Here is a 115343-nt window from a genome sequence, read left to right as displayed (position 1 = left end):
TTGGCCGTAATGACAGACAGAAACAAATCTTAAATGCACTGATTGACAAAATGTCCAATGTAGGCAACATCGCTAAGATTGATAAAATTGCAGAAAAAGCCAGCGACAATGTCGAAACCAATATCCGCATTACGGAAGGTTTAGCACTGCAGCAGATTTACAGCGGTTTTGCCAGCAAAAAAATTGATACGCTGAGTATTACAGGTTCGGATTTGTATTTAGGACCGAACAAGACGTATTATTTTGAACCAGACGCCACAAATCTGGAGATTGTCAGAAAAACGCTCCAAGAGCATTTGCATTATACTCCAGATACAAACAGCACCAGCACAGATGAAAGCACAACAACTAACGGTACGACATATTCGAATGACGGCAGCACAAGCTCAAACAACACAACTGATTCATCCTATTAAAACAAGCCCGGTCCTCAGAGGACCGGGCTTGTTTGCGCAGAAAAAAACTCCGGCACATCAGCCGGAGTTTTTTAATTCCTTTTCACGAGCCGTTTATAAAATTTCGTAAACGGCTTAAATCTTTCATTCACGAGTCCTGTCACTTCGGCTATGATCTGCATGAAAATGATTAAAATGAAGATAATAAACAAAGAGAGCCAAATTGTGGCACTTTTCAGTACAATTGCACTTATGCTGAAAATAAAACCAATCAGATAAATCACAATGACTGACATTCGATGGGAAAGGCCAAAGGCCATCAGTCTATGGTGGATATGTGACTTATCGGGTGCCGAAATCGGCTGTTTGTTTAAAATTCTTCTAATGATTGCAAATGTTGTATCAAAAATCGGTACGCCTAATATAATAATTGGGATAACAATACTGAATAATGTTACGCTTTTATACAGGCCTAATAAGGAAAGAATTGAAATACAATACCCTAAAAAAAGTGATCCTGTATCACCCATAAAAATTTTCGCCGGGTGAAAGTTGTAAAATAAAAATCCAAGTGTACTCGCGATAACAACTAATGAAAGTGACAGAATCAGCACTTTTCCGCCAGATAGCGCCATGACAGCGATCGTTGACAGGCCGATAATTGAAAGACCGGCGGCAAGGCCATCCAATCCGTCAATGAGATTAATCGCGTTTGTGATGCCGACAATCCATAATACCGTCAGCGGATAAGCCATCCATCCTAATTCAAATCGTTCTGCTAAAAAAGGCACTGAGAAAAAATCCATTTTTAAGCCAGTGCTTACAATCATGATGGCTACACCTAATTGAACCAAAAACTTAACTTTTGCACTTAATTGAAATTTATCGTCAAGAATACCTAACACAATAATAATGAATGCTCCGACTGTAATGGCTGTCATTCTTGTTTCTGTGTATATGCCGGATGCAAGCACACCTGCTACCACACCGACAAATATGGCCAGTCCGCCCATTCGGGGCATGATTTTATCATGTACTTTTCGATTGCTGGGCTGGTCAACTGCACCTATTTTAATCGCAATCCTTTTAACGATTGGGGTCATGATTAAAACCGTCAGCAGCGAGACAATAAACGCAACAACAATGCGAATCATGCGTTCGTCAAGCATAAAGAAGTCTCCTTTGGAATTAAATGAAGTCTTTATTTTATATAGAGAACCGTTCCTTCCATTATACCTTTTCCTTAGTTATTATAACAAGCTTCATCAAAAAGAAACATGTATAATCAAAAAACGCGCATCCCAAATTATAGGGCTACGCCTGTTTTTGAATCCCTGTATATTTCATCATTTTTGTAAATAAGCACTTCCAATCCTGTGCGCGGGCGATGTTTCGGCGCATTTCTTTATAGGCGTCATCCCCGTTATGGCCGATTACTTTTTCGCACGCGGCGATAAAATCAAGCGGATGACCGCCTTCAACATATTCGTATACATACGGTTTTTGCATTTTTGAGGTTGATGGAAGATTAGAGCCGACGATAGGCTTACCCGCCGCCAAAAATTCAAATAGTTTCAGCGGAAATACGGCTTGATTATACGGTGATTGTTTATATGGCATGATGCCGATGTCGATAAGCTCCATATAATGCGGAACTTCTTTTGGCTCCGCCGGTCCGGTCCATATGACATTGGGAAGCCTGAGCAGTTCTTGGAACGAAACGTCGCCGTTTGTAGCATCCGGTCCGACCCATAAAAATGTCCAATCGGGTTTTTGCAGTGCGGCTTCTTCAATCATTTTAAAATCCAGCTTCGGTTTAATCCCGCCGATAAAGCCTAATACCGTTCCTTTTCTTCCGTGTAATATGCTGCGATCAGGAATCGCTTTATTCGCAGAAAACAACTCATATTCCACGCCGTTTTCGACGGTATGAACCTTGTCTCGTCCCGCAGTCAGCTTTTTGTCTACTTCTTTATGAAGATAATCTGATGAACAGGTAATGGAATCTGCACGATGTATAATTCTCAGCTCTGCCGATTTAATGACCTTTTGCCTGAACTCAGACAGCAGATTTGAACGGCCGCTGATCGGCGCCGCCCATAAATCACTGCAATCATAAATGACCTGATCCCAAGGATACAGTGAGGACAGCAGCGGGAATCCAGGGAACGTATACCATAAACAGCAGCGTTCACCGTTTGCAGCAGCAGACTCCAGCTCATCAAGCAATGGTGAGAGCTTATGCCTGTAAAAGACATCTTTGTATCGACCAAAACGAAATATTTTTTTTTGCAGCAGATCTTTGACAGCGAATTGCCTGATACCCGAATGAACCTGTTGCAAATCATTTCCCTCAGGATATGGGGCTGGACATACCCAAATGACTTCCTTTGTTTCCTCTTGAGCAGCTAAAAACTCTGCCAGCCGGTGCCTTCTGTATCTCAATTGGTCTTTTCCCCATTGAGCAGTGGCAACAATAACATGAATGATTGCTTCTTTTCCTTCCACCTTCATCACCTTTTCTCTCTGCTTACGGCTATAATCTTTTTTTGACCGCATTTTTTGCATATTGAACAAAACACCATGTTGCTTTCATAAAATGCAGCCGTTCGATCTCCCTGTAAACAAACCATGTTTTTTTCGCAGCCTTCCACTTATTGCTGGAAATTGAGTTGCCTACAAGCCGATATTCAGCCAGACACTCCTTCATTCCATAAGCGGTAAATCCTTTTTTTAAAAGAGACAGCCATGTGGCCAAGTCCTGTCGCGTTCTGATATTCGGCATTTGGATCTGTCCCGTCTGTTCCCTGTCAATCATCACCGTCAAACAGCCGATAATTGTATTTTTCAAGGCATCCTCGTACGTTAGACTTTCTGGAGCGTGAATAAATTTATCGAGCGGGGTCCCGTCCTGTGTCATTAAGCTGTAGCCTGTGAAAGAAAACGCACAAGAACGCTTCATCATAAAATCAAGCTGCTTTTCCAATTTATCCTTTTTCCATTTATCATCACTGTCCAGAAACGCTACATAACGCCCTTGAGCACGCTCCAATGCTTTATTTCTCGCAACCGCGGCTCCGCTGTTCTCTCCCAAACAAACCACATGAATTCTTTCATCTAACTTTTCATACTGCTGTAAAATATCGTGTGTGCCGTCTGTCGAGCAATCATCCACGATAATCATTTCCCATTGAGAATAGCTCTGTTCTAACACTGACAGTATCGTGTCTTCAATATAGTCACACGCATTATAAGAAGGCGTAATGACAGATACGAGAGGTTTCCACTTGGTCATGATCACATCTCCATCGCATGATTTTAAAAGGATTCCCTGAAAAATTCAGGAATGACAACGAACATAAAGGCAATCGTGAGGCCGATCATAACGCCGAGAACCGCTTCCTTTTTCGGAGACATTCCTCCGCCTGCTGACGCTTCACTTGCGGTTTCAGAATCAGTGATACTGGCTGCTTTCAGATTGAGCTGTGTGTTTTTCAGCTCATACAAGAATCTCTCTTTATCCACTTTGGAATCCTCGCTTACTGTCGCGCCTTCGAGTGCGTCTATGCTGCGACGGATGACGGATTCTCTTTCTACATACAGCTTTTGATCGTTTTTGAGAAAGGCAGAAGAAATGCTATTTAAGACGAATTCCGTTCTCTCCTTGCCTTTGTCGCTATAGCTCAATGTCAGTAAAGATTTAGATTCCGTTTTGATGGTTAGCTTTTCTTTGATTTCTGCCAAGCCTTCATCCTTTTCGTCAGGAAGCGCCTCCTTCAAAAAAGAATCACTCTTGAGCAAAAGCGGAATCTCCTCTGTGCTGTTATAAACCGGATGATCATAGCTCCCCAAAGCCAACGTGTCCTCGGCTGTGTAGCTCTTTGGTTCAGCGATCTGCGACGGCAGGAAATATCCTACTGCACCTAATATAAGGGGCACTGCAATGATCCAAATGATATTTTTTTTAATGCGCCGGGCTATTCTTATCAATATATCGTTCATATCAGTCTCCCTGCTTTTTGTCGTCTGTTTATCTGTACATCGGTTCAGCCATCTGTCTGGATCGTCTTATCACATTCACAGCGGCGATGGCGAGCGCCAGAAACACCCAATGGAAAAATAAATTTGAAACTGAACTTGGGCTGATACTGGATACGAGGAAACTGACCAGAGCGGTAATAAGCCCTTCTGTGATCAGTTTTGACCGATTTTCTAATTTTCTTTCATAAAATGTGTAAAGCACCCATATGAGGTAGGCATAAACAGCAAGATATCCCAGCATGATGAACAAGCCAAAGTTAGCGAGAATTTCAACAAGCCAATTGTGTACCTCTGCCACATTGTCAGTATCATATAAAGCGTGGTGCTCAAGATAATAGGATACATTTCCTGCGCCGACTCCGAATCCATATGAGTCAAGGAAAAAGTGCCATGCGTTTTTCAGCAGATTGGCCCGGGCTACATTTGATGGAAGCCTGTCATGAAATGAATGCAGCGTCTGCGGCGCCAAAAACAGCTCCCAAAACTTTGAATAAATTCGGGTGGCGAAAAGAACGGCAAAAATGGTGATTCCCGCCGCTGACAGCCATATCGCCAGTTTCTTTAAGACAGGCGGCAATACAATGAAGATGTAGACAGCAATACCTGCAAAAACCCCTAGAAGGCTTGCTCTTGAACCTGTGGCAAAAATTAAATACAACGCACAGAGCGATAGCAAAAGACCGATCGCTTTGAGGTATCCATTTTTTATGTTTTTCACCATTGTGAGGTAAAAAAAGAAGCTGATCGATAAAAAGGTTGCAAAATCATTTTGGTTAAAAAAGACTGAGGTCGGATAATGCTGCTTATATTCCGGCCCGCTGTACAACGTAGAGCTCGAGAGATGATGATGGGTGATATGATTGTAGAAACCAATGATCATCAGGAGTACTGTCATCACCAGCCAAATGGCATAAACAATCAGCAGCCGCTCCATTTTTTGCACGTGCATGACAATGAGGTAAATGAATACGATCCCCATTGCCAATAAGGCCAAATATTTGATCCCAACTGTGACCGACTTAACCCACAGCAGTGAAACAAGACCGTATATAAACCAAAAGGCGAAAAAGAGCAAAATCCCTTTCACTTGCAGACCGTTCCATCTTTCAATCTGTGTCCGACTCCGTACCATGCCGATTACATGGAGGCCCCCCGCAGCAATAAGCAAAAGCCTGTAAAGGAACAAACTAAAAAATCCGAAATGAATAGCGAAAAATGCATGATTTAAAAAAGTACAGGCGATCAAAATATAGATGACAGCCATATAAAGCCGTTCTTTTGTTGTAAATGCGACGGCTAGCGTCAGCGCAAACAGACCGATCACCAACACCGCAAGCATAGCAGCCATCTGCATGAAACCTATATTTTCAAGGATAGCTTCCAGCAATAGGACGACTCCAAATATGGCAGCGGCCGATAACGCAAGCGTGTGGACCGCCGAACGTTTGATACTCACATGTTTAACCCCTTTCCTGATGTTTCAGGAGCCGGCGGCCGAGCCAAACAGCCGGCAGCTACAACCAAATAACACGTTTTCTTTTTATAAATTGACGTTTCCGAAGTCTTTAGCCAGTTCCTCGAATTGCAAGCCCTGAAAAGGGTTTTCAGCAGGTTCCGTCCCCCGAACAGCTGGACGTCCGATAGAGTGGTATATGTATCCAGCAGCCTGCATCTCCTCAAGTGAAAATAAATTTCTGCCGTCGATGATGATTGGCTGTTTTAAGAGGGTTTTCACTTTTACAAGTTCCATTTCTTTTACTTCCGGCCAATCTGTTAAGATCAGACATGCATCCGTGCCACAAATCGCATCATACACATTTGTGTAATACTCTGCCTGTTCGCCAAGAATCGCTGAGGCTTCAGGAATAGCGATCGGATCGTACGCTTTTACATGCGCGCCCAGCTGCTCCAGCATCGGGATAATATCAAGAGCAGGAGCTGATCTCACATCATTTGTATTCGGCTTGAAGGCCAATCCAAGAACGGAAATGATTCTCCCTTTGAGGCTTCCCATCACAGTTAAAAGTTTATCTACAATGTGAACGCGCTGCTTTTCATTCGTTTCAATGACAGCTTCAATGAGCTTAAATGGATAGCCGGCTGATTTTGCGATTTGCAGCAGCGCGGTTGTATCCTTCGGAAAACAAGAGCCGCCAAACCCAATACCAGCCTTCAGAAACTTTCTGCCGATCCGGCTGTCCAGCCCGACGCCGTCAGCAACTTTTGAAACGTCTGCGCCGACACGCTCACAAATGTTGGCGATATCGTTAATAAAAGAAATTTTTGTCGCCAGAAATGCATTCGCGGCGTATTTAATCATTTCTGCACTTTCTACGTTTGTTTTAATCACAGGAGCTTGAAAAGGCTGATGCAGCTCTTCAATGATGGCAGCAGCCCTATGGCTTGTTGAACCAACCACAGCGCGCTCCATATTCATCGTGTCATGAATCGCTGAGCCTTCACGCAGGAATTCAGGGTTGGATACAACATCAAATGAGTATCTTCCTTTTGAAGCTTTTTGAACGATTGATTGAACCAGCTTTCCTGTTCCGACCGGGACTGTGCTTTTATTTACGATCACTTTATAACCGTTAAGATACTCACCGATCGTTTTCCCTGCCGCTTTGACATACGTTAAATCAGCTTCACCTGTTTTGGACATTGGGGTTCCGACTGCAATATAAATAATGTCTGACGCCCGAATGGCGGACGGAATATCGTTAGTAAAGGACAGACGCTGATCGAGCACATTTTTTTCAACTAAATCGGCAAGCCCTGGCTCATAAATCGGAATCACTCCATTTTTCAGGCTTCTGATTTTTGATTCATCGTTATCACAGCAAACCACTTTATTGCCGATCTCTGCAAAGCAAGTGCCTGACACGAGTCCTACATAACCTGTTCCAATGACAGCTATTTTTTTCACAGCGTTCATCCCTCTCCCTATTTATATTGGTCGCAGTTTCTTGCGATTAAACAGACATTTTCACAACCCTCTGATAATGATGATGCAAAGCCTTGGCATTTTTTCCGGCGTCAAAGCGGGCCTGCACGATTCCATACAGATTATCTGCAATTTCCGGCTTCCATATTTGCTCATGCTCATATAGGATAATTGCTTCTGCCAAAGCTTCAGCAGACTTCGGTTTAATCAGCAGATGCCGGTGTTTTCCGAATAACGATGCCACGCCGCCCACATCTGTACAAATGACAGGAACCTTTAAGGCTAGGGCTTCAATCACAACAGTCGGCATTCCCTCACTGTAAGAAGGAAGCACGAATATGTCCGCCGCGAGTAGGTAGTCCCTTACCTGATGATTTGGCACTTGGCCTGTGACGATATGCCCTTTCTGAATCAGCATTGATTTTGCAGGGCCATCACCGACAAAAACCGCCTTAGGAGGTTCCTTTAACGACTCGATAGCTTCAGACAGTTCAAAAACGCCTTTCTCTTTGACAAGCCTGCCCACATAGACGGCCAGACGCTGATCGAGCGGGAGTCCGAGTTTTTTTCTCATTTCTTCTTTTGTCTGCTCATTCTCTTGAAAACGGCTGAGCTGTATGCCGATCGGCAAAACCGAGCTATCAAAGCCGGAAAGCTTTTTGGTTTCTTCTTGGAGCTTGCAGCTGACTGCTAAAACAGCTGATGCGGAACCTACCGCTCGATTGAAGGCCTTAAACGCTCCTTTGCTGTAATGCGGATACACATTCACATCACTGCCATGCAAAGTCAGGACATAAGGAATTCGCACTGACTCCGACACAACTGCGGCGGCCCCACCCGATGGCATAGCAAAATGCGCATGGATCAGATCCGGATGTAAGCCGCGCTGTTTCATCATTTTTAAAACGGCTGATGCAATTCTTCGGTGTGGCTGAGCCCATTTCAGCTGGCCGGGAACTGCCTGATAGAAAGGCCGGTAAATCGGTGTTCCCTTCCTCATTTCGTACTCCGGTCTGGCATCCTTTTTTCGATATGCCTTTTTCAGCATGCGCACAGGAGCTGAATGAAAAGGCCTTGGGCATATCACAGTGATATCAAGCCCGAGTTTTTGCAGCTCTTGCACCTGTGTCTCATGAAACACACCCTCACCTGGTTTTAGACTGCTCGGATATACGCTTGTGATCCACAAAATCTTCATGACAAACGTCCTTTTCTTAGTAGTTTGCTTTTCGTTTGAGGGTACGCTTTTACCAAAAGAAAGAGATAACATAGCGCCCCCGCCGCCACTGAAATGGCCAGCCGCATTTCTGCCTGCAGACTAAAGTGTTCCGTACCTAGACTTACAGCAAACGCGATGACGGCCATCACGGCTGTGATCAGAAACGGCTTCATAATCGACTGGAAATAAGCAGAAAGATGGAGCTTGATGACATGTGCAAGAAGCCAGCGCCCAATCAGAAAATTGAAAACACTGATGACGGCATACACCCATGCGACTGTCAGCAGGCTTCCCGTTTGAACGGCTGCAAACAGTGACAATCCGTATAGCAGCAACACACCGGAATCCCAATAAAACGCTAAATCCGCTCTTCCTTTAGCCAGAAGCACAGATCCATTTGGATTCATGAGCACTCTCAGTATCCCGACAATGGCCAAAACATTTAGGACCGGAACAGCAGCAAGCCATTTTTCTCCGAAAACCGCTGTGATAAAGGCGTCTGACACAGATACGAGCCCTATTAACAGCGGAAATGAGACGAGTGCCAGCATTTTTGTCATATTCAGAAAGCCTTCTCTGATCACACTGTTTTCATATTTGTTTTTTGCGAAAACCGGGAACGCTACTCGTGTCACAATTGGGTTGATCTTCAAAACAGGAATGGTGACAATCTGATAAGCAAGGTTATAAATCCCCAATGCTTCAGCACCGATAAACCGGCCGATCAAAATCATATCGATATTCGCTCCCAGCCTGTTCACAAGACGGGATGAAAGCTGAAAGGCACCGAAGGAAAAGAATTCCTTCATTCCCCTCAAATCAAAAACAAAAGCGGGATGCCATTTTTTCCGGTATACGGCCCAATATAAAATCCCTTTACTGGACTGCAGCAGCACTTGAGAAACGACATACGCCAAAATCGCATCCATCATAAAAACCGCTACCGCCAAATATCCGAATGACAATACATTTGATAAAATCTCAATTTTGCTTAACGTATTAAAATGCAGCTGCTTTTGCAGCATATACTGATACTGCTGTCCGATTGGCGCGATCAAAAACATAATCGCTAAAACCCGAATCAGAAGTGCCAGCTCTTCCCTTTGATAAAATCCCGCAATAATAGGACTGCTCACATATAAAAGAACAAACAGCAAAACGCCGGTCATCATGTTAAGCCAATACAATGTTGATAGCTGCCGATCCGTCGCATCATCTCTCTGAATAAACGCTGCGCCAAACCCCATATCAAGCACAATTTGAGCGAAAACAATAACCGTTGTGATCATACCGACAAGTCCAAATTCTGTTAAGGTCATCATATTTCCCAGCAGAGCAAATTGAACGATTTGTATGATTGTAATACACATGGTGGAAATACTTGTCCATTTTGCGCCGCTTATGATTTGTTTTGTAATACTTGGCATCATATTCCCTACTTCTTTTTAAGCTCAGATTGATGGTCATACAAGCCGTATTATCTCGCCCCATCACCTGTCCAGACTACTTTACAAGTTTTCAGCATAATTTTTAACTCTAACGTGAAAGTCAGATTGCGGATGTAATATAAATCAAATATCAGCTTTTCCTTCGGTGTCATATCGTAACCGCCGTTCACCTGAGCCCAGCCGCTCAATCCCGGTTTAACAGCCAGACGCTGTGTAAATCCCGGAATCTCATTTTGGAATATCTCCGTAAACACAGGACGTTCCGGACGGGGGCCAATCATACTCATATCGCCTTTCAGCACATTAAACAGCTGAGGAATCTCATCAATTCTCGTTCTTCTGATAAAAGCTCCGATCCTTGTCACCCGCGGATCTTGCTTCTGCGCCCAAACAGCTCCGGACTGCTCGGCATTTATTTTCATGGAACGAAGCTTATACAGCTTAAATGGTTTCCCGCCTTTCCCTACGCGTTCCTGCGTATATATGGCAGGTCCAGGCGTCTCCAAACAAATCAATACTGAAAATACTGCAATCACCGGCAGCGAAATCGCCAGTCCAATGAGCGCACACCATATATCCATTACGCGTTTTACTGCCAAATAACGAGCCTTCTTTTCAGACAATGTAAAAGAATGTATTTTCTGAACTGAGAATTCACGACTCACATTCATGCTTTTCTCTGCACTCACTGACACACACCTCACGATTTGTTTGGGATGTTATGATGACCTATGCCAGTCAGTTTAGCAGACGGATGTTAATTGGATGTAAATGGTATGTTAATGTTCGTTTGAATATTTCGACTTTTGTTTCTTTATTGTAAATCTATTCATTTCCACATTGGAGAAAGTCTATAATAAATAAATGTACAAAAAAACAGATTAGTCATCTGACTAATCTGTTTTTCTTCTTTTTAATAATAACCCATGATTCCTTCATATATTGCTTGAGCTGCTTTTTCCTGATATAAAGCACTCTTTAACTTACTTGCATCGTTCGCATTTGAAATGAATGCCAGCTCCGCTAAACTGCTCGGCATTGTTGATTCTCTGATCACATGGAAATTCCCTATTCTCACCCCTCGGTTTTGAGTGTTTAGGGCTTTATAAAGTCTATTTTGGATTTCTGTTGCGAGACGTTTGCTATTCGCTGACTCATACTTTGTATAATAGTATGTTTCAGTACCTGTTGCAGCAGGAGTTGCTGAATTGGAATGAATACTCACAAACAGGTTTGCATGATTGCTTTTGGCTTTCGCAACCCGTTCAGAAAGCTCTAAGAAAACATCTGTAGATCTCGCCATAATCGGTATCGCTCCGCCTGCGGAGAGCTTGCTGTTGACAAGCTTTGCCACGGCAAGGTTAACGTCTTTCTCCTTTAAACTATTACCGATCGCTCCGCTGTCATAGCCCCCATGCCCAGCATCAACAAATACCTTTTTCCCTACAATAGCATTTTTCAGCTGGTTTACAACATTATTAGTAACTGAAATAGTTCCCCCAAGTACAGTGAATGTGTTCTTACTGTTTGATCCAATGACTGTTCTTGTTGCAGTCGGCAGTGAACCGGCATCTGTAAACAGCATTGGCCGATTTTGTTTCGCTGCCAGCACAGATCCCGATAAAGCATCAGCATATTGATAGCCATTGCTGACAAATGCAGCTTTTGAGGAAGAATAATATTTCTTCGCTATATTCGCGGCCACTTCAAAACGGCTGTTTCCGCCTATTCTTGTTGGTGAAGGAAGCTGGCTGTAAACATTTTTAGAAACACTGATTTCTCCCCCAACCACAATAGTCGATCTTGTTCCTTTGCTGCTCATCGCACTTTTCGTTGGTGCAGGAATGGAGCTGGAAGTCGTCAGAAGAATTGGAATGCCGTTTCGCGCAGCATAAGAACCGATTGCCAGACTGTCAGCATATGCCATTCCATTTGCGATTACTGCTTTTGAATTTGAAGACATTTTTTTAGAAATATTTTGGGCAACTTCATAACGGCTTCTTCCGCCGATCCGTTCTACATTGGAAATCCCTAATTTTTTAATGTCATTTACAGTATTGTTAGAAACACTGATTGTTCCGCCAATGACGATGACCTTGCTCGGTTTGAGCTGGCTGATTCTGTTTTTCGTCGGCGTAGTCAGCTTAGATGATTCCGTCAATAATATCGGAGCATTGTATTTATAAGCTAAAGGAGCAGCTGTTAATACGTCGGCATATGCGTTGCCGTTCGCCACAACAACTGTGTCCGCACTGCTCCAGCCTTGTTTTGAAACATTCACAGCAACTTCATACCTGCTTACTCCATCCAGTCTTGTAACAGAGTTGGCAGCAAATGCATTTGGTACAAATAACACGACTCCTAATATCAACATCGGTATGCTTTTAAGAAAGATCTGCAAAGATAGTCCCTCCAAAGGATTGATAATGATTCATACATCAAATAACGAACGAAGGAGGCAATTTGCCTCCCTGCACTTCTACCAATCATTTAATAGTTTGATAGAGTCGTACCCGGATAGTAAAAACGTAAGATCGTTGTATAGGATTGTCCATCAGCAGCTCTCGCATTGGCGCCGTATTGGCTCATGCCTATGCCGTGTCCGTATCCTTTACCGCTAATGATAAAATCGTTGGTATTGCTTGAGACAGACACATATGTACTCTTCATATTCGAAGCGCCAAGCATTGTTCTCAGCTCTGTTGTCGGTACAGAAATGGTTGTCGTTTTTTCACTCAGGCTACCACTTGAAAGAATATAGCCCTTTGATTTTTCTTTTGCAAAATATGAGAATGTTACACTTGCTGTTTTCGGCCGATGGCCGGCTGTTTTCTCCGTGCTGAATTTCACACTGGATATTTTCGTGATTTTGATAGACTCGGCACTGCTGTATTTATTTTTAATAAACCAGTTTTTTAACCCGCTCAAATATGCTGAGTTTGTTTCATTTTTAGTGTTCCACCAAGATGCCGGGCTTTTGAGATTCAGACCGCTTTTATTAAGCTGGGTTTTACTTAATGACAATGACCAGCTGGTTTGCGGATCGTACGTATCTTTTTGGGCTTTTAAATAAGGAACCTGACTGCTCCACACCTCGTTGCTTGCTTCCGTGTAGCCGCCGTTACTTGAGGAATATGTAGCTGAAATCAAACCGCCATTGTATTTCAATAATTTTCCTTTTGTAGATTCTACCACTTCAGAAGTTTTCGAATTCCAGTCATAGCCGCCATATACCTGAAAAGCGGTGGTGTCTTGTACTACTTTCCCAACGGATCTGATGGAATACGTTCTGGCTGCAACTGCCTGAGCTTTTAACGCCTCTTTCTGCCAGCTCGCAGGCATCTCATGAGGAACAACACCTTTTAAATAATCTTCAAAAGGGATATTTACATTAATCGGGCGAACATACTTGCCTGACTCAATCGTAAATTTCATATTTCCGAGATACGATGTTCCATTCAGACTGATAGAATTTGTTTTTGCATATTTTTTAGGATTTGCTGTAAAGGAAGTTCCAAGCGTCTTGATGGCAGTATTGTTTTTATAAAGCACCAAGTTTCCGCCAGACAGCTTGACTGAATAGCCAGCACCTGCAAAAGTATCTGCCAGCTTGTTCTTCAGCGTATCACTGATGGAGATATTTCCTCCAAGAAGCGCAAATGACTGAGTCCCTTTTGATGCCACTACATCAGCGACTGGTGACGGCAGGCTTCCAGGTTCAACCAGCAGTAAAGGGCTGCCCTGCTTCGCGGCAAGTACAGATCCCGTCAATGCATCCGCAAATGTTTGACCGTTTGACATGAATACCTTTGTTGCTTTCATATTTAATTCTTTTATAATATTGGCAGATACCTGATACCGGGAAACCCCACCAATCCGTTTCACAGCGGCCTGCTTTTTCAATGTGTTTTCCACGCCAGTGCTGACACTCAACGGACCGCCGACAATTGTTACTTTACTCGGAATTTTGTAATCATTCCGGATATTATTGTCTCCCGCAAGTAAAATCGGATAACCGTTCATTGCAGCATATGGCGCGATTGACAGGGCATCTGTAAAGACCATGCCTGTTGCAACTACTGCTTGGCTGTAATTCCCCATTCGGTTGGCTATGTTTTTAGAAACCTCGTAGCGGGTTGCTCCGCCAATCCGATCGATAGAACCGTATTTTTTCAATGTGTTTTCTGTCTTTTTAGAAACACTGATTGTCCCGCCAATGATGAGAATATTGTCAGGATTTAGTTTTGCAATTTCTTTTTCTGTCTTGGGTGTGAGCGAATCCGCGTCTGTTAATAAAATCGGTGCATCGTACTTTTTCGCAAGCGGGGTCGCTGAGAGCGCATCGGCAAAAGCATCCCGATTGACAATGACCACAGTCGATGGATTATTCCATCCGGCAGTAGCTACATTATTGGCGACATCAAAACGGGTTGTTCCCCCATACCGCTCTGTATTCGCAATTCTTGAGCCAGGAATTTCATAGCCGCCTGTAATATCGACATTCAAGCTTGATTTGCTGCCTACATAGTTACTCAGCTTAACCGAAATGGTTTTATCAGCAGCTTTTGCAGACGGCATAATCGCCGGGCATGCAAGAGCCGCAGCAGTAACTGATGTAAGAAGCAAGAACTTCATTTTTTTCAAAAGATAGAACCCCCTAAGAAGTTTTTATTACTTTTCCTCAAGCTCCTTAAGCATTAAGGCGCCATTTGAATCCTTTGTATATTTGACAACAACTTTTTGTCCTTCTGACATGCTGTTCATTTTGTCCTGAAGGTCTGAACCAACCTGAATCGAAGTCTCTTTACCATCAATATCGACTGCAATCGTGTGGCTGTCCGCTAAACCGGCAAATGTGCCTTCCTTCGTGACAGTCTCTTCAGCAGCCGCATTTTTGCTATCTGAATTTGTTTCTGATCCTGATGAGTTCCCAGCTGTGCCGCACGCAGATAAAAGAAGCAGCATTGAGAACATTAAAATAGTAAGTTTTTTCATTTCTATATCACCTCTCCACTTTCTATCGACAATTTTAAGCATATTTTAAGGTGAGAATGAAAACAACGAAAAATTTTTGCGGATTTTCATAAAATACCGAAACATTTTTTACAAGCGGGCGTCTATTGTAAAGAATCAGACAAATTTTAGTTGTTTTCAAATATTAAGAAACTTATAATCGTACTAGATTACAAAAAAGCGAGGACTTATTATGAGAACTGATAAAAGAAAGAAAAAAAGAAAAGCGCTGCTTGTCATTTTAGCCATTGTGGCCGTATTTGTACTTGGCACAGGCTGCTACGCATACTATTTATGGCATAAAGCCGCTTCAACTATGGCAAGTATTCATGAAAGTATTGATAAATCTAATAAAAGGGATACAGAGGTCGACATCAACAAAAAAGATCCGTTTTCCATTTTAATTATGGGTGTGGATGAACGCGACAACGATAAAGGCCGTGCCGACACGCTCATTTATATGACAGTTAACCCTAAAACAAATAAAACTGACATGGTCAGCATTCCGCGTGATACGTATACAAAAATTATCGGAAAAGGCAAAATGGATAAAATCAATCATTCTTACGCATTCGGCGGGACACAGATGGCGGTTGACACAGTTGAGAACTTTCTTGATGTTCCGGTTGATTATTTTGTAAAAGTGAACATGGAAAGCTTTAGAGACGTGGTTGATACACTTGGCGGCATCACAGTAAACAGCACTTTCGCGTTCAGCTATGACGGCTATTCGTTCGGCAAAGGAGAAAACACACTGAACGGAAAAGAGGCCCTCGCTTATAGCCGCATGAGAAAAGAAGACCCGAGAGGCGACTTTGGCCGCCAAGACCGCCAGCGACAAGTGATCGAAGGAATCATTAATAAAGGCGCAAATATTTCTTCCATCACGAAATTTGGAGATATGTTTAAAGTCGTTGAAAACAATGTGAAAACGAATTTAACCTTCGATGACATGTGGGATATCCAATCCAATTATAAAGGCGCGCGTAAAAATATTAAACAGCACGAACTAAAAGGCACAGGAACGAAAATCAATGGAATTTACTACTACCAAACTGATGAAAATGACCTTTCCAATATCAAGAAAGAACTGAAGGAAAGCCTTGAGGATTAAAACAAAAAGAAGCTTTGCACAATGTGCAAAGCTTCTTTTTATTTGCCTGTAAATGAATCCGGATGCTCTTGCCGAAACCCGTAATGAAACAGCAATTCTTCAACAATCCGGCGAGAAGCCTCTCCATCACCATAAGGATTAGAAGCACGGGACATTTTTTTGTACTCATCATCATCCGTTAACAGCTGTTTTGCCAGCCGATAAATAGTGTCCTCATCCGTCCCTGCAAGTTTCAAAGTTCCAGCTTCCACTCCTTCAGGGCGCTCTGTCGTATCGCGCAGCACAAGCACAGGTTTTCCGAGAGATGGCGCTTCCTCCTGCACACCGCCTGAATCTGTCAAAATGAAATGTGATTTTGCCGCAAAGTTATGGAAATCAATGACTTCTAAAGGTTCAATCAGATGCACTCTGTCAGAATCGCCAAAATGCTTCTGAGCCGCATCCCTGACAACAGGATTCAGGTGTACAGGATAAACGACTTGTACATCGTTAAACTCTTCAACAATTCTGCGGATAGCCTTGAACATGTTTTTCATTGGCTCACCGAGGTTTTCCCGGCGGTGCGCGGTAAGCAGAATCATCTTATCCCCGCCTACCTGATTGAGAACAGGATGTGAGTAGCCGTCCCTCACCGTCGTGCGGAGTGCGTCAATCGCTGTGTTCCCTGTTACAAAAATAGAGTCGGCCTTTTTATTTTCTTTTAATAAATTGTCTTTCGCCTGGTCTGTCGGGGCAAAATGCAAATCAGCAATCGCTCCTGTCATCTGGCGGTTGAGCTCTTCCGGAAATGGGGAATACTTATTCCCTGTACGGAGCCCAGCCTCCACATGGCCGACAGCAATTTGATGATAAAAAGCTGCTAGGCTTCCGGCAAACGTCGTCGTCGTATCACCATGGACAAGCACAATATCGGGTTTGATGTCTTTAAACAGCTCATCCAATTTCACAAGTGCGTTAGACGTAATCTCTGCCAGTGTCTGCCGCTCCTTCATAATGTTCAAATCGAAGTCAGGCTTGATGTGAAAAGCATCTAACACCTGATCGAGCATTTGTCTGTGCTGTGCAGTGACCGTTACGCAGGAATCTATTTCAGGATATTTTTTCAATTCAAGCACTAGAGGTGCCATCTTGATCGCTTCAGGCCTGGTCCCGAAGACGGTCATGACTTTTAGTTTTTTCATATTTGTCACCTGATTTCTTTGTTTAACGGGCTGTCAGATAGAATCTTGATTGGTCTGATTGTATAAATAAGTCTATTTTCTTTTTTATTTTAAAGCACCACAGCTTTTTTTCAATATGTTTACTGCAAAAGTACACGCTGGCATCCTTTTTTGGAATCAATGTCGTTTTATATGAATTGATGGATAAAACGATATTCATGTTTTGTAAGTGAGCCGGGGCAAACTTTTGTTCAACTAGATTCCGGTCCAGCTGTATCACAGTCCCATCAGCAGAACTGATTTGATTTTTTATAGGGATTAAAAACTCTTGATTATTGCATTCCAGCAATAATAAGGATTGCTTCGGAAAAAACAATTGGCTTTCAGGGAATACGAACGTTAAATCTGCCTCATTATTTCTGAATTCCACTTTCAAAGCTTCTTGCTTTCTTATATCTATTGACAGATTATCGAAAGTTTTTGTAAAGTACGGTCTTGCGCTAAAAGCATATTCCCCATTATTCCCAATATATTTGGCATGTTTCGAATAGGAATACTTTTCTCTGCTGCTGCCAATTCTGGCACGTTTTTTATAGCCATCTATCTTTGATTCAATAAAGAAGTCCCAAACACCAATATCTTCTTCTTGAATAGCTAAATCAGTAAACTTCGTGAGAAATTCAAATTCTCCATCCTTGGCATAAACCGGAGAAATGGTTTTTTCAGTTTTTCGATCACGGTGCACCCAAACGCCTACTAACGTTTGCGAAGCCTGATGCTCTGGTTGTAATGCCGAGTGGATAACCGTTCCTTTTAATGAAAAAGTGTTGTTCTTCATTTGAAATTCGCTCACGTAATGACTGATTTTGTTTCTGTCATCAATGATTCGTTCATTCTCTGTTAACTGATATGGGATAAGGCTTGGATAGTTTGCTATGATATGCCCATTTTTGACAGATGTAAATTGAGTCATATTTTCTTTATCAGCTTCAAACTGTTTCAAACCCTTTAAGTCATTCTGACGTACAAAATATAATTTTAATCGCGTATGAGAATGAACAAGCTTGTCAATTTCATGCGGAATATTTTGTTCAACAAAATGATGCAGTTCTGCCATCCATATTTGCTGTTCCCGTTCATCCTCGATCATTATAGTGAAATCCGTTGTTCTGGAAAAGTCAAAATGGCGATTTAAAAACTTCGCCATAAACTTCATTTTACTGGTATGAGAAAGACGGCTCTCACGAATCATATCTATGATTACCTTCATTGCGCCGTAGTAGTTTTCAGGCGCTACATATGCAAAAGTCATATGCTCGCCATCATGCTGTACAGCGTAGTAATAATCATAGTCAGCCAAAACAGAAATTTTATCCGCTTCTAAATAAGCTTTCATGACAAATACCTGATCCTCTGTGGCCTGTATATTAGAAGGAAAATATATGTCATGATGTCTTAGCAGAGAAACTTTAAAAAGTTTTGTCGGGCCAATTGAGTAGACAAGCGGAGATTTAACAAGATCCGCTTTAGGTTTTGTTTCTTTAAAAATAGCTTGCGGAACCGCTCTGCCGTTTACACCGACCATTTTTCCAAGCACGATATCTGAATTGTGCTGTTGTGCATATTGATACATTCTCTCGAACGCTTCAATTCCTAAATAGTCATCGGAATCAATAAAAAAGATATATTCACCATTCGCAGCACGTATAGCTTGGTTTCTCGGTTCTCCGGGCCCTCCTGAATTTTTCTTTCGTTCAATAACCGTTATATTAGAATACTGTTCACTGTATTTTTTTAATATGGAGACCGTACCATCCTGAGAACAATCATCTACACAAATAATTTCATATTCATGATTCGGCATGGTTTGTTGAACAAGACTATCCAGGCAGCGGGTGATAAACTGTTCTGAGTTGTATGTGGGTACTGCTGCAGTAATTTTCAACATGCCACCTCTATCCTTAGCCGCTTCTATATCTTCATAAAAGCTCATATAATGAACAAAAATGTATAAAATACACTACTTCGTCATTTCAAATACTTTTTCCCATCTTTCAAACAATCGATCTTCACTATATTCAGTGTCCATTAAGTTCTTTGCATTTTTTCCATATTGAATGGCTTTTTCAGGATTGTCATACAAATAAATAATACTCTCAGCAAGCATTTCAATATGGTCAGGTTCTACAAGCATGCCCGTTTCATCTTCTTTTATGAGCTCTCTCGGGCTGTATTTGACATCAAAACTGATGACAGGGGTTGCACACGAAAACGATTCACAGATAGCAAGGCTGAACCCCTCAAATTTTGATGTTAATAATGTGGCAAGCGCCTGCTGATAAAATGGAGCCGGGTTTGCAATATACCCTTTTAAATGCACATTATCCAACTGGAGATCATCAATCAATTGCTGATACTCTTCATAGCCGGGACCGCTGCCATAAATATTAAGGACAATTTCAGGACGCGATTTTTTCACGATTTCCATAGCCTTTATGACCTTATCGATTCCTTTTTCTTCATGATATCTGGCCACCATGACAAATTCGTTTTTCTTCTTTTCATACGTTTGTAATTTTTCAAGCCGTCTTGGAGCATGGGGAATAACAAAAATATTATTGCTGGATTCAAAGTCCTTCATGATATCTTCTTTTTGTTCATTCGTTAAGACGATGAGCCCGTCATAATCTTTAATATGTTCCATCGCGTATTGATGATTTTTCCGAACTTTGCTGCCCAACGTATAAGGATAATCTAAATGATTTGAATGCACACAGTAATAGCGCTTTGCCAATCCTTCTCGCATTTCATTTACTTTTGAAGCACTTCCGACTCCATCGCAGATGATAATAGGGTCCTGTTCTTTTTCGCATAGCTTCTCAAGCCAATGTGTATGAAAGGTGTGTTTATTTTTGAAAAATACGGCTTCCTTTTCACCCCGTTCAAACAGCATAACTCCCTGACTGGCTCCCGTGTGAAAATGGTGCCATTCTGTTAAATAACAAAAACCGTCCGGTGCTGTGTAGTGAATTTGAGTTTGTTTACCGGAACGTTGATCAAAGTATATCCTTTTCATTACATGCTCTTCATAAAATAATTCTCGCTTAGTTCTTTGCATATTCTCATTAAAGTAATCGATATAAAGGAGAGCGCCATCTGAACTCCATTTTTTCTTCTTGATATATAAACCATTCTGAAAATAACTTGCCTCTAATTTCAACTTATCAAAAGAAACAGCAAGATGTTCTTCATGTATGTTCACATTTTGCTGATAATAAAGTTTTTGTTCCGTACTTATCTCCGTCGGTTTATGCTGATTTTTATAATAATCATAAATATTTATAATATTAACATCTGTATGCAATCTTCCTGCATTTTTCAAAGTTCTCTCTATTTCAGCATAATTCTCTTTATGATCTAGTGTAATCAAATCAATATTGAGGCCATGCTCAGCAAAGGTATATGACCTTGACATCATAGAGCTTGTAATGCCACCTTTTTCAATATCAATTTCATAAATTAACGAAAAAATCTTTCTCATTTTCAAGCTCCCTCTTACAAGTTACTTCTTATTAGATAAAAACAAGTAGTTTAACACTCGACGTTTTAAGCCTTCAGCAGTCATTATTACTAAGTGACTGTTTTCCTCTGCCATCTTGAGCCTCCACCCTTTGCTAGCTTGCTCACTCTGATCTAACTTTCCTTCAGTCACACTTAATTTTTCTTCAAAATATTTATTATCCCATTCCACACATAAACAAATGTCAATGTCAGACTGCATGTCCAATACAGTACGCAACGACATATAACCGTTCACTACAAATTCCACATTTGAAACCTCTCGTATTTGGGCAGGTGATATATAGACTCCGTTACTTTTTCGATTCTTTAATTTCCAATAAAACCGGCCGCGTCCCTCAGATTGTTTAGGAAGTTTTCCTTCAAAACAGACCACTGCGGAAACATAGAGATTTAACTTTGACTGCCATTCAGCGCTTGAAAGAGTAGCGCGCATCTTGATTAAGTGATTATTATAAGGAACATAATCAATAAGTTCTCGAATAAACCTTTTACGTATAAACGGCTCTTCTGAAACATAAAAAATATTTTTCCTTGGCCCGGTTTTTGCAACTACCTCATTATATCTTTTTAAAGATGGAAGACAGAGCCCGTCAATGTTATTAATTTCTGTTGCTATGTTATTAATCGATTCATTCACTTCTATAAATCCTTTAAATAAAGAGGAATCCTTTGATGGTAAAGAACATATGAGCGAGTACACTTCTGTTTCAGACGTTATAAAAAAGTGATCAGAATCATTTATAAGGTTTTTTAAAAAATATAGTATAAGCTCATTTTCAGAATGAAATATCCGAGATACACTTCCTATATTTTCAAAAAGAATAATTTTTTCAAGCTTTCCATTATTCTTATACCACTTTGACATATAACAAGTGCCGTCTTTTTTTAAGTATAGCTGCTGCTTAGGCTGATTAGTTTCCAAATTCATATAGATCAAGCTGTGTATATGTCCTGATTTTGTGAACTCTTCTCTTTTGAACCTTTGCCTGCTGTCATTAAAATAATCTGCTACAACCAATTCACCCGCAGATGAAAATCGTTGGTATTTTACATACTTCCCATTTTTATAATAACGATATACTGGTTTTTCTGGATCTTTGACATAAGTCAAACCCTCTTCCTGAATTGTATGTTCAATCCATGAATATTCAGGCTCAGGCCCCTTCAAAAAGTCGTACAGGTTTATGACTGGCGATTCTTTATATATGGCCAAAGCATCTGGTTCATATTTAAAAGTCACAATATGTAAAGGATAATGCCAATCGGTCGTGCTTACATTTTGTCTTTTTGCAATATTAAGCGCTGAACAAACAAAAGCTAATTGTGGCCTAGGAATCTTTATACTCATCATAGATACGATTACCTTTCTTTTATTAAAAGTAGTACAGTGACGTTCATTTTCAGAAGTTCATTATAACATTTTTCAAATCAAGGCTCTAGCTGAGGTACATTCCAAATAAAAACGCCCGAAGCAACCTTCGGGCGTTTCATTTCATTAATTTTTCTCCAATGCATTAAACAGCTGCAGCCATTTGTTCAATACTGCTTCATTTGTATATTCGGTAAGAACCTTTTCACGTCCTTTTAATCCCATCTCTTTTGCAGCATCAGGATTATTTAACAGCTTTATGATTTGATTGGCTAATGCTTTTTGGTCCTTGTGAGGAACAATGTAACCATCTACTCCCTCATTTATCAAGTCTCGAGGACCATAATTACAGTCATAGCTGATAACAGGAGTTCCATTCATAAAAGATTCCATGACAGAAAGGGGGAAGGCCTCATAATTAGAAGACAATAAAGTGGTAAGTGAGCTTCCCATTTCTTCTCTTACATTTTTTGCATAGCCTTTAATAAAAACATTCTGTTGCAGATTCAATTCATTAATCAATTGTTCTAATTTAGACTTCTCAGCACCGTGACCGAAAATTTCAAGTCTGGCATCTGGCACCTTTTTAATAACCCTCACAAATGCTTTAATTGCCTCATCAATAGCCTTTTGTTTATTATATCTTACAAACATGCTGACTTTTTTATTATCTTTTTTTATGTCTGGCAAATCTGTATATGGCATTGAATTAGGAATAATAAAAATGTTTCCATGTTCACCAAATTGTTTTTCTATATCTTTCTTTTGATCATTTGTAAGCACTACGAGCGCATCAAGTTTATCAATATTGCTTAGAAAATCAATATGATCCGGTTTTACTTTACTTCCGTATGTAAACGGAGATTCAAAATGATTGATGTGCACCATATAAATTCTATGAGCTAGTTCTTTTTTCATTCCTCTGACTTTTCCGGTGCTTCCCGGTCCATCACAAATAAAAATTGGTTTTTCATTTTCTGCTGCAGCTATTTCGTTTAACCAATACGTATGGAATTCAGCATTATTTTTAAACATTAGAACCTTATTGCTATTTTTGTTAAAAAGAAAAACTTGCTGCTGTTTCTCGGTTTCACTGTTATACCATCGTATGAGGTAACAGAACCCATCAGGCGTAAAGTACTTCTCATAATTCATTTTGTTATTAGCAGGATCAAAACCGATCTCTCTATGTTTATACTTGTTTTTATGGAATTCTTCTCTTTTAACCCTTTGTCTATTCTCATTGAAAAAATCAATATGACTAAGGTGTCCATCCTCAGTCCATTTCTTATATTTCACATAAGAACCTTGTTTAAAGTATCTGATGTACTGTTTTGTATCATATTCCGAATCCTGAATGAAATACCCTTCCTGTTCTGTTTTTGCTTCATTTTCATAATAGGAAGGATCAATATTTCCGTCAGTATTCAAATCTCGATAGTAATCATTTACATTCAAAATATTAACATCTGGATCTAATTTACCAATCCGTCTTAATTCAGATGTTATATTCTCATAGTAAGGATTATAATCAAAAGTAACTAAATCTGACTTATATCCATTATGTACAAGCATTTTTGACCGGTTTAGCATGGCGGTTGTCATGCCGCCTTTGTTTACATCAATCGTATAAACTACCATAAAAACCGTTTTCATCCGTGCACCTCTTATTAGAATTGATATTCAAAATGAAATAGGTAACCCCTCTAAAATATGTATACCCTATTTGTTCTATTTTAAACTTAGCATATGATTTGCTCAATATCATTTTTTTGTTTTCAACAATTTTAAGGTTACTTTAAGTTAACTGCCTTAGATAATAGACTAACTCTTGTTTAAAATTGGATTTTCTTATATGATTAACGTGTTTAGAATAGATGAAGTTGGGTAAAGAAAGATAAGTCTATTTTATTATATCAGCTATGTGTAATCACTGCGCTGAATATAAAGCATAATACAAGGAAGGTGCTTTGACATTGAAAAAAGTACGTAAAGCCATAATCCCTGCCGCAGGTCTCGGAACGAGATTTTTGCCGGCTACGAAAGCAATGCCGAAAGAAATGCTTCCTATCGTTGACAAGCCAACCATTCAATACATAATTGAAGAAGCTGTTGAAGCCGGTATTGAAGATATTATTATTGTAACAGGTAAAAGCAAGCGGGCGATTGAAGATCATTTTGATTACTCTCCTGAGCTTGAAAGAAACTTAGAAGAAAAAGGAAAAACCGAACTTCTTGAAAAAGTGAAAAAGGCTTCTAACCTGGCTGATATCCACTATATTCGCCAAAAAGAGCCTAAAGGGCTCGGACACGCTGTCTGGTGCGCGCGTAACTTTATCGGTGATGAGCCATTCGCGGTTCTGCTTGGAGACGATATTGTTCAGGCAGAAACACCAGGATTGCGTCAATTAATGGATGAATACGACAAAACACTTTCTTCTATTATCGGTGTTCAGCAGGTGCCTGAAGATGAAACACACCGTTACGGCATTATTGACCCGCTGACAAGTGAGGGCCGCCGTTACCAGGTGAAAAACTTCGTCGAGAAGCCTTCTAAGGGCACTGCACCTTCTAATCTTGCCATCTTAGGCCGTTACGTATTCACACCTGAGATCTTCATGTACTTAGAAGAGCAGCAAGTCGGCGCAGGCGGAGAAATTCAGCTGACGGATGCTATTCAAAAGTTAAATGAAATTCAAAGAGTGTTTGCTTACGATTTTGAAGGTAAGCGCTATGATGTTGGTGAAAAGCTTGGCTTTATCACAACAACTCTCGAGTTTGCGATGCAGGATAAAGAGCTTCGCGAGCAGCTCACTCCATTTATGGAAGCTCTGCTAAACAAAGAAGAACTCTAAACAAAAAGGCTATTGGACATCCATCCAATAGCCTTTTCTTATTTCGACATCAAGGTCAGCGTATGTTTATCATTATCAACTGCAAAGGACAGGTCAGCTGTATTCACAAGAAAACGGTCCTTGCTGCTGTCATACAGTACATCCCTGTCACTTAAAGACAATGACGCCGGTGTAACGGGGGCAATGTTATGAAAGATAAGCTCTGATGCTTTACCGTTCTCCAGCACATAGCTGATTTTTTCATAATCAAAATCCAACGTCTTTCTTCCGTCAGCTGTATCCTCTTCACTATATCCATTCAATTTCGATTGAATGCTGCCGCTGCTGTCTCCCAAAAATTTCAGGAAGTATTCATAGGAAGTTGCTGCATTTTGCGATACATAAGGCGTAAAGGCAGCTGCTCGCAATTCAGCATGTTTCATGTTTGTTGTAACAGCGCTCTTTTTCACAAAATAAGCTTGTCCGTCAAGTTTTATTTTCGCTGTTTTTTTGCCTTTTGCAGCTACCGTCACTTCTGCGCCAAATCGCAGTGTAACATCCGCCTTCTTTTTCAAATCTTGATCCTTATAAACAGACGGTTTTTCAGCTGTAATAAACCCTTTCTTATTGACTGCGGTTAAGCGTTCCTCTGACTCACCTTTTACATTGCCATGATGATTCTTCACTTCATTTTGCGGAATAGCCCCAAACGAAGCAATTGTACGAAGCGGGGCATTAAAGAACATCGTTCCCGCAGTAAAGACCGTCAGAATGGACAAAATAGCAATTTGAACGGCATTAGCCAGTGATTTGGGCTTTTTCTTTTTTTTACGAAAACGGGCAAACGCTTCAGGACTATCTTTCTTCCGCTCCTCCGTCTGCTCTTTTTTATATGTTTCTTTTTCTGTTTTCGAGAGTTTATTAAACCAGTCAATAAACGCTTTGTACTCTTTGACAACGGTTTTTGTTTCATCAAACATGCGAAGCTCACCATAGTGCATCCAAGCAACGCGGTCACACATTTTTTCAATCTGTCCGATGGAGTGGCTGACAAAGAAAATTGTTTTCCCTTGTTTTTTAAACTCATTTATTCTGTCAACACACTTCTGATAAAACGTTTGGTCCCCTACAGAAAGCGCTTCGTCAATAATTAAAATATCAGGGTCAATATGCACGGAAATCGCGAAACCGAGACGCGATTTCATACCGCTGGAATAGTTTTTAACCGGCTGATTAATAAAATCGCCAATCTCGGCAAATTCCACGATGCTGTCATACATATGATCAATTTCTTTATTTGTTAAGCCCATCATCAAACACTTGAGCCGGACATTATCCCGGCCCGTTAATTGATTATTTAAACCAGCCGCAATCGCAATCAGCGACGGCTGGCCGTTCATTTCGATTTCACCGCTGGTCGGTGGAATAATTTTAGCCAGCAGGTTTGACATGGTCGATTTCCCTGACCCGTTTATCCCTACAAAGCCAATTGTTTCTCCTTCATACACGTCAAAGGAGACATTCCGCACAGCAAAAAAACCATTATCCTTGGCCGGAAAAAACAATCCTTTAATCTTGTCCGATTGTTTTTTATACAAATGATACTGCTTTGAAACATTTCGAAACGAAACTTTTAGTTTCATCGTACAATCTCCTTACGTATTAAAGAAAGTCAACAAACTTGTCTCTGAATTTCATATGCAGGATAGAACCTACTAACAATAATAGGAACGTGAACAGCCAGAAATACAGCGTGTATTTCATGTCTTGGAAGAACCACTTTCCGTCTAAAAAGCTGTTTCGGAATCCTTCTATCAGATAAAAAATCGGATTCAGCTTAAGCACAGGCAGCAGATTCGGATGGTTTTTCCCAAGCTGTTCAGAGATATTCCAAAAAATCGGAAGTAAAAAGAACAATAATCTGGTGACGGCCTGCAGCAAAAATTGATAATCTCTGACAAGCACGCTGATTGTAGAGTTAAACAAACTAAATGAAAACATAAATACAATCATGCAGATTAAATAGTAAATATATTGTATCCAATGCAAGCTAGGGTAAACGCCGCTTGCTAAAAGGACAATGACATAAATGCCCATCATTACAAAATAACTAAATAAATTTGAAGCAATCACGACAGAAGGCAGCGAACTGATCGGAAAATTCATTTTTGCGACCATATTGATCCGCTTAAATACACTGTTTGATCCATCGAGAATCGTCGGGCTAATAAAAAACCACGGAATCAACCCAGCAAGCATCCAAACAATAAAAGGTACCTCTCCGACGCCCGTTATGACCGGCTTACTGTTACGAATTCCCATACCAAATACAAACCAGTACGCCAGCATTTGAATGAGGGGATTTAAAAACTGCCATAATACTCCAAGATAATTCATCTGGTACTGAGACTTTGTCTCATACGAAGCCAAGCGCAAAATTAAAGGAAACGATGTCACTTGCTCTTTTACGATTCTTACTAATGCATTCATTGTTTATCTTCCTTAGACTTAAATGATTTTTTGGATCTTTCGGTTAAAGAATTTGAAAGCACCGGTGAATATTGTAACAGATGTTGAGGTTTTTTTCACTTTTAAATAGCAGGGAGAAGTTCCGCAGAACTTCTCCCGTAATTTAAAAGTGTCATTTCAGATCAAACCCAAGCTCATTTAGCTACTTTACTATTTTCTAATTGCACAATAGCATTATAAATACGTTCCCTATTATTTTTATCAGTATATGCAAAAAAGTTATCCACTCTTTTTCTATACTTATCTTCCATACGACTATTATTTTTCATATAATAAATAACTTTATCAACCAGGCTATTATGATCTTCTATTACATCGCCAAAGCCCATTTTCTTATAATCATAGTAATCAAGTTTAAAATGGTATGACTTTTCGTATTGGTAATAGATTACAGGCTTTTTCTCGTATGCAAAATCAAATGCAACCGATGAAAAATCAGTAATCATTATATTAGAAGAATTAAATAACATTTGATAGCTGCTATTATAATCCGCAAACTTTACATACTCATGTTTTTTAAAATCTGTAATCTGTTGTTGTATGTCTGGATGCGGGAAAAAGGTTATCTTATAATTATTATCTTTAGCAAAATTGATCAGTCGCTCATCATTAATCAAGTCATTATATCTAGCAAAGTATTCACTATCTTTAAATGTCGGGTTGTACGGTCTTACTCCTTTTGCCTGATCTTTCGGTAATACTATATCTTTTCTCCAAGTAGGCATTATTAGAAGCTGCTTTTCTCCTTCACTCTTCTTAAGATTATCGTATCTCGGAAATCCACCCAAAAAAATATTTTCTTTTTTATAATTATAATTCCCTTTCACAATAGACCGATATTCAGGTTTTGCTGAAGTGACTAGTAATTTGATATTTTTACTGTATTTATTTAACCATTCGGAATGATCAGCCATTGTTATTCCATGTTGTAAAAAGACAAACTGAAAATTAAATAAATCTCTAAAATAAACTTCCATATTGAAAAATGGATTTACAACCCATAAATCTGCATGTGTCGATATTACCTTGGAAGATGATAAGGTCAGAATTTTATGCCTAAGAGACCTGTATGGTATAACATTTCCGTATTTTTTGATTCTGTTGTAATCTTTGCTATCCTTTTTTATTATAAAGTATTTTTTTACCCCATCATTTTTACTGATGGCATATTTAAAAAGGTGCTCAGCATTATCATCGGCTTTATCCTGTCTGTCTATGAATAACCACACTGGTTTTCTGTTGAAAATAGTAAAAACATGGTGTGCCATCCTAGCAAGCATAGCCTTTTTAATAGCTGATTTTCGTCTCTTTGATTTACCTCTTAACTTATTTAGAGATTTTAAGAAACGAAACTCTTTTATAAATCTATTTTTAACATTATTTTCTTCAAAGATTAGTTTTTTATAATTATAATAAAAGATATAATCTTTTTTAGCCACATAAGAGTTGACTAAATTATTTGACAAACCTGAATGTTTAAAGAAACGAAGGTTTGCCATTTTTCTTTTTTTACCTTTAGTTATGAAAAATTCAATATGCTGATTGTTTGCAAGATATTTTTTGGGAATTTCTACAGAAAAACCAGGATACTTTTTTATTACTTCTCCTAAACTAATATAATCATTATGCCGTCTATTTATATTCTTTGCTTTTATCTTTGTTTCCCCAATCTTAGCGTAAAAATTAAACCCTTTAGAATCAAAGAGAGAACTCCAAAAGCCTTCTATAAGAATAGAATCCTTGTTTTCCTCTAAAATCTCAATAGTTAGAGTTTGGTTTGATAATTTGGAAACAATTTTACCTTCTCTGTATAAAAAATAATCTTGTTCAGTTTCTCTTTCGTATACATACCTACTATAACTTTCTCCGTGTTTTAATTTCAAGGCATGAATTAGATAGAAATGGCTTACACTTTTTGTTGCAATAATGACATCATTCTCAATATACGACAATACTTCTCGAATCAACCTTAAAAATTCACGGTATTCATTTTCATCTAAAGGTGTTTCACTAATATCCTTAATCATTAATTTCCATTTCAAATCATGCATCAACATATATTGAAGAAATAAAGGTATTTTCCGTTCATGATTCTTTGTGGACTCGATTAAATTCTTGGAAAAAGTGATAAGAGAATGGTTAAACCAATTCTTGTTTGCTTTAGCAGTTTGCATCGCAGAAGATCCATTTTCTCTAACTCTATAGTGGTATTTTGCCTCTTTAACCAGACCATATTTTTTCTTTTGAGATATAATTAAATTGACTAGTTTGGCATCTTCACCTATTTTACAGTTTTCGTCAAACCAAATATTTTTCAAGACTTCTTTTTTTATAAATGTAGAACAGCAATGAGTTAATATATGATGTGGTTCTTTTCCTACGTCTAATATTCTTGTGCGAGAAAACTTATTATTTAGATTATGTTCCCCGGTTCTTCCTTCTTCAAAGAAAATGGGAATTGCTACAATATCAATCTCATTCCCATGTTGGTTAAAGAAGCTTAAAACATTTTCAAAAGTTTCTTTTGAAATAAAGTCATCTGGATCTAAAAATTGAATATACCGACCTTCAGCATAATTCAATCCATAATTTCGGGCACTACTCACTCCGCCATTCTGTTTCTTGACGTATACAATATTATTTGGATATTTTTGAGCATATTCTTTACAAATGACTTCACTTTTATCAGGGCTATCGTCATCGACAAGTATTAACTGAATGTTTTCAAAACCTATAGTCTGTTTAACGACGCTTTCTATAGCCTCGGTTAGATATAATTCAACATTATAAATTGGCATTATAACACTGAAATCATAATTAAAACTCTTTACGTTCATAAAAGATTACTCCTAACAAAATGTTTATATGAATAAAGATCGGGGTAAATAAAAGACATAAAGCCGTTAAAATACAGAATGCTAATTTTTTAAAAAAACATCATTACTTTAGTAAAATGAATTAAAAGCATTCCTCACTATTTTTTCAAAAACTTCGTGTGTAAACTTTTAAAAATATTTACTTTGTTAAGTTCTAAAGTATCATCGGTTGTTTTTACGACAAAGCCAAAAGAAAAGGCCCAAATTGGTATCTCAACAACAAAGCCAGCATATCTAAAATCTCTTAATTTATATCCCCATACTTCAATTGTTTTTCTCAATTCTTTACGTTTGCATTTTTTTAATCTATTAAAATATTTTATATAGACCTCGTCATTCTCTTGCATCTCATAGTACTGATTAATAAAGTGCCCTGTTAATTCAAGTTTAAGCCCTTTTATTTTTGTTGAAGTAACAGTACATGTGCTTTGTAGTACTTTTTCTTTTTTTATAGCTTCAAGAGCATCTGTTTTTACTCCTAATAAATGAAACATAAATTCTTTATAATACATAGGCATATCTTGTTCTTTTATATATTGTGGGTCAATAAACTTTAGAATTTTAATAAAATCATCTATAAAATCTTTTTGTTCTTGATGATTTAAAACAGAGTTATAAATATCTCTATAATTAGGATATAAAAATAATTTCATATGATATATAATTAAAAATTGGAAATAAGGCAGAGCTCTATCATACATTTTTATTGAATCCATCAACAAAGTCATATAACATACATTCAGCAAATACGTGTACCTTTTTTTATCAAACCATGAACAATCAACTAATGAGTTTTGTTCTTTTCGTTTTCTATAAAAATACTTTCCTTCAGCAACTGCTCCATAACTTTTCTCTTTCAGCAATAACTGATTAAAAAAGATAGCGTCTTCCCAAAATTTTATTGATTCATTAAACAGAGTGGTATTATTTATTGTATGTCTTCTATAAAAAGTACCACCAATATAAAAATGAATAGCTTTATATTCATTGATGATATTTATAACTCTAGTTCCTTTTTCAAACCTATTATTTAATTTATGTTCCCCTTTTTTTTCACCTGTGTAATAAACAGGCAACACAGCAATATTTACATCTCCGAAATCACAAAAAAATCCATAAATACTACTGAGCGCATTCTTGGAGAATGCATCGTCAGAATCTAGAAAACCAATATATTTAGATTTTTCACTTACATTTAATAATCCATAATTTCTTGCAGCGGAGGGACCGGAATTTTCCATTTTTAAGAATTTAATATTATTAGGAAATAGGTTTTTAAAGGATTCACAAATTTGAGGGCTATTGTCATAACTGCCATCGTCTATTAATATAAGTTCTATATTTTCCTTAAACCCAATTGATTGGTTAATGACACTCTCAATTGAACCTCTTAAATAATTCTCAGAATTATATATTGGCATTATTATAGAAAACATGTTAGTACCTCTTTATTTAGAAGTTAAAGAATTGTTTCAATTACTCTTTTAGAAGCCTTGCCATCTTCTAAATGGCAAAATTCATTATAAAATTTCTCATAGTTATGATCTATATGAGGATTATACAACAACTCTTTTGCTGTCTTTATAAGTTCTTCACTGGTTTGAACCAAGTTCCCGGGCGTTCTCTCTTGGAAATTAAAATAAAATCCTCTTATAGAGTCTCGATAAGCCGGGAGATCATATACAAAAAACACCACAGGTTTTTTTAAATTCATATAGTCAAAAAAAACAGATGAATAATCTGTAATTAATAAGTCACTAATTAAATATAGATCTCGAATATCTTTATATAAAGAAACATCTTTAACAAATTCTTTATAATTCGCTAAATTGAATTTTTCTGATACTAAATAATGCATTCTTAGAAGAATGACTACTGAGTCTCCTAGTTCCCTCTTCATTTCTTCTAAATCAAATTGCAGTTTAAATTTATACTGTCCAACTTTCTTAAATTCGTTATCTCTCCAAGTTGGTGCATATAAAATTATTTTTTTATCTTCGCCAATTCCTAGCTCTTGTTTTACCTTTTTGATTAATGATTCTTTATTTGAAGAATATAGTATGTCATTTCTCGGATAACCAGTCTCTAAAATTTGTTTGTTAAATTGAAACGCTCGTTTAAAAATTTCTGTGGAATAGGCATTAGGAGAAATTAAATAATCCCATTTGCTTACTTCCTGTAAAAAATTCTGTTTATACTTCTCAGTGGTGGTTCCAGGCATGTGTACTTCGTCCATATCATTGGCAAGTTTTTTTAACGGAGTTCCATGCCATGTTTGTACATACAATGTGTTTTTAGGTTTCGGAATCCATAGAGGAAGCCGGCTGTTTGTAATCCAATATTTTGCTGTTGCCATGTACCAAATCCACTTAAGAGAAAACCTTTTTATATATGCCGCTTCAACACCGTCTAATGCTGATAAATACCGTTTATCAATACTCCAGATCAATTTATAATCATATTGATCTCTATTTTCCTGCAGATATTCGTAGATTGCGCGGGGGTTGCAGCTAAATTGCTTTCCAGAATAGCTTTCAAACAAAATCAATTTGTTGTTTCTTGGCAGAAGAGCAAAAATCTTAAAAAGAACTGAATAGCCCCTGATTAATAAACCCCTGCATTTTTTAAAAATAAAAGATTTCATTATGAACTCCTTAAAGAGTGAAAATTTATATTTGTGCAAACAAGAAAAAAAGAAGCAACTGAATTACTTCAAGCCTCTTTTAATTAGTACTTCTATAAACTAGCCATGTCTTTTTTGATTTGGGTAGTTGAAATACCTTCTGTTCTTGGAAGGTATATGACCTCACAATATTCCTTTAAGAAGTCAAACTTCCCTTCCCAATCATCACCGATGACAAATGTATCGATGTTGTGTTTTTGAATATCTGAGATTTTTTGTTCCCAACTTTTTTCAGGAATCACTTCATTCACAAAATCGATTGTTTCTAAAATGAATTTTCTATGTTCATAAGAATGATGCGATTTTTTTTGTTTTTGAAGATTGAATTCATCTGTAGACAGACCTACGATTAAATAATCACCCAGATTTTTTGCTCTTTCCAAAAGCTTCATATGTCCGTAGTGAAATAAATCAAATGTTCCGTACGTTATCACTTTCTTCATTAGATAACATCACCTTCCAAGCGTTCTCAACTGAGGGTACTAGAAAAAAACAAAAACCTAATCGTTTATAATTTCGACATATTTTTTACGTATCATTAATAATGAACAATAATAGCATAAGTTCCTATAAAAGTTAAGGCTCTTTAAAAATGTCAATCACAAGAATTTTCTGGTATCACTGTCGGATTGATATACAACGCAAACAGGTCTTATGACTCATCTATAAACATCACATCAAGTTTTTCATACAGAAAAAATTGATTCTTTTGTCTCCCTTTTAAGTGAAACGATTTTCTTTTCTGCTGCGTCATTTATTCTGTACGCCCTCCTCATATTCATTCATCGTCAAAATGCGAAGGAATTGTAATGTGAATGTTAAAAGTTCCTAAAGATTTTTGTGGTAAGATAGAGTAAGATGTTTTCAGACAAAGAGACTTTATTCAAACTATACGAATGGCACTTGTTTTTTATAGACATATAGATGAAAAGGAGGGTTGGTTACGATGCAAACAAAACCCATTAATCAATTAGATTTTGTAGACGGTGAACTAACTTCATTTGTATCACATTTAGAAACGTCATACTTGGACCAAAATAGAGGTGCGTTCATCGTAACAGCGAATCCTGAAATCGGTTTTGAAGCGATGCAGAATCCCCGTTATGAAACGGTTCTTTCATCTGCTGATTTTATTTTGCCGGACGGCATCGGAGTTGTTATGGTTTCCAAATTAGTTGGTAAGCCGCTTCAATCCAGAATAGCCGGTTACGATTTGTTTACATCTCTATTAGAAAAAGCTCATCAAAAGAAAAAACGGGTTTTCTTTTACGGTGCTGCTAAGCATGTCATTTCACAGACAATTGAGCGCGTCGAACGTGAGTATCCAGGGATTGAAATTGCCGGATACTCTGACGGCTATGTGAAGGATCAGCACGAGGTGGCGGACAAGATTGCGGCCTCAAATCCTGATATGGTATTTGTCGCGTTAGGTTATCCTAATCAGGAGTTCTTTATCCATCAATATCGGCATTTATTCCCTCAGGCTGTTGCTGTGGGGCTGGGCGGAAGCTTTGATGTGTTCAGCGGCAATGTGAAAAGAGCGCCGTCATTTTTTATCCGTTTCCATCTCGAATGGATGTACAGGCTGATCACCAATCCTACGCGCTGGAGAAGAATGCTCAGCATTCCTAAGTATGTTACAGCTGTGCTGAAACAAGAACGAGCTGCAGCAAAGCCGCAATACACAGGACAGGTCAAAGATCAATCACGCCATCTGTAATCGGCCTTAAAGGAGCTATGGTATGTAATGAAATGCATGAATTTCCCGCTGACCATGCGGACGATCTCTGACAGCTGTTTTGGGCTGATGACAGAATGAAATCCTGGATTGCGCTTTTTTATTATGTGTTTGTCAAAGTCATTGGCATATTGCTGTTTTGGGTCAAGCCAGGCAATCAAGTGACGCTTCTGGTTTCCTTTCCTGATAATGCCCGTGCAATATTAAAGGAATACCAGAAGGGACGCTTTTCATTTCCCATTCATGTGCTGCTTACTCAGCACGCCAAGTCGCTGGAAAAAGAATTTCCAGAGCTTACTGTTTCAGTTATTAACGAAAAACATCCGCTTCATATATGTAAAGCGGTCTTTTCTATGCTGAGCAGCAAAACTGTGATTGTTGATAACTATTTTGTTTTGACAACCGTTCTGACCAGCAGGCCTGGTACCGAGTGTATTCAAGTTTGGCATGCGAATGGAGCATTTAAGCGATTTGGGTTGAAGGATATCAACACACTGAATCGTTCACGGTCCGACATAAGACGTTTTCGCAAAGTATATGCCTCATTTGATCGGATTGTTGTCGGCTCTGAACATATGGCTGATATTTTCAAGGAGTTTTTCGACATAAAAGGTGAGCCATTTCTTCGGTTCGGTGTGCCTTTAACCGATGCTTACTATGAGACGATGGATAACGCTCATGACCTTAAAAGCAAATATCATCTGCCGGAGGAGAAAAAAATCATTTTATATGCGCCGACCTTTAGGGACAACCAGTTCGAAAGCTTTTCGCTGCCATTTTCAGAAAAACACTTGCAACATGATTTAAAAGGTGAGTATTTACTTGCAGTAAAACTGCATCCTGTTATGAAGCAATCTGCTGAATTACCTGAGGGCAGTGCGTGGATAAAAGATGTATCAGACCTCCCTCTTGCAGACCTTTTAAAAGTGAGCGATCTGTTAATATCAGACTATTCTTCTGTTCCATTTGAATTTGCGCTGCTGGACAAACCTATTTTGTTTTATACGTATGATATGGAAGCTTACGATAAAACCCGCGGTTTGATTCAGAATTATGCTGAGGTGATCCCAGGGGTGCCTTGCTGTGATTCAGGAGCGCTCCTGAATCAGCTGAAAGATGTGGACAAGCTTCAATCTGAAGTGGAGCGTTTTTCACATGAGTGGAATTTGTACTCGAGAGGGAATGCCAGTAAGCAGCTTTTAAGCTATATAAATGAAAAATCACGCTGATCTTTATATATAATAAAGACCGGTATTGCAAATAATATGAAAACCTTTTATAAAACATTATGAGTTGTAGTAAGGAAGGAGTCATTTTATGATTTATGCTGAGATTCTAGCCGGTGGAAAAGGTTCCCGCATGGGGAACGTCAACATGCCGAAACAGTTTTTACCGTTAAATAAACGCCCTATTATCATTCATACGGTTGAAAAGTTTTTATTAAATGACCGGTTCGATAAGGTTTTAATCGTTTCACCTAAAGAGTGGATTAACCATACAAAAGACATTTTAAAGAAGTTCATCGGGCAAAATGACCGCCTGATTGTTGTTGAAGGCGGAAGCGACCGGAATGAATCTATCATGAGCGGCATCCGCTATATTGAAAAAGAATTTGGCATCCATGATGATGACGTGATCATTACTCATGATTCTGTGCGTCCATTTCTGACTCATCGCATTATCGAGGAAAACATTGATGCGGTTCTTCAATACGGCGCGGTCGATACTGTTATCTCAGCCATTGATACGATTATTGCCTCAGAAGACCAGGAATTTATTTCTGACATTCCTGTCCGCGATAACATGTATCAGGGGCAAACACCGCAAAGCTTTCGGATTAGCACATTGGTTGAGCTTTATAATAAACTGTCCGATGAACAAAAAGCTGTCTTAACCGATGCTTGCAAGATCTGTTCGTTAGCAGGTGAAAAAGTGAAGCTGGTCCGCGGTGAAGTTTTTAATATTAAAGTAACGACACCATATGACTTAAAGGTGGCTAATGCCATTTTACAGGAGCGAATTTCACAATGATTAATCAAACATATCGTTTAGTTTCTGCCCGACAGTTTGAAGTGACATATAAAGATAAAGTTGTCCATTCTGATAAGGTCGTCATCCGGCCTACCCATTTATCCATCTGCGCTGCCGATCAGCGCTATTATACCGGCTCACGCGGCAAAGAAGCGATGGATAAAAAATTGCCGATGGCTTTGATCCATGAAGGAATCGGGAAGGTCATGTTTGATCCGACAGGCACATTCAAAGTCGGAACCCGGGTTGTTATGGTGCCGAATACACCGGTTGAAGAGCATGAAGTCATTGCGGAGAATTATCTGCGTTCCAGTAGATTCCGTTCAAGCGGCTATGACGGATTTATGCAGGATTACATGTTCATGGCGCCGGATCGGCTCGTTGAACTTCCGGATAGCATTAATCCGCATGTCGCAGCTTTTACTGAGCTTATTACCATTGCTGTTCACGCGCTTTCCCGCTTTGAACGCATGGCACACAAGAAGCGTGACACATTCGGTGTCTGGGGAGATGGAAATCTCGGATTTATTATGACGCTTCTTCTGAAGAAGAAGTACCCTGACAGCAAAGTGTTTATCTTTGGGAAAACGCCTTACAAGCTTGATCACTTCTCTTTTGTAGATGCAGCTTATCAAATTAACGATATCCCAGAGGACGTCAAACTCGATCATGCTTTTGAATGTGTAGGCGGACGCGGCAGTGAAAGCGCAATTGGGCAAATCATTACCCAGGTTCATCCTGAAGCATGTGTGGCGCTCTTAGGTGTATCTGAATACCCTGTTGAAATTGAAACAAGAATGGTACTTGAAAAAGGAATTACGCTGATCGGCAGCAGCCGAAGCGGCCGCGAAGATTTTGCCCGTACTGTGGACTTTTTAGCTCAATACCCTGAAGTCGTTGATTATTTAGAAACATTAGTGGGGGGCCGCTTCCCGGTACGCAGTATTGAGGAAATTACCAACGCGTTTGAAGCAGATTTGACTTCATCTTGGGGAAAAACTGTCATCGAATGGGAAATTTAAACAGTGAAAATATTCCTTACTAGAATCGTAAAAGGAGTCTTCAGCACTGCTTATAAACTATTGAGCGTTTTATTACCAGTACAGCACGACAAAGTGGTCATAGCTTCGTATCGTGAGGATCATTTAAGTGATAATTTTAAAGGTGTTTATGAAAAGCTGAAGCAAGATCCGTCTCTTCGCATCACCCTGCTTTTTCGCAAGATGGATAAGGGATTGATCGGACGAGCTGCATATATGCTTCATCTTTTCAGCTCGTTATATCACCTTGCTACTTGCCGTGTGCTTTTGTTGGATGATTATTACTTTCCTTTGTATGTTGTGCCAAAACGAAAGGAAACTGTCACCATCCAGCTTTGGCATGCTTGCGGCGCGTTTAAAAAATTCGGCTACAGCATTGTGAACAAGCCATTCGGCCCATCTCCTGATTACCTGAAGATTGTTCCCGTGCATTCCAACTATGATTATGCCATCGTCAGTGCACCCGCTGCCGTGCCGCATTTTGCCGAAGCTTTTCAAATGGAGCAAAAACAGATATTGCCGCTCGGCATTCCAAGGACAGATTATTTTTATCAGAAGGAACATATTCGCACTGTGCTTGATGAGTTCCATCGTGCTTATCCCGAGCTCAAGCATAAGAAAAAGCTTCTGTATGCTCCTACCTTTCGAGGCAGCGGACATCATCAAGAGGGTGACGCTATCCCGCTTGATCTGCTACAATTAAAATCGGCGCTACATCAGAAAGATTATGTCGTGATGCTCCATCTTCATCCGTATATGCGCAAACATGCACACACGGAAGAGGATGATTTTGTGCTGGATTTAACGGATTCGTACTCACTGTACGATTTGATGGCGATTTCCGATGGGCTGATAACCGATTATTCTTCAGTCATTTTCGAATACAGCCTGCTGAAACGTCCGATGTATTTTTACTGCCCGGATTTAGAAGACTACTTGGAAGAACGTGATTTCTACTATCCGTTTGAATCATTTGTACCCGGGCCGATTTCGAAGAATGTTCTATCACTTGTACACGATATCGAGAGTGATCACGGGGCAGAAGATATGAAACAGATTGAAGCATTTTCACAGACGTTTATTACCCATCAAGACGGCAAATCTTCAGAACGGGTAGCCAATTTTATTTCATCATTTTTAACATCTGGTGCCGATTAGGAGAAAGTGAGGTACAAAGTGAAGCTGGCAAGAAAGATTAAGAACAGACTTTTCAGATCAAAGAAGAAAACGCAAAAAGAAAATGCAGCTGTCATTGTCCATCCGACAGATAACAGGGTTTTTTCACTTTTTGATAAAACGAAACGAATTGAAGAAAACCAGCAAGTCCCTGTCAGAAAAATTTCTGAGTTTTCTTGGAATGGTTCAATTCTTAAAATTGCGGGATACATGTATATCAAGGGCCTGCCGCTTCAAAAAGAGGATCAGGTTCGAAAACGTTTATTATTGGTACATAACGGTGTGTTATTCTCTGCTGTTTCATTGCGGGATGTACCAGTTGATCAGCTGTCAATTGACAATGCAAATGTGCCCGGAACTTATAAATGGGCAGGATTTTCACAGCAAATTAACTTTTCTAAGCTGATAAATGACAAACCGCTTCCGCAAGGCGAGTATAAGCTGTTTCTCGAAATTGAAGCTGTGGATGACCAAAATGTAAAACACCAAGAAGTGCATACGGTAGGAAACGTCAGCAATTTCCTCTCTAATGATGTGTATGCCACAAAGATGGAATTTCACTCGGCTAAAAAGCTGATGAAGTTCAATTTGATTGTTAACTATGATGAGGGCGAAAAGACCATTAACTTGTCTTGCAACAAGCTGCAGGAAATTGATCCGAGCCTTTTGGAGCTGGATACTGGAAAAGAAGCAAATCGCTTTTTGCGCAAGCTGAATACGAGCTTGTTCCATTTTGCATATGATGTGTTCCGTCTGCTCCCTATTAAGTCCAATAAAATCGTCTTTGCTTCTGACAGCCGGCTTGATTTGACAGGAAACTTCGAGTTTGTTTATGAAGAACTGCTGAAACGTGAAGAAAACTTTGATTTCAAATTTTTCTTAAAGAGCAGTATTCGAGATAGAAAAAGCCTGTCTGAGCTGATTTCTATGGCTTATCATTTTGCGACAAGCAAGATCATTTTTATTGATGATTTTTATCCGATCATTTATCCATTAAAAATCCGCAAAAATGCTGATCTTGTCCAGTTGTGGCATGCTGTCGGTGCCTTTAAGACATTCGGCTACAGCCGAATCGGGCTGCCGGGCGGACCGTCACCGCATTCGAAAAACCATAGAAACTACACGAAGGTTATTGTCAGCTCTGAAAATATACGGAAGCACTATGCAGAGGGCTTTGGTGTAGACATAGAGAATGTCATCGCTACCGGCGTACCACGAACAGACTTTTTCTTTGATGAAGCGAAAAAGGCATTTGTGAAAGAACGTCTTTATACAGAGTATCCGTTCCTGAAGGACAAGAAGGTCATTCTTTTTGCACCTACCTTCCGCGGGAACGGTCAACAATCAGCTCACTATCCTTTTGAAGTGCTTGATTTTGACCGTCTGTATCGTGAGCTAAAGGATGAATATATCTTTTTATTTAAGATTCATCCATTCGTACGAAACGATGCCAATATCCCTTATCAGTATAGTGATTTCTTTTATGATTTCTCTTCATTCAGGGAAATTAACGAACTATTACTAGTTACAGATGTCCTGATTACGGATTACTCTTCTGTCTGCTTTGAATATGCTTTATTAAATAAACCGATGATTTTCTTCAGCTATGATGTAGATGATTATATTCGCAAACGTGATTTCTATTATGATTACTTCGACTTTATTCCTGGTCCGCTTGCGAAAACGTCCGATCAAATGATTTCAATCATTAAAGAAGAGAAGTATAACTTTGAGCAAATAGATTCATTTGTCCATTATTTCTTCGATGATCTTGACGGTAAAGCAAGTGAACGTGTGGTAGATCAAATTGTCTTTCCTCAGGAAGAGGAACCATTAGAAGATAAAGTCCTTAATAGATAAATCAAAAACACCTTTTGCAGCTGCAAAAGGTGTTTTTTTTATTGATATTCCGGAACATCAAAGTACAGCGTATAACCATCAAGCAATGAATACAGACTGTACATCCGGTTTACTTGTTTATACGCCCAGCCGATATCTGTTGCGTATTGGTGTGTCGCTGCGGCTGACCATCTCATTTTGTACAGTGTGTCCTGATTGTAGGCTGTGTTATGAATATAGGAAGAACCTATGAATTTCGCTCCGCCGATAATGGCCGCTTCTGGTGTGAACCAGCCTTGCTCGTATGCATATTTAGCACCGTAATAATTCGGGTTGCTGTCGTAGGCGCCAATTCCGTACATGTTGTATATGGTCTTTCCGTTATAGGTTAAGCCATTGGCTAAAGCGGATGTTCCATTTCCTGTTTCAAGGAGAGCGTGTGAGATTAAATACAGCTCGTTGATGCCGTATTGATTGGCCGCATCGATAAATGCTTTTGCTTTCCCTGTCAGGATGCCTTTACCTGAGAGCACTTTCTGATTAACTTCAGCAGTACTTAATCCGGCTGTCTGTGACAGCTTGAGAAATTGGAAGTAGGATTTGCTGTCTCTGGCAAAGTGATTCGGGTCCACGTATTGAACAACTTCATCACTGCTTGCGTTTCGCCAGCCCAAATTGATTTTTGCCCAGCCATTTGTCTGGCCGATGATTTTTACCTTGTCGCCTTTTTTAAATTGGCCGATCACATTTGTCGGAGTGACACCCGGCGTTGAACGGATATTTAATACGTCAGCCGTAACCGTTGAGGTTGCTGTATTAATATAAGTAAGCGATACGTAAGCCGCCCCGTCTGTTTGCGGGCTTACTTTCATTTGTTTTTGGACCATATCACCAAGTGAGAGATTGTAATTTGTTTTCATGATTTGCGGGCCGTTTTTGATTTTCACGAGAGACGATGTCCATCCATATAATTGTTTTAGCTTTGCTGATGCCGCAGCTGCTGCATCATTGCCTGTAAATTGTTCATTAACGCTGATTTTGTAAAGCGTATTGCTTTTCGTAGTGTAGGTTGGGCTTACATGTTGTGCTTTTAGATAGGTTAACCCATTGTTCAATGCTGTTTTGCTGGCAAGCTGAGCTGTGACAATTTTGTATTGTGTATATGCCGTTTCGCCTGTTTTTGCCGTTGTGCCGGCGGCATTGTTTTGCTTGAAAAACGATAACACACGGTCAATTTCTTCTTGGCTGATGATGGCCCCAGTTACGATTTTATAGCTGCTTGCTGCGGTCTGACCGGTTTTCCGGCTTGTTGCTGATATATGATTCGACTGAAAAAACATGAGTGCCTGATTGACTTTCGCTGTATCAAGCAAAGATTCAGTTGTAATTTTAAACGTGTTAGATGTTTGTTTTTTGACTGGTTTTACAGAAGCACTGAGCTGATTTTTCTTCAATGCGTTCAAGCCCTTTGTGATTTTGGCTTGATCGGATGTTTCTTCTGAGATAAGTTGATATTGGTTTTCTGCTGTTGCACCGGTTGCTTTTTTCGTTGCTTTGACTTTTTTCTGAGTAAAGAAGGCTGCGGCTTGATTTGCTTGCTGCTCGCCTAAAATCTTTGCTGTCGTTATTTGATAGGCTGCAGACGTTGTCGTTTTTTTGACGCTGGATGACGTATAACGCCATTTTTTCTTTTTAAAGAAAGTGTCTACTTTTTGCAGCTGTTGTTTCGATAAACCTTTCATATTCACAATATATGATGTGCTTTTGCCAACATGTTGATAACTGCCGGATACGCCGGTATTTTTCTTGATTTGGCTGATGGCGTCCTTCACTGTATTCAGCCCTTTGAAATAAGCTGATTGAGCATTGTATGATTCAGCAGTTGTTTTTTGATTGATTGACTTGTAGCTTCCTGTAATACCTGTACTCTGTTTCAGCTGATGTAATAGATTCTTGGCATTCGCTTCACCTGAAATGGCGGCTGTTGTGAACGTATAGCAGGCTTGTCCTTTCACCGTTTCTTTTAATGATGCCTTCAAGCCCGATTCCTTTTGGAATGCGCTTTTGATCTGCTCAGCTCTATTGTTTCCCGCAATTGTTCCTGACTGAATGGTTGTGACAGAGACTGTGTGCGTGATAGGCTGATATGAACCTTTAATCCCCGTTTGCTTAGTCATGCTCTGCATAAGCGCCTTGACTTTTGCCTCATCAGCGATCTCTGAAGTCGTGACGTTCATATAGGGTTGTGCTGCTTCGAACACTTTTACAGTGCCAGTCACTCCTGTCTCCTGTTTAAGCTTTGTCAGCAAAGTGTTCGCCTGTTTTTCTCCATTAATCGCTCCTGATGTAATGGTGACATACGGCTGCTTGCTTCCGACAGGACTTGAGGTGCCTGTAATCGCTGTCTGTTTGGCAAGTCCGCTCAGTATTGTTTTCGCTTCTGCTTCGCTTTGTATCCCAGCAGCAGAAATTTGGTAGGTTGTTGTTGTATCTGAAGATTGATAGGAAGCATTCCAGCCAGTATCTTTTTTCAGTTTGGCGACAGCCTGCGCGGCTTGGCTTTCTGTACTGAACGTTTTTGACGGCTTTACTTCATAAATCGAGTAGTCCGTATACGCTGCCGCTTGGGCAGAACCGGATATGGCAAAAAAGGCTAGGGACGCGGCGGATAGAAGCATAGGTGCGATTAATCTCTTTTTCATTCCTTCTCCTCTTTCTTATTCAATAAGTATATAAAACTAGTTTATTTATCGGCACGCGTAAGTTTCATTTATAGGTGAATCACTTCCATTTAAAAAAATTAATCTTGAATGAGATAAAGGAAGAATAAACAGTAATAGATAAGTAAAATAGAGGGGTTTTTAATGAAATTAGGGGGGATAATTCACAGATGTAAGTCTAGGATGAAGATTTTGCAGAAGCTCCAAGTTTGTGGTTAATAGGGTGAATCTTTAGGAGGATATTTTGATGTCTCCATTCGGGTAACATCACAGTATTTTCACTAGAAAAAGCCCCCCTTTATAATAAACAGATTAAGACTCTGTTTAAGAAAGGGCGGACTTATATTATCTGAAAAAGGGTCATCACAATCAAGCTGAATCGAAATATTACTGCTTAGGTGTTAGTGAATGACATCATGTATGTTCGTTACATGGGCATTGCCTTCCAAATCAGCATATATGGTCACAACTTTACAACCATGCATTGGGGGATTAGTAGTTGCTGTTGTTTTACAGACAATACAATAGTTATGACCAGAAACCAACTGAGATGCCACATAAAGAACAGGGACATACTTTACACCTACAATCCCGTCAATAGCTTTGCTAAATGCTGTTGCTACAGGTTGAGGTAAATGACAAGCTTGCATTTCTTGATAATTCCATTCTCCGGTATTAGTTGACATTGCAAACAACACATCCTTTCCATGTATAACTTATTTATCTCCTCTCTTTTTGCTTTTATACAATCTCACTAGGAAATGCATATAAAAGTTCACTTTCTCTCTCAATGCTTAAACCAACTGCTGCCTTAGCCGCAGAAATACTATTTGTGAGCAAGCCAGTTTAGGAATATGGTGTTCGTTTTTAAAAGAAAAAAGCCTGTAAATGCGATGACAAGCTTTAGCACCTTACCGTAATCTTATTTTTGCTTTTGACATACATAGAAAAAGCACACGGCAGTCAGCCGAGTGCTCAAATCGTTTACATATGAGACACGATCAGTGTACATGTTCCTTTCACTGTAAAGTCGGGCATTTGAGCAGGCAGTATAAAATGATGGCCTTTTTGAAGCGGACATGATTCATCTTCATACTTTAGCAAACCGCTTCCTTCTATCACGCTGCAAAGCAGAAAGCTTTCATCCTGAGACAGCTCAGCCTCCCCTTCGATGTCCCATTTATATACCGAAAAATATTCTCCTTGGACAAACGTTTTAATGGTGACTCCTTTTCTCGATTCAGTCGATTCATCTATATACCCGTCCACATGCGGAACTGTGGCCGCATTGACCGCTTTGGCAAAATGCAGCTCTCTTGGACTTCCGTCGCTATCTATCCGGTCATAGTCATACATCCTGTATGTGGCGTCAGAGTTTTGCTGTATCTCTAAAACAAGCGCTTCCTTACATAAGGCGTGCACTGTACCGCTCGGCACATAATAGAAATCACCCGGCTTAATCCTGAATCTTCGCAGCAGACCATCCCAGTCACCACTATTGATCATTGTGACAAGTTCGGTTTTTGAGCGGGCTGTATGCCCGTAAATAATCTCCGCATTTTCTTTACAGTCGATAATGTACCAGCATTCCGTCTTGCCGAGTTCGTCCTCTTCATTTTCGCCGGCATAGTAATCGTCGGGGTGAACTTTAATGGCCATATCTTCCTTCACGTCCAACAGCTTTGCTAAAAGCGGAAATCGATCCCCCTCCACACCGCCGAAAACGTCCCGATGCTCATCCCAGAGCTCAGTCAGTGTTTTTCCTTTATATGGGCCATTCGCTACAATGCTCGGCCCTTTTGGATGAGCGGAAATGGCCCAGCATTCCCCTGTTTTTTCTGAAGGAATACCGTAGCCAAATCTATCTCGTAAAGCGGTGCCGCCCCACACTTTTTCTTTAAACACAGGTGTTAGAAAAATCGGTGATTCCGTCATGATCCGTACCCCCCTGTCAATAACTGCTCATTATTTTCCCGGTGCATCCCCCTTACAAACGCTCGTATAAGCTGTCTTTTTCCTACAGCAAACGTATGTACAAAGCATCATCTTTTGCAGCTCTCGAAAGAAAGCGTTTCCTTTTTTATTATATCATGTCGAAAAGAAGCTTTGTTTCAAGCTTTTCCTCGATAAGAATAATTCCCCTTTTTTGATACAAATTAATAAAAACCGTCAACCTGAGGCTAAAGGAGAGAAACTATGCAAATCGACTCTGATCTCCAGAACAATTTAGACACATTGAAAAAAAAATTCGGACAAAGTGACGACATGATGTTTTATACGTTTCCATTCGGAGACAAGAGGCAGAAGGCTTGTTTACTGTATATTGACGGTCTGACAGAGAATAAAATACTGGCGCAATACGTCATTTCCCCTCTGCAAAGAGAAGCGTTAGCCCATAAGGAAAGGTCGATTGAAGATCTATCCGCCTTCTTATTCGGTTTCCATCATAAGGTTGTTTCTACAATGCAAGAAATAGAACAGCTCGTTTTTGCAGGCCAAGCCGTATTGCTTGCGGATGGCTATAGCGGTGGATTAGCGTTTGACACGAAGTCAGCAAAAACGCGCAGTCTTGAAGAACCTTCCTCTGAAATCTTGGAGCGCGGCCCGAAAATTGGATTTATTGAAAAACTGCGGACAAACACAGCTCTTTTGCGTGATCAGATAGGTGATCCTGATCTCGTTATAAAGGAAATGATACTCGGAAAAAGGACGAAAAAGAAGGTCGCCGTCGCTTATATTCAAGATGTTGCCCCTGATTTTGTTGTGAAAGAAGTGTTTAAAAGGCTAGATTCAGTCAAGATAGATGATTTGCCAGAATCGGGCACACTTGAACAGCTGATTGAAGATGATCCTTTTTCGATTGTTCCCACGATATTAAGTACAGAACGGCCAGACCGGGTTCAAAGTTCTCTATTGGAAGGACGCGTATCCATTTTAGTAGATGGTACGCCGTTTGCTCTAGTGGTTCCCACTACGGTTGATGAATTTATACATTCACCCGACGATTACAGCCAGCGCTGGATTCCCATGTCACTGATCCGTATTCTCCGTTATTCCTGTATCCTGATCACGATTTATTTGCCCGGTCTGTATATTTCTCTCGTTTCTTTTCACCCCGGGCTTTTGCCAACGAAAATGGCAATTTCGATTGCCGGAAGCCGGCTTAATGTACCATTCCCGCCTTTTGTAGAGGCCTTTATCATGATCTTTACGATCGAATTGATACGGGAAGCCGGCTTAAGGCTGCCCAGGCCAATCGGCCAGACGATTGGCCTTATCGGAGGCGTTGTCATTGGACAGGCGGCTGTACAGGCACAAATTGTCAGCGCACTGATGGTCATTGTGGTATCCGTTACCGCATTGGCATCCTTTACTGTTCCTTCATACACCTATAACTTTCCGCTGCGGATTATCCGGATTGTAGTCATGATAAGTGCGGCCGCGCTTGGCCTCTATGGGGTTATCATGGTCTATCTTTTCGTTGTCGGCCATTTAATGCGCCTGAAAAGCTTTGGCCAGGATTTCATTATCCCAATCATGGCGCAGCCCGGACAGGATTTGAAAGATACAGTCATTCGCATTCCTACTATGTTTTTAAAAAGAAGGCCGACACGAAATGATCCTGAAGACAATATTAGACAAAGGTGATCGCTATGAAGAAATCAGAACATAAACTGACATTTATGCAGACAATGATTATGATCAGCAGCACCCTGATAGGGGCAGGCGTCCTGACCCTTCCCCGCTCAGCTGCCGAATCCGATAGCCCGAGCGGATGGCTTATCATTCTGCTGCAGGGCGCTATTTTTATTGCCATTGCTCTGCTTCTCTTGCCTTTTCTTCAAAAAAACAGCGGGAAAACCATTTTTAAGCTTAACAGCATTGTAGCTGGGAAGTTCGTGGGTTTTTTATTAAATTCGTTTATCTCTCTTTATTTCATTGGGATTGTTTGCTATCAAGCACGTATTTTGGGAGAGGTAGTCGGATTCTTTCTGCTGAGAAATACGCCGATGTCTGTTGTGGTGTTTATCTTCCTTGCCGTTGCCATTTATCATGTGGGCGGGGGTGTTTATGCGATTTCAAAGGTCTATGCTTATATATTTCCTATAACCCTTCTTATTTTTATGATACTCCTGATGTTCAGTTTTCGCTTGTTCCAGCTTGATTACATCAGGCCAGTTTTTGAGGGAGGCTATCAGAGCTTTTTCGCTTTAATTCCAAAAACACTTTTGTATTTCTCAGGATTTGAAATCATTCTGTACCTCATCCCGTTTATGAGAGACCCGAAGCAAGCAAAAAAAGCTGTCGCTTTAGGGATTATGACTTCCACAGTGTTTTACAGTATCACTTTATTAATCGTGATTGGCAGTATGACTGTGGCTGAGGCCAAAACGGTAACATGGCCTACCATCTCTCTTATCCACGCATTAGAAGTTCCAGGCATTTTTATTGAACGGTTTGATGTATTCTTACAGCTGACCTGGACCGCCCAGCAATTTGCCTGTATGCTTGGCTCCTTTAAAGGCGCCCATATCGGTTTAACCGAAATCTTTCATCTGAAAAATAAAAACAATGCGTGGCTGCTTACGGCCATGCTGGCTGTGACATTTCTCTTAACATTGTATCCTAAGCATCTGAATGACGTATTTCATTATGGGACACTTCTTGGATATGCTTTTTTAATTGTAATCTCAATCCCATTCTTCATTTGGTTTTTGAACTGGATACAGAAAAAACTGGGAAGGGGGCAGCTTCAATGAAGATAATAATAAAGCTGGCGGCAATGTTTCTCATGCTGCAGGCGCTCTGCGGATGCTGGGATGTCAAAAATATTGAAAAGCTATCCTTCGCCAGAGGACTCGCAATCGATGAAACAGATCATCATCATTATAAATTAATGTATCAAAATCTTCTTCCCCAAAGTGAAAACAGCCAAGCTGCGGGAAAGCCTGAGTTTATCAATGTGACATCTTATGGGAAAAATATTCTCGAAGCGGTCAGTGATGTATCGATCAAGGATCCTCCTATTTACAGCGATCACTTGAAAGTGATTCTTTTAGGAGAACAACTGATGAAACATCAAAACATTGATCAAGTGTTAAATCACTTCATAAGAGATGATGAATTAAGACGAAGCAGTTATTTAATTGCTGCAAGAGGAAACGCCAGTGATCTTTTTGCTAAAGGCAGCTCAAATCAGCAACAGCCCATGCCTGTCGAAAAACTGATTGATTTGACAACTCACATGGGGTATAACGGAAAAATTATGTTGCCTCTGCGAATCGGAAGAGCTTCTCTTTATTGCCAGAACCACTACAGCTTTCTCATCCAAGCGGCGAAAAAACAAAAGGGAAAAATCAAGTATGACGGGGCAGGCATTATTAAAAGCCACAGCAATAAACTGATTGGATTTCTTTCCGCTGATGAACTCCAACCACTGACATGGGTCATGGGAACAATCCAAGGCGGCGTCTTGCCGGCGACAGACAAAGGACGTCCAATTACCTTTGAGATAAGCAAGTCAAAAACAAAAATTAAGCCGGAAATTAAAAATGGAAAGCCTGTCTTTCATATTTCTGTTAAAACAAAGGGCATCCTCACAGAAGATCAAAATCCAAAAGAAGACTCCTTTAGTCAAAGCTATTTGAACAAACTGGGGCGCATTTTCGAGAAAAAACTTGAACGTGATGTGAAAAAGGTGATGGATAAACTGCAGCATGAGTATAAAGCTGATCCGATTTTTTTGTCCGAACGAGTCCGTGTTCAATATCCTGACTACTGGAATAAAGTAAAAGGGCATTGGGATGAAGTATTTGCTGAAGCTGATTTCAAGTATGATATTTCATTCGACATTGTTAATTTCGGGACAGTCGGAAAGTGAGCAATCAACAGGGTGCGCGATTACGCGCACCCTGTTTTATGTTTCGACAGTCTGCTGTTTTCCAGCCGAACCGCCTTGTCCGTTTTTATCTCGTAAATCCTGTTCAATTTCTTCAAGGCTTTTTCCCTTCGTCTCTGTCACTTTAAATCGGACAAATAAGAAGGACATCATACCGATGGCGGCATAAATCAGGAATAAATAACTGATGCCGATCGCTTCCATTAATATTGGATAGGTTAGTGAAACGATCAGTGTACCAACGTGCAGCATCAAAGTCGAGACCCCAGTCCCGATTCCTCTGACATGGAGCGGGAACAATTCAGGAAGCATCACCCAGACAACCGGGCCCCAGCTGACTGCAAAGACAACGATAAACACGCCTAAACAGATGACAGTTGTCCAGGAGGCAGCCGGTGTGTTATCGAAAAAGAGATTCACCAGCGCCAAAACGATTAAGCTGATCACCATCCCGGCATTTCCGAATAACAATAGCGGCTTTCTTCCAATCTTGTCGATGATTTTAATCGCTACTAATGTCATGAGAACATTAACTGTGCCGATTCCAACTGTTCCTAAAATCGAAGCGGAGTTTCCAAACCCGACGTTTGTGAAGGTTTTTGGCGCATAATAAATGATCGTGTTCGTTCCGATAAACTGCTGCAAAAACGCCAGTCCTAAGCCCGCAATTAACGCAGGGCGCACCCAAGGATCAAACAGCTCCTTCAAGCCGCCTTCATCTTGCTTTTCCGCTTCTTGAATATCATGTATTTCCTGATCAATATCTTTCGTACCACGCAATTTTTTAAGAATTTTCTTCGCTTTGTCCTCATCGCCGTTCGTGAACAGCCAACGGGGACTCTCAGGCATAAACAAAATCCCAATGAGCAAGAGCACCGACGGCACAGCGGCCAATCCAAGCATCCAGCGCCACGCTTCGGCATCTGCAAATATGTAATTGACAATGTAAGATAGAAGAATGCCGACTGTGATCATTAGCTGATTCAACGATGAGAGCGCCCCGCGTTTCTGTTTTGGCGCCAGTTCAGATAAATAGAGAGGCACGATTGTCGTCGATGTTCCGACAGCCAATCCTAAAATGATGCGAAATAACACCATAACTCCCGTATTCGGAGCCAATGCCACACCCAATCCGCCTATACAAAAAAGCAATGCGGCCGCCATAATGGCTTTTTTTCTTCCAAAACGGTCTGTCAGCTTGCCAGCCGCTCCCGAACCAATTATTGCCCCAACCAATAAGGAGCTGACAACAAGCCCTTCCGTAAATGCACTCAAGCCTAAGTCCTTTTTCATAAATAAAATAGCGCCAGAAATCACTCCAGTATCATACCCGTATAACGCGCCTCCAAGAGCGCCGAAAAAATAAAGCCATATATTTGACTGCTTTTTCATAAAAATGACTCCCTTTCTCCATCAGCTGGGATCAATTTGTCTGTGGCGTTTTTTAGAAATCTTTTAGCCTCTTTTTCTGACTATTAAACCTTTTCATTCTTGCTGGTGATAAATTTCCAATCATTCACTTGCATTTTTTCAACATGATCGAAACGTTTTATCTATTGCGGCGTCTAATATAAGGTGATTCGCACATCAAAAATAACTATTTTCAAGAATAGAATCTAATAAATATAGGAATATTTATCGAAAAATGTTTATTCAAGAGTTGCCCTGCTGCAAAATGAATGGTACGCTACAAATAGTAAAGAAACGAGAGGTATTGACATATGGAAGAACGATCAAAACGCAAAAAGAAAAAGAGAAAACTGAGAAAATGGGTAAAAGTTGTTGTTGGTTTAATCGCCTTTCTAGTCATTGTAGTAGGATCTGTCGGCGCCTACGCTTTTGTAAAACTAAACCATGCGTCAAAACAAGCCCATATTGACTTAAATGCTAATGGCCAATCCGTTAAACGCATTAAAGAGTTTGATCCGAAAAAAGACTCCTTTACTGTACTGCTTCTAGGAATTGATTCAAGAGATTCAAAGGGTGAGACAGTAAATGATGCTAGAAGTGATGCCAATGTGTTGGTTACCTTTAACCGAACAAACAAAACAGCTACAATGCTAAGCATTCCTAGAGACTCTTATGTGAATATTCCAGAATACGGATATGATAAATTTACGCATGCTCATGCATTTGGGGGCGTAAAAACCTCGGCAAAAACAGTAGAAAACCTGCTAGATATTCCAGTAGATTATGTAGTAGAAAGTAATTTTAATGCCTTTAAAGATGTGGTTGATGAGCTAAATGGTGTAAGTGTAGATGTAAAAAGTGAAAAAGTTGCTAATCAAATTAAAAAGGACACAAAAGGAAAAGTAGTGTTAAAACCTGGTGTCCAAACACTCGACGGTGAAGAGGCCCTTGCGTATGTAAGAACGCGAAAAGCCGATACAGACTTTCAACGCGGCCAAAGACAAATGGAAGTCTTAAATGCAATTATTAAAAAATCTAAATCATTAAGCTCTATTCCAGCCTATGATGATATTGTTGATAGTCTTGGGAAAAATCTAAAGATGAATTTATCATTAAATGATGCCATCGGATTATTCCCATTTATAACGTCTTTAAAATCAATTGATACTGAACAGCTTACCGGGTCAGACATGTATGCCTACAACCCTCGCGAGGGAAAAAGACTTTATTATTTAAAACTTGATGATGAAAAACTTGAAAAAGTAAAAACTGAACTAAAAGAAGCCCTAAATAACTGATTTTAACGGAATGGCAAAGGCCATTCCGTTTTTTTAGTTGAAAATGATCATAGTAACGTTTAGCCTTAATTTATATGGATGATGTTTCGCAGAAAAGCGGAACATACTACACCAAGCAGCTTTATTTTTAAGGAGGTTCCACCTGCATATGAAATGTATTGCGATTGATTTAGACGGTACACTATTGAATAAAGAGAGCGTGATTTCTGCAGAAAACAGAGCGGCAATCAAACGGGCTGTTGATGCCGGCATTCTCGTCACCATTTGCACAGGAAGGGCTACATTTGATGTAAAAGCATTACTGAAAGACTTGGACATCCCCATCATTGCGGCTAATGGCGGAACGATCCACGATACCGGTTACCGTTTAATCAGCCGAACATTAATGGATCAGGAAGCCGGAAAAGCAATCGCTGATTACTTACTGTCTAAACATATTTACTTTGAAGTATATACAGATGACTATCTGCTTTCTCCTTTTGACGGCGAAGCGAAGCTGCACGCGGAGCTTGATATCCTAAAGAGCGCAAATCCAAACGAAAAGACGGACGAATTATGGCAAGGAGCCATGACTCAGTTCAAACAGTTTGGCATTAAACCAATTCCTCATATCGAATCGGTCTTTGACGGCAGCGAAAATATTTATAAGCTGCTTTGCTTCTCATTTGATATGGATAAGCTGAAACAAGCGAAGGAAGAGCTGAAGCATCATAGCAAACTGGCGCAAACCACTTCTGGAAAACATATTATCGAAATCCTGCCGGCCAATTCAGGAAAAGGACGCGCGCTGACAAAGCTGGCTGACATATACGGAATTGAAACACAGGATATTTATGCGATCGGCGACAGTCCGAACGATTTGTCTATGTTTGAGGTCGCCGGACACCGTATCGCCATGGAGAATGCGATCGATGAATTAAAAGAAAAAAGCACCTTCATCACAAAAAGCAATGATGAAAATGGTGTCGCTTACTTTATTGACCAGCTTCTTTCCGGCCAATATGCATAAAGAAAAGACTCCAGACACTCTGGAGTCTTTGTCTTATTTTACCCGTATACTTCCCGCGTATTTATCCTTCCAATACGTGCTCGTGTTCATATTGGTGATGGTCACGCCGTTTGATAATGTGACATGAACAACTTGGCCATTTCCGATATAAATGGCTGGATTCAGGCTTGTGGATTGGAAGAACACAATGTCTCCCGGCTTCAAGTCAGCCTTTTTAATCTTTGTTCCTGCTTTGTACTGGCTTGCTGCGTACCGAGGCAGGGAAATTCCCGCTGCTTTCTGGTATACATACTGGACAAAACCAGCTGTATCAAACCCAGTCTTTGGTGACACTCCGCCTTTTTTATAAGGAACTTCTCCAATATAAAGCGTAGCTTCAGAAACGATCTTGTTTTCTTTCGGGATTGCCAAGTTGTCAAATCGGCGAATGCCTGTCATCTTCGATTTCCAGTACTCCCCTGACAAGTAGGAAATGGTCACTTTTTCTGACCGGCTTGCCTGAATAAACCTTCCTCCGCCTGCATAAATGCCTGCATGTGAAATTCCTGATTTATATGTGTTGCTAAAATAAATGACATCGCCAGGCTTTATGTTCTGAGGCGCCACCTTTTCGCCCGCTTCCCATTGCTGTTCGGCTGATCGAGGCAGATAAATGCCGAGTGCCCGCTGAAACACATACTGCACGAGCCCTGAACAGTCAAAGCCCTCTGAAGGTGTATTGCCGCCAAACACATATGGAATGCCCATATATTTTTCTGCCTCCCGAACGACAGGAACATCCGCAATGGCCGGATCTGTTGCGATTCGTCTCGCCCCAAGATAAGAGCCGCTCCAATAGCTGCTTTTTTTGTAATTGGTGATGATGACCCCTTTTGATTGCGTGCTGTGAACCACCTGGCCGTCTCCGATATAAAGAGCGTTATGCGTCGCAATTGTCCCGCTGCTTCCCTCTTTCTTGAAAAACAAAATATCACCCGGCTTCACATCTTCAGACTTTATCGCCGTTCCGACTTTACTCTGATCCTTCACAGATCTCGGCAGATGAATATCTGCCTTATTGAAAACATATTGAATGAACCCTGAAGAATCGAAGCCCTCTTTCGGCGTTTCACCGCCGTATTTATACTGATACCCAAGCAGTTTTTTTGCTTCGCTGATTATCTGCTCAGATGACATATCAGCCTCTGCAATTTCCGCTTTTGTAATAATTGAACCAAAAAAAACAATGATGACTGCCACAAGCAAAAACCTCTTCCAGTTTGCTAGTGTCTTCACTTTTATTATCTCCTCCTCTTTTTTGCAATCTTAACATCGGTATTTTTTTGTATATATTAAGAGACTTGTTGATTTTTTTACATAATGAATGTGCCGGGCAAATAAAAAGAGAATGCCTCATCAGGCACTCTCTTTTTTGAATCATTTATTTGCTTGGTTCTTCTTGCTGCTGAATTTTATGCATTTCCGTATCAATCTTCTGCTTTTCCTGATCTGTCAGCTGATCATTGAATTTAAAAGCTGACATAAACATGAATACGATAGCTACGGCAACAAACGGCCAAAAGGCTTTGACAAATTTCATCTTTATCACTCCGATTATTTAGATTTTAGTTTGTCGCTATGATCAACATCAAACGTCAGTTTACCGTCTTCTACTTTCCATGAGAAATTAGAGTCTTTCGTGAGTTCACGAATAATTGTTTTTTGTTTAAAGCTGCCTTTTTTGACTGGTGCAGGTGTCGCTTCATGGATATCAATCGGCGTCACTTCAAAACGGCCTGTGCCGTTTTTCTTTAGGTGATACTGAACCAGCGCACTATCTCTCGTTCTTGTCCAGCCTTGATCAAAGACAAAGTTACCGAGGCTGTAGAAAATGACGGTTCCGTTATACACTTCAATCGGTTCTAAGACGTGCGGGTGATGGCCGACAATGATATCAGCTCCCGCATCAGACATGGCTCTTGCAAGCTGGCGCTGGCGGTCGTTTGGATCATTGTCATATTCTTGTCCCCAATGTGACTGCACCACAACGATGTCCGCACGTTGTTTCGCTTCTGAAATCATAGGGATGAAGACTTCAGGATCTGCGGGCAGTACGCCCGGCGTTTTCCTTTTAGCCCCAAAGCTTTTTCCAGATACATCGGTAAAACCGAGCGTCGCGATGGTCACCCCATTGACTTTCTGGTATGAAATTTTCTTTTTCGCATCATCCAGATTGTATCCTGCTCCAACGATATCAAGATTTTGCTTTGAAAATTCTCCAAGCGTATCTTTCATACCTTCCACGCCGTAATCCATTGAGTGATTGTTTGCGCTGTTGAGAACCGTAAAGTTCATATCCTTTAAGACTTTCACTGATTCCTTATTCGTCTGCAAATGAATCTTTTTCTTGGCTTGTTTATAATCCTTTTGATACGTTACCGTATTTTCAAAGTTTCCAGCTACATAATCCGAGCTTTTAAAGATCGGTTCAACATATTGAAAAACACTGTCTGCCCCTTTTTGTTTCGTTACTTTTTCAACATAACGGCCCATCATAATATCGCCGACAAAAGAGGCTGAGAGAACATCATCAGCATACGTTTTGACCTTTGGCTTTTCTGCTTTTCCCGCCCACATAAACGTGAACATGAGAACAAAAACGATCGGAATGGCAATAAATACGTGCTTGTTGGTTTTCTTTTTTTGCTGTTTTGTCAGCTTTAGCAGCTTTTCATGAAAGCTCAGTTCTTTTTTCATCGTTTGACACACCTTACATTAAATTAAGTAGTAAACAAACATGATAGCAAATGTCGCTCCGCTCAATAGCAGCGTGCTTCCGAACGTAATGGTTAACCCTTGTTTTTGAATGGTATTGGCAATTAAACCGGGCACGATGATGCCGATTCCTCGAAATTCCGCGATTTCAAATGGAACAATCGGGTATAGAAAATCAAACGCGATTTTCAGGACGATTCCCGTTATCAGCATGGCAGCGAATTTTCTGCGTCCGTACAAAATCATAAATTTGGATAAACCGTATTTCACAATGACATAAGTGAGCAGGCTGACTAACAATACGAGTAAAATAAAGACCGGCTGATTAAACACAAGTCCTAAATATCCCGGTACAACCAGTCCTGCCGGCACGATTCCTGTTTTTTCTGCAAAAATCAAACTGAGTAGCACACCTAAAATAAGTGCAATGTATAAATCTGATCCGAACATGTCTGCGTTTCCTCCTAGCTTACGAGCTGCTTAACCTTGTATTCGTGGATTTTTTCAATTAAAGGCTCTGCGGCGCCATGAATATTGCCGACGCCATATATGACACGGTTGTGCATTCTTTTCTTTAACAATTCCATAATTTCTTCTGTTGACTTGTACTCGAGATCATGCAGTTTATCTGCAGGAATTTTGCCTTCTTCATAGGCTTTTACGATTGGTTCTGTTGTTTCACCGATTAAGATCAGTTCACTTGCTTCAATATAAGGCAATACGTCATTTGCGAATTGCTGTGTCCGATCGACACGGTCTGCGCGGCAGTTCATGATGATGATCGGATCATCGGTTGGGTACCCGATTTCTTTTACACGTTTCCATATATTCAAAGTAGAAGAAGCGTCGTTTGCGGCAAACCCATTAACAAAGTGCCCAGGCTCGCTCGGACTGATCAGCGGAAGAATTCTCATCGCTCCCGGATCTGGCGGCGCATTCAGCATTCCTTTAAACGCTGTTTCTTCGTCAATGCCGAGTGCTTGAGCCACACCCAGTGCAAGAGAAGCATTATCTGGGAATACCATATATTCAAATTTACGCAAATATTCATCTGTTATTTTTGAGTTATCAGCAATGATGACTTTTGTGTTTCGTTCTTTTGCTTTTTGTTGAAAGAACTCAGTATATTCACTATCTGTAATGACAAGATGGCCATTATAAGGAATAGTAGCGGTAAACGCTTCTGCAATTTCATCAAGCGTCGGTCCCATGACATCCATATGATCTTCTAAAACGTTAACAATAACACCGATATTGGCTTGCAGAAGTTCATCCTGAAAGATAATTTGATAATCCGGGTTAACAGCCATACATTCACTGACGATAGCATTAGCCCCTCTTTCTACTGTTTCTTTCATTACTTCTTTTTGCTCTCCGATATTCGGTCCTTGAGGCTTCCGTTTAATCGGTTTTTCTTCCGGTGTGTCCCAGTAAATCATTCTTGCATCTGTCCCTGTTGTTTTCCCAACAGTTTTGTAACCGGCTTCTATTAATATTCCGGTTGTCAGCCTTGTCACAGTCGATTTTCCCCGAATGCCGTTAATATTCACTCGCACAGGGAGGGCATCAATGTTCTTCTGATGTCGTCGCTTTTCTAATATTCCGATGACCAGTATGACAGCACAGGCTATAATGAGTAACCACATTGCTTATCGACATCTCCTTCTATATTGTTGTAAATTCATTCATCAGTATATAGAATCACTATGATTTCTCAATCGGCATTATGTAACATAATCGCTCATGATTCACTGAGCCAAACTTCTCTTTTGAAAGAGATATTGTACCTACAATCCGCTTTCTTTTTTTGGAAAACAGCAGGACTTACACCTTACCTCTTTTTTAAAAAGCCTAAAGGAATGCGCTTTCATTATTCTCCTGACATGCTTCTGGACGTATAGTCTCACTTCACTGTTTACATTTAATATGCATTTCAAATCAATCTTTTTTTAAGCCCTGATTATCAAGCTTTTCTTGCTGTCATGCGTGTTTCCGGTTCTTATGAACACAAAATCGTTTCGTCTGTTTCTTAAGGACAAGGTCATCATGTCATCCTTTCTGCACGGAAGAGGGAAAAGCAGTCCTATTTCAAAATGACTATAGAGATCATATATGAAATTGCTAAATATAGAGGTCTGTATTCTCTAACATAATTAAACATTTTATAAGCGGATAGTCTTTCCCCGTTTTTCTCGTTTACAGGTCTAAACGCATGATTTTGAAACATTTTTAATAAAACTTAATATTTATTCAAGAATTCTTTATCCAAATTTGTGAAGATCGTGTCAAAAAAGAGCGAAAATCTTAAAATTTCATAATTTTGTATACAATTTATAATAGATTTCGATATTTTTATTGCCAACTTTTAATAGGTCATGATAACCTATTTTCGTAAACGGTTACATAATAGGGGGAACATTTTTGTCTACAATTAAAGACGTCGCCGGAGCGTCGGGAGTTTCCAGTTGCGATGGTTTCCCGCGTCCTGAATTAACGGCGATGGAGAAGTTGAATGATTCCCCGAATGAAGCCTTTATAAAAGAGAATCCCGGCTGATCGGGCTTTTTCCCATATATCCAAAACCCTTTCTTCCCGCAGCTGGCACGCGGCGCAGAGGATGAATTGAATCGAGAAGGATATCACCTTATCTTCAGCAATAGTAATTAAAAAAGAACTTGAGTACCTTCAACCCTTTTAGCAAAATTATGTTGCAGGCACTATTGCCGCAACGATGAATTACCCGAATCTTGAGGAATACAGCGGCATAAAGCATCCAGTCATTTTTTTGGCAGAAAACCTGAAGGCGCTCCTTCTGTGTCCAGTGACGATTGTACAGGAGGAAAATTAGCCGCCAAAGCCATCACTCACGGAAAAAGACGGCTCATCGCTCTTCTAAGAGGTCCCGCCCGTGTTAAACGGTGCTTTGGAGACCTTACAGCAGGCTGAATTGATTTTCAGGTCACTGAGACGGCTTTCTTTTCTTCTAAAGGCTCGTAATCGATGGCGAAAGGGCTATTTGCCGCTTATCATGAGACAGATGATGCGATAGCGAGTAATGATATTAAAGCCGCTGCAGTATTACATGAAGCATTAGATCGCGCAATAAATGTGCCGAAGGACATTAAAATTCTCGGCTATGACGACATTGCGCAAAGCGAGCTGCTTTTGGGCACCATCAAAAAACAGGCGCTGACAGAAATGGCGATTCAAATGCCTGCACCTATATAAGAAGAAAGACGACAAGAAAGGAAGATCATGATGCGTAATATTTGTGTGATTGGAAGCTGTTCTATGGATATAGTGGTCACCTCAAACAAACGCCCAAAAGCTGGAGAAACGGTGCTTGGCACATCGTTGCAAACGGTGCCCGGCGGTAAAGGAGCAAATCAGGCCGTTGCTGCTGCAAGACTAGGAGCACATGTGTTTATGGTCGGCAAGGTTGGAGATGATCATTATGGAACAGCCATTTTGAAAAACTTAAAAGCAAATGGCGTTTGCACAGACTATATCGAATCGGTTACACATAAAGAAAGCGGAACCGCCCATATTGTGCTTGCTGAAGGTGATAACAGCATTGTCGTCATCAAAGGGGCAAACGATGACATCACTCCTTCATATGCGATAAACGCGCTTGAACAGATTGAAAAAGCCGACATGGTCCTGATTCAGCAGGAAATTCCGGAAGAAACGGTTGATGAGGTGTGCAGTTACTGCCATTCTCATGACATTCCGATCATGCTAAACCCGGCACCAGCCCGCCCGTTGAAACAAGAAACAATTGATCATGCCACCTATCTCACGCCGAACGAACACGAAGCATCACTCTTATTTCCTGATCTTACCGTTTCCGAAGCCTTGGCGCTTTATCCGGCGAAGCTCTTTATTACGGAAGGAAAACAAGGCGTCCGCTATTCAGCCGGAAGCAGGGAGCGTCTCATCCCGTCCTTCCCTGTTGAGCCCGTTGATACAACCGGAGCCGGAGATACCTTTAACGCAGCCTTTGCTGTGGCACTGGCTGAGGGAAAAGACATTGATGCCGCACTGCGGTTTGCCAATCGTGCCGCCTCCCTTTCCGTCTGTTCCTTCGGTGCGCAAGGCGGAATGCCCACAAGAAATGAAATTGAAGAGCTGCTGTCCTGAAAAACAGCATACTGACGGCCGTCTTACCAAGCTGTTAGCCGACCCTGGCTATACTGACAAAGTTGTGATCACAGATGCAGGGCTGCAAAATCCATTTCCATTTCTATAGAAAGCTCTCAGCCACTGTCGCTCAGCAGCCTGAATTGATCGGTAAACCGGCCATAGAAGCAGCCGATAATGTTTTGCGCGGACAACAAGTGAAAGCCTGTCGAACGAAAAACATAAAAATAATGGCTGCGGATCAGATGTTCATCTGATCTTTTTTGATGTTTAGGAATCTGTGAAAACGTGAATAGGGATATAAAATGAAAATTATTTCTCTTACGTGAGGAGAGGAACGAAATGAACAAAACAACAAAAATACTATCAACTTTAGCACTTGCAGCCGGAATGACTGCAGCTTCTGCAGGGGGCGCAAGCACGATTCATGCACAACAGCCAGACACAGCTGTAAGTATTGATGATTTATATAGCTATCCGATTGATTCTTATTTGGTGTCAGCAGAGGCGCTAAATGTCAGAACAAAGGCTTCCGCATCAAGCAAGAAAGCCGATATGCTGCACTTAGGCGACAGCTTAAAGCTGATCTCCTTCGCAAACGCTGACTGGGCAAAGGTTCATTATAAAAACGGAAAAACAGGCTTTGTCTCTACTCATTACATTGTAAAAGCAGCGACCACCGTAAAAACCAAAACAAAAACAAAGGTATATTCATCTGCTGAAGGAAAAAGCATCAAGACTATCCCCGCAGGCACAAGCGTTTCTTTTTTAGGCTGGAGTAAAACGAAAAAAGACGGTTTTGATTTTAACTGGGTGAATGTTGATTATGGCGGTGCGACAGGTTATATGAAAACAAAGGATTTACACATGACAAAATAACTCAGAGGGATTCCTTTTTATACGGAATCCCTTTTATTTATGTATAGATTTGTCACATCTCCAAGATATTTCTCAGGAAATATTGTCATAAGCTGTGTCGAAACCGTACATGATTATCGACATTTTTGCTCACGTTACATATTGGAGGTGTGAATATGAATCAATTTGAAGCGGCGTATGAATCGTATAAAACCCGGCAAACAACTGCCGACCAGCAAACTATTTCCGAAAAAGAAGAAATTATCGCCGTTAAAAGAAATGAAGAAAATAATATTATTGCAGTGAAAACAAACGAGGGAAGAGAGCTTGACTATCCCACTGCGCTTTCAGAAGCAAAAGCGGGCAAACTCGCTCATGTTGATGTTTTTCATAAATACGGACGTGACATTTTGAGAAGTGAACCGGACGGCATAAAAGAAAATAACCTGTCCGAGCTTCCGGATTTTTAATCATAAAAAGCCCGGCCGCATGCCGGCCAGGGCTTTTTTTTAAGCAAAAGGCTTCTGAATGTAATCGGCTAACCGTTTTGCACTGAGAGAAATATCCTCCACACTGGCATAAGACACGCCATAGAACACATATGGCGGGAGGTATTTCATGCCAGTCAGATTGCTCGTAGCCTGAAATGGTTTCAAAAGCTCACTGATTGAGTAATGATTAGCCCCGCCAGCCTGATATTTTTCTGCTTCGGCGCCAGTTGAAACAGCAAGCATCAGTTCCTTTCCATGCAAGGCGTTTCCTTCTGAACCGTAGGCCCAGCCATAAGTCAGCACTAGATCCTGCCATTTTTTCAAGAGGGGCGGAGAACTGTACCAATAAAGCGGAAATTGAAAGACAATTCGGTCGTATTGCTCGCACAACTGCTGCTCCTTCGCAACATCTATCGCTTCATCGGGATATTCCCTATAAAGCTCCCGTACTGTGATATTGTCATGTTGACTTAATTCCTCTGTCCATGCTTTATTAACAACTGAGTTTTCCATATCAGGATGAACTGCTAAAACCAATACTTTCATCAGACCACACCCTTACCCTTTTGGCGTTATTTTATCCAAAGCCAGTAAAAGTTTCAAATAAAAAGAAAGCCTCCGCACAGGAGGCTTTCTTTTTTCTTTATTCAGGGCTTCCTTCAGTTGTTTCGATATCTTTAGCAAAATCAGGATTATCCAAATTCGCATTAAAGAAATCAGCAGTATTCGGAAGTCTGAGATTCATGTTCATTTTTTTAGAAATCGTAACCGTGCAATCCTCAAGCACATAGTCAAAAACGTGTCCGCCTGAATTGCGTTCTTCGTCAATGAAGTGCAGGTGATAGCCAGAAACAGCGATTCCATTAGCGTAGGAAGGTGTCAAGAAACCTACGATCGTTCCTCTCACATTGTCGAAGTTGAAAATCGGTTGTGTTTTGACCGCTTCAACCATCGGCACATAAGGTTTTTCTTGCAGTTCTACCGTTCTTGTCTGCACTTTTTTAAACAATCCGTCAATGCGGATAGCGTAAAATAAATTTTTGCTTGGCAGAATGCTGTTGATCTCTTTTTCAAATTCTTCACGTGTTGTTTTCGCATCAATTTTGTGCGTCATGTCCGGTGTGAAGAACGCAAATGAACAAAATGGAGAACGATCTCCGTCTTGGACCGGTGTCGCAGTTCCATCTGATCGGAGACGGTAAAATTCACCGTCAAATCCAATCAGCTCTCCATCAAGCTTATTAAAGGTCCCAATACCGAAGTCTCCGTATTTTGGAATCTCTGACAGTTCAAAATCTCCGTCATATACTGCATCTAAAAGAGAAGTCATTGTTGATACTTGATAAATCTGGCTCACAGGCTGATCTTTCTGGCCGCGGCTGAGCACTTGAGTATTGCTTTCGCCTTTCATAATTCCCTTCACTCCTTTTATTTGGTTCTGTTTATAAAACAGGTGGTGACGCGCAGAGTGAGTGCTAGAGAGCTTTCGTTTTCATGAGTTCCCCGAATTCTTTCGGAAGCTTATCACTTGCTAAATTAACGTTATCACTGTAGTCAACCGGTATATCAATGATGACAGGACCCTCAGCGTTCATACCTTGACGCAGTACATCTGCCAGCTGGTCTGGTGATTCTACACGCAGGCCAGTTGCTCCGAAGCTTTCTGCATATTTCACGAGATCGATATTTCCAAAATCGACCGCAGATGTACGATTATATTTTTTTAATTGCTGGAATGCAACCATGTCATATGTGCTGTCATTCCATACAATGTGTACAATTGGTGCTTTTAAACGGACTGCTGTCTCTAATTCCATTGCTGAGAATAAGAAACCGCCGTCACCAGAGACGGATACTACTTTTTCTCCCGGTTTCACCAATGAAGCGCCGATTGCCCAAGGAAGCGCTACGCCGAGTGTCTGCATGCCGTTACTGATCATTAATGATAATGGTTCATAGCTGCGGAAATAACGTGACATCCAAATCGCATGTGAACCGATATCGCACGTTACTGTCACATGGTCATCGACTGCGTTTCGCAATTCTTTCACGATTTCAAGAGGATGCAATCTGTCTGATTTCCAATCAGCAGGCACCTGTTCACCTTCATGAAGATATTGTTTTAAGTCAGAAAGGATCTTTTGCTCACGTTCAGCAAAGTCCACTTTCACAGCGTCATGTTCGATATGATTGATCGTAGATGGAATATCGCCGATCAACTCCAGCTCCGGCTGGTAAGCATGATCAATATCTGCCAGAATTTCATCTAAATGAATGATTGTCCGGTCTCCATTGACATTCCAGAATTTCGGATCATATTCGATTGGATCGTAGCCTATTGTCAGAACAACATCAGCCTGCTCAAGCAGAAGATCGCCCGGCTGGTTGCGGAATAGTCCGATTCGGCCGAAGTATTGATCCTCTAAATCTCTCGTAAGAGTACCTGCAGCTTGATAAGTTTCCACGAATGGCAGCTGAACCTTTTTCAACAGCTTGCGAATTGCTTTAATCGCTTCCGGTCTTCCGCCCTTCATGCCGACTAATACGACAGGAAGTTTCGCTGTTTGGATTTTTGCAATGGCCGCGCTGATTGCATCATCGGCAGCAGGACCAAGTTTTGGCGCTGCGACAGCACGCACGTTTTTTGCATCTGTAACTTCATTGACAACATCTTGCGGAAAGCTCACAAAAGTGGCCCCAGCCTGACCTGCTGACGCTATCCTAAATGCATTTGTAACAGCTTCCGGTATGTTTTTTACATCTTGAACTTCTACACTGTATTTTGTAATCGGCTGAAATAGCGCCGCATTATCCAAAGATTGATGTGTCCGTTTGAAACGATCTGCACGGATCACGTTCCCAGCTAGTGCAACAACAGGATCACCTTCAGTGTTTGCTGTCAGCAGCCCTGTAGCTAAGTTAGAAGCACCTGGTCCTGATGTGACTAACACAACTCCCGGTTTTCCAGTTAAACGCCCGACTGCCTGCGCCATAAATGCTGCATTTTGTTCATGCCGAGCAACGATAATTTCTGGCCCTTTATCTTGTAAAGCGTCAAATACCGCATCAATTTTTGCACCTGGAATGCCAAATACATGTGTGACACCTTGCTCCACTAAGCAATCAACAACAAGCTCCGCCCCTCTGCTTTTTACAAGGGATTTTTGTTCTTTTGTTGCTTTTGTCAACACCCTCACTCCTTATTATGCATTTTAAACATAAAATTTTAAATATTTCTTGTGATACTTTTCACTATACACTCTTTGGAAATTGACCTCCAATATCGATTCGCCTTATGATTAATATGTATTACGAATTATTAACCTATGGAAAGGAATGCATATTGAATGGAGCTTCGCCATCTTCAATACTTTATCGCAGTAGCCGAAGAGCTTCATTTCGGAAAAGCTGCCCGGCGGCTGAACATGACACAGCCTCCCCTCAGCCAGCAGATCAAACAACTGGAAGAAGAAGTCGGGGTAACACTTTTAAAGAGGACAAAACGATTTGTTGAGCTAACCGCAGCTGGCGAAATCTTTTTAAATCACTGCCGGTCAGCTTTGATGCAAATCAGCCAAGGAATTGAACTTGCCCAGCGGACGGACCGGGGCGAACACGGGCATCTCGTTATTGGTTTTGTCGGATCAGCCACCTATGAATTTCTGCCGCCGATCATCCGGGAATACCGAAAAAAGTTCCCATCTGTAAAAATTGAACTGAAAGAAATCGTTTCTTATCGGCAGCAGGAGGATTTACTCAAGGGAAATATCGATATCGGCATTCTCCATCCGCCATTAGAGCATCCCGAGCTGCAAATTGAAAAAACCCAGAGCAGTCCATGCATCCTGGCATTGCCGAAGCAGCATCCGCTTGCATTAAAAGAATCAATTGACATTACCGATTTGGAAGACGAACCGATTATCACCCTTTCCAAAGAAGCGTGGCCCACACTATATAACGACTTTTCAAAGCTCTGTGAAGACGCAGGTTTTGTGCCGAATATCGTTCAAGAAGCGACAGAATATCAAATGGTAATCGGGCTGGTAACAGCGGGCATCGGCATTACCATTGTCCCCTCCTCGGCCAGAAGGCTGTTTAATCTGGATGTCACGTATCGCAGCGTTGATCATTTTCAGCTCAAAGCGGAATGGGTGATCGCATATCGAAAAGACAGCCAAAACCCTGTATTAAGGAAGTTTGTCGAAATATCCAAATCATTAAATGAACGATAAATAAAAAAGGCGCTCCGTTCTCCGGAATCCGCCCGTTTATCATCAGGATAAAAGATCAAGCTCACTTTTGAGGTAATCAGCTCTTTTTATAATATAGTCGCAAATCACATCTGGCTCACGGTCAAAACGCTCAATATCATTCTTTTTATATGGGTCCATCAGAACAAACGGCCTGATTTTCTCATATATCGCCATTATTTTCGGTTTCATATATTCTATTGTAAAAAGAGATTGGAGCGTTTTTTCTAACAGATGCTTATAGGCCTTGCGAAATTCGGGTACATCCAAAACCCGGGCGGTTAGTGTATTAAATCCTTGAATTCTTACATAATCGGCAGCCATCCGCTCCCCATGGATATCCCTGCCCCAAGTCGCATCATAATCCCAAGGAATCACCTCAAATAATCCTGTTTCACTGCTTCTGTACAATGAGTAGTTGTGGACAAAGCCATCATAGTTTGAGGTGAATACAATGCCGGCGAGCCAGCGCAAATATTTATCTACATCTACATGTTTTGTCACTTCTGATTTAAATTGAGCTTTAGGGACAGTATTAATTTTGAAGATCATATCCTGTAAATAAAAATCGTCTTCCTCAGTCCCTGTCTTCTTTTCATATCCATGCTCAAGCGACGTCTTTGTTTCCCTTTCTAAGTCGCTCATCAGAGAGAAATTAGCATCATCATCTACCGCGTAAAAAATCGCACCATCCGCCAGCTTCCTTTTCGCTAAATAATATTCATCGACGGATTCCAGTTCAAGATAAACCCCTTCATTTTTCCCATTCAACTTCACAAACACAAACTCTGCCTTTGGAGACAGCGTCCCAAGCTCAGCAAAAAAATCCAGAGACAATTTGTTTCTCATCATGGAAGGATCTTTATACTCCGCATTTAAGTGAACCTCTCGTGCGCCGCGGAAAGTTTTCGGCTGGTAAAACGAAATATGGTATGACTTCTTTTTGAAGTCTCTGATATGGGAGCCCCGATAAGCGATGTCAATATCCATCCTTTTTTGATTGACCTTCAACACAGCTTCCACTGGCTCATCGTCCCATATGTCCTTTTTTAATTCACGCAAGTCTTTCGGATGAACAAACAGCTGATAAAGCGGCAAATTAGATTGATTCTTCATCCATGATCCTCCTAACAAATTTTAGGCTTTTATTTTTGTGAGATATCAGCGGAACACTTATACACTTTTTTAAACCGCGCGTACTATGAGTGTAGTAAGGATCTTCATCCTTAACATCATTTTTAAAAAGGAGGATATCAAATTGGGCCACTATTCCCATTCTGACATCAAAAAAGCGGTGAAATCTGCAAAAAAAGAAGGTTTAAAGGACTATTTGTATCAAGAGCCTCATGGAAAAAAATGCAGTCATAAAAAATCGCACCACTCTCACAAAAAGTCATACTCTTCTCATAAGAAGTCACGCAGCTACAAAAAATCGTACTGCTCTCACAAAAAATCTCGCAGCTACAAAAAATCATACTGTTCTCACAAAAAATCTCGCAGCTACAAAAAGTCATACCGTTCTCGTAAGAAAACATATCTAAGCCACAAAAAAGCATACTGCTCTCACAAGAAAAAATATCAAAGCTACAAAAAGTCATATTCTCACAAGAAAAAATCCCGCAGCCATAAAAAGTCATACTCTCACAAGGAAAAATCTCGCAGCCATAAAAAGTCATATTCTCACAAGAAAAAATCTCGCAGCTACAAAAAGTCATACCGTTCTTACAAGAAAAAATCTCGCAGCTACAAAAAGTCATACTGTTCTCACAAGAAAAAATCTCGCAGCTACAAGAAGTCATACTGTTCCCACAAGAAAAAATCTCGCAGCTATAAAAAGTCATGCCGCACACAGAAAAAACCATATTGCTCCCATAAGAAAAAATCCTATAAGAAACACTACAAAAAAGAAGATGATTATCATAGCAAAAAAGAGTTCTGGAAAGACGGCAATTGCTGGGTAGTCAAAAAGAAATACAAATAAACAGAAATTTCATCTCAATAGGCTGCCGGCAAATGCACGGAGCCTATTTTTCAATTTTCCCTTTATTAGATATATGCCATGACATAACATATGCAACCCGCATCATTTGGTTTCCTTGAAACCATTTCGTTATAATCAAGGTATTCTAATCATAAAGGCGGTTGTTGCTATGTACATATTTAAAGCGGATCAGCTTAATGCCAAAGACACATACAAGCTATTATCAGGTGCTGTCATTCCCCGTCCCGTTGCATTTGTAACCACCCTTTCTTCAAACGGAGCGGTAAATGCCGCACCTTTCAGTTTTTATAATGTGGTCAGTTCAGATCCTCCGCTTCTCAGTGTCTCTGTTAACAGAACCGAAGGACGTCAAAAAGATACTGCCCGAAACGCAGTAAAAACCGGAGAATTTGTTGTTCATGTCAGTGATGAAGCTATTATTGAAGATATCAATGAAACGGCGGCAAGCATAGGGCCGGACGAAAGCGAACTCACGCGCACCTCGCTTCATTCCGTCGAAAGCAAAAGCGTTTCAGTTCCCGGCATTAAGGAAGCACGCATTCGATTTGAATGCACATTAGAGCGGCATATCACGTTTGATAATGACCAAGGTGTGACCACAGCAGATTTGCTTATCGGCAGAGTGGTCTGCTTCCACCTCGATGAAAAGGTGTATGATGCGGAAAAAGGGTATGTTTTGGCGGATGAATTAAAGCCTGCCTCAAGGTTGGCGGGAAACCACTATGCGAAGCTGGGCGAAGAATTTACGCTGATTCGTCCGAGTTAAAATAAGGAGGACTATTTAAATAGAAGAAACTAGTCAATAAGACCTTGTTTTCGTTAAAAAACGCCCGGATAAATCTCCGGGTGTTTATGAATGAGAAGGTAAGAAGGAGGGATTGAAATGGAAGGCACTCATTTTTTGATTGTAATGCTGACCACTCTTTTTATCACGATTGCTTTTTATAGCTATATCCGAAAAAGACTGGGAATCCCTAAACCGCCTCGGTGGTATCAACCTGTCAATAGCATACATAGACTGCTGGACATCCTCTTGCTCATATTATTTGGTTTTTCCTTGTTTCGTTTTCCTCCAGAGAATATGCTTATCTTATATCTATTCTTGATGAATGGTTTTCGTGCATTTATGGAGTGGAAATATAAGCGTGAAGAGAAGCAGTATGTATACTATTTATTTGGCACCGCTCTCTTTCTAACCGTTTTTATTTATATTTGTATTTTCTTTTAATATCTCATATTCCCACAGCTGTTCCATCTCCGCGCGGATCGGCTCCGCCTTGAAGGAAGCCTTCTTCATCAACTTTGATGGCTGCTGCGTGTCCCATGAGCGAATCATAGTCATCGACAACCTCAACAAAATGTCCGATGGCTTGCAGTCTTTCAATGGTTGCTTCTGAGACTCTGCCCTCGACTCTGAGACCTTCATATTCCTCTCCCCATGTTCTTCCCCACACCCAGCGCGGTTCGCTGATCGCCTGCTGAGGGTGCATTCCATAGTCCAGCATTCGGGTAATAATCGCCGTTTGGGTCTGCGGCTGGCCTTCACCGCCTTGTGTGCCGTACAGAATTTTCGGTTTTCCGTCTTTGCAGACCATAGCCGGCATAAGTGTATGGAAGCTGCGTTTTCTAGGTTCAAGCGTATTGACATGATCTTGATCTAATGAGAAAAATGACCCGCGGTTTTGCAGCAATATGCCTGTATCACCCGCAGTAACTGCCGAGCCAAATTCAAAGTACAGGCTTTGAATGAATGACACTGCGTTGCCTTCCGCATCGATGACGGCCGCATATGCCGTATCACTTCCCACCGGCCTGCTTTCTGCCGGTCCCGCCATATGACCGATTTCTTCCGCCAATCGTTTCGCATAGCTTTTGTCCAAAAGCTTATCAAGCGGAATATCAGCAAACGCCGGATCAGTCAGAACGGCATTCCGATCTACAAAACTCTTTTTCAGCGCTTCCACAAGCACATGATAATACTCGAACGACCCATGCTCAATGTGAGTAAAATCATAGTTTTCCAGAATGTTCAAAGTTAACAAACCGGTAAATCCCTGAGAATTCGGCGGCGCTTGGTACACACTGTATCCTCGGTAATCACTTGATACAGGCTCCATCCACTCGCCTCGGTGCGCTCTAAAGTCATCGAGTGTCATGTAACTGCCATTATGCTGTAAATACGAGACCATCCGCTGCGCGATATCTCCTTCATAGAAGGCGCTTCTTCCTTTCTCGGCAATCATATTCATGCTCTCTGCCAGCTCTCTTTGCACAAATCGCTCTCCCGGAATAGGCGCTTTGCCGCTTCTTGTAAAAATCTCGGCCGTGTAAGGCGTGGAAGCCAACAGCTCAAGATTCGTTTCTGTGTGACGGCACTGATCAGCTGATACTGGAAAACCATTTTGGGCATACTCGAGTGCAGGCTCCATAATCTCTGCAAGAGACATACGTCCGTACTCCTTCAATACGGCATCCCAGCTATCAACCATCCCCGGCACTGTAATGGCACTGCCTATTCCCCTCAGCGGAATCGCACTTTTTCCCTTGTATACTTCTCTCGTGACATTTTTTCCTGAACGGCCGCTGCCATTGTAGACTCTTGCCGCCTTCGTTTCCTCGTGAAAGGTCAGCCAAAAGGAATCCCCTCCAAGACCCGTCATATGCGGATACACAACTGCCAGACAAGCACTCACAGCAACGGCGGCGTCAAATGCGTTTCCTCCCTTGTCCAATATTTGGTTTCCGGCTTGAGAAGCGAGATAATGCGGGCTGACAACCATTTGTTTTGTACCAATGACAGATTTGTTCATCACGCATCCCCCTTTTTTAGAGATTTTCTCCAGTATAAGGAGGCTTGGTGCCATGCCTCTATAGGTTCGGAAGATAAACTGACAAACTTTTTACGTTCCGAAATTAAAAAATCATTATTTCATTCATTTCGAAAACAATAATCAAATTGAACTTTCTAAACGTAATTTTTATGATAAAATACAATGTAAAAGGCTACGAAAGCAGGTGGAACAATTGAGTCATAGTCATGACTATCAAATCCCCAACCTTGTTCTGGATGAGATTGACAAGCAGATCCTCACAATTTTGCACGAGGAAGGCAGAATATCTTATACGGATCTTGGCAAAAGAGTCGATTTGTCACGGGTTGCTGTCCAGACTCGAATTAACCATTTAATCGAAGCTGGTGTCATTGAAAAATTCACCGCTGTCATTAATCCCGCAAAAATCGGCATCCATGTATCCGTGTTTTTCAATGTCGAAGTCGAACCGCAATTTTTAGAGGATGTCGCGCTTAAGCTTGAGGAAGAACCTGCGGTTACCAGTCTCTATCACATGACAGGTCCAAGCAAACTGCACATGCATGGAATCTTCGCGAATGATCAAGAAATGGAAGAGTTTTTAACAAAACGGCTGTATCCGCTTGAAGGCGTCGTCAGTGTTGATTGCCAAATGCTGATTAAACGATACAAAAGCCGAATGGGAATGAAGCTGTAAAGGAGAGAAATAAATGAAAAACCATCCTTATCGGGATATGATGGCCGCTATGGTTCGCACCGGCGTATTAGGATTCGGCGGCGGGCCTTCCGTGATTCCGCTGATCCGCCATGAAGCGGTCAATAAATATAAATGGATTGATGATGATGAATTCGGAGAAATACTGGCAATCGCCAATGCGCTTCCTGGACCGATTGCCACAAAAATGGCTGCGTATCTGGGATTTAAACTAAAAGGCACGCTGGGCGCAATCGTGGCGACCCTCGCTCATATTTTGCCTACATGCATCGCTATGGTCGGCTTGTTTGCCGCTGTAAATGTTCTAAGCCACTCAGCAATTGTTGCCGGCATGATTGGCGCCGTAACGCCAGTGATAGCCGTCATGCTCGGCATTATGGCATACGAGTTTGGCCAAAAAGCACTTAAAGGCTTCGGCTGGGTCACCGGCATCCTGTTTTTTATCATCGCTTTTATCGGTCTGCAAACGTTACAGATCAATCCCGGCCTTGTCATTATCATTTTCCTGGCGTACGGCGCGTTTCATTTTAAACTGAAAGACAAAAACACAAATAAACATTCAAAAGATAAAGGAATGTCAGCCTCATGATCATGATTTATTTATTTATGGCATTTTTGATCGCAAACCTGCTCGGGTATGGCGGCGGACCTGCGTCTATCCCGCTGATGTTTGAAGAAGTCGTCAACAGATACAGCTGGCTGTCAAATGACCAATTTTCAAACATGCTCGCCCTTGCGAACGCATTGCCGGGCCCGATCGCAACCAAAATCGCCGCATATGTCGGCTACAGCGCAGGGGGATGGCCCGGCTTTCTGATTGCACTGATCGCAACCGTCGTACCGTCAGCACTCGCCTTAATTGTCCTGCTTCGCATTATTCAGCGCTTCCGCCAATCACCCGTCATCAAAGGAATGACGCTGTCCGTTCAGCCAGTCATCGCTGTCATGATGCTTATCCTTACTTGGCAAATCGGCGCCGACGGCATCAAAGCCATCGGCTGGATCCAATCTCTAGTGATTGCGGGAATTTCCCTCCTTGCCATGACAAAATTCAAGATGCATCCGGCATTTCTGATTATCGCGGCATTTTTGTATGGAGGCCTCGTGATTCCTCATTTGTAGAGAAAAGCACCTAGACAGGTGCTTTTTTATTTAGGGCCAGAAATTCCATTCGTAATGACAGCTGTTTCTTTGCCTGTATCATTTTTGTACATGTGCTTGATTTGCAGTGTGGTTCCTGCCATTCTTACAGATTGCTGAATGTGAGGCGAATTGGTTTCAACCGGCACCCAATCAGGAGACTGCTCATTCCAAGATAAAAAGCATGCAAGGATCAACAGGCCAGCGATAATCGACAGCATTATCTTCATATCGCATCACTTCTTTTTAATAAGCTGCTTGCCGCGTACAGCGCTTGAGTATCATGAAGAATGTCACCGGGACGATTGCCTTCTCCCAGCACATAGCCTTTAAAAGACATTCCCATAAAGTCAAAAATGAGCTCAAACTGCTGAATCAGCGGAAGCCCTTTTGTCTTAGGCTTGTCTCCGCCGACTGCTATCACATATGCCTGCTTCTTCGTCATTTGCTGTTGAAAATCAGGAAACCCGGGATCTCTCAACGTTTGTGACCAGCGATCAATAAACTGCTTTAATGTCCCTGACATGCCAAACCAATAAATCGGGGTAGCGAATATGAGAATATCGTACGGCAATATCTGTTCAATGATAGAATCGTAATCATCTTGAATCGGACGGAAGCCGCCTTGAGTGTGACGCATATCTTCAATTGGCTGGATATGATATTTTCTCAAATCAATGTGTTTGGCACCGAATCCTTGTACTGCCTTCTCCGCAAGAATGTCCGTATTTCCGCCACACCGGGTTCCGCCATTTATGACCGCAATTTCCATGATGCATCTGCTCCTTTGTTTACGAATCATTTTCTTCATCATATAATGGATTCACCGATCAATACAGATGAATATTCCGATCAATCCAATCGGCAAAACCGATTTAGAAAGAGAGAGACAATGGAATTAAAACAGCTGATCACCTTTATTACAGCGGCAGAACATGTAAACTTTACCCTTACCGCCAAGATACTTAACTATGCCCAATCAAGCGTTACCGCTCAGATCAAATCACTTGAAGAAGAAATCGGGACGCCTTTATTTGAACGGCTCGGCAAGCGGCTCATCCTGACAGAGGCCGGCACAACGTTCAAAACGTATGCTGAGAAGATCATCTCGTTAACTGAAGAAGCCAAAATGGCGGCAAATCATGTAAGAGAAACAACGGGAACGTTGAAAATTGGGGCTACGGAAAGCCAGTGTACATACCGCCTTCCGCCTATTATTAAAGAATTCAAACAGGCTTTTCCCCAAGTAAAGCTCATATTCAAACCGTATGTTTCCAACGAACAAGTCAAAGAACAGCTTTTACAGGGCCAGCTTGATATCACCTTTGTTTTGGATGTAAATCGACCGGACGACACACTGCACATTGAATCTCTGATGCAGGATGAAATAAAAATGGTAGCGGCAAATGACCACCCTTTGTCTGGACATTCACCAGTAACATTGAAGAATCTTCAAAACGAAACTCTTCTGCTGACAGAAGACGGCTGCTCTTACCGCATGCTCTTTGAGGACACTTTACATGACGCCGGTGTTTACCCTAATAAATTGGAATTTGTCAGCATAGAAGCCATCAAACAATGCGTAATGGCCGGTCTTGGAATTGGCATATTGCCTGAGATGACCGTAAAAGACGATATTGCAGCAGGCAGGATGAAAGAGCTCAACTGGCGGAGTGATTGCCCCGTTTTCACCCAATTGGCATGGCATAAAGACAAGTGGATGTCTGCCCCATTGAAGGCTTTTATCGAGTTGACGCGGAGCACATTTAAATAAAAATATTTCCACAAGCTCGAATTACTGGTCAGAACAAACCAAAAATTGCACACAGCATACAAAAAACACTTGCTGACTCAGAGCCGCAAGTGTTACGTGTGATCTTTCTGATAAAACGTTCGTAAGACATGTGTTTCAAGGTCAGCCAAGCGGACAGGGATCGGCAGCCTGCTTTCTTGATTGATCAGGTTCATCGTGATGTGATAGCTGCTTTCTAAATCAATATGATTTCCGCAAGACAAAAAGATAGGCTTCACGTCCTGCCGCGTCCGCAAGGCACGGCCATATACCTCGCCGCCAATGATAATATCGGTATACTCGCCAACTTCATTTTCAGGCATCTCGAAATCACAGCCTTTGATTTTGAGATAGGTTTTCGCAATCCCAATCGTCGGTTTCTTGAGAAAAAAAGCCGCATGAGTGGCAACACCCATATGGTTGTAATGCAGATACCCGTTGCCATCAAACAAAAACACATCCGGCTCCGTCTCAAGCTTTCTGCCCGCCTCGATGATAAGCGGCAGCTCGCGGAACGCAAGAAAACCGGAAACATACGGCACACTGATTTTTCCCATACTGTGCACTTTTTCAATGACTTCTTTTGTATGGGCGTCAATGACAATGATACTGCACACCCCGTACGGTTCTCCGTCCTGTTCCCAATAGGCGAGGTCAACGCCTGCGCAGGTGTTGACGGAGTCTGGGGTGATGGTTGGTGATAGGTTGATTTTGGGTTGAAGGGATTGTTGTGTTTGAACAAAATCCGATTCATCTTTTAGATAAAAATCATGAACTTGATGTACTTTCATTTCAATTGCTTTCCTCTCTTTACTTCTTAAAATAGGCTCCACGCTTAATTGTTATGTATTTCGATCTAGCGAAAAGCCTTGTATCAATGGCTATTTAGACAAATTATGCCTCATTTAAAAAAACAGATAGTATAACCTGCTTTTTTATCAATATTCATTTTTAATTTCTTTATAAAAATATGATCAATTGTTTAATTAACTCTTTAAGTTCAGTGCATATAATATTCTCTAAAGGATTTTCCCAATATTCGTTTTTTATTAGCTCAATGCAATAGTTTCCGGTTGGACCCCCATCTGGGTACCACCCTACATCAAGCAACAAGTTTTTAGTTTTATGGTAAATCTGCAGAAGATCTTGATTAAAGGTTAAATAACCAAGCATCATCATTTGTTTCTAAAGTCTCAGGGGCAGTATCTTTTAATGTAATATAATCAACAGTCCAACCCGCCGGTATCTTAAGCCTTAGGAAATTAGGAACCTGTTGGCTTAGCTGCTGCAAACCCTCTGAAATCCCACTTCCTACACTCCAGATTTGATATTCTAACTCTTCTAATAATTGTTCTATATTAAAAAAAGAGTCTTCTTTATAAACGTTATCCTTTTTTAAGCTAACTACTTTGATATGGTATTGACCATGCCTTAACGACAGCATTACGTTTTTCATTTTGTAATTTTAGTAGTTCATATTTTTCTAAATTCAAATCATTCTATACTACAGACCAGCCATCAAGAATTTAAACCGCCGTAATTGAAAAATTTGATCTCTGACCATCCCGCTTCTCCTTATACTACATTGGCCTATCTGCCGATTGACACCTCAGAAAGTTAAAATCATTCTATTATATCAGCAAACAAAGCTTCTCCTGAGGAAAAAAAACGTCAGCCATGAATTTAATTCATAGACTGACGTTTTTAAAACCTCTTTTAATCTTTATTCAAGGCGATAAATGTCCCGTGAGGATAATCGCCATTCCAACCACATGGGAAATAACCCGCTCTATAAATTTTAAAAATCTTTTCGAAAAAATTATCTGTGTTACCATTAATTGATCTATTAATAGCACAGTTGTTTAAGTCAGCTACTATATCTTCAAAAAAAGTATTAAATTTAGTAGAAGTATGTCTGATGCTCTCAGAAAAAATATCTAATAATGCGTCTATATTTTCTGGCTTTTGATTATCTTCTAATTCGTAAAATCGCTCCCATACTTCACTCATTTCAATTTCCCTTATATCTTTCCAAGTATATTCATCTTCTCCGTACACTTCTTCATAAGCCAAGTATTCAGCCTTTTCTTGGTCATTAATTATTTTAATATAATTAGATAGATTTACTGGTTTTATAGGTTTTAAGGTTTTTGAAAATTCAATTACCTCTTCCACTAGATTATGATATTTTCCAAAACTCATTACTTGTTATACCACCTTTCCCAAAGATCAACTGTCGCTCCACCGCCTCTTTTCCAAATCGGTTTCGTTGAGGCGTTACCTTCTTTCCTTTCTAATTTATATACTTCTAATCCTTTCTCCTTTATTTTCTTTAATTCTGTTTCTAAATAATCATCCCTCATATAAAGAGGCAACCCTTTTTCTTGTAATTCTCTTAATTTTTGTTGTAAGTCATATACCTGTTTTTCAATGACGTCTACACTTTGGTTAACATCGATCTCATCTAATTTTTTTCTCACAAAGCTACTGTAAACTGAATGATATCCTTTATGCCTTGAAGTAGCACTTATATCATCATCCGGAACCCTTAAGTAAAACCCATTTGAAGCATCATCCATATCCATTCCCAACTTCTTCAAAACTGGATGACTTCTAAACTCCTTCGGGATAATATGTTGAGCCTGATATGGAGTACGTTTTGTTGAACGTGGAAGTCCCATTTGCTCAAACATATTTTTACCTAATTTAGTTGAACTCCCTCCTGTAACCTTTCCTGGAGTTCCTGGAATTAATCTTGTAGTAGTACTTCCACTGCTACCTCTACTAGCCATCTTCACAATCCCAAGATCCTTCACAGCCGTCTTTTCCACATCTACACGGACAGTCGGGATTCCGAACGTGGAGCCATCTGGAGTTACAGGGCGTTCTGCGTACACGCGGACGTTTGTTGGGACTTTGAATTGTTTTACTTTTTCTAGTGTCTTGTTAGCTTTTTGGACTTTTGAATGAGTTGCAAGTGGTATGCCTTTATCTGCATGCTTCGCCAGCGCACCAGCTCCAACCAAGCTCAGAGCTGCTTCCAGTGCGCCTTGCTTCCGCTTCTCCTCTGACACTTCGTTACCAAACATATCCCGTCCTGTGACCGCTTCAGAGAATCCGTTTGATGCGACGAGGCCGTATGCGCCCATTTCTGACATTTTGAGAATGTCTAAGGATTTTCCGGTTTTGTAGGCGTCTAATGCGTGTTCGGCTGCGATAGCTGCTTTTCCTGTTTTGTAGATGGCTTTCCCGCCTTTGAAGGCGCGGCCTGCCCAGCCGACGACCGGGATGTACCCTGCGGCTGCCATGGCGCCGGCTGTGACGCGTTCGGCTGTGGAAAGTTTTTCTCCTGTGACAGGATCGTAGCCTTCGGTTGCTCTTATCGTATCATAATAGCCGGTGACTTCGCCTGTGAAGGTGCAGACGCCATCCCATGTTTTTTCATACCATGGTTTATTCGCTTCTTCTTCCGCTTTTTCTTGAAGCTGCCTTGCTTCTGCTTGCTGTTCTTTCGCCTCGATATAAGAAGCCGCTTGTTTTTCCGCTTCTATCGCACCCTTATAAACTTCGCTGGAGGTGAATGCTTTTTTGTTGTAGTGAAGAGGAGCGGCACTTTTTCCTTTGCTTGTTGCTTGCATTAAAGCGGTGTACTTAGCAAGCACGGCATTATCGAGCGACTGCAGATTTTGATATTCTGTGGTCAGCGACTCGTCCAATTCATCAACCGCTGTAATCGTATCGCGCCGGATTTTTTGTGCGTCGTACATCTTGTCTGCGTAATCGTTAAGAGAATAAGAGGATAAATCCAAAATGCCGACAAGACTTGAGAAAATATTATCAATCTCTAATTTATGGGCAGAAACAATTTCTAACGCCTTCAAACTCCCGTTTGTCAGCTCATTTTCCAGATAGGACGTTTCTACATAATGATCAGTTAATTCCTTCTCTTTGACATCTCCAGAGATTCCTTTTAGAAAAGAGATCTGGGCTGAGACAAGCTTCAGCCACGTATCGACAATGTCAGCTTGTCCCTGAAAAAAATCTTTAATATTGTCTGCGCCTTTTCCTTTAAAATCGTCGCCTAAATCAGCTACAGCCTGAAACGCTTTTTTTAAGGTTTCTAACTGCTCTTCAAGCGTTTCATATTGTTTTTTTCTGCTCTTCGCTTCTTCGATTAAAGTCTTTGATTCGAATACTTTACTCATTGCACAGCCCTTTCTATGCTATTTTGCGCCAATTGCCTCGTCCTGCTCCTTCAATGAGTCGACATTGTCTTTTGTGTCTTCTATGTTTTTTTGGACGGCTTTTTTATAATCGCCCAGCATCGTTTTAATGCTTGCCTCACGCTCATGGTACTTTTTCGTATATTCCAGCTTGTTCTTGCCATTTGATCCGGCGGCGCCGATTGATACATCAGCCAGCGCATCTTTGACAGAATCCAATGTTTTGATGACTGTGTCGTACTTCAGCTTAATTTCTGACATAAAAAAAGATCACCACCATTTTAGTTGTCTAATTGTATTTCCGACTTCTTCCGCGAATTCTTCTCCTTTTTTAAGAATATCTGCTGCACCATTTGCTATGAACAATTCCGACGCATAAGTGGCTTTTTCCAATTCAAGATCTAAAATTTTTCCGTTAATCGAAGCCATATACCCGTTATATTTATCATTCACAATCTTGGAAGCTTCCGATTTCGCCTCTTCTCTGCCCTTGTCGAAATCATTCGCTTTTGTTCCCGTCCAGTGCTTGCCCAATTCCGGTTTCACGATATTTTTGATTTCGGTAATAGCCTCTTCTTGCAGTGTGTGTATGTCCTTTTTTGCCTTTTTCAGCTTCTCGATCTTATCTTCCGTATCGGAAATTTTTCCGTTGAGCGAACTTTTGATATCCGCAAGCTTACTTTCGTAACCCATCTGAATCACCTCTTAATACTCAAAAAGTCGTATGGAGGGGCTCGTGAAGATAGACTTTTCCATACTTTATTTCCATATATTATATTTTAAAATAGCCAGAAGGTGGCATAAATAGGGTAAACGACTTAATTTAGGTGTGTGGCGCTCTTAAAATGTAGGTCTATGATCTTGTTTTTGTTCGTTATATAACTAATGAAAGCGCCTCACAAAACGAAAACTCCTAAAGTCGTAGTTACAAAGACACTTGCGAGAGGCAGATATTGATGATCCGCCTCTTTAGTCGGGTATGTTGCATGCTTAAAAAAATAGACATATCATGTGAAATAGACGAAAAAAAGACTGGTGCGCGCGCAACCAGTCTCTCCTTTTATAATTATTGCAAGACACCAGACGGAATAACCGCCTTGCGTCCCACGGAATAATACTCCACTCCTGCGGCGGCAGCTTCATCCAATGTGTAGCAGTTTCTGCCGTCAAATATGAACGGCGTTTCCATTAAGTTCTGATACGCCGCGAGCGGGAATTGTTTAATGTCGGCCCAATCGGTCAAAATCATGACTGCATCGGCCCCTTTGACAGCTTCCTCAATCGTCTCTTTGTATTCAACAGCTTGCGGGAGAACACGCTTCGCTTGGCCGGCGGCAATAGGATCGTAGGCTGTAATATGGGCGTCGAGCGCAGCGAGGCGCTCTGCAATGACAATTGACGGCGCTTCCCTCATATCATCTGTATTCGGTTTAAATGACAGCCCCAAAAGGGCAATCGTTTTCCCCGTCACCCCGCCGAGCCTGTTCAGCGCTTTATCAACCAGCATCGCCTGTTGATTGTTGTTCACTTTGATGACTGATTTCAGCAGCTCAAAATCATGCTCGACATTGCCGGCAATTTGCACGAGGGCATTTGTGTCCTTTGGAAAACAAGAGCCGCCGTAGCCTATGCCAGCTTTTAAAAACTGGCTACCGATCCGTTTATCCTGTCCCATGCCGTGTGCAACTGCTTCAATATCAGCACCGACTTTTTCACATATATTTGAAATTTCGTTTATAAAGCTGATCTTCGTAGCCAGAAAAGCATTTGATGCATATTTGATCATTTCGGCGCTTCTGATATCCGTTTGGTAAATCGGAATTTGAAACGGACGGAAAAGCTCCTCAAGCGTTTTGGCTGTTTTCTGATCTGCTGTTCCGATCACGATTCTATCACCATGAAACGTGTCATAGATCGCCGACCCCTCACGTAAAAATTCCGGATTGGATGCGACCGCAATGCTGACAGGCTCCGAAAGATGTTCAGTGATCAGCTCATTAATCAAATCGTTTGTCCCGACAGGCACTGTGCTTTTCGTTACCACGATGATATCCCGTTTAGCATACTGGGCGATGCGTTTGGCGGCATCCGTAATATGCGCCAGATCCGCGTGCCCGTCGCTTTTCTGCGGTGTGCCGACCGCAATAAAAATAATGTCCGCCTGTGCCAAACCTTTCTCATAGCTCGTTTCAAAATCCAGCCGTCCTTCCGCTGAATTTTTTTTCATCAGCTCTTCAAGGCCTGGTTCAAATATGGGGGAAAACCCCTTTTTCATTTCATCAATCTTGTGAGCGTCAATATCAATGCAGGTTACATGATGGCCAATCTCAGAAAGAGAAACACCTGTCACAAGACCGACATAGCCTGTTCCGATGACTGTTATATTCATTGTTTCCCTCCAACAGTTAAATTGCTGCTTTGCAGCTTCCGTATTATCGTATGAAAACATCCTATCATGAATGCGGATAATCTCCTACATAGCCTGTCGGGTACAGCCTGTACAGATTTCTGAAATGTGATTCAATCCTACAATATACTATTATATCGCTCTGAAAAAGAAAGTGGTGAAATGCGAGCCAGCTGTGCGGAACTGTCTGAAGATCGTCTGGTCAAGGGAGAAACTCGGCATTTCCCGTCAGCATATAAGGATATTCCGAACGTATCCTTTTTTAAGCACATGAAGAACGTAATCCCTCGTTTTCAGATTATGAGTATGTGATGATTCAAATCGGCTCGTGCAAACTAGAGAGAAAATGCTTTCGCTCTTTTTTCAGAAGGTAATACAGCTGGCAAAGATTTTTACTAATTTCTATGTTGTGTTCAGGACGGGCAATACTAAAAGTGCGGCTCCGCATATCAGAGAACCTGATCGATCAGGATGGATTTCATATCATTCAGTGAGAGTAAATTGCCAAAGATTATGATCTCCTGCTTCGGAAGCACGGTTAACAGGATATCTTCTTTAATGAAACGTTTGTTTAACTGATATGCCCGCTTCTCTGTCTGCGGATGGCTCGTTATTCTGATGATGCGGCAGCGGGGTAATGATCCGGACGGACACAGCCTTGCCATTTTCTATGCTGTCGGCCGACGCTGCTGCCGAAACAAGGTGACAGTGAATATCCGTCTCCCGGCTTTCGTAAAAAAAATAACGGGCAAGATGCCCGTTATTATGACATGTTCCTTATTTCTTTCGAAAGCTTTTTCCCATTCATAATCGTCCCAAGGAGCTGGCTATTGCACGATTCAAGTACCTCTTTCGCTTTTGCAGCCTGTTCCTTTTCTGTTTTCCCGCTTGAAATAACCAGAACAGAACAGTCTGCTACATTGCCTAACATTTTTGCATCCGCTGCGGCGAGAATAGGCGGCGTATCAAAAATGACCATATCATATGCCGCACACGCTGCATCCGCGACCTCTTTCATTCCTTTTGAGGAGAGGAGCTCTGCCGGGTTTGGCGGGATCGGACCGCTCGTCAGCACGTCAAGGCGTTGTTCATTTGAGGCTTGTACAGCCTGATCCAGTGAGCTTTTCTTACATAAAACAGATGTGAGGCCAATCCTATTTTCCAAATGAAAGGCCGTATGTATTGTGGGTTTTCGCAAATCAGCATCGATCAGAAGCACTCTTTTTCCCTGCTGGGCATATACGACAGCCAGGTTAGCCGCCGTTGTTGATTTTCCTTCTCCGGAACAGGCCGATGTGATCATCACTGATGTCATTTGTCGATCCCCTAAAGCAAATTCTATATTCGTACGAATCGTCCGATATTGTTCAAAGTTTAAGGTTTGCGGCTTTGCCATCGCAATGACCTCCCTGCACACGCTAGAGCTTTTGCTTTTTCTAAGCGCCAAAATGTCCACTCCCTGTTGTTTCAGAATGGATACCGTGTGAGCCTTTCGCTGTTTTCGTCTCATTGGCAAAGCTGAAAACCGTTCCTAAAACCGGGATGTCCAACAAGGATTCGAGCTGCTCTTCTGATTTGATCGTATGATCTAAATACTCAAGCAGAAAGGCCAGTCCGATGCTTCCTGCCAACCCTGCCGCAAACGCGATTGCAATGTTAAGAAGCGGCTTAGGCGATATAGGTGACGGATGTGCCGAAACTTCAGCTTTTGACAGAATATTGACGTTGTCAACATTCATAATAGATGTGATTTTGTCTTGAAAAACAGAGGCGACGGTATTGGCTATATGAGCCGCTGTTTCCTCGTTTTCATCCCTGACGGATATGTTGACCACTTGGGAGTCCTGTTCGCTGGATACGGTAATTTTGTCATTCAGTTCTTGCGATGTCATTGACAGGCCCATTTCTTTAATAACTTCGTCTAAAATGGCAGGGCTCTTAATGATGACGTTGTACGTGTTGATTAACTGAAGATTGGCTTGCACATCTTTAATTTGTACTTCTTTTCGTTCGTTTTTCAATTGATTGACCAGAATCTGAGTTGAGTTTTCATAGATGGGTGTAAGTGCGAAGAAACTGATGAGTCCGCCCGCGGCAGTCACAGCTGCGGTTACACTCATAATCAAAAGCAAGCGTTTTGTTAGTATTGATACGACCTCTTTTAAACTAGTAGATTCTCCCATGATACCTCCAAATCTCTTATAACATTCTTTTCCATCTATGATTATACAACGTAGAAACCGTATTTTCCCAGCTTTTCATGTGCCATAATGCGACACTTTTTTTACTCTATTTACTGTCTAGTCATCTCTCTTGTTCAGGAAATCACGTATTTACACATAAAAAATCCCGCAAAAAGGCGTGCGGGATTCTTATGTTGCATATCCATTTTTAATATGTGAAATCAAATTTTCAAGCATTTCCTTCGTCGTCATCTCAGATGACTGCTCACCTATTTCATGTGCATGCATCAAAATTTTCAGAAATTCCTCTTGATTTAATTTCTTTTCATTCATTTTTTTGTTCCTTTCAGCTTCCATTAAGTTGAAAACACGATTATTATATGATGCCGGTTGTTAATTTGCAATCTCTAATACATCATTCGACACATTCCATTTTTTATGTCCTTTTTTAGGAAAAACTTTTTCAAGACGATGTGTTGCGATATAATAGAGAAATTGGATCTTTTTATTAAGTGACTCGGTTAGGAGCGATAATCATGCTTCAGAATATAATTTCTAAAGACGATGTGCTGGCATCTGCTGAACAGTTGAGGGAACTTATTCCTTATAATGAGGAAAATGTCCAGCTGATCAAAAAGGCCCTTATTTTATATCGGCAGGATTCAGTCTATCGTTTACAAGCAATGAGTCCGACGGAAGTTACGGCTTACGTGCAGGATGTTGTGCCTGTGCGGGTCACATTGAACTTGTTTGTCATAGCCAAAAGCGGCTGTTCATGTCCGTCCGGAAGAATTTGCCGCCATATGCTGGCTGTTTTTTTATATGTATATGCAATGTTCGAGCGAGTGGGTACTTTTACAGAACACTGGCTCGAGAGGGAAAAGCTTGAGGAAAGCAAAGAACTCGTCCGCCGCCAGTTTCAGGAAAAGGTGCTGCCTAATGAAGAATCGCTTTCAAGCTGGCTCGCTTTTTTCGATGCAGAATTTTCTCTCTGGAAGGCGCGTACACCGGAAGGCAGCCAAAATATGCAGGGTCTCTATTACGGCTACTTGTCCGCCTTAAAAAAACATGCGCCGAACAAACCCGAGCTGAAAAGCCTGTATCAGATTCATTCCTCGATTGCGGTTTGGCTTCGGATGTTCACATTGATTGAAGCGGGCAAGCTGAACCCCGAGCAAGACTTTTATTCCCTCAATCCGTATGTTGAACAGCTGATGGATACGATCTACAGCTCAATTGATACATTAAAAACATACGCGCTGTCATTTGCGCTTGATCCGTTTTTGGAAAAAACGCCGGAAGTGATCCGGAACTTGCTGTTGAAAGAAGATGTTTTTCAATATGAACGCATCCGTATTTTCGCTGAAATTTGGAGCACGCTGCTATCGAGGCAAAAATGGGTGTCGCACGAACAGGAGTTTTTAAAAAAAGAAGCCAAACGGCGTTTTTCACCTGAATTGCAATTCGGACGCCTGCATCTGGATTTCTTGCAGAAGAATGATGACGTTATTTTTGCGGAAGCTGATCAATTCCCGCCTGAAGCGCTGCCGTATACGTTTCAGTGGCTGGGTGAAATGACTGCCAAGAAGGATTGGAAACGGCTGAAAACATGGTACCAGCGGATTGAACCGATTGCGCTGGGTTATACGAAACTGGATAAACCGTTTAAAGAAATTCGCGACGTGATCGGCGAGCTGCTCCTTCTGCTGAACGCCTATGTGAAGCAAACCAATGACCAGGCGCTGTTTGAACGCTATGCCGCGGGCTGTCTGCCGTATACGTTCACAGAATACAGCCATCATTTATATGAGAAAAAACGCTATGCCGAGTGGATTGAAATTCACAGCCTTGTCGGCTTTTCCATCTATGAAATGGATAAAATCATGTTGAAGGAAATTACAGCGAGTGATCCGGAGGCGCTGATTCCGGCTTACCACAGAGAAGTGTCCTTTTTTATCGATCAGAAAAACCGCAGTTCGTATAAGGAAGCCGCCCGGTATTTGAAAAAACTGCGCACCCTATACAGAAAAGCGAAGAAACTGAAGGTATGGGAGCGGTACATTCAGCAATTGAGCTCGCATTACAAGCGACTGCGCGCACTACAAGAAGAACTGCAGAAAGGAAAGTTGATTGATGGCGAGTCTTAAAGAAATTCTTATCCACGTCGAACAAATGGAAGATGGGTCATTTACGCTCTCAGCCTTTGATGAGAATGAACAGCCCCTTCCCTACAGCCATATGAAAAGGCATTTGTTCCAGTGGCATGAATCCTCATTTTACGGAACCTTCCTTGAGGATGTCAGCTTCATCGGGACAACCGCTGTTTTGCTTTCTCCATGGATGACTGTAGAACTTCTCGGCAAAAACTCGTTCAACTCATTTAGCTCCGTGCAGCTTACAGAAGAAACGGAGCCGCTGATCGAGGCGGCCTCGACCATCTATGAATTTATCGCAGACGGTGATTTTCTGCCTGACTACAAAGCGTGGACAAACGGTGTTTTTCGTTGGAAAGACCGCGACAATATACTGGAAGGTTTTACTGCGGATTGGTTTTCCGCAGCAGTGCAGGATTACATCCAATACGATGATGACCTGCGGGAGAAATGGGAGCACATTAAGGAAAAATCGCCTGCGATCACGACATTCCGCGGACATTTTCTCGATGAAGAGGATTTTCTAGTACGGATCGGCTGGATTGACGATCAATCTCCATTTACAGTCGGCCTGCGCTTAAACGAACCAGACTTTGACGGTGACGAATGGAAAATTGAGATATTTTTACGAGATAAAAAAAGCGGCGCTGTCGAATTCTTTGACGGCCTAAAGAGCCTCAAAAAATCGTGGCAGGCGCACAGTGACAAAATTGCGCGTGAACAGGACCGCTTTCACAGAACAGTTCCTTGGCTGTCATTTGATTCTGGAACAACATTGATCTCAGAGGAAGAAGCCTGGCTCTTTCTGTCAGAAGCAAGTGAGACGCTTGTCGACATGGGCATTGAAATTCTTCTGCCGTCCTGGTGGCAGATTGTCAGAGACAGCAACATGATGCTGAAGGCAAAAGTGTCGTCTGCCCCGCGCGGCGAGTCATTTGTCGGCATGAATGCGCTGCTTGATTTCAACTGGCGGTTTGCGACAAATGGGATTGAGCTGACTGAGGCTGAATTCGATGAGCTTGTCGCCAGCAATAGACGCCTCGTGAATATTCGCGGGCAATGGGTAAAAATCGACCCGCAGTTTATTAAACAGATGAAACGCCTGATGGAAAAAGCGGAATCAGAAGGACTTCACATGTCTGATATTCTGGCGCGCGAGCTAATGGATCAGGGGGAAGGCGGGCTTGAGGAGTCAGATCTAATTGATGCATCTGCTTTTGCCGGCATCCAATTTGATCTGTCCAAACAGCTCAGGTCACTGATTCGGAAGCTCACGACCGCGGAGAACCTGCCGGACCATGAAGTCAGTCCTTCTTTCAAAGGGACGCTTCGCCCCTATCAGATATATGGCATGAACTGGCTGCTGTTTCTGCGGGAAAGCGGTTTTGGCGCCTGTCTGGCTGACGATATGGGACTTGGGAAAACGATTCAAATGATCGCCTATTTCCTGCACGTGAAGGAAAGCGGGCAGCAAACAACGCCGAATTTGATTATTGCGCCGACATCCGTACTTGGCAACTGGCAGCGGGAGTTTCAAACCTTTGCCCCTGATCTGTCTATCGCGCTTCATTACGGGCCGCGGCGTCCAAAGGGTGATGATTTTGCTGCTCACTACAAACACGCGGATGTGGTACTCACTTCATACGGGCTGTCTCATGCCGATTCGGAAGAGCTGGCTTCTGTGACATGGAACACAATCTGCCTTGATGAAGCACAAAATATAAAAAACGCACATACGAAGCAATCACGTGCCATCAGAAAACTGAAAGGGCTGCACCATATTGCGCTGAGCGGCACGCCGATGGAAAACCGCTTGACTGAGCTGTGGTCAATTTTTGATTTCATGAATAAAGGCTACCTTGGCAGTTTGACGGGTTTTCACAAACGCTATGTGCTGCCGATTGAAAAAGACCGGGACGAAAAGATAATCGGACAGCTGCAGCAATTAATTCGGCCGTTCCTTCTGCGGCGGACGAAACGGGATGAGGAGGTCGCCCTTAATCTTCCTGAGAAACTGGAAGAAAAAGAATTTATCCCGCTGTCAGCCGAACAGGCGTCACTTTATGAGCAGCTTGTCAAAGACACATTTGACCATATGACATCACTGACCGGCATGCAGCGAAAGGCGCTGATTCTCAGCATGCTCGGACGGCTCAAGCAAATATGCGATCACCCCGCGCTCTATTTAAAAGAAGAGCAAACCGAGCTGCTGGCAGGCAGATCAGTCAAGCTTGAAAAATTGCTTGAGCTCATGACAGCGATCCGCGCCCAAAACGAAAGCTGTCTCATTTTCACGCAATACATTCAGATGGGGAACATGATGAAGCGGCTGCTTGAAAAAACGTTTGGTGAACCTGTGCAATTTTTAAATGGGAGCCTTTCCAAGCAAGAGCGGGATTCCCTCGTTGAAAGATTTCAGAAGAAAGAATACCCGACGCTGATTCTTTCACTCAAAGCTGGAGGCACCGGACTTAATTTGACCGCCGCCAACCATGTTATCCATTATGACAGATGGTGGAACCCGGCGGTTGAAAACCAGGCCACTGACCGGGCATACCGCATTGGCCAGGAGCGCTTTGTCCATGTTCATAAAATGATTACGACGGGAACAATCGAAGAAAAAATCGATGTCATGCTCGAATCGAAGCAAACCTTGAACGATCAAATTATTCAAAGTGAAAACTGGATTACCGAGCTTTCCACACAGGAACTCGAAGAATTGTTTACATTGAGCGCTTCAGCGCGATGAAATAACAAAAAAGCTGGCTCCTGAATAGAAAGAGCCAGCTTTTTTCCGTTCATGACCGTCACGCCGGATGTCCAAGGAATCCGTTACGCCGGTTATCAACAGGATGCACGCTGGATGCAGCATATAAACCTGCAGCCAGTTTTTTATCATATGTGGGGCGTCGTGTTCGTCATTGGTCAAGGTGACAGCGTCGGCCATCTTTTCCGGTAAAATGGCACCGCCCTTTTTGCGGATGATGACATTCTGTTTCTCCAGCTTCACAAGATCCCGTCTCGCTGTATCCCTTGATACTCAAAAGAGCGTACAGATCTGCTCTGTCGTAATACGGTTATGCTGTTTTTTAAAATCCAAAATCGCTACTAATCTTTCTTCTTGGTACACGCCCTCATTCCTTTTCTTCTCAATCATCTTTAAGAGATTATAAGTTTTCAAGTAGATGTGTTCAATGCTTTTAAGTGAAAACGTGTCATTATAACCGTTTTTTTCTTAATAATAAAAAACCAGTCTGTGCGACTGGTCAATTTTGAGGGGGATGAAGCGGAGATCCTGTAAACATGAATGGATTGAAAACGGGAGGATCAGGGAGATGTCAATCGGCAGCTTTTTCCCGGGGTTTAGGGTCCATAAAACGAATAGTGTCAGCCAACACTTCTGTTACATAGACGGTAACACCTTCTGCATTTTCATAGCGCCTTGTCTGAATCCGCCCATTTACGCCGACGAGAGAACCATTTTGGCAATACAATGCTGTATTTTCAGCTGTTTTTCTCCAAAGCGTACAATTAACGTAATCGGCCTCGGTTTCACCTGAAGCGTTTTTGAAGCTGCGGTTTACCGCGAGCGTAACGTGTGCAACTGCGGCACCAGCGGAAGTGTAACGAAGTTCAGGATCTTTGGTAAGACGTCCGACAAGCATGACCTGATTGAACATGCGATTCCTCCTCTCCTTGCGGTTATGTGTATTGTAGTTGATGCAATAAGAAAAGAAAAACGCTTAAAAATTACTTTCAGCCTATGTTTTTATCTTTCGTTTTCATTTTTCCATCAGTTAAAAACATCTTTTGTTTTTTTCCTCTAAAGAAATATGTACTTTTTAAAAACCAGAAAAATATTTGCTTTGTCAGCCCATTTTGCGTATTCATGCACACGTAGGAAGAACCATCCCATGCAAACCATTGAAAGCTCAGTTTTTTTTCCGGCATCGACAGCTCGATTTTATACTGCTCCATGCCGTCATGCGTTTCGTATAGGAAGCTTATCCTTCCTTTTTTGTTCAAATGAACCTCAAACACATCTTTACGGCTTAACATATATGCTTCATCCTTTTGAAGCAGACGATTTTCAGAAGGAGTGCCGTCAATGTAAATTTCTTTCAAACGAAATTGATTCATACACATCTCTCCGTAATCCATAGTCAGTTACAGTATAATGAAAAAATTGAAATTATTAAATGTTTCATCAATACGAAATGCTCTGGCCCCGCGTTGCTGCGTTTTTTCCTCTAAAACGTTTATGTTATAATGAAAGACAGAAATCTTTGGAAGCAAGCGGGGTGAGAAAAGAAATGAAAACCTTTAAACTGGTTGACCTGAATGTGGAACGAGTGGACAAGGAAGAAAAATCAATTGAACAGTTTCCCCTTCTTGACGGGCTGATTATCAATAAAGAAGACGGTGAAAATCACTGGCTGATTGAAGCGCTTGTAGCGAAAGAACACCTGTCTTTTTTTGAACAGCTTCAAAACAGCCAAACGGAAGCCAAAGTATTTGTAACGATCACGAAAAAAAGCAATCGCCCCGCCCAACTGACAGCAGCAGTGAAAAACATCATCGAACTGGAAGAAAGCATACAGGTTTTAATCTACGGACAAATGGTCACAAGAAAACAGCAAGGCACTGAAACCATTCTGAAATCTCTTATAAAAGAAGGCTATACAGGCACAGAACTGGTTGAGGCGTTTAAACAAAAAATGTAAAAGTTGAGAGGGACGTATTCCCTCTCCAAGTGCTGAGGTGAAGATATTGAGCAAGCGAAAGATGCAAGCAGTCCTTGTATCACTGATCGGTACGGCACTCCTCATGACATCCTGCTTACAAACACCTGCAGAAGCTGTAGCCGCAGAAAAAAATGCAAATATGAAAAAGCTGAAGGCTGATGAGTTTTTCACAGACCGCGACGGCACATTTATCATGCGGGATCTCAAACATGATAAAACATTCGTCTATAACGATCAGCGCGCAACCCAAAGATTTGCGCCGCAGTCGACGTTTAAAGTACCTAATGCCCTTATTGGGTTACAAACGGGTGCTGTTAAAGATGAATATGACATCAAATACTGGGACGGTGTGAAGCGGGAACTTGATATTTGGAACCAAGACCACACGCTTGGCTCAGCTATGAGATATTCAGTTGTTTGGTATTACCAGGCAATGGCCCGTGACATCGGTGAAAAACAAATGAAGGAATGGGTTGAAAAATTAGGGTATGGCAACCAAGATATCAGCGGCGGGATTGATCAATTCTGGCTAAGCAGCACTCTCAAAATCTCTCCGTTCGAACAAATAGACTTTATGGAATCGTTATACAAAGAAAAACTCCCATTCGACAAAAGCGTCATGAAAACGGTAAAACGAATGATGATTCAAGAAGACGAAGATCACTATACGCTTTATGGAAAAACCGGTTCTGGCTCAGGCATCGGCTGGTATGCGGGCTTTGTCAGCACCGAGCATGGAGCGTACAGTTTCGTAACAAACATTGACGGAACCGGCACTGAAGCGAAAAGCATCACTATGAATATGCTGAAGCAATATGTTCTGCATTAAAAAAACCGCCGTATCAAATCGGCGGTTTTCTTTATTCCGGCGACTTTGTTTGCTGCTTCAGCAGATCTCTGATTTCTTTCAGCAGCTCCTCTTGCGCATCCGCTGCTTCCTCCGCCGCCTCTTCTTCCGCTTCTTTTTTGCGCCTTATCCCATTTAAAGTCCGAATGACAATAAAAATGGAGAACGATATAATTAAGAAATTCACAATCGTCTGTACAAAGCTGCCGTACTTCACTACAGCATCGCCAAACGTAATCGACAGGCTGGAAAAATCAAGCCCCCCCAGCAGTAAACCCACCAAAGGCATGATGATGTCATTGACGAGAGAGGTGACGATTTTCCCGAACGCCCCGCCTATTACCACACCGATTGCGAGGTCAACGATGTTTCCCCGCATGGCAAAAGCCTTAAATTCATTCCACATACAATCACCTGCCTTCCACATGTTTTGAAAGAAAAAAAGACAAATGTGCCGCTGCCCATCTGCCTTTTTTCATTTATTCTCCGAGAGCAAAAGTCAATTCCGCTTCACAAACGACTTCACCATCAACAGTGGCAATGCCTTTACCGCGCCCGATTGACCCGCGCGCGCGAATGACTTCAAGCTCAAGTTGAAGCTGATCACCGGGCTTGACTTGTTTTTTAAATCGGCAATTATCAATGCCTGCAAAGAATGCCAGTCTTCCGCGGTTTTCTTCTTTAATCAGCATCGCTACAGCTCCGACTTGAGCAAGCGCTTCTACAATTAATACGCCGGGCATGACTGAATACTGAGGAAAATGCCCGTTAAAAAACTCTTCATTTGCCGTTACATTTTTATAACCTTTTGCCCATTTTCCCTCTTCAACTTCCGTTATTCGGTCCACAAGCAAAAACGGATAACGGTGGGGAATAATTTCTTTAATTTGCTGAGTATCAAGCATTCTCTTGACATCTCCTTTATCTGCATTAGTATGTATAGCAATCATCAAAGATCAAATCTCTACATTTGAAAAGTATATTATGAATTAATCTCTTTTTCAACTGCGCTAAAATGTGTAACCTACTGTCAATGAGAGCCGTCAAAAGTTATGATATGATAATTATAGATTTTACCAATAGCAAAGAGGTAGGAAAATGATTTCGAAGTTTATTGAAAAAAAGATGCAAAACATGTTAAACGAGTGGTATTCCGCAATGAGCAAACGCAAAATGAATCATGTTTGCCCGCTGAAAGAAAAAGTTGACCGGCACCTTCCGAAGATCAAAAAGAACCCAAAGCTTTGGATGCGTTATCAATTGTTTCAAGCCCGCCATCAGCTGCTTTTTGAAAATCAGAACAGACTTGATTTATTATTCGATGATCTATACAGTTTGGAAGACAAAATGGATGATGAATTGAAATATTATCTGTATTTTTTCTCAGGATTATACGAAATGGTAAAAACAGCTCCGAAACATGCAGTAAATCATTTTAAAAAAGCGGAACAATATCTGGATGCTATTCAAAATACGTTTGAAGCCGCTGACTTATATTATCAAACCGCCGGCGCCTATTACATGATGAAATCACCGCCGCTTTCCATCCAATACGTCAAAAAAGCATTACACATCTATTTACACCAATTTGGCTACATCAAGAAAGTGATCACCTGCAAGCTTTTGCTCGCCGTTAATTATATTGATCAAGAACGCTATGAAAAAGCGGAACAGCTTTTCAATGAAATCATTAAGAAAACCCAGCAATTACATGACGAAAATCTGCTATGCCACGCTTATTATAACCTTGGCTTTTTAAAAGCAGCCGAAAAAAAAGATCAGGAAGCGCTTCTTTATTTTAAAAAAGTGTTAAAGAACGAAGAATTTGAAACGAATTCTCCCGTCTCGTATCTCCACTGTGTATACGAATCTGTCAGAGCGCTGTTTAAAACAGGAAATACTGCAGAAGCGAAAGTTTTTCTGCAAAAAGGCAAAGAATTGTCTAAAATAGTAGACATTCAAACCATTTACTTAAAATTAAAAACACTCGAAGCCCTTTACACATCAAATGAAGACCCTTATGATCAGCTGCTTGAATATGTACTTGAATTAGAAAAAATTGAAGCATGGGTGGATTTAGAAGTGCTTTTAGAAGATATTACGGAATACTACAAAAAAAAGGACGATTTCGAAAAAGCCGCTTTTTTTATTATGCGCGGCTGATGGAAAACGCCCAAATTACTATTATCTGACTGAATTGATTAAACCGAGCATTTGATCTCCCATTGTAATCGTTCTGCTGTTCAGCTGATATGAACGCTGGGACGTGATCAAGTCTGTCATTTGTTCTGAAATATCGACATTGGACATCTCAAGTGAACCCTGCTGCACGCCGATGTTTTGTCTATTTGCGCCATTCAGCTCTTCAAAAGCCGCTGCGTTTTCAATAGAGAAAAGGTTATTTCCTTCCGCTTTCAGCTCTTGAGGGTTATTCACTTGGATCACTCCGAGATTAAACCGCTGAACAGTGTTTCCGTCAGATGCGGTTAATGTGCCGTTTTTATTGATGGCGATGTTTTTCATTGAACTGTTGATGTTTACTGTATTGCCGTTTTCATCAAGCACCGGATTCCCGTTTCCAGTCACTAGCTGAAGCTGGTTGGGATTCGCAGCTGAAGGCGTTACATATAACGCTCCGTCCCTCGTGTACTGGCGCTTCCCATTTACATTCACTTGAAGATATTGAGATGAAGACGTAAACGCGATATCCAGATCGCGATCCGTCTTCTGAATGCTTCCTTGATCAGATACAAGACGCGTGTTCATCATCGCTCCGACGCCAAGGCGCAAGCCGGGCGGCGTTTTCCGGGCTTTTGCCACTTCCTCATTTTTTTCATCAACCTGATCGAATTGCTGTCTGACAAGCTCAGAAAAATTCGTATCTTTTGCCTTATAGCCGGTTGTGTTGCTGTTTGAAAGGTTGCTGCTGATTGTGTCAATCTGCTGCTGCAGCTGGTTCAAGGTTGTTGATGCCGTTAACATTGACCTGAGCATAGTTGATATCCCCCGTTTTTTCTTCCGTTATCTTAAATTTTTCCGATTTCATTGGCTGCTTTATCCATACTTTTATCGTAAGCCTGAATCACCTTCTGATTGGCCTCAAACGATCTGTACGCTTCAGTCATTTCTGTATAAGCGCTTGTCACATCTACGTTTGAGAGCTCAGAGACGCCTTGTTTTAATGAATAAGAGACCTGGTTATTACCGGCTGCGCTTGGCAGATCATTGCCGTCCGCTGTGCTGTACAGATCGTTTCCGTCCCGTTTCAGGTTGCGGACATCCTCTGCCATTCTGACATCAATCTGGCCGGCTGTCCGTCCGTTCGTTGTCACAGTACCGTTTTCAGACACAGTGAAGTCCTCATTATCAACAGTAATCGGCTGGCCATCCGTCGATAAAACAGAACGTCCGTTAATCGTCAGCTGATTATTCTCATTTAATGAGAACGTGCTGCTTTTTGAATAACGGATGCCGTCGGCTGTCTGAACCGGGTAAAAAAGCGCCGCGTTTTCATTGGTTTCTGTATTAACAGGAACTTGGTTTTCGACCAATGTGATGTCTGTAGGCTGATCTGTAGACTTCAAGCTTCCCTGGGTAAGCAGAGGCTTAAGCTCCTGCATATACACACCCGTATTCACGGAACCGATTTCCGTCTTCGATGTTCCGGCCGGAGATTTTGATTCTATTCTGCTGAGCAGCATTTCAGGGAACGCGCGCATTGAGCCTTGATCTGCTTTATAGCCGGATGTATTGGCGTTGGCAATATTATTTGAGAGCATTTCCGTTCTTCGCTGCTGGGCAATCATTGCAGATGTTGCTGTATATAATCCTTTTAACAAATTTTCCACCTCTAAAATGGCATTTTTTTCAGTTGTCATATAGGAACATTCGTTCTAAAATAAAAATCAGTATTTTATCTTATTATCGTCATAACTCATCAATTCGTGAAGGCTTTTTCATAAAAAAACCCCATTCTTTTTCAGAATGAGGTTTGTGCATCAGCTTAGTTTGCGCTTAGGAAGCTTGTCCATATTATCAAGCATGACGCCTGTGCCGATGGCTACGCAATCCATAGGATTTTCAGCGACGAGAACCGGCACCTTCAGCTCTTCAGCAAGCAGCTGGTCAAGGCCGTTTAAGAGCGCGCCCCCGCCGGTAATAATAACGCCGCGATCAATAATATCAGCGGAAAGTTCAGGCGGTGTTCTTTCAAGCACTTGTTTCGCAGCCTGTACAATAACAGCGACAGATTCACGAAGGGCTTCTTCCACTTCTTTACTGTTAACTGTAATTGTTCTTGGAAGACCGGAAACCATGTCTCGTCCGCGAATGGAAATTTCTTCGTGACGTGCGTCTGGGAAAACCGTTGCGACTTTAATCTTAATATCTTCCGCAGTACGTTCGCCAATCAGCAGCTTGTACTCGCGTTTGATGTAATTCAAGATTTCCATGTCAAACTTGTCCCCAGCCATTTTAATAGAAGAGGAGGTGACAATATCGCCCATTGAAATAACCGCGATATCCGTCGTTCCGCCTCCAATATCTACAACCATGTTACCGCTTGGCTGGAATATTTCCATACCCGCGCCGATAGCGGCAACTTTAGGTTCTTCTTCAAGGTACACATGTTTACCGCCGCTTTTTTCTGCAGCTTCTTTGATCGCTTTTTGCTCAACTGATGTAATATTCGTCGGGCAGCAAATGAGCATGCGCGGTTTTGAGAACAGGCCTTTTACGTTCAGCTTGTTAATAAAATGCTTCAGCATTGCTTCTGTAACTTCAAAATCAGCAATAACTCCGTCTTTCAGCGGGCGAATCGCAACGATATTCCCAGGTGTACGTCCAACCATTCGTCTTGCCTCTTCGCCAACCGCAAGCACTTTGCCGCTGTTTTTATCAAGTGCAACTACGGAAGGTTCATTCAGAACAATTCCTTTACCTTTAACATGGATCAGTACATTTGCAGTACCGAGGTCAATACCAATATCCCTTGCAAACATCTATTTATATCCTCCTTGAAAATCTGTTTCACAGTAAATATCCACATTACTCCCTAATTATATATATTATCATAAAATACAGAAAAAAAGTTGGAAGCACATTAAGTTCTTTACAATTTTTTGCGGATGTTTTATGAATGATTTCAAGAAGCCAATTCTAGCTGATTATGACTGCTGGACAGGCTCTCCTTCAAGAATTTCATCTTTTTTATATTTGAGCTTTGTCGCTTCTCCTCCTCTTAAATGCCTGATGGATTTATGATAATCAAGTATTTCTTTCACTTCGTTTGCCAGATCAGGGTTAATTTCGGGCAGACGCTCTGTTAAATCCTTGTGTACTGTACTTTTGGAAACACCAAATTCCTTCGCAATGACACGAACGGTTTTCTTTGTCTCCACGATGTACTTCCCTATCTTGATTGTTCGCTCTTTGATGTAATCGTGCACACCACTCGACCTCCCTAAAATGGATGTGAGAAGTGTGAAATGAGATCCGTATTCTGTAAAGACTCGTTCATTATGCCGCTTCTTCGTTGTATGGTTTTAAAAGTAGGTTTGTGAAATATGCCCACGATCCCTCACCTCAAACACTCTCTTTGTTAGGTTTGTAACAGTGTATTAGCATTCTTTTGGGAATATGCTAAAAACTCAATAAGGACAAGGGGTGAAACGAACTTTTTCAGCTCATTAATTTATTTCGGGTCACTAAATTTATATCTTTACATCTAGCCAACGCTCCTGTACAATAAAGAAAGCAATTAGTTACTTAGGTAAGTTTTTTAGAAGGAGCTCAAAATGACCTACGTCAACAGACACCTCATTCATCAAATCAACCAAAGCGCCCGCCTGATTGCCAAAAAAGCCAATGAACAGCTTGAGCCATTCGGCCTTTACTCCTCTCAATGGTCAGTTTTATATTGTTTGCGCACGCTCGGACCAATGACTCAAAAAGAGATTTGGTCTTATTTAAATGTGGAAGCGCCGACTGTGACGCGGACGATCAAACGCCTGGAGGAAAATGGTTGGGTAGAGAGATGGCAAGGTGAAGACAAACGGGAAAAACTTGTTGTCCTCACAAAAGAAGCTGAGAAAAAATACGAAGAAATCAATGTGAAAATGCTGAAATTCGAGGAAGAGCTGCTTGCAGATTTCCGCGATGAAGATAAGGAAGCTTTTTCTCATTTATTCCGCATGTTTTTACATCAATGAAAATAAGGAAGTGACTTACATTTGAAAAAAGCAGATGCGATATGGACCAAGGATTTTATTATGGTCCTGCTTGTCAATTTATTTGTGTTTGTGTTCTTTTATACATTTTTAACTGTACTGCCGATTTATACGCTTCAAGAGCTTGGCGGCACAGAATCCCAAGGCGGGCTTTTAATCAGCCTGTTCCTTCTGTCAGCGATCATTACACGGCCTTTCTCCGGAGCCATTGTTGAGCGTTTCGGGAAGAAAAGAATGGCGATTGTCTCAATGGCGTTATTCGCCCTTTCATCTTTTCTGTACATGCCGATTCATAATTTTTACCTGCTGCTTGGCTTAAGGTTCTTCCAAGGGATTTGGTTCAGCATTTTAACGACTGTTACGGGTGCAATCGCAGCGGATATCATTCCGGTCAAACGCCGCGGTGAAGGGCTTGGCTACTTTGCTATGTCTATGAACCTCGCCATGGCAATCGGGCCTTTCCTTGGACTGAATTTGATGAAGGTTGTCAGCTTCTCTGTACTTTTTACAGCCTTTGCATTGTTTATGGTTGCAGGCTTGCTTGTTTCATTCTTGATAAAAGTGCCTCAAAACCAAGACAGCGGCACGACTGTATTCCGTTTTTCATTCTCGGATATGTTTGAAAAAGGTGCACTTAAGATTGCGACGGTCGGTTTATTTATTTCTTTCTGTTATTCAACTGTTACAGCGTATTTGTCTGTATTCGCCAAATCAGTTGACCTTTCGGATATCAGCGGTTATTTCTTTGTTTGCTTCGCGGTGACAATGATGATTGCTCGGCCGTTCACAGGGAAATTATTCGATAAGATCGGACCCGGCGTAGTCATTTATCCTTCTATCTTTATTTTCTCAGTGGGACTTTGCATGCTGTCCTTCACACACAGCGGCTTGATGCTTCTGCTTTCAGGAGCGGTTATCGGTCTCGGATACGGTTCAATCGTTCCTTGCATGCAAACGCTGGCGATCCAAAAATCTCCGGCCCACCGCTCAGGTTTTGCGACGGCAACGTTCTTTACCTTCTTTGATAGCGGAATTGCTGTAGGATCGTATGTATTCGGATTGTTTGTAGCTTCTGCCGGCTTCTCTGCCATTTATTTATCAGCAGGGCTGTTCGTTCTGATTGCTCTGCTTCTGTACGCATGGAGCCAGAAAAAACCTTCTGAGGCTGAGGGAAAAGTCTCTATTGCAGAATAAATGAAAGACTGCCGGAATGTGCCGGCAGTCTTTTTTTCAATTAAAAAACCGCGTTCCCTTAAAGAACGCCATTATGACTATGATTCAATGATCGGCCGCACAGGTGAATCAGGTTTTAACGTAAAGTCATAGGATGCTTCATCACGATACAGCGGATCGGCATAAATGGATTGCTGATCATTATTTGTCGCTTTTCGATATGACGAAAACGAATCATATTCTTTCTTTTTCCACATCCATAAGCCCTCTTGATCCGTTTCTTTATGGTAGACGTTATGATTGACTATATTGCCTTCATTTTCTGTAAAATCGTTTCCGATAAATAATCTTGAATCACCGGCTGTCAAAATGTTCTTTTCGATTGTATTGTTTTTCGTATCGTACTGAAGCAGCAGCTGTCCGCCGTACAAACCCTTTGTGTCATTCCGGTACATAATGTTGTGGGCAATCAGGGAATTGCTGGTGCCACCCCGCTTTTTGTCATACCCTCCGATCGAGATACCGGTGTAAGCATTGTTGTATACTTTGTTGTCTGTAATTTGAATCTCATTTGCATATTTCCCTTTGTGTTCAGATGTTGCCTCAATCCCAATATCGTTATCATAAACTGTGTTTTTCTTAATCTTGATACTTTGTCCGCCATCGACATATATCCCGCCTGCTGAGTAATCATCTCCATATGCAGGGTTTCCGTAAGTCGAGTTTTGATAAACCGTATTGTTTTCTATAACTCCGTTTCGCGCGTAATCGTTTTTGTCCGCGGTTCCCTCATAACCGATAAGATCAATTCCGATGTTGTTATTGTTGCGGACGATATTGCCCGCAATCGTGAAGCCGTCAATATCACCATTAAGCACAACCGCTTCACTCGCTCCAAGCGTCAAATTCTCAACCGTATTGTTCTCAATTTGAATGTCTTTCACGCTGCCTGTCCCATAGACTGCAATTCCGTGAGCATTTCCTTCATCTGCCGTTGTCTTAATATTCCTGACATGATTGTTTTTGATGGCAACATGACTGCTTGATCCTGATACATAAATCCCCATAGCTGTTGCTTCCTCAGATGAAACAGACAGATCCTGAATCGTTAAACCGCTGATAACAATGTCATGTTTATCGTGAATAGAAATGAGCGGTATTTCATATTCTGCATTTGCAACGGATTTCCCGCTAATCACGACTTTTTCATTTTCATAGTTTCGGAATGTGATAGGTTTTCCGTCCGCACCGCTGTGTTTTACCTCAAGGATTTCACGATACGTGCCTTCCCGAATCATAACGGTTGTGCCGGCTGCAGCCTCCTCTGAAGCATGTGCCAGTGTACGAAACGGCTTTTCTTTCGTTCCTTCATTTTGATCACTGCCATTCGGCGAAACATATAAGTATTCCCCAGAGACTTTCTCACTCGCTTTTGTCTTATCATAAACGAAAGCGAGGATGACGGACGTTAAAACACCTGCCAAAAGTATAAAATACCATTTTCTCATATTCGATTCCCATTTCGTTTTAGAATTAGATGTCTAAAATCATTATAAATGTTCTATTTATGGAAAACCATTTCAAAAATATGAAAATGCACCACACGCGTCTTATTCAGCCTGACGAACCCGCACAGTTTCAACCGTTTCAATTGCCGATGATGCCGGCGGGTGAATACGCATCAGACCAATATAGGAAAGAAATGAAATCAGCACACCGACAAACCAAGAAATATCGTATAAGCTCTTCAATGCGGGCACATACATGCCAATCAGCGAGATCAGCGCACCTAAAATCGTGGCCGCGAACGCACGGTAATTGTAGCCCTTCCAATACACATACCGCCCTGTTTCGGCATATAAGTCATCGACCGAGAGCTCACGTTTGCGAATGATAAAGTAATCAGCCATCATGACACCCGCCACCGGACCAAGCATGCCGCCAATTAAACCGAGAAACGCATATACACTTGTCGCGCTTTCCATCAGCTTCCACGGAACTGTAAATAAAGCGAGCAACGCCGTGATAAAGCTGCCGCGTTTGAAATTAACATATTTCGGCAGGGCATTCGCTATATCATAAGCGGGCGATACGATATTCGCCGCAACGTTGACAGAGATCGTGGCGATGCAGAGCGTAATCACGGACAAGGCGATGACATAAGGGTTATCAAATCTCGCCAAAATATCGACAACATCCCAAATCGGCTCTCCGAAAGCAACCTGCGAACCGGAAGTCACAGTAATGCTGGCAAACGCAAACAGCGCGAAGGTTCCCGGCAAACCGTAAAATTGCCCTTTCATTTGCTCCTTTTGTGTTTTAGCAAACCGTGTAAAGTCAGGGATATTTAAAATCAACGTCGCCCAGATGCCAATGATGCCGGTAACCCCGGCAACAAACGGCCAGAATGCTTCGGAAAACGTATGGAACTTTCCTGGCTGAGCGTATATCGGCCCCAATCCCCCGGCAATATCAACGGCCCACCATACCATGCCGCCAAATACCAGATATACCAAAGGCCCTGCCCACACCTCAAAGCGTTTAATCGATTCCATTCCATGGTGTAATACGAGTAAATGAATGCCCCAAAAGAAAACAAAAGAAAGCAAACCGGATAGGTGAATGCCGAGAATATTCCACCCGCCGCCAACTTGTCCCCAGCCAGGCCATATATTTAAAAGCAAAATATTCAGCGCCGTGCTTCCCGCAAAGGTTTGAATGCCGAGCCACATGATGGCTGTAAACGCCCTTAGAAGCGCAGGGATATTCGCGCCGTATATTCCGTAAGAAGCCCGGATGATCACTGGAAACGGCAGCCCGTATTTTGTCCCGGCATGGCCGTTTAAAGCCAGAGCACCAAACAAGATAAGCGATGCCGTAATAATGATCGCCAGCACCTGCCAAGGCGAAAGACCGATCGCAATTAACCCGCCCACCGTCGCGTAGGTCGGTATATTATGTATACATCCCATCCAAATGGACGCAAAGTTCATTGCCTTCCACGTCCGCTTTTCCTGTCCCAAAGGCAGCAAATCTTCATTGCTCAGTCTGTTGGATTGATGCTGGCTCTCTTTTATTTTCATAGCCGGCTCCCCTTTCCGTATTGTCATATGTTCAGTTTTCTGACATTTGATGTCACTTAATATAACTGAAAAGTCAGACAATAACATTGGCTATAATATACAATTTCCCTGTTCCTATTTGAGCAATCTACACAAGAAAAAAAGACAGACGCAATGCCTGTCTCTTTTTCATGATGCAGTTTTCATTAATGCGGCAAATCTCACTACCATAAACAAACTTATTCCGCCCGCTATGATCATGAGGATTCCCATCATATCAAAATGAGCCGCTGTGATTTCTTTCCCAAACAAAAGACCCAAGATCACCGAAGACAAAATCGACCCTAGGTAACGGCAGGTTTGAAACAGTCCCGAAGTCGTTCCTACCATGTCGGAAGGGCTCGTTTTCAGCATAGCTGCCTGAAGTGCGACATTTCCAAGTCCGTAGCCTATACCCAAAATTGACAGGATAAGGCCTTTTCCGATCACCTGAGCATTGATAAAAAAGACAGTTAAGAGCACAGCTCCAGCCATCATCAGAAGCGCCCCCGTAAAGATCGGTTTGACTACGCCTGATCGGTCGATCCATTTGCCTGTGATAGGCGATACTACGATGCTCATGCCAGACATAAACAGCATAAACAGTCCGCTCGTTTGAACAGAAAGATGCATTTCATCCTGAAAATAACTCGGCAATCCGAAAAATAAACAATAGAAGAAAACATTCAGCAAAATAAACTGGATATATACGGCCGATAGGCTTCGCTGCGTTTTAAACAGACGAACATCAATGAATGGCTTTTCTGTCTTCAGTTCACGCCAAACAAATGCTCCGAGCAGCAGCACGCCAAGCACACCTTCTGCCACATGCGGCGACGTGCTGAAGGACAGCAGAAAAGAGAGAAGCAAAATGATTCCCCCGGCAAACAAAATAATTCCAAGGATATCGAGCTGCCGAATAATCGTTTTGATGCCAGCTCCTTTTTTCTGGTCCTTTGGGAACATATACATGCCTAAAAAGAAGCTGAGGATAATAAACGGCAAGTTGACAATAAAGATCGCCGGCCATCCGCCCCAAACAATCAAAAAACCGCCGACTGTCGGTCCAAGCGCCGTCATGGCAGACGCAAAAATAGAGAGCACAGCCAAGGCTGATGCCTGCCGTTCATGAATATGACTACGAATCACCCCGACTCCCGACGGATAAATCGCACTGCTCCCTACCGATTGAAACAGCCGCATGACCAATAATGTCATAAACGTTGGCGCAAACGGCGCCCCGACAGCAGAAACCGCCACAAGGATAAGCCCGGCTAAAAACAACCGTTTCCGACCGATCAAATCACCGAGCTTTCCCGTTACAGGCTGAGCCACGGCACTTGCCAAGTAAAACGAGGAAATCAGCCAGGAAACCGTTGTAAAGGACAGATGAAACTCATGCTGGATGCTATGGAGCGCAAGAGATATCATAGACGAGTTCAGCGGATTCAGCATCGTACCCGAAGCCACCGCTGTTAAAAAAACAGCACGGCTTTTTTTTGATATCATTATTTCACTTGCGCCAGAAATTCTTCCGTTGTCCGTAATTTACCAATTTTAGGAAAAATAAAGCGCAGTGTAGCTTCATGTTCTTCCTCGCTAAACGTAGACATGGCATCTGTAATAAAAATCTGCTGATAGCCAAGCTGGAATGCCTCGCGCGCGGTGCTTTCCACCCCGATGTTTGTCGCGATGCCGCACAATACGATCGTATCAATGCCGCGGCGTCTCAGCTGCAAATCTAAATCTGTACCGAAGAAAGCACCCCACTGCCGCTTAGTCACAGTGTAATCTCCATCCTGCACACCGATTTCCGGAACAAATTCGGCCCAGTCCGCCGGCATTTCCCCCGAACCGCCCTGTGCAGGCTCATCCGTTTGCGGCTTCAGCGCATCCGCCCCGTCATGAAAGGCAACATTCACAAAGCTGATAAACCCGTTATGTTTCCGAAATTCATCGATAAGTTTTTTCGCATGTGGGACAACCTGCCCGCTTTGATCTATCGGCACAATCCCTTTTTGCAAATCAATAATAACCAAGGCTGTTTTTTGAAAATCAATATTAAGTGTATCCATTATAGTCTCCTCCTGATGCTGTTAGTGTTTCTCTCATTGTTTATTTTACTCTTCACTTCGCCTAAGTTCTTTTATAATGCTTGTGAAACTCTCAGAAGGAGCGTTTTTTCATGTTTTTTTATGCATTCATACATTTAAATAGTCCCGCCAGCACTTTTTCATAAAGTGCGGCATCACTCATTACCTGCACCAACGCCCCTTAATACTCGACATTAATATCATGCTAAAATCCTGAACGCCAATATGAAAACAAGCATGAACCAAGAGGAGGCTCACAATAATCGGCAGAAAAATCACCGCCCTCATTCCTTTTATAGATATAAAGTCTCATATCGCATAAAGGGGCATTTCTCATTCTTTATATCCCTCGATAACATTCCCTAAAAAACAATGTTAGGAAATCTAACATGAACATGTTTTATCATTCTTTTTTCTCTATAATGAAGAAATATAATAATTCTGAAAGATACGGAGGAATGAGACATGCAAATGGGCGATACAGTTTTTATGTTCTTTTGCGCTTTACTCGTGTGGCTGATGACCCCGGGATTAGCGTTATTTTATGGAGGAATGGTAAAAAGCAAAAATGTGCTGAGCACTGCCATGCACAGTTTTTCTTCCATTGCCATCGTTTCCATCGTTTGGGTGCTGTTCGGATATACACTTGCCTTCGCACCAGGCAATTCAATCATCGGCGGACTGGAGTGGGCCGGTCTAAAAGGAGTCGGGTTTGAACCCGGAGCTTACAGTGACACCATTCCCCACTCATTATTTATGATGTTCCAAATGACGTTCGCTGTTCTGACTACAGCGATTATCTCCGGGGCTTTTGCAGAACGGATGCGATTTGGCGCTTTTCTTTTATTTTCAGTTTTATGGGCTTCTTTAGTTTACACACCCGTTGCGCATTGGGTATGGGGCGGCGGCTGGATCGGCCAGCTTGGCGCGCTCGATTTCGCCGGTGGCAACGTTGTTCATATTTCCTCCGGGGTGGCAGGCCTTGTTCTCGCTATTGTGCTCGGTAAACGAAAAGACGGCACAGCGTCTTCACCGCACAATCTCATTTACACCTTCTTAGGAGGCGCTTTGATTTGGTTCGGCTGGTTCGGTTTTAACGTCGGCAGCGCCCTGACCTTGGATAGCGTCGCCATGTACGCCTTCATCAACACAAACACTGCTGCAGCAGCCGGGATTGCCGGCTGGATTTTAGTAGAATGGATCATGAATAAAAAACCGACGATGCTCGGAGCAGTATCCGGCGCAATTGCCGGGCTTGTGGCGATTACACCGGCTGCCGGATTTGTCACACCTTTTGCGTCTATTATTATCGGCCTCATTGGCGGCGCGGTTTGTTTCTGGGGTGTATTTTCACTTAAAAAGAAATTCGGATACGACGATGCGCTAGACGCCTTTGGCCTGCACGGCATCGGCGGCACATGGGGCGGAATCGCAACGGGGTTATTCGCGACAACCTCTGTTAATGCTGATGGCGCGAACGGTTTATTTTACGGAGACGCAAGCTTAGTATGGAAACAAGTCGTAGCCATCGGCGCCACTTATATTTTTGTATTTATTGTCACTCTCGTTATTATTAAAATAGTAGGCCTCTTCCTTCCCCTTCGCGCAACCGAAGAAGAAGAAGCACTTGGGCTTGACTTAACGATGCACGGGGAAAAAGCATATCAAGATTCTATGTGAGGAGTGATGGTATGAGCGGTCAAATGTTCAAGGTGGAAATTGTAACGCGTCCGGCAAATTTCGAAAAGCTGAAGGAGGAACTCGGAAAAATCGGAGTTACCTCTCTGACCTTCTCAAATGTTCACGGCTGCGGCCTGCAAAAAGCACACACGGAGCTCTATCGAGGGGTTAAAATCGAAAGCAATGTATATGAGCGTTTAAAAGTCGAGATTGTGGTCAGCAAGGTTCCTGTTGACCAAGTGACAGAGACGGCTAAAAGGGTTCTGAAAACGGGATCACCGGGTGACGGTAAAATATTTGTCTATGAAATCAGCAATACAATCAACATCCGTACAGGCGAAGAAGGACCTGAAGCACTGTAATTATTCGGAAGAGATTCGACATGTCGAATCTCTTTTTTGCTTATAGAAAAAGCCCCCAGAAACTCTGACACCCCTCCGAATTCTTTTCAAGCATCACACTTTTTGGCAAACTCTATTTTAATTGAAACTTTTTCGGTGTAAGATTAGTCTACTTATTATTAAAATGTAAAAGGTGATATATTTGAATTACGAAATCTTTAAAGCAATCAATGGATTATCTCATCACAATGCGATTCTCGATTCCATTATGGTCTTCATCACGGAATACGCGATTATCGCCTATGCCCTTATCTTATTGGCAATCTGGCTGTTCGGAAACACGCAAAGCAGAAAAAATGTGCTTTATGCGGGGCTTACAGGAATCGCGGGGCTTATCATCAACTATTTGATTACACATGTTTATATTGAGCCGCGTCCGTTCGTTGAGCATACAGTGAATACGCTGATTCCGCATGCTGCAGATGCGTCATTTCCGAGTGACCATACAACAGGTGCGTTAGCGATTTCGATTGCGATGCTTTTCAGAAACCGCAAAATCGGCTGGCCGCTTGTCATTTTCGGGCTTTTGACAGGTTTTTCAAGAATTTGGGTAGGACATCACTACCCGATAGATGTATTGGGCAGTCTTGTTGTCGCTATCATTATCGGGTTCCTTTTCTTTAGATTTTCAAATCTGCTTCGCCCATTCGTCGATTTCATTGTGAAAGTTTATGAATCCATCATCAATAAACTGACGAAAAACACAACCGATCAGAATTTTTAAGAAAGACAAAAGCCGGTGTCTGAATCCAAGACAGCCGGCTTTCACATTTTTTCATTCATTTCATGGTTTTTCCGCTTCACCAACACAAATATTCCGTAAAACAAGACAATCCCAACAGCATCAATGAGCACATCTCGAATGCATCCGCCCCTGCTGAAGAAGAGCTGCAGCACTTCTGTGAAAAAAGCAAACATGAATGAGACCGCTATCGCCAATTTTATGCTGCCTCTCTGTTTCCACAGCAAATACGTCAGCACAAAAAAGGAAAATGCGTGCCCGCTTTTTTGAATAGCCACTTCAGGTATAGTAAGTTCAGTAAAATCCATGTCTAAAACATGAGACAGATCAGGGTGCGGCTGAAAATGAAAAGCCACCGTTTGCGACATGACCATGCCGCTGAAGCTTTCCGTACAGACAGAGATCAGAATAAAAAGGATCCATCCCGCGAGCAATAGACGGTTCATGACATAACCCCCTTTATAGCGAACGTGCCTATGTATAACTACATAGACGATGACATGATGCAAAAAGTAACAGAAAAAAACGTCCATCACATGGATAGACGTTTTCTTCATTAAGACTGTTCAGAGTCTTCTGTCGTGCTGCTTTCTTTAGAACCAGATTTGTCAGTTGAATCATCCTTTTTCTCACCGGATTTTTCTTCTGTTTCTTTTTCAGTTGGTCCTTCCTTTTTCTCGGAAGATTGCTGAATAGATCCTTCTGTTTCTTCAGTTGCCGCTTTTTCTTCAGCAGCTGCTGCTTTTTCGATAGAAGAAACCGGCTTGTCCATAAAATTCAGCGGGTTCATTGCGACTCCGTCTTTACGGATTTCAAAATGCACATGGTTTCCGCTGTCTTCGCTGTATAGATTTTTGCCAGACTTTCCGATCACTTGGTTCTGTTTTACTTTATCGCCTTGCTCAATACTTATTTCAGAAAGAGCTTGATACACAGTCGATAATCCATCGGCATGTTCTACTTCTACAACATATCCAAGCACTGGATCTTTTTCAGCTTTAACAACCGTACCGCTTAGAGAAGCAGAAACATCGAAATCTTTTCCGTCTTTCTCAGCTAAGTCAATTCCTTTGCTTAAGCTGTACGTGTTATTATAGGTAACGAGTGCTGCTTCTTTTTCTTCTTTTGCGGCATCGGTTTCATAGAACTTTTTCACAACAGAAACGTTTTCAGAATCAACAACCGGCATTGCGACATTTTCCATTGACTTTCCTACTTCAACTGCATCGTCGTTGTTGTCATATGCGGAGTTTCCGCCGTTATCAGCTAACTGGTCCTTTACATCCTCATTTGAAACAGATTGATACCAAAGGACAGCTGTTAAAATGACGGCCGCACTGACTAAGTAGATTGCAGGGAATACCCAGCGTTTACGAAAAAACTGCTGAAGTTTTTTGATTTGAGAAGTTTTCTTTTCTTCCTCTCTCATTGTTCATCACCTCAGCAACATTCTGAACACTTTTCTGAAAATATATACACTAATTCAAAAAACTTTTTTAGATGTAGTTTGCGCAGACTGATATAAAAATATGTCATTTTTTTGAGAGGAGTGCCACAAACATATGGATATGACATTGCGTCTTGCTGAAAATAAGGATCTGGAGGCTGTTGTCGCGATTTATAATTCAACGATTGCTTCTCGAACAGTAACAGCCGATACTGAACCGGTAACTCCTGAAGATCGGAGGGAATGGTTTTTGGGTCATACAGAGGCACGTCCGCTCTATGTAGCCGAGGACGCTAGCGGAAACGTCGCTGCCTGGATCAGCTTTGAAACATTTTACGGCAGACCCGCCTATAATAAAACAGCGGAGATCAGCATATACATTGACGAAGCATGCCGCGGCAAAGGCGTTGGATCATATTTGCTTCAAGAAGCGCTCCGCATCGCGCCGAGTCTTGGAATTCGCTCACTGATGGCCTTCATTTTCGGACATAATAAACCAAGCCTGAAGCTGTTTGAAAAGCACGGGTTTGCAGAATGGGGACTATTCCCCGGCATCGCCGAAATGGATGGCAACAGATACGATTTGAAAATTTTAGGGAGAGAGTGTCATGATTAGTCTGGATAAAGATGAAAACGAAATTGAAAATCATAAGGAAGAAATTATTCCTGCTGAACAGGAGATTGAACCTGCAAAAAACGAAAACCGCCCATTGAGCCCTTCTGCTGTCAAGTCGCTAGCAGACATTGCTAAATGGGGCAAAGTTTCAGGGGTTTTATTGATCATTATGGGATCGCTTGTCACACTGTCTGCTTTGATGACAGTGATCGGTGCCATCCCGGGCGTATTGCTCATTATTTCAGGCGTCTTTCTGATGCGTTCTGCAAAAGCTGCTGCGGAGGCCGAAGGAAATCTTGCGGGCAGCGCTGGCGAAAGCATGCTTGAGAATTACAGAACGTTTATAAAAATGCAGCTGTTCTACGCAGCATCCAGTATCGTCACTGCTCTGATCGGGATCGTTTTAGCCATTTTCGTGCTTGTGGTCATCGGTATTGCTGCTTTTGAAAACACTGATTCGTACGAGGACCCGGGTTCTTATTATTATGAGGATGATCCGGTGTTCGAATAGCACCACTGATACCGGGCATGTGTTCCAAGAAAAACGGAACCATGCCTTTTTTGTTTGTCACTTTTTCTATATCTAAGGCTGGTGTAAGAACCGCATGCTTTGTCAAGCATATAATTCAATCAGGAGTGACTCCTGCTAACATTGCATGACCGCAGGATTGTCTCAATAACGTTAAGGAGTGGGACATGTGGAAACGAGCAGCTTGCCGGGAAAAGTAAAAATCATCGCCGAAATCGCAAACGCTCATCAGGGAAAAGAGGAGAATCTTAAAGCACTCATCAAAGCTGCCGCAGAAAGCGGAGCAGATGGTGTGAAATTTCAGTGGTTCAAGTATGACTGTATTGCAACGCCTTGTTTTTCTGCCTACGAATCGTATATGAAGCTGTTTTTAAGTGAAGACGTGTGGAAAAATTGTGTCGCCTACGGCAAAAAACTTGGATTAGAAATATGGGTGGATCTTTTTGATTCATGGGGGGCAGAGCTCTTTTTTCGCTTCCAGCATCATATTGATGGGATAAAGCTTCCAACGACTATCCTTCAATCCACGGAAATAATGAAAACGATTGGTATGACAGAGAAACCTGCGCTTATCGGAATTGGGGGATGGTATGAGGAAGAGATCGATCAGATGATGTCGCTTGTAAAACAGCATATGGCGAATCAGCTTATTCTCATGCACGGATTTCAAGGATATCCGACAAAACTGGAGGATATTAACCTACAACGGATCCAGCACTTAAAAGAAAGATACAAGGTTCAAATTGGATTCGCAGATCACATCGACGCCGATCATTCGCTGGCGGCCGACCTTCCTGTCTATGCATTTTTCTCGGGCGCATCTGTAATTGAAAAACATATTACTTTAGATCGGACAGCTAAAGGGTTCGATTATTATTCTTCATTAGAGCCCAATGAATTCAAACTGATGACGAAAAAACTCCGGCAGGCTCAAATTGCAGCTGGTTCAACTGAAGTAAATGAATCCGAAAGAAAGTATTTGTATGATTCATCTATACGTGTGACAGCCAATCGGACAGTCAAAAAGGGAGAAATCATCACATTGGACAAAACGAGTTACAAAAGATGCGGAAATGAGAATGCATTGATGCCTTTACAAGCTGAGGCTGCATTGCCTCAAGTAGCAACTGCTGATTTATCGGTAAACCAGCCAATTACATGTAACGAGATCAAAAGTCCAAGAATTGCGATCGCAGTAATATGCCGGCTAAAATCGACTCGCTTGCCGAAAAAAGCATTGCTTCCGATTTACGGAATCCCATCTGTGGAACGCTGTTTAATCAATTGCCTGGCTGTTCCTGAAGTTCATGAAGTGATATTGGCAACCTCAAATCTTCCTGAAGATGATCCGCTTGAAGCTTACACTCTAAACGGAAAGGTCAAAATCGTGAGAGGCGATCCGGATAATGTAGCAGAAAGAATGCTTGAAGCCGCAGCGTTAGCAAATGCTGATATCATCATCCGTGTAACAGGTGATTGTCCAGCCGTTTCACCTGAAGTGCTTCAATATTTAATTGATCGTCACTTACAAAAAGGAGCCGATTATACCCAGGATTATTCAAGTTCAGCAGGAATATCTGGCAATATCATTACAGTTGAAGCTCTTCAGCGGCTTGTGCAGCAGCCAAAACCGTTAACCCATACAGAATATTTGTCTTTTTATTTTTTAAACAACCCTTCCTTATTTTCCCTCAATCAAGTCAGCCTTCCAAAAGAACTTCATTATCCGTCTTGGCGTTTAACCCTTGATGAACCTAAAGATTTAGAGTTGTTTGAACAAATATATCGAGACCTGGATGTCAAAAACGAACCGCTCTATTTCAGCCGGATAAGAGATTATTTATCAGAAAACCAGCACGTTTCAAAGATCAATCACGATGTGTCTACCAAATGGATTGATCAGACATCTCTAGTTGAGGAAATCAATAAAGCAACGCTGTTACCGCCAGAAAATAAGTAACATTTCGCTAAGCAAACTGTGCATGTGTTCGGAACCATTTCAAATCCATGCTTTTTGTTTCGACTGTCTCCTCTCTATTGCCGCAAATAAAAAACACCCGATTGTCAGGCAAATCCCAACATTCCGGGTGCAGTTCTTATTCATACAAATTTTTGCGTCTGTCTTCCTCAGTCAAAAATTCAACAAAACTCCGCATCGCAAACGGTTCTTCCTTAATCTGTTGCGTGTAGGAGTTTTTTCTATCTTCTGAAAGAATTTCGCTCTTTTTAATCCTGTTCAGCATATAGATGTATATCGTTTTTTGAATTTGTTTATGCTGATAGCCCGCTTCTTTGAAAAATGCCAGTCCCAGCGCCGCCAAAAGAGCGAATAAACCCGCGTTGATCAGGGACTTCCAGTCTGCTGAAGCGTGAAAAAGAAAAACAGCTAATTGAAAGAGAGAGAATGCAGCAATCGGAATGGCAAGAAAACGATAAACGACGGTTTTTTTCATAAAAGGCTGTACGGCCTTTTGAATTTTTTGCATTTCTGATTTAATGAACCCCGGCATTTGTTCAACTCTGTAAAAGTTCATGTAATCCTCCCCCTTTATTTGATGCTGCAAGGCTTCACGAACGTTATCATATGTGTTTATTTTAACGCAGGTGCAAGCTGGTTTTAAAGAAATCTGCCCGTATTTTTCACAAAGAATCTGGATCGCCGCTCTTTATTCTTTTAAAATGTGAGTGTTATAATTTGTAATGAGAATCAGATCGCTGTTAATCATGGAATACTAATGGCAATCTTCTTGATAAATATGAATGAGCGGGGTTACAAAGTGAGTATTTCTTCCATCCTTTTGTCACTTTTTTTTATTTTAAATATTCTTTTGGCTATCATTGTCATTTTCAAAGAACGGCGCGATGCCAGCGCATCTTGGGCATGGCTACTGGTTCTTTTCTTTATTCCCGTTATAGGCTTTATTTTATACTTATTATTCGGCCATAATCTTAGGCGAAAGCAGTTATTTCAATGGGAAGACCGAAAAAAAATCGGTATTGAAAAGCTATTGAAGCATCAGCTTAAGGAATTAGAAACCAAGCAATTTCAGTTCAATAACCGGGCAACCTTTGATAACAAGGATTTAATTTATATGCTTATCATGAATAATCACGCTGTGTTTACAGAGGATAATTCGGTTGACGTGATCACAGACGGGCGGGACAAGTTTCAACGGCTGCTACATGACATTTCGAAGGCTAAGGATCATATCCACTTACAATATTATATTTATAAAGGTGATGAATTAGGCAAAAAATTACGGGACGCTCTCATCCAAAAAGCAAAAGAAGGCGTTCAGGTCAGGGTGCTTTATGATGAACTCGGATCAAGAACGCTGAGAAAAAAGTTTTTTAAGGAGCTCCGCGAGGCTGGCGGGCATGTGGAGGTCTTTTTTCCTTCAAAACTCAGGCCGATTAATTTGCGGCTGAATTACCGGAACCATCGCAAGCTTGTGATCATAGACGGAATCACCGGTTATGTCGGAGGATTTAACGTTGGAGATGAGTATCTAGGGCTTAACCCGAAATTCGGCTATTGGCGGGATACGCATATCCGGCTGCAAGGAAAGGCAGTGCATGCCATCCAGACACGTTTTATTCTTGACTGGAACCAAGCTTCCCATCACCATACACTGACATATATCCCGAATCACTTTCCTGATTACGGCCCAAAAGGCAATGTCGGGATGCAGATTGTCACGAGCGGACCCGATTCCGAATGGGAACAAATTAAAAATGGCTACATCAAAATGATTTCAAATGCCAAGCGTTCCATTTTGATTCAAACGCCTTATTTTATCCCGGACGCAAGCCTGCTCGATGCTTTAAGAATCGCGTGTTTGTCGGGCGTTGATGTCAACATTATGATCCCGAACAAGCCTGATCATGCCTTTGTATACTGGGCGACACTTTCGTACATCGGCGATCTGCTGAAAGCCGGAGCCACTGTCTATATTTACGATAACGGCTTTATTCACGCGAAAACCATTGTTGTGGATGATGAAATTGCATCAGTTGGTACAGCGAACATCGATGTTCGCAGCTTCAGGCTGAATTTTGAGGTGAATGCATTTATTTACGATATCACCATTGCGAAAGAATTAGCTTCTACATTTAAAGAAGATTTGCTCGTATCCAGGAAATACACCTATGAGGAATATCAGCAGCGCTCCCTGTGGATTCGAATGAAAGAATCCGTCTCGCGCTTATTGTCACCGATTTTATAAGATGCGCCAAAACCCCCGGCCTTTAGGCCCGGGGGTTTTTCTGATGGTCACAGTAAATAATGATCGCCTCCCGCAAAAAAGCGGCCAGACCTGCTCCATATTGATTGATTGAGTCAGTAAATCGCTCATCAGTGATATACACTTCCCCAAGCCCCCTGAAAATGTCGAGCGTGCAATCGTAATGATATTGGCAAATATGATCGCGAAATGCCCCCACAGCGGCCTGAACCTCTGTATCATCGGGTCTGTATTCCATTCGCGCCGCAATTCGTCTGTAAATCGAATCAAATTCAGCCATGATCGCACGCCAATCGTCTGATGAATATGCAGATGTCCTTTTCTCTGTTTCTTCTGCGATTTCCCTACCATACAGATTTCTGACTTCATCCGCGTATGCCTTCTGGTACTCTTCAATATCTTTCATGCTTAATCCGGCAAATAAATCCCGCTTATTCATAAGTTCTCCTCCCTCAATGGACTGAAGCGTCCTATCAAGCGTCTGTATCATCTCTTCCATTCTTTGTTTTTTCTTCATCAACATATCCTTTTGCGACAGAAGTGCCGCTTTCCGGTTAAAATTCGGCTGATCCAGCATCTCTTTCACTTCATCCAGCCTAAACCCAATTTCCTTAAAAAATAAAATCTGCTGCAGTCTTTCCAGATCTGCATCACTGTACAATCGATACCCTGCGTCAGTAAGAGCTGAAGGATTCAGCAGCTGAATATTATCATAGTGATGAAGCGTCCGAATGCTGACTCCCGCCATTTCCGCTACATGCTTAACTTGGTATTTCATTCATAACACCTCCTCTTCTTTTATCGTAAACAATTACGCAGCGTCAGGGTCAATCCCTAAAATATGATTTTCTTTATACAAAACTTCTCACAAATAGTGTATAAAAGAAAGGTGAGTATTTTTTTATAAAGGAGCAAGTATACATGAATCCTGAAACAGTGAACAAAACCCTCATCAGCATTTCAAAATGGGGAAAAGCAACGGGAATCTTATTTATTGTGATGGGCGCAATTACCGCGCTTTCGGGCGCGTTCTTTTTTCTAATCGGTGCCATACCGGGCGTACTGCAAATTATCGCTGGAATCTTTTTGATGCGGTCAGCCAAAGAAGCCGGACAAATGGCTGAACACAATAGCGGACAGTCTGAGGATTTAATGCTGGAGAATTACGCGAAGTTTGTGAAGATGCAAGGAATCTATTTAATCGTAAGCATTTCTATATCTGTTCTTGCGATTATCGCCTTCTTCATCTTTTTAATGCTTGGGATTGCTGACGGCATCTTCAACGATTATAGTACGTACAACAGTTATTAATCAGGAAAAACCCGGAGTTGGCTCCGGGTTTTTTACTTCGCTTCATCTATCACTTTGAAGCCGATGAGGCCGGCCGCACTCCGGACGCGTCTTGTCAAAATAAGAAATATCTTTGTCCAAGCGGAACGTAATCGACAGGCTGGCAAGACAATTCCTCTCCGTCAGCGAAGACCTGATAGGTTTTCGGATCAACCTCTATCTTCGGCAAAGCTGCGTTCAATTTCATATCCAGCTTGCTCAGCTTTCTGATATGTTTGACCGGAGAGATTCTTTTTTCCAGACCTAATTCTTCCGCTACACCCCGCTCAATGCCAGCCTGAGACATAAATGTAATGGAGGTTGAGCGATTGGCTTTTCCGTAAGACGCATACATCTGGCGCATAAACACCGGTTCCGGGGTCGGGATGGACGCGTTCGGATCCCCCATTTGCGCACGTGCAATCATTCCGCCCTTCAAAACCAATTCCGGTTTCACACCGAAAAATACCGGGTCCCACAGAACGAGATCAGCAAGCTTCCCTTTTTCCACCGAACCGACTTCATGGCTGAGCCCGTGCGTAATCGCCGGATTAATTGTGTATTTGGCAACATAGCGTTTTGCGCGCACATTGTCGTTCCCGTTTTCTCCAGCTAGAGCGCCGCGCTGCTTTTTCATTTTGTCTGCTACCTGCCAGGTGCGGATGATCACTTCACCGACCCGTCCCATCGCTTGGGAATCCGATGATGTCATGCTGATCGCTCCGATATCATGGAGAATATCCTCTGCCGCAATGGTCGCAGCCCTGATTCTGGAATGGCTGAACGCCACATCTTCGGGCACCTTCGCATCTAAATGGTGGCAGACCATCATCATGTCAAGATGCTCCTCCATCGTATTGACGGTATAAGGAATGGTTGGCGTT

Annotated in this window: 106 protein-coding genes and 4 pseudogenes (2 of these 110 running past the window's edge); 42 read left to right on the top strand and 68 right to left on the bottom strand. The window is 41.6% G+C overall.

Annotated elements, in window-relative coordinates:
* A protein-coding gene (locus tag BTW01_RS15965) for an LCP family protein (protein ID WP_162103967.1) crosses the window boundary here: on the top strand, nucleotides 1–416 show its 3' portion. The gene continues 685 nt to the left of window position 1, outside the view; the window shows 416 of its 1101 coding nt (coding positions 686–1101); the start codon falls outside the window, past its left edge; the stop codon is at nucleotides 414–416.
* 71 nt (nucleotides 417–487) lie between these two features.
* Here the strand turns inward: BTW01_RS15965 and BTW01_RS15960 are convergent, their stop codons facing one another.
* From BTW01_RS15960 to BTW01_RS15905, 12 genes are all read right to left on the bottom strand, one after another.
* Entirely contained in the window at nucleotides 488–1564 is a 1077-nt protein-coding gene (locus BTW01_RS15960; protein WP_162103966.1) for an MraY family glycosyltransferase, read from the bottom strand.
* Between the two features lie 145 nt (nucleotides 1565–1709).
* Entirely contained in the window at nucleotides 1710–2903 is a 1194-nt protein-coding gene (gene tuaH / locus BTW01_RS15955; protein WP_162103996.1) for a teichuronic acid biosynthesis protein TuaH, read from the bottom strand.
* A gap of 28 nt (nucleotides 2904–2931) precedes the next feature.
* The gene (gene tuaG / locus BTW01_RS15950; RefSeq protein WP_162103965.1) at nucleotides 2932–3690 is read right to left on the bottom strand and encodes a teichuronic acid biosynthesis protein TuaG; all 759 of its coding nucleotides are present in this window, start codon (nucleotides 3688–3690) and stop codon (nucleotides 2932–2934) included.
* A gap of 23 nt (nucleotides 3691–3713) precedes the next feature.
* A complete protein-coding gene (gene tuaF / locus BTW01_RS15945) occupies nucleotides 3714–4397 on the bottom strand; it encodes a teichuronic acid biosynthesis protein TuaF (protein WP_162103964.1) in 684 nt (227 codons plus the stop codon).
* A 28-nt stretch (nucleotides 4398–4425) separates the two neighbouring features.
* Nucleotides 4426–5892 (bottom strand): teichuronic acid biosynthesis protein TuaE, encoded by a 1467-nt coding sequence (tuaE, locus tag BTW01_RS15940; RefSeq protein ID WP_162103963.1) that lies wholly within the window; start codon nucleotides 5890–5892, stop codon nucleotides 4426–4428.
* A gap of 84 nt (nucleotides 5893–5976) precedes the next feature.
* The gene (gene tuaD, locus BTW01_RS15935) at nucleotides 5977–7362 is read right to left on the bottom strand and encodes a UDP-glucose 6-dehydrogenase TuaD (protein WP_162103962.1); all 1386 of its coding nucleotides are present in this window, start codon (nucleotides 7360–7362) and stop codon (nucleotides 5977–5979) included.
* A 46-nt stretch (nucleotides 7363–7408) separates the two neighbouring features.
* Nucleotides 7409–8578: a teichuronic acid biosynthesis protein TuaC gene (tuaC, locus tag BTW01_RS15930; protein WP_162103961.1), complete on the bottom strand. Its 1170-nt coding sequence runs from the start codon at nucleotides 8576–8578 to the stop codon at nucleotides 7409–7411.
* Entirely contained in the window at nucleotides 8575–10026 is a 1452-nt protein-coding gene (tuaB, locus tag BTW01_RS15925) for a teichuronic acid biosynthesis protein TuaB (protein WP_162103960.1), read from the bottom strand. The genes tuaC and tuaB overlap by 4 nt, the downstream gene beginning before the upstream one ends.
* 50 nt (nucleotides 10027–10076) lie before the next feature.
* Nucleotides 10077–10736, bottom strand: coding sequence for an exopolysaccharide biosynthesis polyprenyl glycosylphosphotransferase (locus BTW01_RS15920; protein WP_162103959.1), 660 nt, complete (start codon nucleotides 10734–10736; stop codon nucleotides 10077–10079).
* A gap of 224 nt (nucleotides 10737–10960) precedes the next feature.
* The gene (locus BTW01_RS15915; RefSeq protein WP_162103958.1) at nucleotides 10961–12448 is read right to left on the bottom strand and encodes a cell wall-binding repeat-containing protein; all 1488 of its coding nucleotides are present in this window, start codon (nucleotides 12446–12448) and stop codon (nucleotides 10961–10963) included.
* A gap of 89 nt (nucleotides 12449–12537) precedes the next feature.
* On the bottom strand, nucleotides 12538–14691 hold the full coding sequence (locus BTW01_RS15910; protein ID WP_162103957.1) for a SpoIID/LytB domain-containing protein: 2154 nt from the start codon (nucleotides 14689–14691) through the stop codon (nucleotides 12538–12540).
* Between the two features lie 27 nt (nucleotides 14692–14718).
* Entirely contained in the window at nucleotides 14719–15042 is a 324-nt protein-coding gene (locus BTW01_RS15905; protein ID WP_162103956.1) for a hypothetical protein, read from the bottom strand.
* Between the two features lie 211 nt (nucleotides 15043–15253).
* On the opposite strand from BTW01_RS15905, the gene BTW01_RS15900 reads away from it, so the two are divergent.
* Complete coding sequence (locus tag BTW01_RS15900) at nucleotides 15254–16174, top strand: LytR family transcriptional regulator (RefSeq protein ID WP_162103955.1); 921 nt, start codon at nucleotides 15254–15256, stop codon at nucleotides 16172–16174.
* Between the two features lie 38 nt (nucleotides 16175–16212).
* Here BTW01_RS15900 and wecB read toward each other — a convergent pair whose 3' ends face one another.
* The 5 genes from wecB to BTW01_RS15875 all read right to left on the bottom strand — a co-directional run bounded on the left by wecB (nucleotide 16213) and on the right by BTW01_RS15875 (nucleotide 23941).
* Nucleotides 16213–17355, bottom strand: a complete 1143-nt coding sequence (gene wecB, locus BTW01_RS15895) for a non-hydrolyzing UDP-N-acetylglucosamine 2-epimerase (RefSeq protein ID WP_162103954.1) — start codon at nucleotides 17353–17355, stop codon at nucleotides 16213–16215.
* Nucleotides 17356–17377: 22 nt separating this feature from the next.
* Nucleotides 17378–19282 carry a glycosyltransferase gene (locus BTW01_RS15890; RefSeq protein ID WP_162103953.1) on the bottom strand — a complete coding sequence of 635 codons (1905 nt, stop codon included), beginning with the start codon at nucleotides 19280–19282 and terminating at the stop codon, nucleotides 17378–17380.
* Nucleotides 19283–19354: 72 nt separating this feature from the next.
* Nucleotides 19355–20875: a glycosyltransferase gene (locus BTW01_RS15885; protein WP_162103952.1), complete on the bottom strand. Its 1521-nt coding sequence runs from the start codon at nucleotides 20873–20875 to the stop codon at nucleotides 19355–19357.
* A 21-nt stretch (nucleotides 20876–20896) separates the two neighbouring features.
* On the bottom strand, nucleotides 20897–22267 hold the full coding sequence (locus BTW01_RS15880; RefSeq protein ID WP_162103951.1) for an alpha-glucosyltransferase N-terminal domain-containing protein: 1371 nt from the start codon (nucleotides 22265–22267) through the stop codon (nucleotides 20897–20899).
* A gap of 144 nt (nucleotides 22268–22411) precedes the next feature.
* Nucleotides 22412–23941, bottom strand: a complete 1530-nt coding sequence (locus BTW01_RS15875) for a glycosyltransferase (protein WP_162103950.1) — start codon at nucleotides 23939–23941, stop codon at nucleotides 22412–22414.
* A gap of 320 nt (nucleotides 23942–24261) precedes the next feature.
* Here BTW01_RS15875 and galU point away from each other — a divergent pair, with 320 nt between their 5' ends.
* Nucleotides 24262–25140, top strand: coding sequence for a UTP--glucose-1-phosphate uridylyltransferase GalU (galU, locus tag BTW01_RS15870; RefSeq protein WP_162103949.1), 879 nt, complete (start codon nucleotides 24262–24264; stop codon nucleotides 25138–25140).
* Between the two features lie 38 nt (nucleotides 25141–25178).
* Here the strand turns inward: galU and tagH are convergent, their stop codons facing one another.
* From tagH to tagD, 6 genes are all read right to left on the bottom strand, one after another.
* Nucleotides 25179–26762: a teichoic acids export ABC transporter ATP-binding subunit TagH gene (tagH, locus tag BTW01_RS15865; RefSeq protein WP_162103948.1), complete on the bottom strand. Its 1584-nt coding sequence runs from the start codon at nucleotides 26760–26762 to the stop codon at nucleotides 25179–25181.
* A gap of 19 nt (nucleotides 26763–26781) precedes the next feature.
* Complete coding sequence (gene tagG / locus BTW01_RS15860; RefSeq protein ID WP_087987252.1) at nucleotides 26782–27609, bottom strand: teichoic acids export ABC transporter permease subunit TagG; 828 nt, start codon at nucleotides 27607–27609, stop codon at nucleotides 26782–26784.
* A 173-nt stretch (nucleotides 27610–27782) separates the two neighbouring features.
* Entirely contained in the window at nucleotides 27783–30485 is a 2703-nt protein-coding gene (locus tag BTW01_RS15855) for a CDP-glycerol glycerophosphotransferase family protein (RefSeq protein WP_162103947.1), read from the bottom strand.
* A gap of 137 nt (nucleotides 30486–30622) precedes the next feature.
* Entirely contained in the window at nucleotides 30623–31960 is a 1338-nt protein-coding gene (locus BTW01_RS15850; RefSeq protein WP_162103946.1) for a glycosyltransferase family 2 protein, read from the bottom strand.
* Between the two features lie 23 nt (nucleotides 31961–31983).
* Nucleotides 31984–33168: a CDP-glycerol glycerophosphotransferase family protein gene (locus tag BTW01_RS15845; protein ID WP_162103945.1), complete on the bottom strand. Its 1185-nt coding sequence runs from the start codon at nucleotides 33166–33168 to the stop codon at nucleotides 31984–31986.
* 92 nt (nucleotides 33169–33260) lie between these two features.
* Nucleotides 33261–33650 (bottom strand): glycerol-3-phosphate cytidylyltransferase, encoded by a 390-nt coding sequence (gene tagD / locus BTW01_RS15840; protein WP_162103944.1) that lies wholly within the window; start codon nucleotides 33648–33650, stop codon nucleotides 33261–33263.
* A 503-nt stretch (nucleotides 33651–34153) separates the two neighbouring features.
* Between tagD and BTW01_RS15835 the strand changes: the two genes are divergently transcribed.
* From BTW01_RS15835 to BTW01_RS15810, 6 genes are all read left to right on the top strand, one after another.
* Complete coding sequence (locus BTW01_RS15835) at nucleotides 34154–34927, top strand: WecB/TagA/CpsF family glycosyltransferase (protein WP_162103943.1); 774 nt, start codon at nucleotides 34154–34156, stop codon at nucleotides 34925–34927.
* 95 nt (nucleotides 34928–35022) lie between these two features.
* A complete protein-coding gene (locus tag BTW01_RS15830; protein WP_162103942.1) occupies nucleotides 35023–36174 on the top strand; it encodes a CDP-glycerol glycerophosphotransferase family protein in 1152 nt (383 codons plus the stop codon).
* Between the two features lie 88 nt (nucleotides 36175–36262).
* Nucleotides 36263–36976, top strand: a complete 714-nt coding sequence (locus BTW01_RS15825; RefSeq protein ID WP_162103941.1) for a 2-C-methyl-D-erythritol 4-phosphate cytidylyltransferase — start codon at nucleotides 36263–36265, stop codon at nucleotides 36974–36976.
* The gene (locus tag BTW01_RS15820) at nucleotides 36973–37998 is read left to right on the top strand and encodes a ribitol-5-phosphate dehydrogenase (protein WP_162103940.1); all 1026 of its coding nucleotides are present in this window, start codon (nucleotides 36973–36975) and stop codon (nucleotides 37996–37998) included. The genes BTW01_RS15825 and BTW01_RS15820 overlap by 4 nt, the downstream gene beginning before the upstream one ends.
* A gap of 3 nt (nucleotides 37999–38001) precedes the next feature.
* Nucleotides 38002–39174 (top strand): CDP-glycerol glycerophosphotransferase family protein, encoded by a 1173-nt coding sequence (locus BTW01_RS15815; RefSeq protein WP_162103939.1) that lies wholly within the window; start codon nucleotides 38002–38004, stop codon nucleotides 39172–39174.
* Nucleotides 39175–39192: 18 nt separating this feature from the next.
* Nucleotides 39193–41052, top strand: coding sequence for a CDP-glycerol glycerophosphotransferase family protein (locus BTW01_RS15810; RefSeq protein ID WP_162103995.1), 1860 nt, complete (start codon nucleotides 39193–39195; stop codon nucleotides 41050–41052).
* A gap of 38 nt (nucleotides 41053–41090) precedes the next feature.
* On the opposite strand, the gene BTW01_RS15805 is transcribed toward BTW01_RS15810, so the two are convergent.
* The 3 genes from BTW01_RS15805 to manA form a co-directional block, all read right to left on the bottom strand.
* Complete coding sequence (locus BTW01_RS15805; RefSeq protein ID WP_162103938.1) at nucleotides 41091–43733, bottom strand: N-acetylglucosaminidase; 2643 nt, start codon at nucleotides 43731–43733, stop codon at nucleotides 41091–41093.
* Between the two features lie 419 nt (nucleotides 43734–44152).
* A complete protein-coding gene (locus BTW01_RS15800; RefSeq protein ID WP_162103937.1) occupies nucleotides 44153–44437 on the bottom strand; it encodes a hypothetical protein in 285 nt (94 codons plus the stop codon).
* Nucleotides 44438–44735: 298 nt separating this feature from the next.
* Nucleotides 44736–45686 carry a mannose-6-phosphate isomerase, class I gene (gene manA, locus BTW01_RS15795; protein WP_162103936.1) on the bottom strand — a complete coding sequence of 317 codons (951 nt, stop codon included), beginning with the start codon at nucleotides 45684–45686 and terminating at the stop codon, nucleotides 44736–44738.
* A 261-nt stretch (nucleotides 45687–45947) separates the two neighbouring features.
* Between manA and BTW01_RS15790 the strand changes: the two genes are divergently transcribed.
* From BTW01_RS15790 to BTW01_RS15780, 3 genes are read left to right on the top strand one after another with little or no spacing between them, the layout of a single operon-like run.
* Nucleotides 45948–47399 (top strand): spore germination protein, encoded by a 1452-nt coding sequence (locus BTW01_RS15790; RefSeq protein WP_162103935.1) that lies wholly within the window; start codon nucleotides 45948–45950, stop codon nucleotides 47397–47399.
* A 5-nt stretch (nucleotides 47400–47404) separates the two neighbouring features.
* Nucleotides 47405–48511, top strand: a complete 1107-nt coding sequence (locus BTW01_RS15785) for a spore germination protein (protein ID WP_162103934.1) — start codon at nucleotides 47405–47407, stop codon at nucleotides 48509–48511.
* A complete protein-coding gene (locus tag BTW01_RS15780) occupies nucleotides 48508–49632 on the top strand; it encodes a Ger(x)C family spore germination protein (RefSeq protein ID WP_162103933.1) in 1125 nt (374 codons plus the stop codon). The genes BTW01_RS15785 and BTW01_RS15780 overlap by 4 nt, the downstream gene beginning before the upstream one ends.
* A 36-nt stretch (nucleotides 49633–49668) precedes the next feature.
* Here the strand turns inward: BTW01_RS15780 and BTW01_RS15775 are convergent, their stop codons facing one another.
* Nucleotides 49669–51042 (bottom strand): sugar porter family MFS transporter, encoded by a 1374-nt coding sequence (locus tag BTW01_RS15775; protein ID WP_162103932.1) that lies wholly within the window; start codon nucleotides 51040–51042, stop codon nucleotides 49669–49671.
* Between the two features lie 329 nt (nucleotides 51043–51371).
* Here BTW01_RS15775 and BTW01_RS15770 point away from each other — a divergent pair, with 329 nt between their 5' ends.
* Both BTW01_RS15770 and ywtE read left to right on the top strand, forming a co-directional pair.
* A complete protein-coding gene (locus tag BTW01_RS15770; protein ID WP_162103931.1) occupies nucleotides 51372–52358 on the top strand; it encodes an LCP family protein in 987 nt (328 codons plus the stop codon).
* A 148-nt stretch (nucleotides 52359–52506) separates the two neighbouring features.
* Nucleotides 52507–53367 (top strand): 5-amino-6-(5-phospho-D-ribitylamino)uracil phosphatase YwtE, encoded by an 861-nt coding sequence (gene ywtE / locus BTW01_RS15765; RefSeq protein ID WP_162103930.1) that lies wholly within the window; start codon nucleotides 52507–52509, stop codon nucleotides 53365–53367.
* A gap of 33 nt (nucleotides 53368–53400) precedes the next feature.
* On the opposite strand, the gene BTW01_RS15760 is transcribed toward ywtE, so the two are convergent.
* From BTW01_RS15760 to pgsB, 5 genes are all read right to left on the bottom strand, one after another.
* Complete coding sequence (locus BTW01_RS15760) at nucleotides 53401–54642, bottom strand: C40 family peptidase (protein ID WP_162103929.1); 1242 nt, start codon at nucleotides 54640–54642, stop codon at nucleotides 53401–53403.
* A gap of 145 nt (nucleotides 54643–54787) precedes the next feature.
* Nucleotides 54788–54946 carry an extrachromosomal elements maintenance protein EdmS gene (gene edmS, locus BTW01_RS15755; RefSeq protein ID WP_162103928.1) on the bottom strand — a complete coding sequence of 53 codons (159 nt, stop codon included), beginning with the start codon at nucleotides 54944–54946 and terminating at the stop codon, nucleotides 54788–54790.
* Nucleotides 54947–54960: 14 nt separating this feature from the next.
* Nucleotides 54961–56103, bottom strand: a complete 1143-nt coding sequence (gene pgsA, locus BTW01_RS15750) for a capsular polyglutamate synthetase PgsA (protein ID WP_162103927.1) — start codon at nucleotides 56101–56103, stop codon at nucleotides 54961–54963.
* A gap of 18 nt (nucleotides 56104–56121) precedes the next feature.
* Complete coding sequence (gene pgsC / locus BTW01_RS15745; RefSeq protein WP_003227889.1) at nucleotides 56122–56571, bottom strand: poly-gamma-glutamate biosynthesis protein PgsC; 450 nt, start codon at nucleotides 56569–56571, stop codon at nucleotides 56122–56124.
* Nucleotides 56572–56585: 14 nt separating this feature from the next.
* Nucleotides 56586–57767 (bottom strand): poly-gamma-glutamate synthase PgsB, encoded by a 1182-nt coding sequence (gene pgsB, locus BTW01_RS15740; protein WP_162103926.1) that lies wholly within the window; start codon nucleotides 57765–57767, stop codon nucleotides 56586–56588.
* Nucleotides 57768–58542: 775 nt separating this feature from the next.
* On the opposite strand from pgsB, the pseudogene BTW01_RS18770 reads away from it, so the two are divergent.
* The 5 genes and pseudogenes from BTW01_RS18770 to BTW01_RS15715 all read left to right on the top strand — a co-directional run bounded on the left by BTW01_RS18770 (nucleotide 58543) and on the right by BTW01_RS15715 (nucleotide 61589).
* Nucleotides 58543–59387 (top strand): annotated as a pseudogene (locus tag BTW01_RS18770) (substrate-binding domain-containing protein).
* Nucleotides 59380–60261, top strand: a complete 882-nt coding sequence (rbsK, locus tag BTW01_RS15730) for a ribokinase (RefSeq protein WP_162103925.1) — start codon at nucleotides 59380–59382, stop codon at nucleotides 60259–60261. Before BTW01_RS18770 ends, rbsK begins: the two are co-directional and overlap by 8 nt.
* Nucleotides 60262–60368: 107 nt before the next feature.
* A pseudogene (locus BTW01_RS18530) lies at nucleotides 60369–60518 on the top strand (hypothetical protein); the annotation flags it as partial.
* 85 nt (nucleotides 60519–60603) lie between these two features.
* Nucleotides 60604–61140, top strand: coding sequence for an SH3 domain-containing protein (locus BTW01_RS15720; protein ID WP_162103924.1), 537 nt, complete (start codon nucleotides 60604–60606; stop codon nucleotides 61138–61140).
* Nucleotides 61141–61295: 155 nt separating this feature from the next.
* The gene (locus tag BTW01_RS15715) at nucleotides 61296–61589 is read left to right on the top strand and encodes a DUF3892 domain-containing protein (protein ID WP_162103923.1); all 294 of its coding nucleotides are present in this window, start codon (nucleotides 61296–61298) and stop codon (nucleotides 61587–61589) included.
* Nucleotides 61590–61628: 39 nt separating this feature from the next.
* On the opposite strand, the gene BTW01_RS15710 is transcribed toward BTW01_RS15715, so the two are convergent.
* The 3 genes from BTW01_RS15710 to alsS form a co-directional block, all read right to left on the bottom strand.
* On the bottom strand, nucleotides 61629–62156 hold the full coding sequence (locus tag BTW01_RS15710; protein WP_162103922.1) for an NAD(P)H-dependent oxidoreductase: 528 nt from the start codon (nucleotides 62154–62156) through the stop codon (nucleotides 61629–61631).
* Nucleotides 62157–62253: 97 nt separating this feature from the next.
* On the bottom strand, nucleotides 62254–63021 hold the full coding sequence (budA, locus tag BTW01_RS15705; RefSeq protein WP_162103921.1) for an acetolactate decarboxylase: 768 nt from the start codon (nucleotides 63019–63021) through the stop codon (nucleotides 62254–62256).
* A gap of 64 nt (nucleotides 63022–63085) precedes the next feature.
* The gene (alsS, locus tag BTW01_RS15700) at nucleotides 63086–64798 is read right to left on the bottom strand and encodes an acetolactate synthase AlsS (RefSeq protein ID WP_162103920.1); all 1713 of its coding nucleotides are present in this window, start codon (nucleotides 64796–64798) and stop codon (nucleotides 63086–63088) included.
* 159 nt (nucleotides 64799–64957) lie between these two features.
* Between alsS and alsR the strand changes: the two genes are divergently transcribed.
* Complete coding sequence (gene alsR, locus BTW01_RS15695) at nucleotides 64958–65842, top strand: acetoin biosynthesis transcriptional regulator AlsR (protein ID WP_162103919.1); 885 nt, start codon at nucleotides 64958–64960, stop codon at nucleotides 65840–65842.
* A gap of 42 nt (nucleotides 65843–65884) precedes the next feature.
* On the opposite strand, the gene cotH is transcribed toward alsR, so the two are convergent.
* Nucleotides 65885–66976, bottom strand: a complete 1092-nt coding sequence (gene cotH, locus BTW01_RS15690; RefSeq protein ID WP_162103918.1) for a spore coat protein CotH — start codon at nucleotides 66974–66976, stop codon at nucleotides 65885–65887.
* A gap of 142 nt (nucleotides 66977–67118) precedes the next feature.
* Between cotH and cotG the strand changes: the two genes are divergently transcribed.
* The 3 genes from cotG (at nucleotide 67119) to BTW01_RS15675 (ending at nucleotide 69090) form a co-directional block, all read left to right on the top strand.
* The gene (gene cotG / locus BTW01_RS15685) at nucleotides 67119–67841 is read left to right on the top strand and encodes a spore coat protein CotG (protein ID WP_162103917.1); all 723 of its coding nucleotides are present in this window, start codon (nucleotides 67119–67121) and stop codon (nucleotides 67839–67841) included.
* 169 nt (nucleotides 67842–68010) lie between these two features.
* Nucleotides 68011–68628 (top strand): flavin reductase family protein, encoded by a 618-nt coding sequence (locus tag BTW01_RS15680; RefSeq protein WP_162103916.1) that lies wholly within the window; start codon nucleotides 68011–68013, stop codon nucleotides 68626–68628.
* 117 nt (nucleotides 68629–68745) lie between these two features.
* Nucleotides 68746–69090 carry a DUF4181 domain-containing protein gene (locus BTW01_RS15675; RefSeq protein WP_162103915.1) on the top strand — a complete coding sequence of 115 codons (345 nt, stop codon included), beginning with the start codon at nucleotides 68746–68748 and terminating at the stop codon, nucleotides 69088–69090.
* Between the two features lie 4 nt (nucleotides 69091–69094).
* On the opposite strand, the gene ggt is transcribed toward BTW01_RS15675, so the two are convergent.
* Nucleotides 69095–70672 (bottom strand): gamma-glutamyltransferase, encoded by a 1578-nt coding sequence (ggt, locus tag BTW01_RS15670; RefSeq protein ID WP_162103914.1) that lies wholly within the window; start codon nucleotides 70670–70672, stop codon nucleotides 69095–69097.
* Between the two features lie 214 nt (nucleotides 70673–70886).
* On the opposite strand from ggt, the gene chrS reads away from it, so the two are divergent.
* The 3 genes from chrS to chrA are packed head-to-tail and all read left to right on the top strand — an operon-like array spanning nucleotide 70887 to nucleotide 72509.
* The gene (chrS, locus tag BTW01_RS15665) at nucleotides 70887–71369 is read left to right on the top strand and encodes a chromate efflux transcriptional regulator ChrS (protein ID WP_162103913.1); all 483 of its coding nucleotides are present in this window, start codon (nucleotides 70887–70889) and stop codon (nucleotides 71367–71369) included.
* A 13-nt stretch (nucleotides 71370–71382) separates the two neighbouring features.
* Nucleotides 71383–71976 carry a chromate efflux transporter subunit ChrB gene (gene chrB, locus BTW01_RS15660; RefSeq protein WP_162103912.1) on the top strand — a complete coding sequence of 198 codons (594 nt, stop codon included), beginning with the start codon at nucleotides 71383–71385 and terminating at the stop codon, nucleotides 71974–71976.
* Complete coding sequence (gene chrA, locus BTW01_RS15655) at nucleotides 71973–72509, top strand: chromate resistance efflux protein ChrA (RefSeq protein WP_162103911.1); 537 nt, start codon at nucleotides 71973–71975, stop codon at nucleotides 72507–72509. Before chrB ends, chrA begins: the two co-directional genes overlap by 4 nt.
* Before the next feature lie 26 nt (nucleotides 72510–72535).
* Here the strand turns inward: chrA and BTW01_RS15650 are convergent, their stop codons facing one another.
* The gene (locus BTW01_RS15650) at nucleotides 72536–72757 is read right to left on the bottom strand and encodes a hypothetical protein (RefSeq protein ID WP_162103910.1); all 222 of its coding nucleotides are present in this window, start codon (nucleotides 72755–72757) and stop codon (nucleotides 72536–72538) included.
* Complete coding sequence (locus BTW01_RS15645; RefSeq protein ID WP_162103909.1) at nucleotides 72754–73299, bottom strand: flavodoxin family protein; 546 nt, start codon at nucleotides 73297–73299, stop codon at nucleotides 72754–72756. Before BTW01_RS15645 ends, BTW01_RS15650 begins: the two co-directional genes overlap by 4 nt.
* A 120-nt stretch (nucleotides 73300–73419) precedes the next feature.
* Here BTW01_RS15645 and BTW01_RS15640 point away from each other — a divergent pair, with 120 nt between their 5' ends.
* Nucleotides 73420–74301 (top strand): LysR family transcriptional regulator, encoded by an 882-nt coding sequence (locus BTW01_RS15640; protein ID WP_162103908.1) that lies wholly within the window; start codon nucleotides 73420–73422, stop codon nucleotides 74299–74301.
* Nucleotides 74302–74393: 92 nt separating this feature from the next.
* Here the strand turns inward: BTW01_RS15640 and BTW01_RS15635 are convergent, their stop codons facing one another.
* The 10 genes and pseudogenes from BTW01_RS15635 to BTW01_RS15590 form a co-directional block, all read right to left on the bottom strand.
* On the bottom strand, nucleotides 74394–75110 hold the full coding sequence (locus tag BTW01_RS15635) for an endonuclease V (RefSeq protein ID WP_162103907.1): 717 nt from the start codon (nucleotides 75108–75110) through the stop codon (nucleotides 74394–74396).
* A gap of 147 nt (nucleotides 75111–75257) precedes the next feature.
* Nucleotides 75258–75883: pseudogene (locus BTW01_RS15630) on the bottom strand (hypothetical protein).
* A gap of 152 nt (nucleotides 75884–76035) precedes the next feature.
* Nucleotides 76036–76521, bottom strand: a complete 486-nt coding sequence (locus tag BTW01_RS15625) for a hypothetical protein (protein WP_162103906.1) — start codon at nucleotides 76519–76521, stop codon at nucleotides 76036–76038.
* Nucleotides 76521–78524, bottom strand: a complete 2004-nt coding sequence (locus tag BTW01_RS15620; protein WP_162103905.1) for a T7SS effector LXG polymorphic toxin — start codon at nucleotides 78522–78524, stop codon at nucleotides 76521–76523. Before BTW01_RS15620 ends, BTW01_RS15625 begins: the two co-directional genes overlap by 1 nt.
* 18 nt (nucleotides 78525–78542) lie before the next feature.
* A complete protein-coding gene (locus tag BTW01_RS15615; RefSeq protein ID WP_162103904.1) occupies nucleotides 78543–78803 on the bottom strand; it encodes a YwqI/YxiC family protein in 261 nt (86 codons plus the stop codon).
* Between the two features lie 9 nt (nucleotides 78804–78812).
* Entirely contained in the window at nucleotides 78813–79235 is a 423-nt protein-coding gene (locus BTW01_RS15610; RefSeq protein WP_162103903.1) for a YwqH-like family protein, read from the bottom strand.
* Nucleotides 79236–79608: 373 nt separating this feature from the next.
* A complete protein-coding gene (locus BTW01_RS15605) occupies nucleotides 79609–80931 on the bottom strand; it encodes a UDP-glucose dehydrogenase family protein (RefSeq protein ID WP_162103902.1) in 1323 nt (440 codons plus the stop codon).
* A 781-nt stretch (nucleotides 80932–81712) separates the two neighbouring features.
* A complete protein-coding gene (locus BTW01_RS15600) occupies nucleotides 81713–82396 on the bottom strand; it encodes a CpsD/CapB family tyrosine-protein kinase (RefSeq protein ID WP_162103901.1) in 684 nt (227 codons plus the stop codon).
* Nucleotides 82386–83132 (bottom strand): YveK family protein, encoded by a 747-nt coding sequence (locus tag BTW01_RS15595; protein WP_162103900.1) that lies wholly within the window; start codon nucleotides 83130–83132, stop codon nucleotides 82386–82388. Before BTW01_RS15595 ends, BTW01_RS15600 begins: the two co-directional genes overlap by 11 nt.
* A 189-nt stretch (nucleotides 83133–83321) precedes the next feature.
* Nucleotides 83322–83465: a hypothetical protein gene (locus BTW01_RS15590; RefSeq protein ID WP_162103899.1), complete on the bottom strand. Its 144-nt coding sequence runs from the start codon at nucleotides 83463–83465 to the stop codon at nucleotides 83322–83324.
* Nucleotides 83466–83668: 203 nt separating this feature from the next.
* Between BTW01_RS15590 and BTW01_RS15585 the strand changes: the two genes are divergently transcribed.
* Both BTW01_RS15585 and BTW01_RS15580 read left to right on the top strand, forming a co-directional pair.
* On the top strand, nucleotides 83669–85279 hold the full coding sequence (locus BTW01_RS15585; RefSeq protein WP_162103898.1) for an SWIM zinc finger family protein: 1611 nt from the start codon (nucleotides 83669–83671) through the stop codon (nucleotides 85277–85279).
* Nucleotides 85266–88034: a DEAD/DEAH box helicase gene (locus tag BTW01_RS15580; protein WP_162103897.1), complete on the top strand. Its 2769-nt coding sequence runs from the start codon at nucleotides 85266–85268 to the stop codon at nucleotides 88032–88034. Before BTW01_RS15585 ends, BTW01_RS15580 begins: the two co-directional genes overlap by 14 nt.
* A gap of 204 nt (nucleotides 88035–88238) precedes the next feature.
* On the opposite strand, the pseudogene BTW01_RS15575 reads toward BTW01_RS15580, so the two are convergent.
* The 3 genes and pseudogenes from BTW01_RS15575 to BTW01_RS15565 form a co-directional block, all read right to left on the bottom strand.
* Nucleotides 88239–88415, bottom strand: a pseudogene (locus BTW01_RS15575) (DeoR family transcriptional regulator); the annotation flags it as partial.
* Nucleotides 88416–88623: 208 nt separating this feature from the next.
* On the bottom strand, nucleotides 88624–88965 hold the full coding sequence (ssbB, locus tag BTW01_RS15570; protein WP_162103896.1) for a single-stranded DNA-binding protein SsbB: 342 nt from the start codon (nucleotides 88963–88965) through the stop codon (nucleotides 88624–88626).
* 76 nt (nucleotides 88966–89041) lie between these two features.
* The gene (locus tag BTW01_RS15565; protein WP_162103895.1) at nucleotides 89042–89425 is read right to left on the bottom strand and encodes a hypothetical protein; all 384 of its coding nucleotides are present in this window, start codon (nucleotides 89423–89425) and stop codon (nucleotides 89042–89044) included.
* 173 nt (nucleotides 89426–89598) lie between these two features.
* On the opposite strand from BTW01_RS15565, the gene BTW01_RS15560 reads away from it, so the two are divergent.
* Together BTW01_RS15560 and blaOXA are read left to right on the top strand one after the other, a co-directional pair.
* Nucleotides 89599–90009 carry a YwpF-like family protein gene (locus tag BTW01_RS15560; RefSeq protein ID WP_162103894.1) on the top strand — a complete coding sequence of 137 codons (411 nt, stop codon included), beginning with the start codon at nucleotides 89599–89601 and terminating at the stop codon, nucleotides 90007–90009.
* Between the two features lie 46 nt (nucleotides 90010–90055).
* A complete protein-coding gene (blaOXA, locus tag BTW01_RS15555; protein WP_162103893.1) occupies nucleotides 90056–90859 on the top strand; it encodes a class D beta-lactamase in 804 nt (267 codons plus the stop codon).
* A gap of 31 nt (nucleotides 90860–90890) precedes the next feature.
* On the opposite strand, the gene mscL is transcribed toward blaOXA, so the two are convergent.
* Together mscL and fabZ are read right to left on the bottom strand one after the other, a co-directional pair.
* On the bottom strand, nucleotides 90891–91283 hold the full coding sequence (mscL, locus tag BTW01_RS15550; RefSeq protein WP_162103892.1) for a large conductance mechanosensitive channel protein MscL: 393 nt from the start codon (nucleotides 91281–91283) through the stop codon (nucleotides 90891–90893).
* Between the two features lie 73 nt (nucleotides 91284–91356).
* Nucleotides 91357–91782 (bottom strand): 3-hydroxyacyl-ACP dehydratase FabZ, encoded by a 426-nt coding sequence (fabZ, locus tag BTW01_RS15545; RefSeq protein ID WP_162103891.1) that lies wholly within the window; start codon nucleotides 91780–91782, stop codon nucleotides 91357–91359.
* A gap of 193 nt (nucleotides 91783–91975) precedes the next feature.
* Between fabZ and BTW01_RS15540 the strand changes: the two genes are divergently transcribed.
* Nucleotides 91976–93040, top strand: a complete 1065-nt coding sequence (locus BTW01_RS15540) for a tetratricopeptide repeat protein (protein ID WP_162103890.1) — start codon at nucleotides 91976–91978, stop codon at nucleotides 93038–93040.
* Nucleotides 93041–93061: 21 nt separating this feature from the next.
* On the opposite strand, the gene flhP is transcribed toward BTW01_RS15540, so the two are convergent.
* The 5 genes from flhP to BTW01_RS15515 form a co-directional block, all read right to left on the bottom strand.
* Nucleotides 93062–93871 (bottom strand): flagellar hook-basal body complex protein FlhP, encoded by an 810-nt coding sequence (gene flhP, locus BTW01_RS15535; RefSeq protein ID WP_162103889.1) that lies wholly within the window; start codon nucleotides 93869–93871, stop codon nucleotides 93062–93064.
* A gap of 32 nt (nucleotides 93872–93903) precedes the next feature.
* Nucleotides 93904–94716: a flagellar hook-basal body complex protein FlhO gene (gene flhO / locus BTW01_RS15530; RefSeq protein WP_162103888.1), complete on the bottom strand. Its 813-nt coding sequence runs from the start codon at nucleotides 94714–94716 to the stop codon at nucleotides 93904–93906.
* Between the two features lie 159 nt (nucleotides 94717–94875).
* The gene (gene mbl / locus BTW01_RS15525; RefSeq protein WP_003227776.1) at nucleotides 94876–95877 is read right to left on the bottom strand and encodes a cell shape-determining protein Mbl; all 1002 of its coding nucleotides are present in this window, start codon (nucleotides 95875–95877) and stop codon (nucleotides 94876–94878) included.
* A gap of 165 nt (nucleotides 95878–96042) precedes the next feature.
* Nucleotides 96043–96324 (bottom strand): sporulation transcriptional regulator SpoIIID, encoded by a 282-nt coding sequence (gene spoIIID, locus BTW01_RS15520; RefSeq protein ID WP_003221804.1) that lies wholly within the window; start codon nucleotides 96322–96324, stop codon nucleotides 96043–96045.
* Between the two features lie 14 nt (nucleotides 96325–96338).
* Complete coding sequence (locus BTW01_RS15515; RefSeq protein WP_162103887.1) at nucleotides 96339–96449, bottom strand: protein usd; 111 nt, start codon at nucleotides 96447–96449, stop codon at nucleotides 96339–96341.
* 223 nt (nucleotides 96450–96672) lie between these two features.
* Here BTW01_RS15515 and BTW01_RS15510 point away from each other — a divergent pair, with 223 nt between their 5' ends.
* Both BTW01_RS15510 and BTW01_RS15505 read left to right on the top strand, forming a co-directional pair.
* Nucleotides 96673–97086 (top strand): MarR family winged helix-turn-helix transcriptional regulator, encoded by a 414-nt coding sequence (locus BTW01_RS15510; RefSeq protein ID WP_162103886.1) that lies wholly within the window; start codon nucleotides 96673–96675, stop codon nucleotides 97084–97086.
* 21 nt (nucleotides 97087–97107) lie between these two features.
* Nucleotides 97108–98298, top strand: a complete 1191-nt coding sequence (locus BTW01_RS15505; RefSeq protein ID WP_162103885.1) for an MFS transporter — start codon at nucleotides 97108–97110, stop codon at nucleotides 98296–98298.
* A gap of 77 nt (nucleotides 98299–98375) precedes the next feature.
* On the opposite strand, the gene BTW01_RS15500 is transcribed toward BTW01_RS15505, so the two are convergent.
* The 4 genes from BTW01_RS15500 to BTW01_RS15485 all read right to left on the bottom strand — a co-directional run bounded on the left by BTW01_RS15500 (nucleotide 98376) and on the right by BTW01_RS15485 (nucleotide 103456).
* Nucleotides 98376–99785, bottom strand: coding sequence for a right-handed parallel beta-helix repeat-containing protein (locus BTW01_RS15500; RefSeq protein ID WP_162103884.1), 1410 nt, complete (start codon nucleotides 99783–99785; stop codon nucleotides 98376–98378).
* A 102-nt stretch (nucleotides 99786–99887) separates the two neighbouring features.
* Nucleotides 99888–101360, bottom strand: a complete 1473-nt coding sequence (gene pucI / locus BTW01_RS15495; protein ID WP_162103883.1) for an allantoin permease — start codon at nucleotides 101358–101360, stop codon at nucleotides 99888–99890.
* Between the two features lie 168 nt (nucleotides 101361–101528).
* Nucleotides 101529–102887, bottom strand: a complete 1359-nt coding sequence (locus BTW01_RS15490) for an MFS transporter (RefSeq protein WP_162103882.1) — start codon at nucleotides 102885–102887, stop codon at nucleotides 101529–101531.
* Complete coding sequence (locus tag BTW01_RS15485; protein WP_162103994.1) at nucleotides 102887–103456, bottom strand: hydrolase; 570 nt, start codon at nucleotides 103454–103456, stop codon at nucleotides 102887–102889. The genes BTW01_RS15490 and BTW01_RS15485 overlap by 1 nt, the downstream gene beginning before the upstream one ends.
* A 480-nt stretch (nucleotides 103457–103936) precedes the next feature.
* On the opposite strand from BTW01_RS15485, the gene amtB reads away from it, so the two are divergent.
* The 3 genes from amtB to BTW01_RS15470 all read left to right on the top strand — a co-directional run bounded on the left by amtB (nucleotide 103937) and on the right by BTW01_RS15470 (nucleotide 106276).
* The gene (gene amtB, locus BTW01_RS15480) at nucleotides 103937–105151 is read left to right on the top strand and encodes an ammonium transporter AmtB (protein ID WP_162103881.1); all 1215 of its coding nucleotides are present in this window, start codon (nucleotides 103937–103939) and stop codon (nucleotides 105149–105151) included.
* Between the two features lie 11 nt (nucleotides 105152–105162).
* On the top strand, nucleotides 105163–105513 hold the full coding sequence (locus BTW01_RS15475; RefSeq protein WP_162103880.1) for a P-II family nitrogen regulator: 351 nt from the start codon (nucleotides 105163–105165) through the stop codon (nucleotides 105511–105513).
* 181 nt (nucleotides 105514–105694) lie between these two features.
* Nucleotides 105695–106276 (top strand): undecaprenyl-diphosphatase, encoded by a 582-nt coding sequence (locus BTW01_RS15470; RefSeq protein ID WP_162103879.1) that lies wholly within the window; start codon nucleotides 105695–105697, stop codon nucleotides 106274–106276.
* Nucleotides 106277–106317: 41 nt separating this feature from the next.
* Here the strand turns inward: BTW01_RS15470 and BTW01_RS15465 are convergent, their stop codons facing one another.
* A complete protein-coding gene (locus BTW01_RS15465; RefSeq protein WP_162103878.1) occupies nucleotides 106318–106740 on the bottom strand; it encodes a VanZ family protein in 423 nt (140 codons plus the stop codon).
* A gap of 110 nt (nucleotides 106741–106850) precedes the next feature.
* Nucleotides 106851–107723 carry a M23 family metallopeptidase gene (locus BTW01_RS15460; RefSeq protein ID WP_162103877.1) on the bottom strand — a complete coding sequence of 291 codons (873 nt, stop codon included), beginning with the start codon at nucleotides 107721–107723 and terminating at the stop codon, nucleotides 106851–106853.
* 139 nt (nucleotides 107724–107862) lie between these two features.
* Between BTW01_RS15460 and BTW01_RS15455 the strand changes: the two genes are divergently transcribed.
* The 3 genes from BTW01_RS15455 (at nucleotide 107863) to BTW01_RS15445 (ending at nucleotide 110846) form a co-directional block, all read left to right on the top strand.
* Entirely contained in the window at nucleotides 107863–108357 is a 495-nt protein-coding gene (locus BTW01_RS15455) for a GNAT family N-acetyltransferase (protein ID WP_162103993.1), read from the top strand.
* Nucleotides 108350–108868, top strand: coding sequence for a DUF5362 family protein (locus tag BTW01_RS15450; protein ID WP_162103876.1), 519 nt, complete (start codon nucleotides 108350–108352; stop codon nucleotides 108866–108868). The genes BTW01_RS15455 and BTW01_RS15450 overlap by 8 nt, the downstream gene beginning before the upstream one ends.
* 187 nt (nucleotides 108869–109055) lie before the next feature.
* Nucleotides 109056–110846 carry an N-acetylneuraminate synthase family protein gene (locus tag BTW01_RS15445; protein WP_162103875.1) on the top strand — a complete coding sequence of 597 codons (1791 nt, stop codon included), beginning with the start codon at nucleotides 109056–109058 and terminating at the stop codon, nucleotides 110844–110846.
* Nucleotides 110847–110982: 136 nt separating this feature from the next.
* Here BTW01_RS15445 and BTW01_RS15440 read toward each other — a convergent pair whose 3' ends face one another.
* On the bottom strand, nucleotides 110983–111420 hold the full coding sequence (locus tag BTW01_RS15440; RefSeq protein ID WP_162103874.1) for a DUF5392 family protein: 438 nt from the start codon (nucleotides 111418–111420) through the stop codon (nucleotides 110983–110985).
* 243 nt (nucleotides 111421–111663) lie between these two features.
* On the opposite strand from BTW01_RS15440, the gene cls reads away from it, so the two are divergent.
* Nucleotides 111664–113112: a cardiolipin synthase gene (gene cls / locus BTW01_RS15435; protein ID WP_162103873.1), complete on the top strand. Its 1449-nt coding sequence runs from the start codon at nucleotides 111664–111666 to the stop codon at nucleotides 113110–113112.
* Nucleotides 113113–113134: 22 nt separating this feature from the next.
* Here the strand turns inward: cls and BTW01_RS15430 are convergent, their stop codons facing one another.
* A complete protein-coding gene (locus BTW01_RS15430) occupies nucleotides 113135–113908 on the bottom strand; it encodes a MerR family transcriptional regulator (protein WP_162103872.1) in 774 nt (257 codons plus the stop codon).
* Nucleotides 113909–114051: 143 nt separating this feature from the next.
* Here BTW01_RS15430 and BTW01_RS15425 point away from each other — a divergent pair, with 143 nt between their 5' ends.
* Complete coding sequence (locus tag BTW01_RS15425) at nucleotides 114052–114441, top strand: DUF5362 family protein (protein ID WP_162103871.1); 390 nt, start codon at nucleotides 114052–114054, stop codon at nucleotides 114439–114441.
* 94 nt (nucleotides 114442–114535) lie between these two features.
* On the opposite strand, the gene ureC is transcribed toward BTW01_RS15425, so the two are convergent.
* Nucleotides 114536–115343, bottom strand: the final stretch of a protein-coding gene (gene ureC, locus BTW01_RS15420) for an urease subunit alpha (protein WP_162103870.1). 902 nt of this gene lie beyond the right edge of the window; the window shows 808 of its 1710 coding nt (coding positions 903–1710); its start codon lies off the right edge, out of view; it ends in the stop codon at nucleotides 114536–114538.

The organism is Bacillus sp. SKDU12, from assembly GCF_010093085.1.
Taxonomy (GTDB): domain Bacteria; phylum Bacillota; class Bacilli; order Bacillales; family Bacillaceae; genus Bacillus; species Bacillus mexicanus.
The sequence above is the reverse complement of the archived record's forward strand: the minus strand, read 5'-3'. Positions and strand labels throughout refer to the sequence as shown.

Bases quoted from the DNA above. Each gene is read 5' to 3' on its own strand.
- chrB (WP_162103912.1), top strand. From the start codon at position 71,383: ATGAAAAACCATCCTTATCGGGATATGATGGCCGCTATGGTTCGCACC.
- BTW01_RS15580 (WP_162103897.1), top strand. From the start codon at position 85,266: ATGGCGAGTCTTAAAGAAATTCTTATCCACGTCGAACAAATGGAAGAT.
- BTW01_RS15465 (WP_162103878.1), bottom strand. From the start codon at position 106,740: ATGAACCGTCTATTGCTCGCGGGATGGATCCTTTTTATTCTGATCTCT.
- pgsB (WP_162103926.1), bottom strand. From the start codon at position 57,767: ATGTGGTTACTCATTATAGCCTGTGCTGTCATACTGGTCATCGGAATA.
- BTW01_RS15850 (WP_162103946.1), bottom strand. From the start codon at position 31,960: ATGTTTTCTATAATAATGCCAATATATAATTCTGAGAATTATTTAAGA.
- BTW01_RS15640 (WP_162103908.1), top strand. From the start codon at position 73,420: ATGGAATTAAAACAGCTGATCACCTTTATTACAGCGGCAGAACATGTA.
- BTW01_RS15635 (WP_162103907.1), bottom strand. From the start codon at position 75,110: ATGAAAGTACATCAAGTTCATGATTTTTATCTAAAAGATGAATCGGAT.
- BTW01_RS15425 (WP_162103871.1), top strand. From the start codon at position 114,052: ATGAATCCTGAAACAGTGAACAAAACCCTCATCAGCATTTCAAAATGG.
- BTW01_RS15595 (WP_162103900.1), bottom strand. From the start codon at position 83,132: ATGGGAGAATCTACTAGTTTAAAAGAGGTCGTATCAATACTAACAAAA.
- BTW01_RS15500 (WP_162103884.1), bottom strand. From the start codon at position 99,785: ATGAGAAAATGGTATTTTATACTTTTGGCAGGTGTTTTAACGTCCGTC.
- BTW01_RS15620 (WP_162103905.1), bottom strand. From the start codon at position 78,524: ATGAGTAAAGTATTCGAATCAAAGACTTTAATCGAAGAAGCGAAGAGC.
- BTW01_RS15770 (WP_162103931.1), top strand. From the start codon at position 51,372: ATGGAAGAACGATCAAAACGCAAAAAGAAAAAGAGAAAACTGAGAAAA.
- BTW01_RS15835 (WP_162103943.1), top strand. From the start codon at position 34,154: ATGCAAACAAAACCCATTAATCAATTAGATTTTGTAGACGGTGAACTA.
- BTW01_RS15880 (WP_162103951.1), bottom strand. From the start codon at position 22,267: ATGATGAGTATAAAGATTCCTAGGCCACAATTAGCTTTTGTTTGTTCA.
- BTW01_RS15475 (WP_162103880.1), top strand. From the start codon at position 105,163: ATGAGCGGTCAAATGTTCAAGGTGGAAATTGTAACGCGTCCGGCAAAT.
- alsR (WP_162103919.1), top strand. From the start codon at position 64,958: ATGGAGCTTCGCCATCTTCAATACTTTATCGCAGTAGCCGAAGAGCTT.
- BTW01_RS15800 (WP_162103937.1), bottom strand. From the start codon at position 44,437: ATGTCAACTAATACCGGAGAATGGAATTATCAAGAAATGCAAGCTTGT.
- pucI (WP_162103883.1), bottom strand. From the start codon at position 101,360: ATGAAAATAAAAGAGAGCCAGCATCAATCCAACAGACTGAGCAATGAA.
- BTW01_RS15790 (WP_162103935.1), top strand. From the start codon at position 45,948: ATGCAAATCGACTCTGATCTCCAGAACAATTTAGACACATTGAAAAAA.
- BTW01_RS15845 (WP_162103945.1), bottom strand. From the start codon at position 33,168: ATGAAATCTTTTATTTTTAAAAAATGCAGGGGTTTATTAATCAGGGGC.
- BTW01_RS15905 (WP_162103956.1), bottom strand. From the start codon at position 15,042: ATGAAAAAACTTACTATTTTAATGTTCTCAATGCTGCTTCTTTTATCT.
- BTW01_RS15510 (WP_162103886.1), top strand. From the start codon at position 96,673: ATGACCTACGTCAACAGACACCTCATTCATCAAATCAACCAAAGCGCC.
- tuaC (WP_162103961.1), bottom strand. From the start codon at position 8,578: ATGAAGATTTTGTGGATCACAAGCGTATATCCGAGCAGTCTAAAACCA.
- BTW01_RS15460 (WP_162103877.1), bottom strand. From the start codon at position 107,723: ATGAGAGAGGAAGAAAAGAAAACTTCTCAAATCAAAAAACTTCAGCAG.
- ggt (WP_162103914.1), bottom strand. From the start codon at position 70,672: ATGAACAAATCTGTCATTGGTACAAAACAAATGGTTGTCAGCCCGCAT.
- BTW01_RS15430 (WP_162103872.1), bottom strand. From the start codon at position 113,908: ATGAAATACCAAGTTAAGCATGTAGCGGAAATGGCGGGAGTCAGCATT.
- BTW01_RS15590 (WP_162103899.1), bottom strand. From the start codon at position 83,465: ATGAATGAAAAGAAATTAAATCAAGAGGAATTTCTGAAAATTTTGATG.
- BTW01_RS15715 (WP_162103923.1), top strand. From the start codon at position 61,296: ATGAATCAATTTGAAGCGGCGTATGAATCGTATAAAACCCGGCAAACA.
- BTW01_RS15855 (WP_162103947.1), bottom strand. From the start codon at position 30,485: ATGAACGTAAAGAGTTTTAATTATGATTTCAGTGTTATAATGCCAATT.
- mscL (WP_162103892.1), bottom strand. From the start codon at position 91,283: ATGTGGAATGAATTTAAGGCTTTTGCCATGCGGGGAAACATCGTTGAC.
- pgsA (WP_162103927.1), bottom strand. From the start codon at position 56,103: ATGAAAAAAGAACTGAGCTTTCATGAAAAGCTGCTAAAGCTGACAAAA.
- ywtE (WP_162103930.1), top strand. From the start codon at position 52,507: ATGAAATGTATTGCGATTGATTTAGACGGTACACTATTGAATAAAGAG.
- tagH (WP_162103948.1), bottom strand. From the start codon at position 26,762: ATGAAACTAAAAGTTTCGTTTCGAAATGTTTCAAAGCAGTATCATTTG.
- edmS (WP_162103928.1), bottom strand. From the start codon at position 54,946: ATGAAATTTGTCAAAGCCTTTTGGCCGTTTGTTGCCGTAGCTATCGTA.
- BTW01_RS15890 (WP_162103953.1), bottom strand. From the start codon at position 19,282: ATGTTGAAAATTACTGCAGCAGTACCCACATACAACTCAGAACAGTTT.
- BTW01_RS15540 (WP_162103890.1), top strand. From the start codon at position 91,976: ATGATTTCGAAGTTTATTGAAAAAAAGATGCAAAACATGTTAAACGAG.
- fabZ (WP_162103891.1), bottom strand. From the start codon at position 91,782: ATGCTTGATACTCAGCAAATTAAAGAAATTATTCCCCACCGTTATCCG.
- tagG (WP_087987252.1), bottom strand. From the start codon at position 27,609: ATGAATGCATTAGTAAGAATCGTAAAAGAGCAAGTGACATCGTTTCCT.
- BTW01_RS15455 (WP_162103993.1), top strand. From the start codon at position 107,863: ATGACATTGCGTCTTGCTGAAAATAAGGATCTGGAGGCTGTTGTCGCG.
- BTW01_RS15960 (WP_162103966.1), bottom strand. From the start codon at position 1,564: ATGCTTGACGAACGCATGATTCGCATTGTTGTTGCGTTTATTGTCTCG.
- BTW01_RS15710 (WP_162103922.1), bottom strand. From the start codon at position 62,156: ATGAAAGTATTGGTTTTAGCAGTTCATCCTGATATGGAAAACTCAGTT.
- BTW01_RS15820 (WP_162103940.1), top strand. From the start codon at position 36,973: ATGATTAATCAAACATATCGTTTAGTTTCTGCCCGACAGTTTGAAGTG.
- BTW01_RS15605 (WP_162103902.1), bottom strand. From the start codon at position 80,931: ATGAATATAACAGTCATCGGAACAGGCTATGTCGGTCTTGTGACAGGT.
- BTW01_RS15785 (WP_162103934.1), top strand. From the start codon at position 47,405: ATGAAGAAATCAGAACATAAACTGACATTTATGCAGACAATGATTATG.
- rbsK (WP_162103925.1), top strand. From the start codon at position 59,380: ATGCGTAATATTTGTGTGATTGGAAGCTGTTCTATGGATATAGTGGTC.
- tagD (WP_162103944.1), bottom strand. From the start codon at position 33,650: ATGAAGAAAGTGATAACGTACGGAACATTTGATTTATTTCACTACGGA.
- BTW01_RS15585 (WP_162103898.1), top strand. From the start codon at position 83,669: ATGCTTCAGAATATAATTTCTAAAGACGATGTGCTGGCATCTGCTGAA.
- BTW01_RS15675 (WP_162103915.1), top strand. From the start codon at position 68,746: ATGGAAGGCACTCATTTTTTGATTGTAATGCTGACCACTCTTTTTATC.
- BTW01_RS15560 (WP_162103894.1), top strand. From the start codon at position 89,599: ATGAAAACCTTTAAACTGGTTGACCTGAATGTGGAACGAGTGGACAAG.
- BTW01_RS15650 (WP_162103910.1), bottom strand. From the start codon at position 72,757: ATGAAGATAATGCTGTCGATTATCGCTGGCCTGTTGATCCTTGCATGC.
- BTW01_RS15450 (WP_162103876.1), top strand. From the start codon at position 108,350: ATGATTAGTCTGGATAAAGATGAAAACGAAATTGAAAATCATAAGGAA.
- chrA (WP_162103911.1), top strand. From the start codon at position 71,973: ATGATCATGATTTATTTATTTATGGCATTTTTGATCGCAAACCTGCTC.
- BTW01_RS15875 (WP_162103950.1), bottom strand. From the start codon at position 23,941: ATGAAAACGGTTTTTATGGTAGTTTATACGATTGATGTAAACAAAGGC.
- cotH (WP_162103918.1), bottom strand. From the start codon at position 66,976: ATGAAGAATCAATCTAATTTGCCGCTTTATCAGCTGTTTGTTCATCCG.
- BTW01_RS15440 (WP_162103874.1), bottom strand. From the start codon at position 111,420: ATGAACTTTTACAGAGTTGAACAAATGCCGGGGTTCATTAAATCAGAA.
- BTW01_RS15645 (WP_162103909.1), bottom strand. From the start codon at position 73,299: ATGGAAATTGCGGTCATAAATGGCGGAACCCGGTGTGGCGGAAATACG.
- BTW01_RS15625 (WP_162103906.1), bottom strand. From the start codon at position 76,521: ATGAGTTTTGGAAAATATCATAATCTAGTGGAAGAGGTAATTGAATTT.
- BTW01_RS15885 (WP_162103952.1), bottom strand. From the start codon at position 20,875: ATGAGAAAGATTTTTTCGTTAATTTATGAAATTGATATTGAAAAAGGT.
- tuaG (WP_162103965.1), bottom strand. From the start codon at position 3,690: ATGACCAAGTGGAAACCTCTCGTATCTGTCATTACGCCTTCTTATAAT.
- tuaB (WP_162103960.1), bottom strand. From the start codon at position 10,026: ATGCCAAGTATTACAAAACAAATCATAAGCGGCGCAAAATGGACAAGT.
- pgsC (WP_003227889.1), bottom strand. From the start codon at position 56,571: ATGTTCGGATCAGATTTATACATTGCACTTATTTTAGGTGTGCTACTC.
- BTW01_RS15615 (WP_162103904.1), bottom strand. From the start codon at position 78,803: ATGTCAGAAATTAAGCTGAAGTACGACACAGTCATCAAAACATTGGAT.
- mbl (WP_003227776.1), bottom strand. From the start codon at position 95,877: ATGTTTGCAAGGGATATTGGTATTGACCTCGGTACTGCAAATGTACTG.
- BTW01_RS15900 (WP_162103955.1), top strand. From the start codon at position 15,254: ATGAGAACTGATAAAAGAAAGAAAAAAAGAAAAGCGCTGCTTGTCATT.
- tuaF (WP_162103964.1), bottom strand. From the start codon at position 4,397: ATGAACGATATATTGATAAGAATAGCCCGGCGCATTAAAAAAAATATC.
- budA (WP_162103921.1), bottom strand. From the start codon at position 63,021: ATGAAAGGCGAAAGCAATACTCAAGTGCTCAGCCGCGGCCAGAAAGAT.
- BTW01_RS15490 (WP_162103882.1), bottom strand. From the start codon at position 102,887: ATGATATCAAAAAAAAGCCGTGCTGTTTTTTTAACAGCGGTGGCTTCG.
- BTW01_RS15825 (WP_162103941.1), top strand. From the start codon at position 36,263: ATGATTTATGCTGAGATTCTAGCCGGTGGAAAAGGTTCCCGCATGGGG.
- amtB (WP_162103881.1), top strand. From the start codon at position 103,937: ATGCAAATGGGCGATACAGTTTTTATGTTCTTTTGCGCTTTACTCGTG.
- wecB (WP_162103954.1), bottom strand. From the start codon at position 17,355: ATGAAAAAACTAAAAGTCATGACCGTCTTCGGGACCAGGCCTGAAGCG.
- flhP (WP_162103889.1), bottom strand. From the start codon at position 93,871: ATGCTCAGGTCAATGTTAACGGCATCAACAACCTTGAACCAGCTGCAG.
- BTW01_RS15720 (WP_162103924.1), top strand. From the start codon at position 60,604: ATGAACAAAACAACAAAAATACTATCAACTTTAGCACTTGCAGCCGGA.
- BTW01_RS15775 (WP_162103932.1), bottom strand. From the start codon at position 51,042: ATGAAAAAGCAGTCAAATATATGGCTTTATTTTTTCGGCGCTCTTGGA.
- BTW01_RS15565 (WP_162103895.1), bottom strand. From the start codon at position 89,425: ATGAATCAATTTCGTTTGAAAGAAATTTACATTGACGGCACTCCTTCT.
- BTW01_RS15805 (WP_162103938.1), bottom strand. From the start codon at position 43,733: ATGAAAAAGAGATTAATCGCACCTATGCTTCTATCCGCCGCGTCCCTA.
- manA (WP_162103936.1), bottom strand. From the start codon at position 45,686: ATGACGGAATCACCGATTTTTCTAACACCTGTGTTTAAAGAAAAAGTG.
- BTW01_RS15610 (WP_162103903.1), bottom strand. From the start codon at position 79,235: ATGGGTTACGAAAGTAAGCTTGCGGATATCAAAAGTTCGCTCAACGGA.
- BTW01_RS15680 (WP_162103916.1), top strand. From the start codon at position 68,011: ATGTACATATTTAAAGCGGATCAGCTTAATGCCAAAGACACATACAAG.
- BTW01_RS15780 (WP_162103933.1), top strand. From the start codon at position 48,508: ATGAAGATAATAATAAAGCTGGCGGCAATGTTTCTCATGCTGCAGGCG.
- ssbB (WP_162103896.1), bottom strand. From the start codon at position 88,965: ATGTTCAATCAGGTCATGCTTGTCGGACGTCTTACCAAAGATCCTGAA.
- BTW01_RS15830 (WP_162103942.1), top strand. From the start codon at position 35,023: ATGAAATCCTGGATTGCGCTTTTTTATTATGTGTTTGTCAAAGTCATT.